Source organism: Halopseudomonas maritima, assembly GCF_021545785.1.
Taxonomy (GTDB): domain Bacteria; phylum Pseudomonadota; class Gammaproteobacteria; order Pseudomonadales; family Pseudomonadaceae; genus Halopseudomonas; species Halopseudomonas maritima.
Map to the genome: position 1 here is coordinate 915,513 of NZ_CP079801.1, position 115,343 is coordinate 1,030,855.

The window sequence follows — 115,343 nt, forward strand, 5'->3', positions numbered from 1 at the left end:
TCAGTACCGGCCAGCCCCTAACCTGCTGCGCTCCACCTGATCACAGCGAAGCCACACCATGAGCGCCACGCCGACGTCCGCCCTGCTAGGCATTCTGCAGCACTACAGCCCCGCCAGCGTACTCTGCGTCAGCCGCAGCCAGATTCCGGCCATTGCGGCCTGGCATGAGCAGCATGCCGATTGCCAGATCAGCAGCGCCAGCGAGGTGCCGCTGAGCGATGAGCTGCGCAACCAGCGCTACGACCTGGCGATTGTCGCCGACCAGCTGGAGCACTTGGACAAGCGCACCGCCACCGAGCTGCTGGCCGGGCTGCGCAACCTGTCGGCCAGCCGCATCGCCGTGCTGGTAGATACCGAGCGCGCGACCGAGTGGCAGGAGAACGACTTCTTTGCCCTGGCCCTGCAGCGCCGTGCACGCTTCAGCCAGGATGGCCAGAGCCTGACCCTCTACAGCTACGATCTGGCCGAATACAAGAACGTGCCCGACTGGCTCAACTCCAAATACTGGGCCAACCCCGAGATGTTCGACAAATACTGGTGGTAACGGCGATGACCCTAGACGCTATACAGCCCTGCCCATGCGGCAGCACCAGCCACTACGGCGACTGCTGCCAGCCCTTGCATCAGGGCGCCGCTGCGCCCACTGCCGAGCGCCTGATGCGCTCACGTTACTGTGCCTACACGCTGGGGTTGATCGACTATCTGGTTGCCACCACAGTCCCTGCGCAGCAGTCGCAGCTGGCGGTCGAGGCCATGCGTCAGTGGAGTGAACAAAGCCGCTGGCTGGGCCTGACGGTAGAAAGCTTTCAGCAGTTGCCGGGCGCCAGCACGGCGCAGGTCACCTTTGTGGCCCGCTGGCAGGACCTGGACGGCAGCGCCCAGCGTCATAGAGAGTGTTCGGATTTCAGGCTGATTGCAGGGCGCTGGTACTTTCTGGACCCTAATCACCCGTTCAAGGCTGGCCGCAACGAACCCTGCCCCTGCGGCTCAGGGCGCAAATTCAAGCAGTGCTGTGCCCGTTAGCAGGTGATCAGGCTGCGGACTGCTGCCCGCTCTTTCATTCTTCGCTGAGTTTAAGGTGATCGGTGTTGGGCACCTGCGCGGTATCGTCCTTTTTCAGCTCACCCATGTCACTGCCCACTGGCGCAAGGCTCAGTGCAGACAGGTCGATGGGCAACGGCGTGAAGGCGTCGTACTCATCCTGCATGTCGGCGCCCAGTGGAGCGATATCCAGATCAGGCGCCTCGACATCACTGAAGGCGGCCATAAACTCATCACGTGGTACCAAAGGGCTGCTGGCGGGCGGGCGCTCTGCCGCCGGCGCCGGCTGCGCCGCAGGCTCTGGCTGCGCCGGCGCGGCTGGTGGCACGTCGGCTGCCGGCCCGTCCATCGGCACGATGCTGCACTGGGCGCCGGCGCGCTCCAGCGCGATCCGGTACTTCTCGGCCGCCACCTGATCCAGTCCCTGCTTGATCACGATTCGACGACCGGAAAATAGTGCGTCCAGTTGACTGCCCGAGACCTGAAACAGCTTGCCGACGTTCGCCCGCACCTGTTCCGGCGCTGCGCCGGCTTGCACCTGGCCTTGAAAAACCACCTCGAAACGGGTCATCTTGTCACTCCCTGAACATCAATCAGGGTTAGTATGGTCGCAGCCGGGCTGCACGACAACTCCACACACAAGGCAGCCGGCACAGGAGAGGGGACGCAATGAGCGTGCGGGTGCTGGGGGTAATAACGCTGCTGTACTGCGCGCTGCTGCAAGGCTGCGCGGTATTCAGCCCGTCCTATACCAAGCCGGATGTCAGTCTGGCGAATGTCGAGATGCTCAAATCCAACCTGTGGGAGCAGTCCTTCCGGCTCAAGTTGCGAGTCGACAACCCCAACGAGCGGGTGCTGCCGATTCGCGGCATGCAATATCAGGTGTATCTCAACGGCATGAAGCTGGCCACCGGCGTCAGCGACAACCGCTTTGACGTACCGCCCTACGGCACCTCCTATTTTGAGCTGGAAGTACGCTCCAACCTGTGGCGCCACCTGGCCGATCTGGTCAAACTGGTGGATAAACAACAGCCCGTCGACTACCGTATCGACGGCCATATCCGCACCGGCCTGTGGCTGGCGCCGAGCATTAACCTGAAAGAAGAAGGGACGCTAGATCCCGCGCAACTGAGTTTCTGAATCCGATGCAAACCCATCACTGGCTGCTGCTGGCAGGCGGCCTGATTATCCTGCTGCTGGGCGTCTACGCCCTGATTCTCTGGCGCCGCGTCTGGCGTCAACAAGCCGAACGACTCAACGCCCTGAACGCGCGCAATGACCGCCTGGGTGATGACATTCGCATCATCGCCCAGAGCCTGCTGGACAAGCAGGTGCCGATGATTGAAGGGGCAATTCGCCTGAAGGTGCTGCTGGACAACTATGAGGGGCCGCGCAACGCTGCGCTGGATGTGTCCATCCTCGAGCTGATCTACGACCAGACTGCCCACATTCCTACCCATCAGGGCTGGAAGGATCTGAGTCGCGCAGAGCGCAAGCTGCACCTGCGACTGATGGACACCCTGGAGCGGGACCACCGCGAAGAAGTAGAAGCCGCCGCCCGCGCGCTCAGCAACGGGCCGGGCTGACACAGCCAACCAGGGCCGCCGCATGCGTGGTGCGGCGGCCCTGCTACAGCGATCAGACGACCGAGTTACCGCCGTCGACGGCCATCGCCTGGCCGGTGACATGGCGCGACATTTCGGTCGCGAAGAAGACCGCCGCGCCCTTGATGTCTTCGTCACCACCGATACGTCCCAGCGGGGTGCCTTCCTTGATCATCTCACTGACCTTGTCCAAACCTTTGGCCAGCTTGGTCGGGAAGTAACCCGGGCAGATCGCGTTGACGTTGATGTTGTAGCGGCCCCACTCGCCAGCCAGCGCGCGCGTCAGGTTGATCGCAGCCGCCTTGGAGGTGTTGTAGGCCGAGGTGAACACGCCGGAGTTGGCGCGGTTACCCTTGAAGCCCGCGATAGAGGCAATGTTGATGATCTTGCCGGATTGGCGCGGAATCATGAAACGGCGCGCCACTTCCTGGGCGACCAGGAAGCACACATCAACGTTCAACGTCATGACCTTCTGCCAGCCTTCATAGCTGTGCTCTTCGGCCGGCTGGCCCCAGGTGGTGCCGGCGTTATTGACCAGCACGTCAACGGTGCCAAAAGCGGCTTCACAGGCGTCAACCAGGGTCTTGACCGGGTTGCTGTCCAGCTTGCCCAGGTCGCAGGCGATGCCAGCGGCTTCGACACCCTGACCTTTCAGCTCCGCAACTACCGCCTCGATTTCAGCAGCGTTGCGTGCACTGATAAACACCTTGGCGCCCAGCTCGCCAAAGGCTTCAGCCATCTGCAGGCCGAGGCCCTTGGTGCCGCCGGTGATCAGCGCAACCTTGCCGCTCAGATCGAACATTTGCTTGACGCTCATGTGAACTCCTAATTAACGATGCAATAAATGACCGTACCATCATAATCACTGCACTACCCCGCCACCGACCATCAGTGACGCGGGTGATATGCCGCTACACTCAGGTGTTATCATGCGCGCCCCATCGACCAGCGAGCACCCCCATGGCAGAACACGACTTTCGCCGCACGGCATTCAACCCGTCACACACCCTGATCGAGTGCCGCACCCTGGGCGCCGGGCTGTTTCAGGTGACCGGGCAAGGTGGCGGTGTGCGCTCTGGCGACATGCTGATCTGCACGGTAAAGGGTAGCCAGGATTTACCGATGCGCCTTGAGGTAGACAAGATTCGCTACCTGATCAACCCGCCGGGCCAATGGACCGCCTCTGCCCGCGGCCCGGATCTGCGCGGCCAGAGCGTGCTGGGCTGGTCCATTACCTGTGATGAATGCGGCCGCGAACAGCCTTTTGAATTTCTTGCCGCCGACCGCGACGACCTGAACGCGCGCACCGCCAAAGCGGTTGCGCGCATCAGCGAGCTGGGCTGGCAGCCGCGGGGCGACAATCATCTATGCCCAGCCTGCGCAAAATCGGCCGCTGCGCCTAAAACAGACTGAGCTGCTCCCCCAACTGCGACAGGCCGCTGTCCAGACGGACGCCCACCCCAATCAGCCGCACCGGGCAATTGCCACGGGCAAAGGCCTGCGAGCAGAGCTCGGTGTAGCCCGCTGGTGTGATCGGCGCACCAGCCTGTTCCAGTGTGGTCTGGGTAAAGTCATGGAACTTGAGCTTGATAAAGGGCTTGCTCACCCGGTAGCTGCCCTCCAGCCTGCCGATGCGCTCGGCCAGCTTGGCCAGCAGCGGTGGCAGAGCCGCTAGACAGGCATCAAGGTCCGGCAGATCATGCTCGTAGGTATGCTCGACACTGACTGACTGGCGGCGGCTTTCGACCACCACCGGACGATCATCAATGCCCCGCGCCAGCTCCCATAACCGCTCGCCAAAGCTGCCAAACTCGCGGGCCAGGTCCTGTTTGCGCCAGGGCAGCAACTCACTGCAGACATCCACACCCAGACGCTGCAGCCGCTCGGCCGTCTTGCGCCCGACGCCGTGCAGCCGGGATACCGGCAGATCACGCAGAAAGTCCTCGACCTGATCCGGCAGCACCACCTTGAGGCCATCGGGCTTGTTCCAGTCACTGGCGATCTTGGCAATGAATTTGTTCGGCGCCACGCCCGCCGACACGGTAATACCCTGGGTATCGCGCACCCGCTGACGAATCTCCTTGGCGATCAGCGTGGCACTGCTCCGGCAGGCCTGAGAGTCGGTTACATCCAGATAAGCCTCGTCCAGCGATAGTGGCTGAATCAGCGGCGTGTAATCGGCAAAAATGGTCTGAATGGCCTTGGAGACCTCGCGGTAGACCGACATGCGACCCGGCACGATCAGCAGCTCAGGACAGAGCTTTTTGGCGTAGGCCGAGGCCATGGCCGAACGCACACCGTAGGCCCGCGCCTCGTAGTTGCAGGTGGCAATCACCCCGCGCTTGCCCGGATCGCCACCCACTGCCAGCGGCCGGCCGCGCAGGCGCGGATCATCGCGCATCTCAATGGCGGCGTAGAAGCAATCGCAGTCAACGTGAATGATTTTGCGCACGGACAACCCGAACCGGCAGGCAGACGAGAAAGCCGCCAGTGTAACCGATCAGGCCGTCATTACCCGATTGCGGCCAGCACCCTTGCCTTCATACAGGGCGCGGTCAGCGCGCTTCAGAATCGCCTCCAGCTCGCTGTCGTCCTCATGCACCTCGGTGATACCGAAGGTCGCACTGACCGGCAGCAAGGCGCCGTTAACCGGCACCGGTGTGGCCACCAGGTCCTCGCGCAAGCGGTTAAGCACGGCGACCGCTTGCTCAAGGCCGGTGTCGGGCAACACCAAGACAAACTCCTCACCACCAAAGCGCCCCACCACGTCGGAGCGGCGCAGCGAGCAACTGAGTTGCTGTGCAACATGGCACAACACCGCATCGCCCGCATCATGGCCATACTCGTCATTGATGCGCTTGAAGTGATCCAGATCCATGATGCATAGGCTCATCTGCTGGTGCAGCCGGTTACAGCGCTCCCGCTCGCGCTGGAACAGCATTTCGTACTGACGTCGATTGAACAGCCCGGTCAGCGGGTCGGTGGTGGCCTGGCGCTTGAGCTCGGCTTCCAGCGCCTCGCGCCGCTTGATCTCACCCTGCAGATCGCTGTTTACCGTCATCACTTGCATAAGCAGCGCGTAGTGCTGTCGCTGTGCAACCTGCCAACGCAGCGCGGTGAAGAAGCCCACCACCGTCGGCAACATCAGAATAAAGGCGAGCCCAATCAGCGTTTCAACGCCAAAGCCATTGATGGCCACGCAGAACATCATGCCCACAATCAGAAAGCCCGCCGTCAGCAACGACAGGTACACCCTGTTGGGGATATACATGAAGAGCGCCAGCAGGGAGATGGCAATGACGCCGATTACCCAAGTGACCATATCGTGGCGAATAAAGTACAGCAGGAAAAACAGAAAGCAGCCGAAGATCTCAACCGCCGTGGCAGCGTAGCCGGCTGGGGCCAGCGCAGGCTTGCGCAAAATCTGCCAATAGAAAAAAACCAGCAAGGCTGCGGTAGCCAGGCGCCAGCCAAACAGCAGCTGAAACTCCGCAGACCAACCCAGCTTGGGGTAGTCCAGGACCCCAAAAAGCACCACCAGCACGGCCCAAACCAGCACCGCCCGTCGCAGCGCCCGAGCCATCTGCGCCTCGCTGTACTGACGAAAGGCGCGCTCTGTCGCGGCGTCATCAAATTCACCGCGCCAGGGATTGATACGAAATTGAGGACCGATCTTTTCCACCCGAGAGACCCTTCTTATTGTTATGTGCTCGGCAGACCACCCGGCACGCAATCTCATCCAGTGATGTCATTATGACGTCATTTTTACAACTGTCACGCCCCCTGTGACACCTCCTGAAGAGCCTGCAAGCTAAAAGGGTCAACCCTGCCCACGCCAATCAGCATGCCCACCAGCGCCGGCAGACTATCCGCCTGCATACGCTTCATGACACGCGAGCGGTACAGATCAACGGTTTTGACACTGACTCCCAACTGCTCGGCAATCTCCCGATTGCTGAATCCCTGCACCAACGGTAGCACGATATCCTGCTCGCGCGGGGTGAGGCGCGCCAGGCGTGCTTCAACCTCCACCGCTTGCGGCGGCGCCAGCGTCGGCCGCTGACTCAGTGCGCGCTGCACGCTATCGAGCAGTAGCTGCTCGTTGTAGGGCTTTTCGATAAAGTCCACGGCGCCGCCGCGGAAGGCGCGCACCACAATAGGTACGTCCGCGTGGGCGCTGACAAAGATCACCGGCAGGCCGATACCACGTTCACGCATGGCATCCTGCACCGCCAGGCCGCCCATACCGGGCATGCGCACATCCAGCAGCACACAGGCTGCTGCGGTCGGGTCACAGGCGTCGAGAAAGGCCTGACCGCTGGTAAACGGCAGCGCCTTGAGGCCCATGGACTCGAACAGCCAAACCGTCGAGTCCAGCATGCCCTGATCGTCATCGACCACATAAACCAGTTGTTGTGGGTGTTCAGGCATTGCAATCCTTACGTTGAAACAGCCGGTAGCAGGCATCTCAGGCACAGACCACCGGACTCGGCCGGCAGCGCATCGAGGCTGCCGCCAAAGCCCTCTACGATACCCTGACTCATGGACAGCCCCAAGCCCAGGCCGTCTGCCTTGCTGGTGTAGAACGGCACAAACAACCGGGCACGCGCCTCGGCACTGACACCCGCGCCCTGATCGATCACCTCAATACAAACTTGCCCATCCAGCGCCGCAATACGCAACTGCACCTGCGAGCTTTGTTCGGGGTGATGTTCACGGTTGGCGTCGATGGCGTTGCGCAACAGATTCAGCAGCACCTGCTGCAGCAGAATCGGGTCGACCTGCAGCCTCGGCAGACCCGCAGCGGCCTGTTCGATAATCTGCACCTGATGCTGCGACGCCTCCCAGGCACACAGCCCGACCGCCTCATGCGCCAAAGCCGCCGCATCAACCTGCTGCAGCCGCCGCGTTCCCTTGCGCAGAAACCCGCGCAGGCGACGAATAACCGCCGCCGCATGCTCGGCCTGCTCGCTGATTCGCGCCAGCCCGTGCTCAACCCGTTCCGCTCCGGACTCGGTACTGCCGAGCTGAGTCAGATAGCGCTGACTGGCGCCGGCATAATTCAGAATCGCCGCCAACGGCTGGTTCAATTCATGGGCAATGCCCGAGGCCAACTCGCCCAGTGTGGCCAGCCGCGCAGCGTGGGCCAGTTCGTCCTGCAGACGGCGATTGTGCTCTTCACTCTGCAGCCGCTCGGTAATGTCGCGCGATACGCTGATGACCTCTACCACCTCGCCGGTGTAGGTCTCACGAATCGCACGGCTGGCGGTTTCAAACCATCGATACTCGCCGCTGGCGTGACGAATACGGTAGCTATAGGTGAGATAACCGTCCTGCTCCAATGCGCTGCGAAAACGCGCCTGCAAAGCCTCTCGCTCCTGCGGATGGAACAGGCTGTCCAGGCGCTCGCCACGCAGCTGCTCGGGCCACACGCCCAGCAGATTCCAGGAGGCGGGCGAGGCATCAATAAAGCGGCCGTCCGGACGGTGACGAGATATCAGGTCAGTGGTGTTTTCGATGATCAAGTGATAGAGCCGACGCGCTACCGTCGCTTCCTGCTGGTGCTGCAGCCAGCGCGTGGCGTCGCGCCCACGCACCCAGACCTGCGCGGTCTCGACCAGTGGAATGTAGCTCCATAGCAGATGGCGCTCGCCACAGCGATTGTGCACATCTTCAATGGCCCGGCGTTGCTGGGCGGCTGCTGCCACCAGCTCAGCATGGTTGTGCGGCAGCCAGGCAGTCAGCCCCTGAGTGTCCGACGCTAGCGCCAGCAAGGCGCGATTGCGAAACATCGCCTGCCCGCTGGCATCCACCAACATCATCGGCAAGGGGTCGGACTGCAGCAAACCGTGCAGCGTAGGCAGTAGATCACTCATCGCTCACCATATAGTAATTACACCATAATACCTTGGTGCATATTCCATATTAAGAAAAAACAATATATAAAATACCCGCACAGAATACGCCGATCTTGCCTGGACCGGCCAGCAGCAGCAAAGCACCGACTCGCAGTGGTGCCACGCATAACTACAAGAAGGTATTCGTCATGAGCATCTATCAGGAAGGCCTTGCACCGGCCGCCGTCAATCACATGGCCCTCTCGCCACTGTCGTTCATCGAGCGCACCGCCGCGGTCTACCCCAATTACCCCGCTGTTATCCACGGCAGCTTGCGCCGCAACTGGCAGGAAACCTACCAGCGCTGCCGTCGCCTGGCCTCTGCGCTGCATGGCCGGGGGATTCGCCAGGGCGATACCGTTGCCGCCATGTTGCCGAATATCCCGGCCATGCTGGAATGCCACTTTGGTGTACCCATGATCGGCGCGGTGCTCAACACCCTGAACGTACGCCTGGACGCCGAAGCCATCGCCTTCATGCTCGATCATGGTGAAGCCCGCGTGCTGATTACCGACCGCGAGTTCCACGATGTCATCCGCCAGGCGCTGGAGCTGATCAAGCGCCCGATCCTGGTTGTCGATGTCGACGACCCCGAATACGGCGAAGGCGAAGCCCTGAGCGATCTCGACTACGAGGCCTTTCTCGCCGAAGGCGATCCTGAATTCGAATGGCACTGGCCCGATGACGAGTGGCAAGCCATTACCCTGAACTATACATCCGGCACCACCGGCAACCCGAAGGGCGTGATCTACCACCATCGTGGCGCCTACCTGAACGCCATCGGCAACCAGATGACCTGGGGCATCGGCATGCATCCGGTCTATCTGTGGACACTGCCCATGTTCCACTGCAACGGCTGGTGCTACCCCTGGACCATTACCGCGATGGCCGGGGTGCATGTATTCCTGCGCCGCGTCGACCCGCAGAAGATCCTGCACCTGATCCACGAACACCGCGTCACCCACCTGTGCGGCGCGCCCATCGTGCTAAACGCGCTGGCCAGCATGCCGGATTCAGCCAAGGCCGCCATCGATCACCCGGTCAAGGCAATGGTTGCCGGTGCCGCGCCGCCAGCCAAGGTGATTGGCGCGGTCGAGAACATGGGCATCCAGATCACCCACACCTACGGCCTGACCGAAGTTTATGGCCCGGTCACCGTCTGCGCCTGGCACAGCGAGTGGGATGAGCTGACACTGGACGAGCGCGCCGAGCTCAAATCCCACCAAGGTGTGCGCTACACCACCCTTGAAGGCGTGATGGTCGCCAACCCCGACACCCTCAAGCCGGTGCCGAAAGACGGCAAGACCATTGGCGAGATTTTCATGCGCGGTAACACCGTGATGAAGGGCTATCTGAAAAACCCGGAAGCCACAGCCGAAGCCTTTTCCGGCGGCTGGTTCCACACCGGCGACCTCGCCGTCTGCCACCCCAACGGCTACGTGCAGATCAAGGATCGTCTGAAAGACATCATCATTTCCGGTGGCGAGAATATCTCCACCATTGAAGTCGAAGACACGCTCTACAAGCACCCTGCGGTCATGGAAGCCGCAGTCGTCGCCCGCCCCGACGAGAAGTGGGGCGAAACGCCCTGCGCCTTCGTTACCCGGCGCCGCGACCACGATGTCAGCCACGAGGACATCATCGCCTTCTGCCGCCAGCACCTTGCCGGATTCAAGGTTCCCAAGACGGTGATCTTCACCGAATTGCCGAAAACCTCGACCGGCAAGATTCAGAAGTTCGTCCTGCGAGACTGGGCCAAGGCGCTCTGATCGTCAGTACAACCTCGGGCTAAGCGTTTGATCACCACCTCCTCCGCGCCGTTCGTGCGGGGGTGGCGGGTGAGCGCACGGTAACGCCCACCCAGTAAAAGCCGTTTCACAACAACAACAAGCAGCCCGGTCTTGCCCGGCTGGCGGAGCTACTCATGCATATTTTCAAGCGCGCCGATGGCGCTGAACAACCTTTCTGGGCGTGCGGCCCATTCAAGATTCGACTGCCCTTCGTGCACTACCGGTGGGAAACCGCCGAAATGCTGCAGGCGCTGATCATGTTTGTGGTCAGCCTCGGCATGATTCCCCTGCTGGAAAAGTACCTCGGTCTGCCCTACGACGTGGCGCTGGCCTATGTTGTCGTCTGTGGTGTGGGTTTCATGCTGCCCGCGCTGCTCGGCGTGCCCATGGTGCCAGGCTGGATTACCCCGGCGATTCCGGTGGTGCTGCTGTTTCTCGGCGACTTTGAGCCGGGCCCGCAGGCCATTCAGGCGCTGTTCGCATTGCAGCTGCTGGTCTGCCTGATCTTCTTCGTACTCGGCGTTACCCGCCTTGGCAGCGCCATGGTGCGCATCGTGCCCAACTCGATGAAGGGCGGCATCATCATCGGCGCCGGCATCGCCGCGCTGATGGGTGAAATTTCCGCCGGCGGGCGCCTGGCCAACACCCCGATCTCGCTGACCCTCGGCACCCTGATCTGCCTGTATCTGATGTTCTCGGCCTCGTTCAAAGGGTTGACCGACCGCCTGCCGTTGATGCGCAAGATCGTCAACTACGGCATGGTGCCGGGCATGCTGATCGCCATTGTCGTCGGTATCGCCGTTGGCGAATATAAAATGCCCGATGTGCGCTGGGGCATCACCGCACCGGCCTTCGGCGAGATGTGGAACTACCTGCCGTTCACCGTCGGCATTCCAGAAGCAAAAGTCTTCATGCTGGCCGTGCCCACCGCGGTGATTGCCTACATCATCGCCTTTGGCGACATCATCGTCGGCCAGTCGCTGATGCAACGCGCCGATGAGCTGCGCCCGGACGAAGTGATCGAAAACAACATTGACCGCGCGCACCTGGTCACCGCTATCCGCAACGGTCTGCACGCCCTCTTTGCCCCCTATCCCGGTCTGGCCGGCCCGATCTGGACCGCCGTCGCCGCAACCATGGCCGAGCGTTACAAATACGGCCGCAAGGCGATGGACTCGATTTACAGCGGTGCCGGCACCTTCTGGATCACCGGCTTTATCGCGCTGTTCATGCTGCCGCTGGTGAGCTTTTTCCAACCGGTGCTGCCGATTGCTCTCTCACTCACCTTGGTGCTGACCGGCTACATCTGTCTGATGGTCGGCTTCGAGCAGTTGAGCAACAACGCCGAGCGCGGCGTGGCCGGCACCATGGGCGTGGTGCTTGCGGTCTACGGCGCAGGCTGGGGCCTGGCGACCGGCGCGGTGCTGTACCTGCTGATTGAGCGCACTCATCTGTTGAGCTTTCGCAGCGCCCATCCGGACCAGAAAACCGACGCCGAAACCGCTGACTGACCAATAAAAACAAGAGACTCACAACAATGAAAAAGACCCAAACCTGTCTGCTAACCGCCCTTTGCGCCGCACTTGCGGCGCCGGCCAGCGCTGCCTTTTTGGACGATGCCCAGAGCCGTATCGAGCTGCGCAATTTCTACTTCAACCGCGACTTTCGCCAGAGCGGCGCCGCCCAGAGCAAGGCCGACGAATGGGCCCAGGGCGTGCGCGCCTACTGGCAGTCCGGCTATACCGAGGGCCGCCTGGGCTTTGGCCTGGACGCCATCGGCCTACTCGGCATCAAGCTCGACTCCAGCCCGGACCGGACCGGCACCGGCATCCTCAAGCGCGACACCAGTGAAGGCCGCGCTATGGACGAATACAGCGAGCTGGGCCTGACCGCCAAGCTCAAGCTGGATGAGCACGTGCTGCGTGTCGGCACCCTGATTCCCTCGCTGCCGGTCGCCATGCACAACGACAGCCGCCTGCTGCCGCAGAGCTTCCGCGGTGGCTGGCTGCAGGCACAGGGCAGCGACAGCCTGCAGCTTGAACTGGGCCGCTTTGATGCCATCAACCTGCGCGACTCATCCGACTATCAGGACATGCGTCCGGTACAGGGCGGCGCGCGGAACGTGGTAGTGACCGGCAAGCAGGACAGCGATGCCTTCGACTTTGCCGGCGCCACCTGGGCTGTCAGCGACGCGACCAAACTCAGCTATCACTACGGCGAGCTGCAGTCGATTTACCGCCAGCACTATCTGGTGCTCAACCACAGCCAGCCGCTGGGCGCCGGCGCACTGGCGCTGAACCTGCGCTATGCCGACAGCAGCGACGCAGGGCGCAGCAACATCGACAACCGCATGAGCAGCGCCACCCTGTCGTGGCAAGCGGGCATGCACAAGTTCACCAGCAGCTATCAGCAGATGGAAGGCCACACCGGCTTTGCCTACCTGAGCGGCACCGATCCCTTCCTCACGCATCTGGTACAGGTCAACGACTTTGCCAACCGCGATGAGCGCAGCTGGCAGCTACGCCACGACTTCAGCTTTGCCGAGCTGGGCCTGCCCGGCCTCAAGCTGATGAATCGCTACACCCATGGCAGCAATATCGAAGTCGCGAATAGTCGTCACCATGAGTGGGAACGTAACAGTGATGTGATGTATACCGTGCAGAACGGCCCGCTGCAGAACCTGTCACTGCACTGGCGCAATGCGACCTACCGCAGCACCTTCGGCAGCGACATCGACGAAAACCGCGTGATCATCGGCTACACCTTCAGCCTTTGATCCTTTTCAAAAAAGGCGGCTACTGCGCCGCCTTTTTGCATAAACACCCCACACAGGATTGATCAGCCATGCGCACAATCACCACGCTGGAAGGAAACAGCCAACGCCTGGATGGCGGTGCCATGTTCGGCAATGCCCCCAAGGCGCTGTGGTCTCGCTGGGTCGAGGCCGATGAACAGAACCGGATCGCGCTAAGCTGCCGGGCCATGCTGGTGCAGGAAGATGGCCGCAACATTCTGGTTGAAACCGGCATTGGCGCCTTCTTCGCCCCCAACCTGAAATCCCGCTACGGCGTGGTCGAGGACCGCCACGTGCTACTCGACAGCCTGGCCGACATCGGCCTGACCGACGCCGATATCGACGTGGTGGTGCTCACCCACCTGCACTTCGACCACGCCGGCGGCCTGCTCAGCGCCTGGCAAGAGGGACAGCCAGCGCAGCTGCTGTTCCCCAAGGCCACCTTCGTCACCGGCCTGCGCCACTGGCAACGGGCGCGCCGCCCGCATCCGCGCGACCAAGCCTCGTTCATTCCCGAGTTGCTGACCTTGCTGGAAGAAAGCGGTCGCCTGGAGCTGGTCGAAGACGGCAAAAAGTCCAACACCCTCGGCCCGGACTGGCGCCTGCGCTTCAGCGACGGCCACACGCCGGGGCTGATGATCCCGATCATCGACATGCCGGACGGCCCGGTCGTGTTTCCAGGCGATCTGATCCCGGGCGCGCCTTGGGTACACCTGCCGATAACCATGGGTTACGACCGTTTCCCGGAAACCCTGATCGAGGAAAAGGAAGCCCTGCTCGACAGCCTGATTGCGGTCAACGGGCGCCTGGTTTTCACCCATGATCCTGACGTTGCCTTGGCCTGTGTCAGCCGCGATGCCGACAACGGCCGCTATACCGTCAGCAACCCACAACCACGGGTGAAGGGTCTTGCAAACTGATTCTGCGAAAATAAAAAATTCTTTTCGTTCAATCGCTTGACAGCCATTCCTAAAACAGTAGAATGGCGCCCTCTGACGCGGGGTGGAGCAGTCTGGTAGCTCGTCGGGCTCATAACCCGAAGGTCGTAGGTTCAAATCCTGCCCCCGCAACCACATTACGAAAAAGCCCCGATGGCACTGCCATCGGGGCTTTTTTTCGTCCTCATGTCAGGGCTTTTAGTGCCCAGAGGTCGACCGCCCCCAGGCGACCGACCGCACGCCATCAAGGCGTTACAATGTTGAACCAGAACGGGAAGTCGTCCAGCAGTCCGAGAAAGCTCTGGAAGCTGGCGGCATCGCCTTCGATTTTCACATCGCCACTCTTAACAGCCTCGTCAAAAGTGGTTTCACCCAACTGCACCTTGTCCAGCGTGGACTTGGCCAGCGTCAGCGTCGCATCTGCCTCTTCCACCGGCTTACCGTAGTTCAGCACGGCGTTTTCCAGCGTCAGACCATAGCGCTTGTCCAGGTCGGTGAAAGCAATGTTGAAACTCATCTGCTTGCCCGCAGCTTTGGGGCCATTCAAGCGCACGGCCAGATAGTCAAAGAGCATTTCCGGGCTCATTTCGCGAATGGTATCCGGGCTGGCCGAGTTCACCCCACCGGCTGACGGCGTGCCATTGCGCAATTCGTACGCACCCTGCAGATAAACCGAGCGCCAGGTGCCGGCTTCAGCCTGGTAACCCAGTTGCTCGTAAGCATCAGCCAACAGGTTCTTGGCTGCCTGGTTATCAGGTTCGGCATAGACCACGTGCTTAAGCGCCTCTGCCACCCAACGGTATTCACCCTTGTCGTAATCGGCACGTGCTCGCTCGATGATCGATGCTGCCCCACCCATGTACTCTACGTACTTCTTGGCAGCCGGCTCTGGCGGCAGATTATCAAGGCTTGACGGGTTGCCGTCGTACCAGCCCATATAACGCTGATAAATAGCCCGCGCATTGTGACGCAAGGTGCCGTAGTAACCCCGGTTGGGCCAGAACTTGGCCAGCTCATCCGGCAGCTCGATCATCTCGGAGATTTCCTCTCCGGTGTAGCCCTTGTTCAGCAGGTTGACCACCTGGTCGTGCATGTACTTGTAGAGGTCACGCTGCTTCTTCCAGTAATCCACTACCCGCTCGTTTTCCCACATGGGCCAGTGGTGGCTCTGAAACTTAACCTGCACCTGATCGCCGTACAGCTCGATGGTTTCGTTCAGATACTTGGCCCAGTTCAACGCATCACGCACCTGCGCGCCACGCAGGGTGAGGATGTTGTGCATGGTGTTGGTGGTGTTCTCGGCCATCCACATAGCGTTCATGTCCGGGAACCAGGTGTTCATTTCTGCCGGCGCTTCAGTGCCCGGCGTCATTTGAAACACCATACGCACACCGTCAATCACTACCTCGGTGCCGGTTTCACTGATACTGCGCGTTGGCTGCATCAGCGTAATGGTGCCCGTCGAGTTGGTCTGTCCCAGGCCGGCGTTGACACCACCGGTGGCATCACGCGGAAGCAGAGCGCCGTACATAAAGATAGCGCGCCGGCTCATGGCGTTACCGGCCAGCACCAGCTCGCTAACCGCATGCTCCATAAAGCCTTCCGGGGCAAGAATCTCGACCTTGCCGGCATCCACGTCTGCCTGCTTGACGATACCGCGCACCCCGCCGTAATGGTCCACGTGCGAGTGGCTGTAAATAACGCCAACTACCGGCCGCTCTCCCAGTTCCTCGGTCACCAGGTCGTAGGACGCCTTAGCGGTTTCGGCAGAAATGGCCGGGTCCAGTACGATCCAGCCCGTGTCACCCTTAACGTAGGTGATGTTGGCAATGTCATAACCGCGCACCTGCCAGATATTGTCGGTGACCTGGAATAGGCCGTACTGCACGTTAAGCTGTGCGTTACGCCACAGGCTGGGGTTGACGGTATCGGGCGCCGGCTTATCCAGCCCGATGTACTTCGTGTAGCTGTCCATATCCCACACCACATCACCGGCCTCGTTACGAATGACCAGCGAATCGGGTTTGGCGACAAACCCCCGGGTGGCATCGTCGATATCACGTTCGTCATTGAAAGGCAGAAAATCGCGTACTGCAGCATTGGCGGCGCGCGTCGCATCAGTTGCCGGTTTGGCTGCCTCCGCTGCAAAACCGGCCGAGCTGAAGCCAAGCCCCAGACCTGCGGCGATGGCCAACAGCGGGCCAACCGCACGGGGTGTCTTAAAGTGGTTCATTCCAGACCTCCATGGAAAGTAAAAACGCCGAGAGCCCTCGAGCTTTTCCAACTTTAGTACACTTAGCCCTCAACTCAAGTGCCGAAGCTGATTTAAAACTGCCCATCGAGGCTTCTGTTTCGGCCTTTTCAACCGACCTTTTCTGCGGAGCCGTGTCATGCCCGAACTGTCGCCGGTCCTGATCGAACAACGCGGCCAGATTGGCCACCTCACCCTCAACCGCCCTGCCGGGCTCAACGCTTTGAACCTGGAGATGGTGCGTCTGCTGCACCGCCAACTGCTGGCCTGGGCTGAAGACTCGACCATTCGAGCGGTGGTGCTGCGTGGCGCCGGTGAGCGGGCCTTTTGTGCCGGTGGCGACATTCGCAGCACCTACGACAGCTATCTGGCCGGCCATGCTGACGCGGCTGATGCCTTCTTCAGTGAGGAATACGCACTGGATGCGTGCCTGCACGCCTATCCCAAGCCGGTGTTGGCCATCATGGACGGTTTTGTACTGGGCGGCGGCATGGGTCTGGGGCAAGGCTCCAGCATTCGCGTGATCACTGAGCGCTCGCGCCTGGGCATGCCGGAAACCGCGATTGGCTATTTCCCGGATGTTGGCGGCAGCTATTTTCTCTCGCGTCTGCCAGGGGAACTGGGCACCTACCTTGGAGTGACCGGCCAGCACATTGGCGCCGCCGACGCGCTGTATGCCGGACTGGCAGACCACTGCCTGGATAGCAGCCAACTGGCCTCCCTGGATCAGTTGCTGGACCAGTTTGACGGCTACGACAGCAGCCTGCAGGAGCAAATCAGTCAGTTGCCAGCCTGCGACCTGCCTGCCCCGGAACTGGCCAGCCTGAAGCCGGCGATCGATCTGCACTTCAGCCAGCCGGACATCGCGGCCATTCGCGCCTCACTGGCCAGAGAGCAGCGCCCTGAGATGGTCGACTGGGCCCATCGTACCCTCGACATCATCGACAGCCGCTCACCTCTGGCCATGGCGGTAACCTTGGAACTGCTGCGCCGGGGCCGCGCACTACCGCTGGCCGATTGCTTTGCATTGGAGTTGCATCTGGGCCGCCAGTGGTTCGAGAAAGGCAACATTATGGAAGGCGTACGCGCCCTGCTGGTCGACAAGGACAAGCAGCCGCGTTGGCAGCCAGCCCATATCGACCAGTTGGACCCGGCGGCCATCACCGCTTTGTTTGCCGGGTTTGAGCGCTAGGAGAAAGCCCCGCGCGGCTTCCCGTGCGGGGCTTTTTTCACCACAACGCTAATCAGCCGACAAACACAAACTCATCGTTTTCGACCTTGGCCTCGATAGTCGCGCCCGGGGCGAAGTCGCCCGCCAGAATGCGCTGGGCCAGCGGGTTTTCGATCCAGCGCTGCAGCGCCCGCTTGAGCGGCCGCGCGCCGTAGACCGGGTCGTAACCCACGGCAACCAGCTTCTCCAGCGCCTCGTCGCTGAGCTGCAGATCCAGTTCGCGCTCGGCCAAACGCTGGCGCAGGCGACTAAGTTGAATCTCAGCGATGCCGGCGATCTGGTCCTTGCCGAGCGGCTCGAACACCACGACCTCGTCGACCCGGTTGATGAACTCGGGACGGAAGTGCTGGGTCAGCGCGTCCATTACCGCCGCGTGCTGCGCCTCCCGATCACCGACCAGCTCCTGAATCTGCGCCGAGCCCAGGTTGGAGGTCATCACCACCACCGTGTTGCGGAAGTCGACCGTACGGCCCTGACTGTCGGTCAGGCGACCGTCTTCCAGCACCTGCAGCAGCACGTTGAACACGTCCGGATGCGCCTTCTCGACTTCATCCATCAGGATCACCGAGTACGGCTTGCGACGTACCGCTTCGGTCAGATAGCCGCCCTCTTCGTAGCCGACATAGCCCGGAGGCGCGCCGATCAGGCGCGCGACCGAATGCTTCTCCATGAACTCGGACATGTCGATCCGCACCATGGCGTCTTCGGTGTCGAACAGGAACTCGGCCAGCGCCTTGCACAGCTCGGTTTTACCCACACCGGTCGGGCCAAGGAACATGAACGAGCCGCTCGGACGGTTCGGGTCTGCGAGCCCTGCACGGGAGCGACGTACGGCGTTGGACACCGCAACCACCGCCTCATGCTGGCCGATCACGCGCTTGTGCAGCGCGTCTTCCATGCGCAGCAGCTTGTCGCGCTCACCTTCAAGCATTTTGGACACAGGAATACCGGTCCACTTGGAGACGACCTCGGCGATTTCCTCATCGGTCACTTTGTTGCGCAGCAACTGGTTCTCCGGCTTGGTGTGTTGCTCGGCCATCTGCTGGCTGCGCTCCAGATCGGGGATCACGCCATACTGCAGCTCAGCCATGCGGTTCAGGTCACCCTTGCGCCGCGCCTGTTCCAGCTCAGCCTTGGCCTGTTCGATCTTCTCCTGAATCTGCGCAGAGCCCTGCACGTCGGCCTTCTCAGCCTTCCAGATTTCTTCCAGATCGGCGTATTCACGCTCAACCCGGGCAATTTCTTCCTTCAGCTTCTCCAACCGCTTGAGCGCCGCGTCGTCGTCTTCCTTCTTCAGCGCCTCACGCTCAACCTTGAGCTGAATCAGGCGACGTTCCAGACGATCCAGCGCTTCGGGCTTGGAGTCGATCTCCATGCGGATGCGGCTGGCGGCCTCGTCAATCAGGTCGATGGCCTTGTCGGGCAGTTGACGGTCAGTGATGTAACGGTGCGACAGCTTGGCCGCCGCGATGATCGCGCCATCGGTGATGGTGATCTTGTGGTGCACTTCGTAGCGCTCTTTCAGGCCACGCAGAATGGCGATGGTGTCCTCTTCCGACGGCTCATCGACCAGCACCTTCTGGAAGCGACGCTCCAGCGCGGCATCCTTCTCGATGTACTGACGGTACTCGTCCAGCGTGGTGGCACCAACGCAATGCAGCTCACCGCGCGCCAGCGCAGGTTTGAGCATATTGCCCGCATCCATGGCGCCCTCGGCCTTGCCGGCGCCGACCATGGTGTGCAGCTCGTCGATAAACAGAATGACGCGCCCTTCCTGCTTAGCCAGCTCGTTGAGTACGGCCTTCAGCCGCTCCTCAAACTCACCGCGGAATTTGGCACCGGCGATCAGCGACCCCATATCCAGCGACAGCAAACGCTTGTCCTTCAGGCCATCCGGCACTTCGCCGTTGACGATACGCTGGGCCAGCCCCTCGACAATGGCGGTCTTGCCCACACCAGGCTCACCGATCAGTACCGGGTTGTTCTTGGTACGGCGTTGCAGCACCTGCACGGTGCGGCGAATCTCGTCGTCACGGCCGATTACCGGGTCCAGCTTGCCCTCTTCGGCACGCTTGGTCAGGTCAACGGTGTATTTGTCCAGCGCCTGGCGGGATTCCTCCGCGTTCGGGTCGTTAACAGACTCACCGCCACGCAAGTTGCTGATGGCATTTTCCAGCGCTTGCTTGGACACCCCCTGACCCAGCAGAATCTTGCCTGCAGTGGTGCTGTCGTTCATGGCGGCCAGCAACACCAGCTCGCTGGAAATAAACTGATCGCCCTGCTTCTGTGCCAGGCGATCGGCCTGGTTCAGCAGGCGCGCCAGCTCCTGTGACAGGCTGACGTCGCCGGTCGGGTTACTGACGGTCGGCAAGCGCTCCAGCGCCTCGCCCAAAGCGGCACGCAAGGCGGTAATGTCAAAGCCAACCTGCATCAGCAGCGGCTTGATTGAGCCGTGTTGCTGCTCAATCAGCGCCAGCAACAGGTGCAGCGGATCAATCTGGGCGTGATCGCGGCCGACGGCCATGGACTGGGCGTCGGACAGGGCGACCTGGAGCTTACTGGTCATACGGTCGATGCGCATGAGTAACGGTCCTCTCATCTGTGCCCGACCACGCACACGGCGGCAGGCAAATTCATCTGTGATGACAGAGTAATAGGGACGATTATTGCGCTTTCAAGTAACCACAAAACAAAAGTGGTCAATTTTTTGTCGCCTTTTAGCCGGCGACTGATGGCTCCAGCCAGATGAGGGAGGCAAAGCGTCCGGTCTGGCCGTCGCGGCGGTAGGAGAAGAAGCGCGCCGCATCTGACCAGGTGCACTCCTCGCCGCCGTAGACCTGACGCACACCGACATCAGCCAAGCGCTGACGGGCGAGCTGGTAGAGGTCGGCAAACCAGTGCCCTTCACGCTCCGCCGGGGTAAAGGCACTGGCTGCGCGGGCATCGACCTTAGTGAAAGCCTCACGTACCTCCGCCCCCACCTCAAAGGCGGTCGGACCAATGGCGGGGCCGAGCCAAACCAGCAACTCACTGGCCGAGCCACCGAGCCGGCGCACGGTCTGCTCCAGCACCCCATCAAGCAATCCTCGCCAGCCCGCATGGGCAGCGGCAACACGACTGCCCTCGCGATCGCAGAACAAGACCGGCAAGCAGTCAGCGGTCATGATGGTGCAGGCAATACCCGACTGGTCGGTCCAGCTGGCATCCGCCTCAAGTACCTGGGTCGGGTCCGCCTTGCATACCTCGATGCCGTGCACCTGGCTCAGCCAGGCGGGCTGACACCCCAGCACTCGCTCCAGCTCGGCCCGGTTGGCGGCAACGTGGGCAGGGTCATCACCCACATGGTCACCCAGGTTGAACCCTTTCCACATGCCCTGGCTGCAGCCGCCCCGGCGCGTGGTAATGCAGGTGCGTACGTGCGCTGGCACAGGCCACTCGGCACTGATCCACTGCATGCTCATTCGGCGATCTCACCATCCTCGCGCAGCAATGCCAGCAGGTGCTGCATATCTTCGGGCAGCGGCACTTGCCAGCTCATGTGGCGGCCGTCGTCGGGGTGTTCCAGCTCCAGGCGGCGTGCGTGCAACGCCTGACGCGGGAACTCGCGCAACTCCTTAATCAGTTCAGGGCTTGCACCTGGCGGGATGCGCAGGCGCCCGCCATACACCGGGTCACCCACCAGCGGAAAGTGGATATAGCTCATGTGTACACGGATCTGGTGCGTACGTCCGGTTTCCAGCTTGACCTTAACGTGGGTATGGGCGCGAAAGCGGTTGATCACGCGATAGTGACTGATCGCCTGCTTGCCACCGGCGACCACCGCCATCTTCTGGCGCTGGGTGCCGTGCCGGGCAATCGGCTGATCCACCTTGCCACCGGCCGTCATGACACCGGTAACCACGCACTCGTATTCGCGGCTGACCGTGCGCGCCTGCAGCTGGGCCACCAGATCGGTCTGCGACTCGATGGTTTTGGCGACCACCATCAGGCCGGTGGTGTCTTTATCCAGGCGGTGCACGATGCCCGCACGCGGCACTTTGGCCAGCTCCGGGCAGTGGTGCAACAGCGCGTTCAGCAGCGTCCCGTCCTGGTGTCCGGCCGCAGGGTGCACCACCAGACCCGCGGGCTTGTTGATCACCAGCAGGGCAGTGTCTTCGTACAGAATGTCCAGTTCAATCGCTTCAGCCTGCCACTCGCCCTGCACTTCGCGCTCGGCATCCAGGGTCAGATTCTCACCGCCATATACGCTGTCGCGCGTGCGCTTGCGCTCGCCATCCACCAGCAGGCTGCCATCCTTGATCCAGCCCTGCAGGCGCGAACGTGAGAAGTCCGGGAACAATTGCGCAGCAACCTGGTCAAGGCGTTGACCGCCCGACTCCGGGCTGACCTGTGCGGACAAACGAATACGATCTGACATGGGGAACTCACTGGAGGGCGTGGCGCGCCGACGACGGCCCAAATCGCTTTTTGGATTCAACCGGGCGCTGTGGTTAAATACGGCCTGTCCGGGCTCTCCGGGCAAGGCTGCAAAGGCCCCAAACTATAACAGGACGGCCGCACTGGAAACAGCGCGACTCGCCCATTCGGATGTCATGATATGTCGCTGAAACATCTGCTGCTGGTCGGCGCACTGGCACTGCTGGCCGCGTGCTCCTCCAACGCCCCGGTCATTGACGAGTCGCTCAGCGAGTCTGAGCTGTACCGCAAGGCCCAGGTAGACCTGGACGCCAAGAACTACGGCGCCGCCGTTGAAACCCTGCGCGCGCTGGAAGCCCGCTACCCCTTCGGCCGCTACGCGGACCAGGCCCAGCTCGAACTGATCTACGCCTACTATCAGAATGTCGAGGCCGAAGCTGCCACCGCTTCAGCTGATCGCTTCATCCGTCTGCATCCGACCCACCCGAACGTTGACTACGCCTACTACATTCGTGGCCTGGCGTCATTCAACCGCGACCGCGGCATCATCGAGCGCTTTTTGCCGCTGGACATGACCCGTCGCGACCCGGGCGCCGCCCGTGACTCGTTCAATGACTTCGCCCAGCTGATCAACCGCTACCCGAACAGCCAGTACGCCCCCGACGCCCGTGCGCGCATGGTCTATCTGCGCAACCTGCTGGCGGCCTACGATGTCAACGTGGGTCACTACTACCTCAAGCGTGGCGCCTACCTGGCCGCCGCCAACCGTGGCCGCTATATCGTCGAGAATTTCCAGCAAACCCCGGCGGTAGGTGACGGACTGGCCCTGATGGTTGCCGGCTACGATCGCCTGGCCATGTATGACCTGGCCGAGAGTGCGCTGCAGACCCTGCAGCAGAACTACCCAGAGCACCCCGCCCTGGTTGATGGCAAATTCAAGCATCACGTAGAGCCGGCGCAAGCCGAGATGGACTGGCTGGAAGCCACCTCGGTTGGCATGATCGACGCCGTTACCGCACCGCCGCCACGCATGGCCAAGACCCAGATGGAACGGGAAATGGACCGCCAGTACCAGAACGCCGTAGACGCCCTGCCCCGCGAAATCCGCGTCGGCGGCCAAGAGGCCCATCGCAGCTTCTGGAACAAACTCACCTTTGGTCTGATCGACTGAGGTACGCCCCACAAAAAAGCCCGCCACGGCGAATGCCTGGCGGGCTTTTTTGTGGAGGCTGGAGGCTGGAGGCTGGAGGCTGGAGGCTGGAGGCTGGAGGCTGGAGGCTGGAGGCTGGAGGCTGGAGGCTGGAGGCTGGAGGCTGGAAAGCGTAAATCCGGTGCACAGCCCGCCAAGCGGGAGCTGGGCTAAACCTCGCTACCTGAAACACGCCAGACTGCTTCAAGCCTTCAGCCTTCAGCCGCGCGCCCTTCGGGCGCGCTAGTCCTCCATCCCCCACCCAGAAGTAATCGGATAACGGCGATCACGACCAAAGCCACGCTGGGTGATGCGCGCACCCACCGCCGCCTGGCGGCGTTTGTATTCGTTGAGATCAACCAGCCGGACAACGCGCTTGACGATATCTTCCTCGAAGCCGGCGGCAACAATCGCGCTGGCAGACAGATCGTGTTCGATGTACAGACGTAGAATCTCGTCCAGCACCGGATAGGGTGGCAGCGAGTCTTCGTCCTTCTGGTCGGGTGCCAGCTCGGCGGACGGCGGGCGATCGATAACCCGCTGCGGAATGGCTGGCCCCAGGGTGTTGCGGTACTCGGCCAGTCTGAAGACCAGCGTCTTTGGTACATCCTTGAGCACGTCAAAGCCGCCGGCCATGTCGCCGTACAGAGTGGCGTACCCCACAGCCATCTCACTCTTGTTACCCGTCGTCAACACCAAGGCGCCGGTCTTGTTAGACAGCGCCATCAACAGCGTGCCACGGCAGCGCGCCTGCAGGTTCTCCTCGGTGGTGTCGCGCGGCAACCCTTCGAACACCGGCTCCAGCGTTTGCATAAACGCCTCCACCATAGGCGCAATGGGCAGCACGCGGTAATGCACATGCAGGGTCCGCGCCTGGGCCTCGGCGTCTTCCAGACTCATGCCCGAGGTATAGTGATACGGCATCATCACCGCCTCTACCCGCTCAGCGCCCAGCGCATCCACCGCCACGGCCAGGGTCAAGGCCGAGTCGATGCCACCGGAGAGCCCCAGCACCACACCCTTGAAACCATTCTTGTTGACGTAGTCCCGCACGCCGGTCACCAGCGCCTGGTAAACACTCGCCTCCAGCTCGGGCATGGCGGCCACGGCGCCCTGGCGCAGACGCACCTGGGTATCGTCAAAGTGCACGTCCACCGGGTACAGGCCTTCGGTAAAGGCCTCGACGCGGCAGGCGATCTGCCCGTCGGCGCCAACCGCTACCGAGCCACCATCAAACACCAGTTCGTCCTGGGCGCCCACCTGGTTAACGTAGACAATCGGCATGCCGCCTTCGGCAGCGCGGCCAGCCAGCATCACCTCACGCTCACGCTGCTTGTCCATATGGAAGGGCGAGGCGTTGAGGTTGAGCATCAAGCGCGCGCCCGCCTCCCGCGCCTGCGCCATCGGCTGCGGGTGCCAGATGTCTTCACAGACCGTGATCGCGACCGGCAGCCCGTCGATCTCCAGGGTGCAGCAGTCGCTGCCTTCGGTGAAGTAGCGTTTTTCGTCAAACACCCGGTAGTTGGGAAGCTGTTGCTTGGCGTAGGAGGCCAGCAGACGCCCATCGGCTATGACAGCGGCCTTGTTATAGCAAACCTCGCCTTCCTGCCACGGATAGCCAACTACCATATAAATACCGTCGACCTCTGCACAAAGGCGCTCCAGCGCGCGATTGATGCGCGCCTGCATGCTGGAACGCAGCAGCAGGTCTTCCGGTGGATAGCCACATAGCGACAGTTCGGGGAATACGATAGCCCGCGCGCCCAGCTCGTCACGGGCGTGCCGGGCGGCCTCGATGATGCGCTGCAGATTCCCCGGGATGTCGCCCACGCGCATATTCAGCTGGGCCATCACGATGCGCAATGTCGCCGTCATGTTGCTTCTCCTGACTCAAGATGCGGCCTATTGTCCGGCAAGCGCTGCGCACCCGCAATCGCAACATGGCTTTGGCGGCGCCGGGCCTTGGGCTACACTGGAGCCCCTTAATCGACACAAGCCTGCTTCATGGGACTGATCAAACTCATCATTCTTGCCCTGCTGGTGTGGTTCGCCCTGCGCCTGTGGCGCGGCCTGCAGCAACAGCAGGTGCAACAGCGCCGGCAACAAAACGCGCGCGCGCAGCAGGAGCCGTCGCTAATGGTGCAGTGCGCCCAGTGCCAGATTCACCTGCCACAGGACAGCGCCCTGCGCGCCAACGACCATTGGTATTGCTGCGCGGAACACCGTGATGCACACCGTCATCGCTGAGCGGGTCGACTCGCAGCGCCCCCGCATTCTGCGGCTGTACAACCTCTACCGGGTAATTCTGGGCTTCGGCCTGACACTGCTCACCAGCGCTGCGCTGCGCGAAGGCGTACTGTCGGTGAGCGATGCCAACGTGTACGCCAAGGCCAGCTGGATCTACCTGTTTATCAACGTGCTGATCGCCCTGTCGCTACACCGTGGCCGCCGCGACCTGCACATGTTTGTTCTTGCGGTGCTGGATATCGGCCTGCTGGGCGTGATCTTTTACGCCGCGGGCGGGATTGGCAGCGGTTTCGGCAACCTGCTGATCATCCCGGTCGCCATTGGCAACGTACTACTGCACGGACGCATTGGCCTGTTGCTGCCTGCACTGGCCAGCCTGGTACTGATTTACCTGACGTTTTTCCTTAGTCTGACCCATCCCTACAGCGGCCAGAGCTATCTGCAGGCAGGGGTACTGGGCGCCATCTACTTCGCGGTGGCCATGTTCGTGCAACGCGTCAGTCGTCGCTTGTACCTGTCTGAAGTGTTGGCCCGCGAGCAGGCCGCCAGCCTGGCCAGCATGGAGCAGCTCAACCAGTTGATCATCCAGCGCATGCGTACCGGCATCCTGGTGGTAGCCGACGATCATCGTATCGTCACCCGCAACGAGGCCTGCACGCAGATGCTGGGCGGCGAATTAAGCAGCGGCGCCAAGTTGGAGCACGCCTCCCCGGAGCTGGAGCAACGCTTGCGCCAGTGGCAGCGCAACCCTTCGGTCCGCGGTACTGCGTTCCACAGTCACAGTGGCGGCACCGAACTGATGGCCAACTTCAAGCCACTGGGCGAAACCAGCAAGGGCAGCATCCTGATCTTTCTGGACGACAATACCCAGGTGGCACAGCAAGCCCAGCAGCTGAAACTCGCCTCGCTGGGGCGCCTGACGGCCAGCATTGCGCACGAGATTCGCAACCCGCTAGGTGCCATCAGCCACGCAGCGCAATTGTTGAACGAATCCGACCTGCTTTCGCGTCAAGATCTGCGCCTGACCGAAATCATCCAGCAGCATTCACAACGTATGAACCGGGTGATCGAGACGGTGCTTGAGCTGTCCCGCAGGCGCCCCAGTGAGCCGCAACTGGTCGACCTGGCACTGTGGACTTCCGGCTTCCTGCAGGACTTTCGTGCTGCCCACCCGCTGACCGACAGCATCGACTGCGAGATCGAGAAAGAAGGCATTCTCACCCGGATAGACCCCAATCAGTTGACCCAGGTGGTCAGCAACCTGTGTCAGAACGCGTTGCGCTACAGCGGCGAACCGGGCAGCGAACGTACCATCTACCTGCGCCTGTATCTGCATCCGGACACCCAGCTGCCAATCCTGGAGATCATTGACCGTGGGCCCGGCGTGCCCAGCGAGCATGTCGGCCATATCTTCGAGCCCTTCTACACCACCGAGAACAGCGGCACAGGCCTTGGCCTGTATATTTCCCGCGAGCTGTGCGAGAGCAATCAGGCGCGCCTGGAGTGCGACAGCGCACAACCACGGGGTTGCTGTATGCGCATCACCTTTGCTCACCCCAAACGGCTGGTATGATAGGCGCTCACGGACAGACAGGAGACAGGCCCGGCCCATGACCCAACCCACGGTGCTGATCATTGACGATGAACCGGACATCCTCGAGCTGCTTGAGCTGACGTTGGGGCGCATGGACCTGGATACCCGCAGCGCCAGCAGCCTGTCACAGGCAATCGGTCTGCTGCAGGCCGAATCCTTCGCCCTCTGTCTGACCGATATGCGCCTGCCCGACGGCGACGGCATGGCGGTGGTTCGCCACATTCAGCAACACTGCCCCGCCACCCCGGTAGCGATGATCACCGCCTACGGCAGCCTGGACACCGCAATCAACGCCCTCAAGGCCGGCGCCTTCGACTTTCTCACCAAGCCGGTAGACCTTGGCCGCCTGCGCGAACTGGTGGCCGCCGCACTGAAACTCAATCAGCCCGCCAGCCCTAGCCAACCCTCGGACGAAGACCCGATTCTCGGCATCTCGCCGCCCATCGAGCGGCTGCGCCGGCAAATCGGCAAATTGGCGCGCAGCCAGGCACCGCTCTACATCAGCGGCGAATCCGGCAGCGGCAAGGAGCTGGTCGCCCGCCGTATTCATGCCCTCAGTCCGCGGGCCGAGCAACCCTTCGTGCCGGTCAACTGCGGCGCCATCCCCTCTGAGCTGATGGAGAGTGAGTTCTTCGGTCACCGCAAGGGCAGCTTTACCGGTGCGGTCGCCGACAAACCCGGCCTGTTTCAGGCGGCCAATCACGGCACCCTGTTTCTGGATGAGGTAGCCGACCTACCCATGGCCATGCAGGTAAAACTGCTGCGCGCCATTCAGGAAAAGGCTGTTCGGCCGCTTGGCAGCCAGCGCGAAGAAGCTATCGACGTGCGCCTGCTGTGCGCCACCCACAAGGATCTGGCCGCCGAGGTAGCGCAAGGGCGTTTTCGCCAGGACTTGTTTTACCGCATCAACGTCATCGAACTGCAGGTGCCGCCGCTACGCGAACGTCGGGAGGATTTGCCGCTGTTGATTCAGCGCATTCTGACGCGGCTGGCCGAGCGCAACGACATGCCGGCGCCACAGGTGACCAGCAGCGGCATGGAGCGACTGCAAAGCTATCGCTTTCCCGGCAACGTGCGCGAGCTGGAAAATGCCCTGGAGCGCGCCTTCACCCTGTGCGAAAACCAGCAGATCGACGCCAGCGACCTGTACCTGAGTCCCTGCACCAGCGGCCAGGGCGATGACAGCCAGGACCTCAGCCAGATTGACCACCTGGAGGACTACCTGGACAACATTGAACGTCAGGCCATAACCCAGGCGCTGGAAGAGACCCGTTGGAACAAGACCGCCGCAGCGAAACGGCTCGGTCTGACCTTCCGCTCGCTGCGTTACCGCCTGAAAAAACTCGGACTGGACGAGTAGAGTCCGCGCCCCCTAGCTCAAGCGCTCATCCGGCAAGTAAGGCGCCGGATCGATGGCGGGCGCCCGCCCCAGCATCAAGTCAGCCAGCAGACGGCAGGAGGCTGGCGCCAGTACCAGCCCATTGCGGTAGTGCCCCAGATTTAGCCACAACCCAGGACGTGCACTGAGCGCTCCGATGTAGGGCACACCATCCGGCGAGCCCGGTCGCAGCCCGGCCCATTGCGCCACTGGCGCCTGATCGGCCAAATCAGGCAGCAGCGCTTCAGCACTGGCGCGCAAGGAGGCGAGAGCCTGCTCGGTGGTAGCCTTATCGTAGCCAGCATGCTCCAGGGTGCTGCCAATCAGAATGTGCCCGTCGCGGCGCGGTATCGCGTAGCGTCCCTGAGCCATGACAATGGACGGCAACCAGCCAGGTGCCATCCGGTACAGCAGCATCTGCCCCTTAACCGGCTCAACCGGCAGCGCCAGCCCCTCAGCGGCCAGCCAGTCGCCCCCCCAGGCACCGGCGCACAGCACCACCGCATCGCCCGCTACCACCCCAGTTGCAGTGCGCACGCCTACCACTCGCTCACCGTCATACTGCAGGCCCTGAGCTACGCAGTGCTCCTGCAGGGCAAAGCCGGGGAATTGCAGCAAGCGGGCGCGCAAAGCCTTCATCAAGCGGGGGTTGCGTACATTCGCCAGATCAGCCTGCCACAGCGCGCCGGCAAAGCCGGGGGCCAACTGCGGCACCTGTTGATAAACAAAACCGTCGTCAACCTGTTGCAACGGCTTGTCCTGCCGGGCCGCCCACTGCAGCGCCTGGTCCTGTTCATCCAGGTCAAGCCACAGCAGGCCGCAGGGGTGCACTTCAGGATCAATACCGGTATCGGCGAGCAGTTGGGCCGCCAGCGAGCCGTAGTAGCCTTGCGACCACTCAGCCAGGGCGCTAATGGGCTGACTGTAGCGCCAGGGATACAGCGGCGAAACGATACCGCCGCCGGCCCACGAGGCTTCCTGCCCCAACTCACCGCGCTCCAGCAGGGTGACTCGACAGCCGGCCTGCAATAACTCCAGCGCGCTGAGACACCCCATAACACCACCGCCCACTACTACTACATCCTGCATTCACCGCCCCCTTGTGCCGCCCACCTGTGAGCCGCGTTTTGCGCTGCCCTAGAAAATCAAACTATCCCATCTGGCCGCCATTGCGACCAAAGTTGGCCTAGACGCACGGCCAATCACCGCAAAGCCTGCACACTGCGCCTGTCACCCGCTCAGAGAAACCGGTATGATACGCCTTCTCTGAACTACTCCAATGGCCGATCACAATCCGCCCATTGAGCCCTGGCCGGCAATTCCACACGAAGCGCCACCCGTTCCATCATCAGCCAACACTGATAACTCATGCCTGGGCGTTCGGAGCAGACAGCACACACTGCTTGACGTGCTTTCGGCGCAGCCACAAGCAACAGCCGAAGACAAGCCCGTTTGCTAGCCGCCCCGACATTGGCCGACCTGATCACTGGAGAGCTCAAACCCCTTTTTTTTTGCAAAGAGGCGACAGGTAAATGACGGCAACGAACGTGGATGTATTGCTGGTCGGTGGTGGTGTCATGAGCGCCACCCTGGGCATGTTGCTCAAACAGCTGGACCCGGCCCTGACCATTACCCTGGTCGAACGCCTGGATCACGTAGCCCATGAAAGCACCGACGGCTGGAACAACGCAGGCACCGGACACGCCGGCTACTGCGAGCTCAACTACACCCCCGAAGATCAGAATGGCAATGTCACCATTGAGCGCGCACTGGCGATCAATGCCTCCTTTGAAGTAACCCTGCAGTTCTGGAGCTACCTGGTAGAACAGGGCATCATCCAGAATCCGTCCGACTTCATCAATGCCACTGCCCATCAGAGCTTTGTCTGGGGCGAGAAGGACGTTGCCTTCCTGCGCAAGCGGCACGAGCTGCTGAGCAATCACCACCTGTTTGCCGAGATGCAGTTCAGCGAGTCAGCCGAGCAACTGCGCGAGTGGATGCCGCTGATCATGTCCAGCCGCGACACCAGCCAGCCCTTCGCCGCCACCCGCGTGGAGCACGGCTCGGATGTTGACTTCGGCTCACTCACCCGCCGCATGGTCGCCCATCTGCAGCAGCAGGACGGCTTCGAGCTGCGCCTCAGCCACTCGGTGAAATCCCTGCGCAAGAGCAAGCGCGGCCACTGGCGCGTGGTGATCGAGGACGAAAAGAGCGGCAAAGAGCTCGACATCAACGCCAAGTTTGTCTTCCTTGGTGCCGGCGGCGGCTCACTGCCGCTGCTGCAAAAGTCCAACATCGACGAAAGCCAGGGCTACGGCGGCTTCCCGGTTAGCGGCCAATGGCTGGTCTGCCAGGACCCAGAAGTAGTCAAGCGCCACAGCTCCAAGGTCTACGGCAAGGCCCCCGTCGGTGCTCCGCCGATGTCGGTTCCGCACCTGGACACCCGCATCATCAACGGCAAACCAGCCCTGCTGTTTGGTCCGTTCGCCGGCTTCACCACCAAGTTCCTCAAGAAGGGCTCGGTGTTTGACCTGTTCTCTTCGGTCAAGTCCTATAACGTGGCGCCGATGATGGCCGTAGGCCGCGACAACATGGACCTGACCAAGTACCTGATTGCCGAATCATTCCAGTCGCACAAGGACCGGGTCGACTCACTGCGCAACTTCTTCCCCGATGCCCAGGAGAAGAACTGGAAACTGCAGAATGCCGGCATGCGCGTACAGATCATCAAGAAGGATGCCAAGGGTCACGGTAAGCTGGAGTTTGGCACCGAGATTGTCGCAGCCAAAGACGGCTCCCTGGCCGCCCTGCTGGGCGCCTCTCCGGGCGCATCGACCGCCGTGCAGGCGATGATCGACGTGCTGGAGCGCTGCTTCAAGGACCGCATCGCCAGCCCCGAGTGGCAGGCCCGCATGCGCGAGCTGGTCCCGTCTTACGGTCAGTCTCTGGTCAATGACGGCGCCCTGCTCAAGCAGGTGCGCGAGCGCACCCTGAGCACCCTCAAGCTGCGCTGAGGCAAGGTGCTGAGAGGGGTTGCCGGCGCGTTGCCAGTGCAGCCCCTACTCAGCCTCTTTAAAGCGCTCTACCCTCTCCGGCGTTGGCGGGTGAGTAGACAGAAAACGGCTCACCGTGCCTCCTTCATCACCCTCTTGCGGCGGATCCAACCGCTGCATGATGTCGACAAAACGCGACGGCGCAATATGCCGGGCGCGCAGCATCTCCAGCGCAAAGTCGTCTGCCTCCTCCTCCATGTCGCGCCGATAGGCCAGCGTCGCCAGCAGGGCAGGCACGCCGCTGACCAAGTCGGAAGCGGCGGAAATATCGCCGGTCATCGACGCCATCACAAATACCAACAGCGACCCCTGCACCAGGTTGCGCATGCCGTGACGGTGTACCGCATGCCCTGCCTCATGGGCCAGCACCGCCACCAACTCGTCATCGTGCCGAGCCAGGCTGACCATTGCATCGGTAAACACCAGGTGCCCACCCGGCAGCGCAAAAGCGTTGGCCCCCAGCGCCGGCGCCGAGCGAAAGTGCACCTTGAGCGAGCGCTCCGGGTACTGTTTGGTCAGCCACTGCAGGCTTGGCTGCATATGCGCCAGCAACGCCTGTTGCCGCGCCTCATCGAGCTGGCTGGGCTCGGCCCAGGTGCGATCTATAGCCTTCAGGGCCTCACTACCGGCCAGCTCCTCCAGCGATTCGGGCAGGGCTCGTGCAACCTGATCCGCGGCCCACGGCACGCCCCAGATCACACCACCCACCATCAGCGCCAGGGTCAGCAGCAACGACACTACAATCAGTCGCGGACTGACCTCCAACCGATGCAACCACAGCGTACCGGAGGTGGTTGCCCGCAACCCGCGCACCAGTCGCTGCACTCCGGCTACATCGTTAGACTCCAGCACGGCCGCCTCGCCCAGGTGCAGATAGCAGCCAGCGCTGCCAACCTGCATGCCCAGACGCACCTCAGACGGCACAAACCGCAGCACCTGGCCGTCGGCCAGGCCAAGGTTCAGCTGTCCGTCGTCGACCCAGGCTTCGGCGGCGCGAGCCTGACTTGAGTGGCCATCGAAGTAACGTCCAGCGACCGGCTCAGCCGAATCCGAAGCCGACATCAAAGGCATCTCCCAGCTCCATGCCAACCGCACCGGCGTGCTGCGCCTCGCCGGCGATAAAGCCGTCCAGATCACCCGCCACTTCCATCTCGGTACAGGAGGCGCGATAGGTTGCCATGCGCACCTTGGCCCAAGGCGTGAAGAACCCCATGGTCAGCAGGATCAACAGGGAGTTGGTGAAGAAGATCCAGAGCAGGCGGCGCTTGCCCAGGTTTGAGACAAAGCCGTGCTGCTCAAGCTTCACGCCGTTGATCACCAGGTTGGTCAGGCCCGCCATCACGTAGCCAAACAGCACCAGATAAGCGGCAAAAACAAATACCGCCATCAACGGCTGATAGACCACTGAGAGCAGCCCGCCAAGCAGCAGTGTCGCGACAAACATGCCAAGCATCTTGAGGAAAAACACATACACCTCGCCTACGCTCAGGTTCAGTGCGAACGCACTGCGCCCGTAGCGGGCGTTGCCGGTCAGAAACTGGTGCCAGCGCTGTACCGCAAACGGCACCATCAAGCCCAGCGTCAACAGGGCTAACAACGGCCACAGGTACACCACCTGCACCGCTTGCCAGTAGCGGCCGGTGAAATCGAAACGGATGTTGCGATAGGCGCTGTTGATAGCGTGAAACTTGAGCGAGCGGACGATGATCCAGGGCACCAGCGGGATAAAGAGCACCAGCAGCGCCATGGCGGCAATCGGAAAAAAATTGGAAGCGATGGTCCAGACAATAAAGGCTGCGACGGCCACCAGCCGACCACGGAAGATCACCCAAGGGTCTGCCAGATACTGGAAACTCTGCTGCTCCAGCAGCGTGTGACCGTAGAAGTACTGCAAATTACGCACCTTGGCCCAGGGCGCGTAAAAGCCCAGGGTCACCACCATCAACAGGATGTTGACGATCCAGATGCCGAAGTACTCGCTGCCGTTGCCAGTAAAGGCAAACGGCGCCATACGCCGCTGGGGCAGCTCACCGGGTGCCGGCCGGGGCGCAGTGCCGACAGGCGGCACCGCTGCGCCGCCCTGCGGGACGGTCTCAGCCTGGACGGCAGCACCTTCCGGTACCACTTCGGTGAGCAAGCCTGCCTCACGCAGGCGCTGCTGATATCGCATGGCCATGGTTTCGGAGAGGCCAGACTTGATGATCACCGGTGTGCCGCTGAGCAGGCGATCCACTTGGCGGCTACCAAAACCCAGGCGCAGCAGGTTCTCGCGCAACTGTTGCTCGCCCAGCGCGCCATCGCGCTCGCCCTTGCAGCTCACCTTGAATGTATCGTGCATAACTGACCTTCCGTTGCCGTCTTGGATGCTGTCCTAGCCAATGGCATAGTGCCAGACAGGTACGCCATTCAAGCAAGCACACCAATCCGGCGCAAGCGCCCAAAGGTGGATATGTGCGCTATTGCCGAGTCACGTCCATCACCACGCCCTCGCGCACCAGCGATTCAAACGCCTGATCCAGGCGGTTCATCAGCGCCTGAGCCTGCGCATGCTGCCGTGAGACGAACAACCGCATCGGCGGCTCATCGACCACAATATGCGGTGGCGCGTCGATACCCAGTGACGCCGAAGCCGAAGCAACCTGGCCCCGATAATCCAGCAAATAATCCCCGCGCCCACGCAGCAACATACGAATGGCACCAGCGTGCGAGCTGCTGGAGCGCGTCTGCAGGGCCAGTCGCGCATCTTGCAGGGTGCGCGACACCGGCAGGCTGTAGCTGTAGTTGGTGATCAGGATCAGGGTGCGGCCCGGCAAACTGTCAGGCCAGGTGGGCGCTGGCTCGCCCGGACGGTAATACAGGTTGATAGGCACCACCCCAAAACTGGCATGGCTTTGCAGGGTGTAGGCTTCCAGCCCGACCTGATTGTTCAGGCCCAGCCAAAGATCCAGCTCACCGGACATCAGCCCCCGACGTACCCGCGCCACCGGCAACAAGCGCACTTCGTAGGAATAACCGGCGTGCTCCAGCAAGCGCGCCATTACCTGCACCGCGGGGCCGATCGCGCGCCCCTCGGCATCGTATTCGGCGTACTCGGGATAAGGCAGCATGGCCAGACGCAGAGGGGCCGATTGCGCCTGGGCCAATGGCTGCCAGAACAAGCCAAACAGGCAGATGATTGCCAGGTACTTCATGGCGGTTCTCTTGTTATCGTGCAAACCTCAAGGGGCGCCAAAAAAGCGCGCTACCCCAAAAGCATAGCGCCAAATGGCCATCAGCGAGGCAAAAAAAACCCACGACCGACGTCGTGGGTTTGGTCAGAAGCGCTCCGGATCAGGCGCCGTAGACCGGCAGCCGGGCACAAATGGTCTTGACCTGTTCACGCACACGATCAACCACCGACTCATCGCCCATGTTGTCGAGAATGTCACAGATCCAGCCGGCCAGTGCTTCACAGTCGGCCTCCACAAAACCACGTGTGGTCACCGCCGGGGTGCCGATACGCAGACCGGAGGTCACAAAGGGCGAGCGCGGATCATTCGGTACGCTGTTCTTGTTGACCGTGATGAAGGCGCGGCCCAGGGCAGCGTCAGCGTCTTTGCCGGTAATGTCCTGCTTGATCAGCGACAGCAGGAACAGGTGGTTCTGAGTGCCGCCGGATACTACGTCAAAGCCGCGCTCTACAAACACCTTGGCCATGGCTTGGGCGTTCTTTACGACCTGCTGCTGATACGTCTTGAACTCAGGCTGCAGCGCTTCCTTGAAGCAGATCGCCTTGGCCGCGATCACGTGCTCCAGCGGGCCACCCTGGGCGCCCGGGAATACCGCGGAGTTCAGCTTCTTCTCGATCTCTTCGTTGGCACGGGCCAGAATCAGACCACCACGCGGGCCGCGCAGGGTCTTGTGGGTAGTGGTGGTCACCACATCCGCGAACGGCACCGGGTTGGGGTAAACACCTGCAGCAACCAGGCCAGCAACGTGGGCCATATCAACGAACAGGTAAGCACCAACCTTGTCAGCGATGGCACGGAAACGCGCAAAGTCCAGCACCTGGGAGTAGGCGCTGAAACCGGCCACGATCATTTTCGGCTTGTGCTCAACAGCCAGACGCTCGACTTCGTCGTAGTCGATCAGGCCCTGATCGTTGATGCCGTACTGCACCGCGTTGTACAGCTTGCCGGAGGAGGAAACCGACGCGCCGTGGGTCAGGTGACCACCGTGTGCCAGGCTCATGCCCAGGATGGTATCGCCCGCCTGCAGCAGGGCCAGATAAACGGCAGCGTTGGCCTGCGAGCCCGCGTGCGGTTGCACGTTGGCGTAATCGGCACCGAACAGCTCCTTGGCACGATCAATCGCCAGCTGTTCCACAACGTCGACGTGCTCGCAGCCACCGTAGTAACGCTTGCCCGGATAGCCCTCGGCGTACTTGTTGGTCAGTACCGAGCCCTGGGCCTGCATCACCGCCGGGCTGGTGTAGTTCTCCGAGGCAATCAGTTCGATGTGCTCTTCCTGACGCACGGCTTCCTGCTGCATCGCAGCCCAAAGGTCAGCATCGAATGTGGCGATATCGTTGGAACGGCTAAACATGTAACGGCCCCCTGCTAGGTCGTCGATGAAAAAAGAGGCGGCAGTTTACCGCAAGCGCCGGTTTGTGGCACATGAAATGCGCTCAGCTACCGACAAATAACACTCAACCTGCAACGCAGGCGTTCAGCCCGGGGGCTGCAACCAGCGCTGCTCGAACTCGGCAGCGGCCACCGGGCGCCCCAGGTGATAGCCCTGCACTTCATCGCAGCCGAAGTCGCAGATCAACTGATACTGCTCGGCGGTCTCCACTCCCTCGGCGATGACCCGCAGATCGAGGCTGCGCCCCATCGCAACAATTGCCTCGGCCAGACGTGCATCACGGCTGCCCGGGTGCATGCTTTGAATAAAGCCGCGATCGATTTTCAGGGTATCAATCGGGAAGTCACGCAGGTAATTGAGCGCCGAATACCCGGTGCCAAAATCATCAATGGCGATCTGCATGCCACGCTGCTTGAGCTCGTCCAGGATGCGCATGGTAGCGTCGATGTTTCGCAGCAGGATACTTTCAGTCAGCTCCAGTTCCAGCAGCGCCGGTGCCAGCCCGTGGCGCTCCAGAATACCGACGATCTGACAGGCCAGCTCACCGTCGTCGAACTGAATAGCCGACAGGTTTACCGCCAGCCGCGGCACCTCATGCCCCCTCGCCTGCCAGGCGGCAGCCTGTTGCGCAGCCTCTTCCAGCACCCACTCGCCCAAGGTGCGAATCAAGCCCAACTCCTCGGCGATGGGGATAAACTCGGCGGGCGAGACGCTGCCACGCTGCGGATGGTGCCAGCGCAAAAGCGCCTCGGCCCCTGTCAGCCGGCCATCCTGGCAGCTGAACTGCGGTTGATACACCAACTCAAAGGCCTGATCTTGCACCGCCCGGCGCAGGTCGTTTTCAAGCGCCAGACGCTCCAGAGCCCGGCCGTTCATCTCACGCTGATAGAACTGGAAAGTGTCCTTGCCCGAGGCCTTGGCGTGATACATGGCGGTATCGGCGTTCTTCAATAGAACACTACCCTGCTCGCCATCCTGGGGAGACAGGGCGATCCCGATGCTGGCACTGACGAAGAAATCACGCTCTTGCAATACAAACGAGGGCGCCAGCGCACGCAACACCTTCTCAGCCACATGCATGGCCGCCGATAGCGCCACCTCCCGATTACTCAACCCCGTCAGCAGCATGGTGAATTCGTCGCCACCCATGCGCGCAACCGTATCGCTCTCGCGCACGCACCCGCGCAGACGCTCGGCAACCTGGGTCAGCACCTGGTCACCCGCGGCGTGGCCAAGACTATCGTTGATCGGCTTGAAACGGTCCAGGTCCAGAAACAACACCGCCACCCACTCGCCGCGCCGCGTCGCCAACTGTAGCGCGGCCTGCAGACGGTCCTGAAACAGCGTGCGGTTGGCCAGTCCGGTGAGCACGTCGTAATACGCCAGGCTTTGAATGCGGGCCTCCGACGCCTTGCGCTCGCTGATATCCACAAAGAAGCAAACGTAGCTGACCAGGTCGCCTTCGTTATCGTGCACCGCCGTGATGCCAGCCCAGGTCGGAAAGCCCTCGCCGCCACTGCGCTGCTGCCACAACTCCCCTTCCCAGCGGCCATGCGCGTGCAGCGCCTGCAGAATTTCGCGGTAAAAGGCATCGCCGTGTTGTCGCTGCATCAGGATTGCCGGCCGCTGATCGATCACCTGGTCCGGGAGAAAGCCGGTGATGCGCGTAAAATTCTCGTTTACCTGCACAATGTAGCCGGCCGGGTCGGTGACCACGATGCCCCCGGTGGTGTTCTCAAACACCGTCGCCGCCATGCGCAGACGGTTCTCGGTACGGCGCTGCTCACTGATATCACGCGCCAGACCCAGCAGCCCCAGAAAGCGCCCCTGGGCAGTCCACATCAACGAAATGCGCACTTCCAGCGGACACTTACGCCCGTCAGCCTTAATGCAATCGAAGGCTATCTGCCGGTGGTATCCGTCACGGCGCAACACCTGAATGCGCTCGGGGGAGTGCACCTGATCGCGCAGCTCGGCGCGAATGTCGGCCATGAAGGTATCAAAACGGGCGTCAGCCAGCACTTCACGAGAGGCCTTGCTGAGCATAAAGTCAGGGCTGTAACCGAGCACCCGCTGTACAGACGGGCTGATGTAATCAGGCCGAAAATCGCTATTGGTCGACCAGACGATGTCTCCGATATTTTCGGTCAGCAGGCGATAGCGTGCCTCGGAGCGCTGAACCACCTCCCTGGCCAGCGACTGCTGGTGAATATCGCGGACAAAGCCAATCACCTGCACCACCCGACCGTCGGGCGTGCGCTTGAACACCTTGGAGCTGACACTGAACCAGCGCCAACCCAGGTCACGATGGCGCCAGCGTACCTTCCACTCCAGCAGCTGCCCGTCTCCCAGCACCTGCTGCAGGCGGCGATTGACCTGCATGTACTCCAGATCGTCGGGGTGCAGCAGATGGTGCCGGTAGTCCGGACCCATCTTTTCCTCTTCTTCAGCGCTGTAACCCAGCATGCTCGCTAGCGTGCGGTTGCTGAAAACAAAGTCGCCTGAGCCCATCCATTTGGTGTCGCGGATATAGATCAGGTCAGGCAACGCACGCACCACGCCGGCCCAGAACTCGCGACTCTGACGCAGTGCCAGTTCAGTCGCACGGCGCTGGCTCAGGTCGGTGATGCTGAGGGTCACCGCGTGCAGGCAATCGACACTGGCGGGGATACGCATGACCATCCAGACGTAGGTGCTGCTATCCAGGACGCGCAGCGGGGTCTCCACGTCAAAGCGTTCTTCGCCATTGATCAGGGCCTGCAACAGCCGATAGCGCGCGCCGCCGATACGCAGGTAGCTGTTGCCACGCAACAAGATCTGCAGCGCGGCGATATCTGGCAACCGCAGTAAATCCAGCGTGAACTGATTGGCGTCCACCACACGCAGGCCGCTCATCAAATCGCTGTGACGCTCAGGGTTGCTTGCAAGCCAGTCATCCAGCTGCCCGGCAGCAAATATGCCCTCACGCAACAACATCTGCTTGACTGACACCAAGTCCACCACGCACAGCGCCATACCCACATTCTGGAAAACATCCTGATAACGCCGTTCGGTATCCAGCATGCTGCGTAACGACTGATCCTGCCGCTGCTGCAACGTTCTGGCAGTGCGTGACTGGCGCCCCAGTAGCCAGAGTGCCCCCATCAGAACCAGCAGGCAGATCACCAGCAATCCCGCCTTGCCCAGCAGCAATGGCGCCATGCGATGGGGGTAGTAATCCGGCTCAACCAGCCCCCGCACCTGCCACAGGGTGCCGGTAACCGGAGCGCTAAAGGCGACCTGCGAGCGCTCCTCGGCGGTCATAGCCGTATTACCCAGATAGGCCGTGCGCTCCTGTTGCTGCCGCACCAGCACACGCGCCCTGCCGGTGTCTTCCAGCAACCATAGATAGCCTTGTCCGGCGCGCGCAGACACCAGGGATGACAGCACCCGCTCGTCCATACTCAGCACCCAGTAGCGCCCTGGCTGCTGGCTGGCGAGGGTCCAGAACAGCAGGTTGCGCTCGGCGTTGGAGTCCAGGCCGAAGGCTTCACCACCAATCTGCAAACGTCGAGCGGTCTGCGCCCAGGGCTCACGCATGTCATGCGGCATACGGTCAAGCTGCACCAGATGAACACCATGCACACCCGGCAACAACTGCTGTACCGCCCGCAAAGGCGCGTCGGCAGAGCGTGCTTCAAGCGCGTCAAGCAGGAAGATCAGAGCATTGGAGCTGGTCACCAGATTAAGTGCGAGCTGGTCGGCAATCAGCCAGACCGACTCCTCTACCAGCGCCTGATGCTGACGCTGGAGGTTCTGGTAATCGTTACGAGCCTGCCAGGCCAACAGCGCCATCAACAGCAGCGCCGCTACCGCAAACATCACCACACCCAGGTGCGTGGATACGGCGGGGTCGCGGCCAGCCGCATCATGGGGCGGCAACCTGCTTTTATTGTTGTTATTCAAGGTAGTCACTTATCCGGTCGCAATTGAGCGCGTTGTCAGGTTGCATGGCGTGCCCCCAAGTTTGCCCTGAATCGCCAGTTGGGCTAGCCTTGCCACCACATTTCGCCAGCCCCGGCGAAGCACTTCGCACATTCCCATTCAACAGGTTCTGCCACCATGGCTCAATACGTTTATAGCATGCATCGCGTCGGGAAAGTCGTCCCGCCGAAGCGTCAGATTCTCAAGGATATTTCCCTGTCCTTCTTCCCCGGCGCCAAAATCGGGGTACTCGGTCTAAACGGGGCGGGTAAATCGACTCTGCTGCGCATCATGGCCGGCGTTGATACCGAAATTGAGGGCGAAGCGCGCCCGATGCCGGGCATCAAGGTCGGTTACCTGCCGCAGGAGCCACAGCTGGATGACAGCAAGACCGTGCGCGACATTGTTGAAGAAGCGGTCAGCGAGATCAAGAACGCACAGGCCCGCCTCGACGAAGTCTACGCTGCCTACGCCGAACCCGACGCCGATTTCGACGCGCTGGCCGCCGAGCAGGGCAAGCTGGAAGCCATTCTGCAAGCCGCCGACGGTCACAACCTGGAACGCCAACTGGAAGTCGCCGCCGACGCCCTGCGTCTGCCAGCCTGGGACGCCAAGATCGAACACCTGTCTGGTGGTGAGAAGCGCCGCGTCGCGCTCTGCCGCCTGCTGCTGTCAGCGCCCGACATGCTGCTGCTGGACGAACCGACCAACCACCTGGACGCCGATTCCGTCGCCTGGCTGGAGCAGTTCCTGCACAACTTCCCCGGCACCGTGGTTGCCATTACCCACGACCGTTACTTCCTCGACAACGTCGCCGGCTGGATTCTTGAACTCGACCGCGGCCAGGGCATTCCGTTCGAAGGCAACTACTCCCAGTGGCTGGAATCCAAGGCCGCTCGTCTGGCCTCCGAAGCCAAGCAGGAAGCCTCCCACGCCAAGGCCATGAAAGCCGAGCTGGAGTGGGTACGCCAGGGCGCCAAGGGCCGCCAGGCCAAATCCAAGGCCCGTCTGCAACGCTTTGAAGAACTGCAATCGCAGGAATTCCAGAAGCGCAGCGAGACCAACGAAATCTACATCCCGGCCGGCCCGCGTCTGGGCGACAAGGTCATCGAGTTCAATGGCGTGACCAAAGGCTTTGGTGACCGCGTGCTGATCGACAATCTGTCGTTTGCCGTGCCCAAGGGTGCCATTGTCGGCGTGATCGGTGGTAACGGTGCCGGTAAGTCGACCCTGTTCCGCATGATCACCGGCAAGGAACAACCGGACAGCGGCACCATCGACATCGGTGAAACCGTACAGATCGCCAGCGTCGACCAGAGCCGCGACAACCTGGACGGCAACAAGACCGTCTGGGAGCAGGTGTCTGACGGGTTCGATCAGATCAAGGTCGGCAACTATGAAATGCCATCGCGCGGTTACGTTGGCCGCTTCAACTTCAAGGGTTCCGACCAGCAGAAGTTCGTCAAGGACCTGTCCGGTGGTGAGCGTGGCCGTCTGCACCTGGCCCTGACCCTCAAGCAAGGTGCCAACGTACTGCTGCTCGACGAACCGTCGAACGACCTGGACGTTGAAACCCTGCGCGCACTGGAAGAAGCCTTGCTGGACTTCCCGGGCGCGGCCATCGTAATTTCCCACGATCGCTGGTTCCTCGACCGTATCGCCACACACATCCTGGCGTACGAAGACGACTCGCAGGTTACCTTCTTTGAAGGCAACTACACCGAGTACGAAGCGGACCGCAAAAAGCGTCTGGGTGAGGCAGCAGCGCAGCCGCACCGCGTGCGCTACAAAAAGCTGGCCTGAGGCTGTGAGGCATCAGCGGCTCGCCCGAGCCGCTGATGCAATGCACCAAAAGTAAACACAATTACGCAACATAATTTTCACAATGCACCATTCCTGTGCACCCTCCTCATCTGGTAGGTTTATACTTTTCCGCCCTGAACGTATAGAAAAGTGACCCCAGACATGATCCCGACCCTGGCTGCCTGCCTGACCGAACTGAAACTGCGCGACCCTCACCAGCCAGAATTTCACCAAGCGGCCGAAGAGGTGCTGACGACCCTCTGGCCTTTCCTTGAAGCCAATCCCAAATACCTACGTGCCGGCATCATTGAGCGCCTGATTGAACCGGAGCGGGTTATTCAGTTTCGCGTTTGCTGGGTCGATGACCAGGGTGTGGTGCAAGTCAATCGCGGCTACCGAGTGCAAATGAACAACGCCATCGGCCCCTACAAGGGAGGTCTGCGCTTCCACCCCTCGGTCAACCTTGGGGTGCTCAAATTCCTCGCCTTTGAGCAGGTGTTCAAAAACGCGCTGACCAGTCTGCCGCTGGGCGGTGGCAAGGGTGGCGCTGACTTTGACCCCAAGGGTAAAAGCGACGGCGAAATCATGCGTTTCTGCCAGGCCTTTATGACCGAGCTGTCGCGCCATATCGGTGCAGACCTGGACATCCCTGCGGGGGATATTGGCGTAGGCGCACGTGAAATCGGCTATCTGTACGGCCAGTACAAGCGCCTGCGCAACGAATTCACCTCGGTTCTGACCGGCAAGGGCATCACCTATGGTGGCAGCCTGATCCGCCCGGAAGCGACCGGCTACGGCTGCGTCTACTTTGCCGAGCAGATGCTCAAACAGCGCGAGCAGAGCATCGCGGGCAAGCGGGTTGCGATCTCCGGATCAGGCAATGTCGCCCAGTACGCAGCCCAGAAAGTACTGGAACTGGACGGCCTGGTTATCTCGATTTCCGACTCCGGCGGCACACTTTATTACCCGGATGGCATGAGCCAGCCCCAGTGGGAGGCACTCATGACACTGAAGAACGAACAGCGCGGCCGACTGGAGTCCCTGCATGGCCAGGGTTGCGAGTTTATTGCGGGCAGCCGGCCGTGGCACCTGGCCTGCGACATCGCCCTGCCCTGCGCTACCCAAAACGAGCTGGACGCAGACGATGCGCGCCAGCTCATCGACAACGGCTGCATTGCGGTAGCCGAGGGCGCCAATATGCCCAGCACGCTGGAAGCCGTTGACCTGCTGCAGGAAAACCGCGTGCTGTTTGCCCCGGGTAAGGCTGCGAACGCTGGCGGGGTCGCTGTGAGCGGGCTGGAAATGAGCCAGAACGCCATGCGCCTGCACTGGAGCGCCGGCGAAGTGGACGAAAAGCTGCACGGTATCATGCAGTCGATTCACGCCGCCTGCGAGCACTATGGCCGCGAGGACGACGGCCACATCGACTACGTGAAGGGCGCCAATATTGCCGGTTTCGTCAAGGTTGCCGACGCCATGCTGGCGCAGGGTGTGGTCTGAAAAAGCGGCTATAGTGAAAGCAGACCTATCTACCACCGGGAGCCGCTCATGCACGATGACCGGCGGCGATTTAGCCGCGTGCCTTTCGACGCGCATACCCTGCTGCAGCAGGACGACTGGTGCATTGCCGCGCAACTGATCGACGTGTCATTGCGCGGACTGCTGGTGCTGCAACCTGCGGCCTGGGATGCACAACGCGCCAACGCTCCCTTTATCGCCATCATCGAGCTGGCCGAGGCTAGCCAGATTCGCATGGAGGTCAACCTGGCTCACGCCGAGGAAGGCCTGCTGGGCTTTGAATGCCTGCACATAGACCTGGACTCCATAAGCCACCTGCGCCGCCTCATCGCCCTCAACCTGGGAGATGAGACGCTGTTGGAGCGAGAACTGGGGGCGCTGCTCTAGGCTGGAGGCTGGAGGCTGGAGGCTGGAGGCTGGAGGCCAGAAGCTTGAAGCTTGAAGCTTCAAGCAGTCTGAGCTGTTGCTGAGCGATTGCTTTACTTGCAGCCCCCGCCTCTAAACCAAACACTAATATCTGCCCCCCTTCGGCCTGCTTCAAGCTTCCAGCCTTCAGCCTCCAGCCCGGCGCGCCAGCGCTGGCCGCTGCTACTCGAATATCGCCGCCAACGCCTGATCCAGCCGCGTTACCGCAATCACCTGCATGCCCTTGGGCGACTCTTTTGGTGCGTTGGCCTTGGGCACAATCGCGCGGGTGAAGCCGTGTTTGGCGGCTTCCTTGAGGCGTTCCTGGCCGCTGGGTACCGGACGAATTTCGCCGGACAGCCCCAGCTCACCAAATACCATCAGGTCCATCGGCAACGGACGGTTGCGCAAACTCGACATCACCGCCGCCAGCAACGCCAGGTCGACGGCTGTTTCGAGCACCTTGACCCCGCCCACCACATTGACGAAGACATCCTGGTCGTAGGTCGCCACGCCACCGTGGCGATGCAGCACCGCCAGCAGCATGGCGAGCCGGTTCTGATCCAGCCCCAGGGTCACCCGCCGCGGGTTGCCCAGGTGACTGGTGTCGACCAGCGCCTGCACTTCAACCAGCATGGGCCGCGAGCCCTCCCAGGTCGCCATTACCACGCTGCCCGGAATGGGCGCGTCGTAGCGAGAAAGGAAGATAGCCGAGGGGTTGGCGACCTCTTTCAGCCCCTTGTCGGTCATGGCAAACACGCCCAGCTCGTTGACTGCGCCAAAACGGTTTTTCACCGCCCGCAGCATGCGGTAGCGACCATCAGCCTCACCCTCGAAATACAGCACGGTGTCGACCATGTGCTCCAGCACCCGCGGCCCAGCCAGCGAGCCCTCCTTGGTGACATGACCCACCAGGAAGATCGCGGTGCCGCTTTGCTTGGCGTAGCGCACCAGTAGCGCGGCACTCTCGCGCACCTGCGCCACGCCGCCCGGGGCCGATTGCAACTGCTCGGTAAAAATGGTCTGGATCGAGTCCACTACCATCACCTTCGGCTGCTCGTGCCGGGCGGTGGCAACAATGCTTTCGATGCAGGTCTCGGTCATGACCTTGAGCTTGTCCTCTGGCAAGCCGAGCCGACGCGCGCGCATCGCCACCTGCTGCTGCGACTCCTCACCGGTCACGTATAGCGCAGACATGTTCTGCGCCAGGCGACAGAGGGTCTGCAGCAAAATGGTGGATTTGCCGATCCCCGGATCACCACCAATCAGGACCACCGAGCCACCGACCAAACCACCGCCCAGCACCCGGTCCAGCTCCGAGGAGCCGCTGGGCTGGCGCGGCGTTTCTTCGGTAGTGACCTCGGCCAGCGTCTTGATCTGCGCCTGCTGGCCGGTCCAATTGCTTGAGCGAGAAGTGCTGCCACCGGTCGGCGTGGTGTCCACCACGGTCTCGACCATGCTATTCCAGGCCTGACATTCGGGACACTGCCCCGCCCATTTGGAAAAAGTTGCACCGCACTCGGTGCAACCGTATACGCGTTTTTGCTTGGCCATATCCGTCCCAACATGCTTTGCCTGCATCGTGCCATACTGGCCTTCAGCGGAGCGATGACTATGTGCCGCAATATCAGACACTTCGTTCGGCAGCGTGAACCTGCGCACTGCCGCGACCCAACGACCGGCGAACACATCGCCAGTCTGCAAGGATTCGACGCAATGACCAGCGAGCCACCTCCACCAGCCCCTTGCCGGGCCTATACCGCACGGCCCGCCCTGCCGCTCGAAGTCAGCATGGCCTTGCAACCGGTCGTCGATCAGCGCAGCCGCGCCTGCCAAGCGCTGCTGCGCGGCACCAACGGCAGCGGCGCGGCCGCTATTCTGGCACAGCTCACGGCGCAGAACCGGTATCAGTTTGATAAGGCCTGCCGCGTCAAGGCCGTTGAGCTGGCCTTCCCGCGCCGCACCGCCCTGTACCTGTTCCAAGGGTACCCGCTGACGCGGCCGGCCTATGAACCAATCCCCGAAGCTGACTGGTCCAAGGTGCCGCATGAGTGACAAGGAACATCACCGCAAACGCAAGGCTGAGCGCGAGGCACTGCGCGAAGCGCTGCTGGAAACCCAATTTGAGCTGCGTACGCTGCAGCACGGCTCAGTCCTGCTGCTGATCAGCGGCAACGACTTCGCCGGCAAGGCCGAAATCATTCACAGCTTCTACGAGTGGCTGGACAACCGCTATCTCAATACCAGGGCCTTCGCACTCCCCAAAGGAGTGGAGCGCCGCATGCCGCGATTGTGGCGCTACTGGCGCACATTGCCGCCAGCCGGCGAACTGGGGTTCTATCTCGGCTCCTGGTACCACCAGCCACTGATGCGCCTGAGCCGCGGCCAGCTGAGCATTCCGCGCTTTACTACGCAGATGCAGCAGATTCTGCGCTTTGAGCGGTTGCTCAACGACGAGGGCATCACCCTGATCAAGATCTGGCTGTACCTTGGTGATAACCAGCAGGGCAGCCGTCATCCCCGCGACCTGGCGCAGCAAAAGCAAACTGTCGCCATGCGCGAATGGGGCGATTTCAGCGCCGCCGATTACGAGAAAGTGCGTGAAGGCGCGCGCCTGATGACCGAGCTGACCTCCACCCAGGGAGCGCCCTGGATTCGCGTGCCGGCGACGGACCCGCATGAGCGCGATCAGCGTATCGGGCAGATCGTGCTGGAAGCAATGCAGCAGCGGCTGGCCAATCCGCCCCCATCAACACCGGTTTACGGCTGGCAGCCCGCGCAACGTGATTATCTGGCTCAGCTCGACTACAGCCTGGCACTGGACAAAGACGACTACCAACAGCAGCTGGAGCACTGGCAGGGGCGCCTGCGCGCACTGATACAGCATCCCCGCTTTGCCAGACGCGGCCTGCTACTGGTCTTTGAAGGCAGCGACGCCGCGGGCAAGGGTGGCACCATCCGTCGTATCACCCAATGTCTGGATCCACGTATTCTGCGCGTGCACGGCACCCGCGCGCCGACCGATGAGGAGCGGCGCATGCCCTACCTGTGGCGCTTCTGGCGCAGGGTTCCTGCACCAGGCAACGTCGTGGTGTTTGATCGAAGCTACTACGGCCGGGTGTTAGTCGAACGGGTCGAGGGCTTCTGCAAGGAGCCTGACTGGCAGCGCGCCTACGGCGAGATCAATGATTTTGAGCAACAGCTCAGTGACAGCGGCACCCTGATCATCAAGTTTTGGCTGGCCATCACCGAGGACGAGCAGCTCAAGCGCTTCAAAGCCCGGGAAGACTCACCGGTCAAACGCTACAAGCTAACCGAAGAAGACTGGCGCAACCGCAAGCGCTGGCCGGACTATGCGCAGGCGATGAACGACATGGTAGAGCACACTTCTACGCGGAATGCGCCCTGGCATTTGATTCCGGCCCAGAACAAGCGATACGCGCGCATCCAGGCCCTGCGCATCCTGTGCGAAACCCTGAATGATGCGCTGGGGCCGAGCTGAGCCAGCCTGTCGAGTACCGCAGGTATTGGTCTGTCGGGCCCAGCTCGTTATGATCGACCTACGCCATCGGGGCGCAACATAAGGAAGATCGCAATGAAGCTGCTGGACGAATTCAAGACCTTTGCAATGCGCGGCAATGTCATCGACATGGCTGTGGGTATCATCATCGGCGCCGCTTTCGGCAAGGTGGTTTCCGCCTTCGTCAACAATATCGTGATGCCGCCACTGGGCCTGCTGATCGGTGGCGTCAACTTCACCGACCTGTCGATTGTGCTCAAGGAAGCCGAAGGTGAGGTTGCCGAAGTCGCCATTGGCTACGGCCTGTTCATCCAAAGCCTGGTGGACTTTGTGATCATCGCTGCGGCCATTTTTGTTGCGGTCCGGGTGATGAACAACCTGAAGAAGAAAGAAGAAGCAGCGCCTGCCGCGCCGCCAGCGCCGTCCAAGGAGGAAGTGCTGCTGACCGAGATTCGCGACCTGCTCAAACAGCAAACACCGAGCTAAACCCCAAGCGGGGCCGGCAGCGCCGGCTCCGCCTGCTGATATACTGCACCGCCCAGCTACCACACCGCCCATCACCATGTCCCTGTGCACTACCCCCTACGGTTCCCTGCAGCTCAAACGCTACCCCGCTACGGGCGGCTCAACCCTGTTTGCCCACGATGCGGCTGACGTGTACCTGCTGCAACGTCTGAGCGAAGAGCCCGCGGCAACGGGACCGATTCTGGTGGTCAATGACAGCTTTGGTGCGCTGGCCTGCGCTCTGGCCCTGGCCGGCCTGCAGGTACATAGCTGGGGTGACTCATGGCTCGCCTGGCGCGCCCTGCAGGACAACCTGAAAGCCAACGGACTAAGCAGCGACCGCGTTACCTTCTTCAGCAGCCGCGACACACCCACTGGCCCCTACCGGCAGGTGCTGCTGCGCGTACCCAAGAGCCTCAGCCTGCTGCAGGACCAACTGCAACGTCTGCGCCCAAAGCTGGCAGACAACGCCCTGCTGCTGGCCGGCAGCATGATCAAGCACCTGCCGCCGACAGCCGGCGACTTGCTGGCCGCTCACATTGGGCCTTACCAGGCCTCACTGGGTTGGAAGAAAGCGCGCCTGCTGCAATGCCAGCATGACCCGGCGTTGCCTCCGCGCCACAGCGATCTGACCAGCCGCTATCCGCTGGAAGGCACGCCCCTTGAGCTTGCGAATCGCCCCGGCGTGTTTTCCCGAGAGAAACTGGATATCGGCACCCGCGTGCTACTGCCTTGCATTGCGGCCGACCTGGACAGCGCGCGCGTGGTTGATCTAGGCTGCGGCAACGGCGCCCTGGGCCTGATGGCCGCCCAACGCAACCCGGGCGCACAGCTGACCTTTATCGACGAATCCTGGGCTGCAGTTGCTTCGGCGCAGGGCAATTTCGCCGCGGCCTTCCCCGGGCGCCACGCCAACTTCGTGGTCAGCGACGGGTTGAGCGAAGCGGCTGCCGGCTGCGCCGACCTCATCCTCTGCAACCCGCCGTTTCATCAGCAGCAGGTGGTTGGTGACCAGATTGCCCGCCAGCTATTTCGCCAAAGCCGCCAGGCGCTCGCACCGGGCGGCACGCTGCTGGTCGTCGGCAACCGCCACCTTGGCTACCATCAGACGCTTAAACGCGACTTCACCCGCGTTGAGCAAGTGGCCGCGACGCCCAAGTTTGTGGTGCTGGCCGCCAGCTGAAAGATCTGCCACACACCGCACAGGCCTTCTGTGGCAGATAGCCCCTGCGCCTCGCCGGCATCCACCAGTGCGAGCAAGTGGCGCATGGCCAAGAGGGTAAACAGGATTTTCCGTGGATGGGGAGGCACATACCGCCCTTGTTCAGCGGCCTCGAGCGGCAGGATGCGTCCTGCCCTGGATCGGCATCAGGTAATCTGTTTATCTGTGCAGCAAGCTGATCGCCCGGCAGCAGGGCAGCCTGCGAACGCTCACGGCCGCAGCGGCAAACGCAGTCGCATGGCGCCGTGAGACGCGGCCTCGCTCAGCGGCTCACCAACACAGGCTTCATCTGCTACGTTTTGATGCACCAGATCAATACTGGGCCACGGCAGCTCTTTCAACGCCCGGCGAGCCTGATCCAGCGAACGAAAATGCCAGACCTGCTGCCCGGCCTCGTCGTGCAGCAATACCACCTTCCCGTCGAACCGTGCCTCGACCAGATAGAGGCCACCTTCATGCGAGAGCAATGACAACCGCTGCAAACGGCCTTGCTCGACCACCCGATGCAATTCGTTCAAGGTCATGATGGGGCCTCCAAAAATCTATACAGAAACTATACACCACGACCAAAAACACGACCAAGTTGTACGACAAAAGGTACTGCTGCTTAGCTCTTTTCCTTTGCGACCTTATCCAGCAAGCCCATGGCAAACGCCGATACCACAAAGGTCAGGTGAATCAGCACGTACCACATCAGCTTGTCATTATCGATGTTGGTGGCGTTCATAAACACCTTGAGCAGGTGAATCGAGGAGATCGCCACGATGGAGGCCGCCACCTTCATTTTCAGCGAGCCAGAATCCATCTTGCCCAGCCAGCTGAGCTTCTCCTTGCCCTCGGCAATATCCAGCTGAGAGACAAAATTCTCGTATCCGGAAATCATCACCATGACCAGCAGGCCGCCGACCAGCGCCATGTCCACCAGTGACAGCACCACCAGAATCAGGTCCGCCTCCTTGGTCGTCAGCAGGTGCGGCGCCAGATGGATCAGCTCCTGGAAAAACTTGACCGCCAACGCCAAGAGCGCCAGCGACAGGCCGAAATAAATAGGCGCCAAAATCCAGCGCGCTGAATACATCATGTTTTCCAGAATGCGTTCCATACCCAGTATTACCTCAATCAATAAACGTCATGCTCATCACGGTTGTGCACAGTATCTGTGGATAACTCTGTGTGCAGTGGTCTGATAACCCGCTCTGTGCCTTGTAACTTCGGCGGCTGCGGTGATCCGTGCATTTTTTGCACAGCTCCGACAGCCACCTCCCTTGCCTTTCCATCCAAGCCTGCAGCCCAGGTTTGATGGGCCTTCCCGCGCCGCAACCAACTTATCCGGGATCAGACGACAGCCCAGGCGTCAAGCCTGGAATCGCCATTTCTCAACAATCGGCAACAGCAGCCAAACACCACAAAGCTGTGGATAACCCTGTAGACAGAAGCCGCTAAGCCCCACCTGGCCGGGTGCGACGCGAGACATAGCGGCATTTTGTCACGTGGCCTCAGGATCGGCCTGCTCTTCTTCCTCTTCGCGCTCACGTTCCGCAATCTCGGCCAGGCGCGCCACGACCAGAGCGTTGATGCTGCCCTCGGTAAAGTCACCCTCAGCGTTCAGCTCGCCAGCCGGGGCACCAGCCAGCAGCGCCAGCGCTTGATCGACGCAGGACACGGCGTACACAGCAAACTGACCGGCGCGCACCGCCTGCAGAACCTCTTCGTCAAGCATCAGGTTGGGCACGTTGGAGCGCGGAATGATAACGCCCTGTTGACCGTTCAGGCCACGGGCCTGGCACAGACGGAAGAAGCCTTCGATCTTCTCGTTCACGCCTCCCACCGCCTGCACCTCACCAAACTGGTTGATCGAGCCAGTAATGGCGAAACACTGTTTAAGCGGCGTGCGCGAGAGAGCGGAAATTAAGGTGCAGACTTCGCCCAACGAAGCACTATCGCCGTCGACATAGCCGTACGACTGCTCCAGCGCGATGCTGGCGGAGATCTCAAGGGGGTACTTCTGGGCGTAGCGGCTCCCCAGAAAGCCGGTGAGAATCATCACCCCCTTGGAGTGAATCGGCTGACCGAGGTTGACCTCGCGCTCGATATCCACAATGCCGCTGCCGCCAGGGTAGACGGTGGCGCTGATACGCGCGGGCAGGCCGAATACCGAGTCGCCCACTTCCAGCACGGTCAGACCGTTGCACTTGCCGACCGCAGCGCCATCGGTATCGATCAGGATCACGCCAGACACCATATCCTCACGAATACGCGCACTGACGCGCCCGGTGCGGGTTTCCTTGGCACGCAGGGCCCGCTCGATATGCGCGGTGTCGGTCAAGGGGTCACCGGCCAGCTGCCGTAGAAAGTCTGCCTCGGCGACCAATTGAAAGATGTCGCTGATCCGCGCTGACAACCGTGCCTGGTGCTCAGCCAGGCGGGTACTGTAGGTCAGCACCCGCGCCACGGCGGCGGCACTGAGTGGCGCCAGCCCTTCCTCTGAGGTGCGCGTTTTGAGCAGCTGGGCCATGCCCTCAACGCTGTCGGGCGTGCGCGGCAGGTCCTCATCAAAATCCACCAGCACCCGGAACATCTCCTGAAAATCCGGATCCAGGTCCTGCAGCGCGTAATACACCTGACGCGAGCCGATGATCACCACCTTGAGATTCAGCGGCAGCACCTGGGGCGTCAGGCTGACCGTGGCCAGACGGCCCATGTCCGCCCAGGGCGACTCCATTTTCAGCTGCCGCGAGTGCAGAGCACGCTTTAGCGCATCCCAGACAAAGGGCTCGCTCAGCAGCTTTTCCGCTTCCAGCAGCAGGTAACCGCCATTGGCACGATGCAGGGCGCCAGAACGAATGTGGCGGTAGCTGGTTACCAGCGCGCCTTGCTCCGGCGAGTACTCAATGCGGCCAAACAGATTGTCATAGGAAGGGTGCGGCTCATGCACCACCGGCGCACCGCCGCTGGCGTCATGACCAACGATCAGGCTCGGGCAGTACTGCTCGGTCAACAGCTGCTTCTTGTACGCATCTGGCCGGCTCTCCAGCGCGCGCTCCTCAACCAGTTGGTCGATCACCGTCTTGAGCAAGTTCTGGCGCATCGCCTGCAGGTACTCGCACACCGCCTGATTGCCGCAATACGCTTCCAGCAACGGCTCCAGCAGCGGCTGCAGCGCTTCGGTGATGGTTTCCTCGTTCAGCTCTCGCAACTGATTGCTGGACTCGCGCTTCCATTGCGGCAGGCTGGACAGCTCCTCGTTGAGGTTTTCTTCCAGGGCAGAAATGTCGGCATGAAAGCGCTCACGCTCCTCCTCGGGCAACTGGGAAAAGTCGGCTTCGTCCAGCGCCTTGCCCTCTTTCATCGGCGTGAAGGCAATGTTTTGCGCGTCGCGGTACAGGGCAATGCTCTTTTCCAACGCCAAACGCTCTACTGCATCCAGGGCGCGGTCGTAGCGTTGATTGAAAGCGCGGTCGATGGCGTTTTTCTTCTGCTGATACGCCGGATGCTCAAAGGCCGCCGGAAAGGTCGCCAGCAGGTTATCGATCAGTTTCTCGATGGTCTCGATCAATTGCCCGGCCGAGCCTGGCGTCAAGCTGATTACCCAGGGCTCGCGTGGCTCGTCGAAGTTGTTGACGTAGACGCAATCCTGCGGCGTGACCTGACGCTTGGCCTCAGCCTGCAGGTAGCGTTTGACGTAGGAAAAGCGGCCGGTGCCCGGCTCGCCCATGACAAAGACGTTGTAGCCGGGGCGCCCCATTGCCACGCCAAACTGCAGCGCCTCAACCGCGCGCTCCTGGCCAAGGATGCCGCGAAAGGGCTCCAGGTCATCGGTGGTGGCAAAGCCAAGGCTGTCCAGATCTATCGGGGCGGTAAGCTGTTCGGGAGTCAGGCGCAGTGCGGCGGGTTCGGTGGTCATCCAGCGTCCTTGGTGCTATGGCGTGAGCAAAGCAGCATTGTTGCTGCCGTGCCTGCCCGTGACAAGAGCCGAACGCTGGAGAATGGCAACGCGGCGCCTAGTCAGCGCACACCAAGCACCTTCACCAGCTCCCGTACCAGCGGTTTCATAAAGAAACTGCTTTCAGGCATCAGATCCACCTGCACGCCACAGGCCGTCAATTCATCCGCTACCACCGGGCCGACGGCGGCGACTTTGATACGCGCGAGTGCGGCCAACAATGCGGCCTCGCCCTGCTCCCGCCGCTTGGCGACCTGCAGCAGGCGACGCACCTGAGTGGCGCTGGTAAAGGCGATGGCGTCAACCTCGGCCGCCAACAGTGCATCAATCAGCCGCTGGACCTGTGCATCCTCCACATCATCCGCATAAATGTAGGGTGCGACCGTGCTGACCTCGGCGCCGGCAGCGTTCAGAAAGTCAACCAGCCGCCGGTTGGGGTCGGTACCGTAGAGTTGCACGCCGATACGCTGACCGCACAGGTTCTCGTCCTTTAGAGTCTCAATGACGCCTTCAGTGGTTGGCGCCACCGCAACCTGATCAGCCTTGAGGCCCACCTTGCGCAGCGCCGCCCCCGGCTTGGGGCCACGGGTCAACGTGGGAATCTTCTCCAGCGCGGCAATAAAGTCCACCTGCAGGCTGCCACCCTGCCGCTCGGCCAGCGCCAGCATGCGCCGCAAGCCCTCGCCCGTCAGCAGAATCAAACGGTCAAACGGATGGCTGATCAGCGTCTGCATCCAGGCCAGCACCGGCGCCGGATCAGGCGCGTCATGAATCGCAACCAGCGGGCAACGCAAGACGTCAGCTCCGCGCTTGATCAGCATGTCGGCAAAGAGATCCAGCTCTCGGCTCTCAGGCAAGGCAATACGGCGGCCGACAAGCGGCTGGTCTTCGGTAGTCATGGCGGCATCTTCACGATAATGGTTTATAAACCGCATTGTGCGCAGAGCCGAGGGGAATGAAAAGACACAGCACGCGCACTCTTGGAGGGACACGACATGTCGCGTCCGCACAGCTCCAGCTGCATCTGCACCCAACGGCCACAGCGTGCTGTGGCCCTACGGTGAATCCTGCACACCTGCGTAGGGACGCGACATGTCGCGTCCGCGTGCGTCCAGAGGCGCACAAACCCGCCCGCCAAGCAAGGACACGCAGGGGGGGGAAGTCACGCCGGCCGAATATAGAACCTGTCTTCAGTCCATTGCCGGGGGTTGTTTGCCATGTATTCAGCGATACGCTGGTAATCGTCTTCGCTACGGATGAGATGCTCGTAATAACGGCCTTGCCACAGCGGTTCCGGTCCTATCAAGCTGCGCTTCCTAGCCTCTCGCGTCACCGCCGCTTTAAAAGAGCGCATCAAGGTAGAAAGAGACCCTGCAACCGGCATACCAAAGCCCTCACAGGTAGCAGCCTGAGCTGGCGTAACAATTTGCAGAACCCCATGAACATGATTGGGCATCACCACCATGTCGTGCCAGAGGACATGCGACGTGTGCTCCCCGCTGCGGTCCCACACCGACCGGACCAAACAACCCAACCTGGAGGGGTGCATTTCGTGATTCTCGATATGCCCGAACAGACAGCGTCGCTCCGCTATGCATAGCGTCACAAAGAACGCGGCCGGCTCCCGGTAATCATAATGACGCAAACGCGCCGACTTGCGCCTCGGCAAGCCTGATTCATCCGTTTTCATAGGCCTCCGTGCCTTTCGACCACGCATGCTGTGGCCCTACGCTACATGTGCCAACCCTACGGGGCGGACAAACATACAACCACAATGTACCGGCGCTACTTCTCCCAGCCCCGGGTGTGCAGAATGTTATCGAGCGTGCGACTGACCGCCGTGCAATTACGCACCATTTCTACCTTTTCCCACGCCGAGCGCTCGCCTTCGTGAATCAGCCGATGCATGGCTTCGCGGGTCGGCGGAGCCAGCAGGCGCAAGGGGTGATCCCAGCGATTACGCAGGAAAATGTTGATGTCCGCCGTGTACTCCTGCGCCAGCACCCCGTAGGTCAGGTGCTGCATAAGGCTGATCACCGGGCTTCTGATGCGTACGTTATCGCGCGTGAAGCGCATGGCTTCTGCAGCTCCCAGTTTCAGGAAGCGCGCCTGAAAATGCGCGAGATTACGCAGCCGGCTACGCGGCGCGTCTGGATCAGGGGTGATGGCCAGCGCCGCCGGATTGGTCATGCTGGAGATAAAGTGGTTCACGCCATACAGCCGGGCCAGGCGCTTGGCGGGCAGATCATCGGCGAAAGAGCCGTCAATCCACTTCATACCGGGGAGATACGGCACGGTTTCGCCAGCAGCGTTGCGGCACATCAGGGTCACCGGCGGATAAATGCCATAGATCGCGCAGGAGGCCATCACCGCCGAGCGAATCAGCACGTTGGGCGAGGTAATAGCGTTAAGCAGACGCGGTGCCTGCTGCGTCGACAATCCGGTAACCGTGATATTGAGCTTGCGCCCAGTCAGCTCAAAGGCCTCCTGAAAGGTCAGATCCGGGATAATCTTGGCGAGGTAATCGCGCAAGTTATCTACATCCATTGCCCGCCCACCACCAAAGAGCGTCAACGCCGGACGAATGGCTGTCGTCTCCTCCACCTCATGATGCAGATTGTCGAGGCTCAAGCGCTCGCGCAGCTCTTCATCGGGGTGCGTGCAGGCAGTCGCCGCCAGAATGGACCCGGCGCTGCTACCGGAAATAATCTCCGGCAACAGACCCTGATCGAACAGCGCCTTGAGCACCCCGGTGTGGAAGAAGCCGAGTACCGCGCCGCCGCTGAGCATCAGTGCCGTGCGACCATTGCAGTGGCTGGCCCGCAGAAAAAAGTCCTGCTTCTCTTCCAGCGCAATGATGTCGTCGTCCACCTCATTCAGATCGGTCAGCGCGCCGCACAGCTCGTCGATGTAACGGGTGATCAGGTTCTTGGTGCCCAGGCGAGCCTTGTTGTACAGGGAGGGCTTGCCGATACCGCCCAGGTTGCCGTGCACGCCTTCGTTGAGGACGAACAACAGCTGATGCCAATCCTGCCGGAAACGCAGGTCGCGCAATATATCCAGCCGCTGACGGATAGACCGGTAGTCATAGCTTTCGCAAGCATCGTCCTGCTTCCAGTCATCCAGCCCCTGCTCGTGATCCCAGGCCGCCGCCAGCTCGCTCCACTGTCCGTAATCCTCGGCCTTGTCCATGGATTGCAGTAGCGCCTTGCTCTTGCCACGCTGAAAGAAATTCACCGCCATACTCTACTCCCCCGGCACCCCGGTGCCGCTACAGTACGATTGTTCAGATTCAGGCCACGCCCGCCGGCTTTGAGCTGGCGACTGCCGAGCGCTCTTCGGTGGAGCGGCTGCCGCCCTTGCGACGACGCGTGCCTTGCCGCGCCTTCTCTGGCTCGGCGTTGACCGCGTCAGCCGGGACCTGTCGCGCTTCCAGCAAAACCGGCTCGGATACCGGGGTGGCCTGCCGCTCAAGCTCGGCCAGCAGCGCGCGGTATTCCGCCGTCGATGCCTCCATGCAGGCAATATACTGGTCCATGTCAGGCAGCATTTTTCGATCAGCCAGCACGCCGAGATTGAGATCATCGTAGATACCCGTCAGGCAATGGCTGATGCCCATGCCATCGCACACCGGGGCAATAGGGAACACATTGACGATCTTGGCGCCGGCAAAATAGCGTGGCTGCAGGCCGGGAATGCCCGGCACGTTGGTAATCAACGTGTTTACCAGCGGCACGACGCCCGCCAGACGAGCCTTGTTCTGCACCCAGGCACCGAGCGCGCGGATGTAGGGCGGAATCATGTCGCCCACCGCATTATTCAGATCACAGAGCACGTCTTTGGCCAACGGCACGCCACGCGCCGTCCGCCGACGGACAGCGGCCAGGCGGTCTGTCGCGTCGCCAATGTCGGTGCCGATACCGATGAACATGGCGGAGATCAGGTTGCCGCAATCCTTCATTGCCTCAGTCGGCCGCACCGAAACCGGACACATCGATACCAGCGACTCGTTCGCCGGCAGCTGGTTGTGGTGAGTCAAATAGCGCCGCATACCGCCGCCAATGATGGCAATCACCACATCGTTCAACGTCGCCCCCTGGCAAAGCTGGCGCATGCGTTTGAGCTCGGGGATATTCCAGGTCAAGGCGCCGTAGGAGCGATGCGGCGAAATATGCGCGTTGAACAGGGTGCGCGGCACGCGGCGTTGCTCCGGTTGCGCCTCGTCGCGCAGCCGGCGCACCAGATCCAGACTCTTGCGCCCGGCAACCCAGCCGGCACGCAGGCTGCGGAAGGTCTGCCCCATCATGCGCGGCGTAGTGCGCGCCCACATTTCCAGCCGGGTCGGCGCACGCTCGGCGACCTCCACCCGGTCGCGGCGGCCATACTCGTGCTCAGCCGTTTCTTCCATCATCGCGGTAGTCAGCTCCAGACTGGCTTTGCCGTCGACATAGGCGTGATGAAAGCGAATCAGCACCGCAAAACTGTTGGGCGGAATGCCCGGCACGTTGTTCACCCCCTCGATGATGTAAATCTCCCAGGGCGCACGCTCCATATCCACACTGCGCGACATAGTACGGGCGGTAAAGATGCACAGTTGACGCCAGTCTCCCGGCTGCGGCAAACCGACATGTCTGACGTGATATTCCAGGTCAAAGCTCTCGTCATCCAGCCAGTAAGGGTCATCCAGCTGGAACGGCGCCTGCTCCAGGCGACGACGAAAATAGGAGGTGGTGTTCAAGCGATCGGATATGTACTGCAGAATTTCCTTATGTCGCACCAGCCCGCCGGGGGCGCTGCTCTGATCACACAACCACAGACTGCCGATCATCATCGGCTGGTTTGGCGCCTCAAAGTAGAAGAAGTGGGAGTCCATGGGGGTCAGTTGTTTCATGCTCAACGTCCTCAATACCGGTTGGGTGTAGGCGCAGCGGTTCAGGCCACCGAAGCGCACAACGGAATCGAGCACCAGACGAAACTGCGCATCCGATGCAGACAGGGAAAGCGACTCTTATTATGCATAAAAAAGATAAAAGCCCTGATTTGATCCAAAACAAGATAATGCAATTTTGTGACCATTGAGTCACAGCACCTTAAGCAGATCAACACTCAGTATTTCAGGACTGTTGAAAGGAGCGGCCCAGACACTTCCAAGCAAGAATGAAATGGTTCAGACATTCACAGGGGCTCAGCCAAGTGCCGCAGCAATGCACCTGCAAAGTGCACCCGCCCCTCCCCTATGCCTACCCTCACCGCAATACAGATCAGCCCGCAGCACGTACAATTACTCCAGCCCTTTAGTGTCCGGAGCCCACATGTGCGAACTACTTGGCATGAGCGCCAACGTCCCCACCGACATCTGTTTCAGCTTTGCCGGCCTGATGCGCCGCGGCGGCGGCATCGGGCCGCACCGTGACGGGTGGGGCGTCGCGTTCTACGAAGGCCGAGGCGTACGCTGCTTTCATGACCCCAACCCTTGCCACAGCTCGGCAATTGCCAAACTGATCGAGCAGTATCCGATCAAGTCGGAAAACGTCATCTGCCATATCCGCCAGGCCAATGTCGGTGGCGTCAGCCTGGCGAACACCCACCCGTTCGCCCGCGAACTCTGGGGCCAGTACTGGGCGTTCGCCCACAATGGCCAACTGAGCGGCTTCCACCCAGACACCGGACCCTACACAGCGGTCGGCGACACCGACAGCGAAGCGATCTTCTGCCATCTGCTGAACAACCTCGCCCGCCGCTACGACAAGCCCCCAAGCCTCGCCGAGATCGCCGACACCCTCAGCCAATGCTGCGCCCCGTTGCGGGAGTTGGGGGTATGCAACCTGATGTTGAGCAACGGCGACTGGCTGTTCACCCTGTGTACCAGCAAACTCCACTGGATCACCCGCCGCGCCCCCTTCGGCCCCGCCGTGCTCAGCGACATTGACCTGGAAATCGATTTTCAGCAGCACACCACCCGCAACGATGTGGTCACAGTGATCGCAACAGAACCGCTGACCAGTAATGAGCAGTGGCAGGCGTATGAGGCTGGGGAGTGGCGGTTGTGGGAGAGGGGTGAAACCGTGCTATACGGACATCTGCCAAAAGCGTAAGCAAGCGCCCAATACTGATACCCGCGCCTTGCTAGTAGTGCTGCCATTTGCAATGATTCTTGCGCCTATAACGAGACTCAAGGATCGCCTGCTCAATGCTCCAACCAACAGCCGCCAACGCCCCTTTGGACACCCTCGCGCAGCGTATTCGCGACGGGAGCTGCGTCGTTGGCATTTACGGTCTGGGCTACGTTGGCCTGCCACTGGCCATCCGTTTTGCCGACGTGGGTATCAAGGTGATCGGCTTTGATGTCGACCCGGTCAAGGTAGACAAGCTAAACCGCAACCTCAGCTACATCGAACGCATCGAGCCCGACACCATCACGCGTATCCGCGAGGCCGGCTTCGAGGCAACCTGCGACTTTGCGCGCAGCACCGAGGTAGACGCACAGATCATCTGCGTGCCCACGCCACTCGACAGCCATCACCAGCCTGATCTCAGCTTTGTCGAGAGAACCGTCGACAGCATCCTGCCGCACCTGCGGCCTGGTCAGTTGATGAGCCTTGAAAGCACCACCTGGCCCGGCACAACCGAGGAGGTTATGGCGCCGCGCCTGCAGCGCGCCGGCTTCACACCGGGCGACAACTGTGCACTCGTCTACTCGCCTGAGCGCGAAGACCCGGGCAATGCGCAATACAGCACCGCGCAGATCCCCAAGGTTATCGGTGGCGCAACAGCACGCTGCCTGCAACTCGGCGAAGCTCTGTACGCCCACGCCATCGAAACAATGGTGCCAGTCAGCAGCCCACGCGTGGCAGAGATGACCAAGCTGCTCGAGAACATTCACCGCGCCGTCAACATAGGGTTGGTCAACGAGATGAAGATCGTTGCCGACCGCATGGGCATCAATATCCATGAAGTCATTCAGGCGGCAGCGACCAAACCCTTCGGCTTTGTCCCCTATAGCCCAGGCCCCGGCCTCGGCGGCCACTGTATCCCCATCGACCCCTTCTATCTCACCTGGAAAGCCAAGGAGTACGGCGTGAATACGCGCTTTATCGAGCTGGCCGGTGAAATCAACCACTACATGCCCCACTGGGTGGTGCAGAAGGTTGCCGACGCACTCAACGACCACGGCAAGGCAGTCAAGGGTAGCCGCATTCTGGTACTGGGGCTGGCCTATAAAAAGAACATTGACGACACCCGCGAGTCGCCCGCCGTCGAGATCATGTCACTGCTACAGGACAAGGGCGCCCTGGTTGCCTATTCAGATCCGCATGTCCCCAGTTTTCCGCAGAAGCGGGACTATCACTTCGATCTTCAGTCCGTGGAACTGACAGCCCGGAACATCGCCAGTTACGACTGCCTGGTGCTCGCGACTGATCACGATGGGTTTGATTATGCGGCGCTGGTCGACCCGGCAAAGCTCATTGTCGATACACGAGGACGAATGCAGGGGAAGAATGTTGTTGATGCGTAAAACATCTCGTCAACGAGTCTTAATCATAACCCGTAACCTGCCTCCCTTGGTGGGGGGCATGGAACGATTAAACTGGCACATGGCGGACGAGCTGTCTAAATATGCCGAAGTACACATAATTGGCCCCCAAGGCGCCGCCGGCCAAAAACCCCCTAACGTGAAGCTAACGCAGATACCCTTAAAGCCCTTGCCGCTTTTCTTGACAATGGCTTTTATTCAGGGGCTATGGCAAACCATCACTTGGAAGCCGGATACGATTTTGGCAGGCAGTGGCCTGACGGCACCAGCGGCGTGGCTGCTCGGCGCGCTGGGGAGTGCAAAGTCAGCAGCTTACCTGCATGGCTTTGATGTCGCGGTTGCGAACAGTATCTACCGTAGAGTGTGGCGCCCAACATTTAAAAAGCTAGACCGCGTCATAGTCAACAGCACGCCAACTCGTCACCTTACCTTATCGGCAGCTGTCCCAGATGAAAAGATCAGCACTGTTTTTCCTGGAACAACACTACCACAAGCAGAACAACCTCAAGATCAAATACTTTCGTTCAAGCGGAAACATGGTCTTGAAGGAAAAAAGATTATGTTGTCGGTGGGGCGACTGACAACTCGGAAAGGTCTGCGAGAATTTGTTTCGCTGAGCCTTCCAGCAATTATCGCGGCAGAACCTGATGCAGTTTTAGTTATCGTCGGGGAGGCGCCTAAACACTCCTTAGGCGCTGGCATACAAAGCCAAGAGAGTATTTTGGTCGCAGCGAAGGCTGCAGGTGTTGAGAGCCACCTTAAATTTTTAGGGGTGATAACAGATAAAACCGAGCTAGCCACGGCGTACGAAGCAGCAACCGTGCATGTGTTTCCCGTACGTCAAATCCACGGCGACCCGGAAGGATTCGGCATGGTAGCTATTGAAGCGGCAGCTCACGGGACACCCACAGTTGCCTTTGCTACAGGAGGCATTGTTGATGCTGTACTAGACGCCCAATCGGGATACCTTATCACCGAGCAGAGCTATCCAGCATTAGCTGCCGAAATAAAACGTGTGCTTGAAGGGCAGCGTGACTGGCAATCTTCATGCCAAAGGTTTGCAAAAGAATTCGAATGGCTTTTTTTTGGCGCGAAGATTGCCGAAGTACTAGAGTTACTGCCAAAGTCTACCCGAAGAGACTAAACGTTGCTGGCGCCGCGACAGCGTATTATAGAGGGGATCAAAGCCGGCGAAACGAACCACCTCTCTGCCAAACAAAGCCTTCGCCAAATAAGCGGAGGTAGAGCTCGGAGTAACAACACCACTAATCTGGTCAGAGCAGCGAGTCAAAACCCACTCTGCCGGAATACCTGCAGGCAATACTGACAACCCCGAGTACTTTTCAAACTCCTCGACAGGGTGCGGCTTAATGACAAACTCGCCATCCATCTGGCAGCTATCCCTGAGTTCGCTCAAGCAAATAAGAAACTCATCTTTAGACAACACACCTAGTTCGACAACCGGCGGCGTCAACACCAACACAAATGACTGCCCGCGTAAAAAAATATAATTTTCCGGCACCAACCTTTGAATGATCTTCAGATACCGAGATTTAACGTCTTCATTGATAACCAAGGCACGATCAAATAGAAAAAAAACCTCCCCCCTCCTTTTACCCAGAGAAAAATATAAATCCAGCCCTACAATAAGAATGCTAGCGACCATGTACTTGACCGCAAGCGGCATTAGAGACCCGCCAAGGTCCTCTCTAACGCAAGCCCTTACATCTTGCAAAATGCCACCATAAGAGCCGAGCCCCTCCTCAGTCAAAGTAAAGCTAACATTGGACGAGTACTTTTTTAAAAGCCTATAAAAACGGTAGGGCCTTTTACTAGGAGTGACGAGTGCTATCCTTGTAGCCGACGCTTTATCAAGCCCAACTTCCGCGCAAAAAAAACCATCAAGCTCTTTAAACGATGTAAAAAAAAATACGTTATCAGCACAATTCACGAGAACACTTTCGTCTACAGGGGCACGCCTACCCATAAAAGAGTCTTGAAAGAAAACAACTGTAGCCGGCCTGGTATTCAAGCCTTCTAGGTAAGACAAAATACTCACCAGATGAAACCAAGAAGAAAATTTGCAGACCACCAAATCAAAACCCTTATCCACAGAGCAAACTCCCGGTTAAAAAATACGAAAGCTGAGCGGCGTCAAGCCAAAATAGAAATACCACTTTATTGCCATAAGGAATAAAAAAGCCCCACAAACACCCAGTGGCACTGCGTACAACGGGGAAAAAAATGAGACGCCGTAAACAACAACAGCGAACACCGGCAGCATAGCCAGGTGACACAGTAATAATACCTTATCGGCTCGCTGAGAATACAATGAGAAGTGCGCAACCATCGAGACAGCAAAAAAGACTTGGGATAGCAAGAGAAAGGCAAGAATCTCTATATGCTCAAAATACACATCTTCTTTTATAAACCAGCTTGCGCAAGGGAAAACAAGCAAAACAGCGAGCATGCAAAAAGCAGAGACCAAGACTGACACCAGCAGCATTTTTTTTGTTACAGCCATAAATTCGCGAGGTTTATCCTGCTGCCAATACCTAACCATCCGTGGGTAAAGATAGCTAAACACACCTGCATCAAGAAAAGACCCGACAGCACCAGCAATACCCGCATACAGAACGAAGGCAGCCAACACATCTCCCCCCGCTAAACTCTCAAACCAAAAGCGATCGAGCGAGCCGGTAACCTTTAAGGCAAGTGAAGAGGCCCAGTAAGGTAAGCAAACGCCAAACCCACTCACCAACCAGCGCCGCCCCAGAAAAAACCACGTCCTGCCCCTTTCAAAAAAATCGCTAACGAGAAAGACAGCAGCAACCACTCCAGAGAGTGAGCCAATAAGCCACCCCCACATAAGCACGTCTAAATCAATGCTATTGGGATACATCAAAACCCAAAAGCCCATAGCGGCAGGCCAAATTCCTGAGCGACAGAAACTCACAACTCCAGCGCCGAACGGACGCCCCAATGCAACGAGCAAACGCCCACACTCCTGACCGATTAATTCAAATAAAAAAATCGGCAGAAAAAAATAACCCACGCTAGCCCAGTTGCTTTCAGCATAAAAAAACACAAAAAACAAATAGGGCACCATAACCAGCATGCACGTTGCTGACAAAAAAGCAGCATGCGACATCAACACATCAGCAGCGCGCACTTTAGAATCAGACAACGCAGTACGAGCAGAGTAAACATAAAACTCCCCTCCCGCCACGTACTGGAGAAACACAACTAGCGCGGAAAACAGACCAAAAAATCCAAAATCGTTAGGTGACAGGACCGTCGCCAAAATAAACAGCAGGAAGAATCGCGACACAAGAGTAAGAGCGCGAAGCGACATGCTCAATAAGGGCTTCAATACTGGCATCAAGTCCTGCATGGACCGGTTACGACTGCGCGGCATCTCGTTCACGAGCACGCGTCCCTGCAAAGTAGTACAGACCAGAGATGAATTTTACTGAAAAGCGCTTTACAACGAATGGAGAAGGACTTGCAATTAACCACTCTGAAAAAAGGAGCAGGTAGCGCCTGAAAAAAGATAGAAAATCGAGAGCGGTAGCCTTTGCAGCGCTCACGGCTGCTGCATCTACCTGACTGTATATCAGAGTGTCATATTGCCGTGAATGGCGACGTTTAAAAACCCCTGAGGTATACCTCCCCGCCTCAAACATTTTCGTGCATACTCGCCCTAGGCAAACATCGTCATCATGATACACTACCGAGTCAGGCACATACCTTACTCCCAGACCTTGACCAATTAAACGAATAATCCAATCCCGATCCTCAAATCCATATCTTGAATACGCAGCATCAAACCCCCCCGAGCTTAGGTACGCGCTCCGCGAAATAAGGCAGAACTGAGTAGAGAACGCGAGCGTATCGCCTTTTTTAAATTTTGCCTCTCGTTCTGAAACCACATTATTAAAATAGCGACTCCAAAACCCATAGCCTTCCGACAGCAATTTCCCGCATAGCAGCGACTCTTGCCCACCCAAATGAGCAAGCAAGCAGGATAGCGTGTCGACAGAGTGCGCTCTGCAGTCTGCATCAAGAACCACCAGAAAGTCAGCCTCGCTGCTAAATGCACCTGCGTTCACCGCTGGACCTCGCCCTAAAGACGCTTCGTGGCGGATGACTCGCAAACCCGCCCTGCTGGCAATACCCGGCGCCACGAGGTTTACGTCTTCAGGGCGCACCGAGCCATCATCAACAATACAAACACTAAAGCTGTACCGCCCATCAACGCGCTGCTCCAGCCAAGAACGAATCACGCTGCGAAACACAGGACCTGGATTCTTAACCGGAATTACAATCTCAACGCTCGGCATTTTCTCTCCAAGCACTTAGTCTGACTTATACATAAGCGCCGTAATCTGCTCAGAGATCAAACCCATGAGAAAGACCATGACACTTCCCGTGTACAAGAGCGCACTCATATTTGTGAAGCGTCCATAGACACCCAAGGTGTAAGCATACCAGGCTGAAGCCAGTAAAAAAGCCAAAGCCGCAATGGGTGCAAACAGTTTTAACGGCGAATATAACGTTCCAACTTTAAAAATAATAAGCAAAAATCGCAGACCGTCGCGCAGGGGTTTAATATGACTTTTCCCTACACGCTTCGCAGCATGTATAGGACGATAAGCAACAGAATAGCCCGCCCTAAAAAAAGCCATTGTTGATGTAGTTGGATAGGAAAACCCGTTCGGAAGCAGGTAAATAAACTCCCGAAACTTATCAGCCTTTACGACTCTAAATCCGGATGTCAGGTCCTCCACTTTGCGACCCGTCATGTAGGTGGCCAACGCATTGTAGAACGCGTTCGCTAAGCCTCTACCTATGCTAGCTTGCGATCCTCGCTGCCGCGCGCCAACTACCAAGTCGTACCCTTCGTTTACTTGTTGGATTAGGGGCTGGATATCCTCCGCCGCATGCTGGCCGTCAGCATCCATAAAAACCAACAGATCACCTGATGCCACCCTTGCTCCGGACTTAATAGCGGCCCCATTTCCTTTACTGTAAGGGTGATCCACCACAACAGCACCAGCCTCTTGGGCAATCAATGCTGTATTGTCAGTGGAACCATCATTAACCACGATCACTTCATATCCCGGATATAGAGCGATGATTTCTCTGACCACGACCCCGACTGTTGCCGACTCGTCTTTTGCTGGCAGAATAACACTAATTTTCATTCCCTAGCCTCCGCTACAGCCTTCTTCATCGCAGACATCGCCTCAGGCGGCATTACCGCAGCAAGCCTGTCATTCTCTTCACGCCTTGCCAAAGCTTGCTCAGCCCTCACAACGTCGCCCTGCTCCAGAGCGAAATACACTTGGTACTGCAAAACAGGGACCGCGTCTGGCGCAATTCTTTCCGCTTCAGACAAAGATGACCAAACCATATCAATATTATTTAATTCCTGCGCAACCATTGCTTTAACGAACAGAATTTTCGCGCCATACACGCTCACATTCATTTTTGCACTTTTTTCCACAACGCTAATCAAGCGCAGCAAATCACTACGATCAACACCCGCACATTTGCTGGCTCCAATTAAGGCATGCAAATTAAAAAGTTGATCCACTACGGTCACATTGATTCTGCCAAATCCCGCCACCGACGTAGCCTCTATTAAACGATCAGCGCTATCGCGCGCACTTGAGACTAAGCAGGAGTACATGACTCCCTGTAGACGAATATCAAGACAATCGGGGCAAGCAGCTTTCGTCCTGTCCAGAACCTGTAGGGCGAATTTCATTCGCTCCGCAGACAGGTAACTGTTATTTTTTTCTTGCAACACAGCTAAGTCATCCCGACTCTGCTCAAGGAAGACAGCGTGCAACGCAGCTCTAGCTGAACCTGGATGACGCTTATTCCAGCTATCTGCGGCCTTCTGGGGGTCCCCCCAAAGGAAAGTAATTGCCAATAGCACAGTTGCCAAGGTCAAGATATAGGCCACTAAGAGTAAGGGGGCTACGCGAGCCAGCTTCCCACGTGCGGTAAAAGCAAGTACCGAAAGAAGCATGCAAACACCATAAAGAGCAACGTAGTTCCTATGCTCAAAGTAGAGCTCTAGCATCAGGCTAGTCGACTCAATTAGGTGGCCTGCCAAGAACCAAAAAACTGCAAGAGAAAAAAACACATACCGCTTACGCAGCACAAAAGCAAGAATGATTACTGCAAGCCAGCACAGCCCTGCCCAGAGCACAGTAGGACCGAACGTCCTTATTCCGTAATAGTCATGAAAAGGCCCGTAAGCAGTTGGTGCTTGCGGGAGAAAACCACGATACAGGTACTCCCACATGATCACCCACTCAGTCATGACCCTGTCAAGAGGAGAAAAGCCTCGATACTCGTTGATCGCAAGCCAGTCAAAACGAACTGGCGATATATAAAAAAGCATGAAGACAAGCGGAAGTGAGAGCGTCACGCGTCTAAACAAATTCAAACCGCCGCGAATTGCTAGGGGTCTAACTACGAAGCAGTCTATCAGCAGTGCAAAAACCGGGATCAGAGCCCCGCTCTCTTTGGTGAATACAGCCGCGCATGTACCGAGACCTAGCAGCGCAAGCTGTACGACTGTTCCAACAACCGGCCGCTTATCCACTAACCTGTAAGCACATAGGAATCCCCACAGACCCAGCAGACCAAAGAGTGTTGCCATACCCGTCATACGCTGGATAGCGATAAGTGACGTTGACGCCAAAATTGGTAGCACCGCCCACATCAGCGCAGCTGCCAGCGCGATACGAAAGCGCAAACGCCGTTCAACGCTGCCAGTCACCGACAGCAACTCTCTTCCAAGAGCAACGAGCAATGTAAAGTTCAAACAATGAATAACAACATTGAAGGTGAGTACGCCCTGACTATTTTGCGGCCAGTCCGACGCGAACGGTACAAAACTCAGTAGCGCCACGGGCCGTCCCAGCGGCCCCGCGTGCCCACCAAAAACAAATGCTTGCAAACTAGCCCAGTCAACGATGCCAGACAAACCTTCCAGGTTCGAGTAGTCATCGTAATAGAGGGCCCCGCTGGTGCCAGGCCAATAGATCAACATCAACAAAAAAGCACAGAGAGCTACCACTGAAAGCCGAACAAGCTTGCTCACGCGTTGAAAATCCCCTACCAAGTGCATAAACAAAAACCCCGGCAAACAGCCGGGGTTTTTGACCCTAAGAGCGATCAGCCACGGCAAGAGCCCGGCATCCACTTGGTGGGCGTACCAGAGCAAATCCAGGCAGCGATGTTGTTGCGAGTTGTGCCGGAGGGAGTCAGAGTGACGGTGATAGTCTCTTCAAACTCACCAGTTTGGCTCTCAATAGTGATTACGCCAGTGTTAGCGACCTGCAGGTTCGTCGCGTACTGAGTGCCCACAAAATCGCTGTCGCAAGTGCCCAGCTGGTTACCAAAGCCGTTGGACTGCACGATTTCGGTCACGCAGGTACGCGCCGAGCTGGCAGCCAGAACGATCTCTGAAGCTTTAGCACGATTGGTGTAATCCTGGTATGCCGGCAAAGCAATAGCAGCCAGAATCCCGATGATCGCAACCACGATCATCAGTTCGATCAAGGTAAAACCCTTTTGAGCTTTCATAATTAACTCCATTAATGTGATGTAGCCTTTTGGCTGACAGTAAGCATGCAAGCATCAAGCCAAAAAAAAGAAACTGGCAACTGCAAGTAATACAGGTCATCCACAAGCCCCAAAACTCAGAGTGGCTGCGCAAACTCGCACATAAGTGACATTTTTCGTCACATTCGCATCGGCGCACGAGAATACTGATGCAATCGGTTCAATCCATAAGCAGCCTGTACTATAGTCAGCAAAACAAACGCATTCAGAAATCCGAGAACGTTAGTCACATGGAAACACCTGCTCTGTCCGGGCTAGCTCGTCGCATCGTGCATGAAGGCATTCTAACCGCCGAGGTCGCCTCCAAGGCTTCACAGCAAGCGGCTCAAGACAAAATCCCCTTTATCACCCACTTGGTGCAACGAAATCTAGCGAACTCCAAATCACTGGCCATGGTGTGCGCGGACGAGTTCGGCTATCCCTTTTTCGACTTGACAGCACTGGACAAGGAAGCTCAGCCCAAGGAGCTAGTCAGCGAAAAGCTAGTTCGGCAGCACAATGTCATGCCGTTGTTCAAAAGGGGGTCACGGCTGTACCTTGCCATCTCGGACCCCACTAACCAGCAGGCGCTTAGCGATATTCAATTCAACACCGGCTTAATGACAGATGCCGTGATCGTGGAAGACGATAAGCTACACGGCGCGATCGAAAAATATCTGGATAGCCCTACCGGCGGCCTGGGAGACATTGCCGACGCAGAGCTGGACGATCTGGACGTTCAGGCAGTCAAAGACGACGACAAGCCCGATGGTGGTTCAGAGGCCGACGATGCCCCCATAGTGCGCTTTGTTAATAAAATGCTGCTCGACGCAGTCCGCATGGGGTCATCAGACCTGCACTTCGAGCCATATGAGAAAGCGTACCGGGTGCGCTTTCGCACTGACGGGGTCTTGCATGAGGTTGCCAAGCCCCCTCAGCAACTTGGCGTGCGCATTGCTGCGCGCCTGAAAGTAATGTCGTCAATGGACCTTGCCGAGCGCCGCAAGCCTCAAGATGGGCGGATCAAGCTAAAAATATCAAAAAACAAAGCCATCGACTTCCGGGTGAACACCCTGCCAACGCTTTGGGGTGAGAAAGTGGTGCTGCGGATACTCGACTCTGACAGCGCCAAGATGGGCATTGACGCTTTGGGCTACGAAGACGATCAGAAAGAGATGTACTTGGCAGCTCTTGCCCGCCCTCAAGGCATGATTCTGGTGACAGGCCCAACGGGCTCTGGCAAGACCGTCTCCCTGTACACCGGTCTGAATATACTAAACACCGATGAACGCAACATCTCCACTGCAGAGGATCCCGTCGAGATTAACCTCGAAGGCATCAACCAAGTCAACGTCAACCCCAAGCAGGGACTGGATTTCGCCCAAGCACTGCGCGCCTTCCTGCGCCAGGACCCAGACATCATCATGGTGGGCGAGATTCGAGACTTGGAAACCGCCGAGATTGCGATTAAAGCCGCACAGACAGGCCACATGGTCATGTCAACCTTGCACACTAATAGCGCTGCTGAGACGCTAACCCGCTTACGCAACATGGGCGTCCCCTCCTTCAACATCGCAACATCGGTCAACCTCATCATCGCGCAACGATTGGCTCGCAGGCTATGCAAGACCTGCAAAACCAAGATGGAGGTGCCTCGAGAAACGCTGCTAGAAGAGGGCTTTTCTGCCGAAAAAATTGATGCGGGCATTACAATTTATGGCCCCGTGGGTTGCGAAAATTGCAAAGACGGTTATAAAGGACGTGTTGGTATCTATGAGGTCGTCAAGATCACCCCTGCAATGCAGCGCATCATCATGGAAGACGGCAACTCTATTCAGATTTCTGACGTCGCCCAGAGCGAGGGCTTCAGAAACTTGCGTCAGTCGGCACTCCTGAAGGTTCAGGAAGGAGTGACCAGCCTGGCGGAAGTAAACCGAGTGACCAAGGATTAAGTCATGGCGCAACAAGCAGCACTCAAAAAGAACCCTGCCGCCGCCAAAAAGGCCAAGGAAGAAAAGCTGTACCCCTTCAAATGGGAGGGCAAAGACCGCAAAGGCACAAAGATGTCAGGCGAGATCCAGGGCTCTAATGCCGCGCTAGTGAAAAACCAGCTACGCAAGCAGGGGATCCTGGTCACAAGAGTCAGCCGCAAATCAACACTGTTTGGCAAACGCGCGAAGCCGATCAAGCCCCTGGACATCGCTTTCTTTACCCGGCAGCTTGCCACCATGATGGAGTCCGGCGTACCCATCATTCAAGCGTTTGAGATTATTGCGGAAGGCGCTGACAACCCCAACGTGGCGAAGCTCGTTACAGAGATCAAGACAGATGTGGCGGCCGGTAACACTTTGGCCGACTCACTGCGCCAGCACCCCAGGTACTTTGACGACCTATTCTGCAATCTCGTTGAGTCAGGCGAGCAGTCCGGTAGATTGGAAGCTTTGCTTGACAGAATCGCCACATATAAAGAGAAAACCGAAGCACTCAAGGCAAAAATCAAAAAGGCGATGACCTATCCGATTGCGGTAATCGTAGTGGCCGTGATCGTAACAGCGATCATGCTCCTCAAAGTCGTCCCCAGCTTCCAAGAAGTATTCGCGAATTTCGGTGCAGAACTGCCAGCATTTACCCTATTCGTAATCGGTTTATCTGAATGGTTACAAGCCTGGTGGTTTATTGCCTTGGTTTTGATCATTGCGGCAGGGTACGCCTACAGCCAAGCACACCGGCGGTCCAAGGCTTTTCGCGACTTTGAAGATCGCTCTCTGCTCAAAGCCCCGGTAGTCGGAGAGATCGTTTATCAGGCAGCCGTGGCCCGCTATGCACGGACACTTTCCACTACTTTTGCAGCAGGCGTACCTTTGGTGGATGCGCTCGATTCGGTGGCAGGCGCCGCGGGAAACGTTGTGTTCTACAACGCCGTGATGAAGATCAAGGAAGATGTTTCCGCAGGCTCCCAGCTGAACTTTTCAATGCGCGCGACCAATGTATTCCCCTCCCTCGCCACCCAAATGGCAGGGATTGGTGAGGAGTCCGGCAACCTTGATGGCATGCTGGAAAAGGTCGCGGACTACTACGAAGCTGAGGTGGATAACAAGGTAGACAACCTAACCACACTGCTTGAACCTCTAATCATGTGTGTACTCGGTGTCCTGGTTGGCGGTCTGATCATCGCCATGTACCTCCCCATCTTCCAGCTCGGTAACGTCGTCTAAGCACATGCAGTTCAGCTCATATTTGGCCAGCACACCGCTGGCCTTTATTTTGCTCGCCGGCCTCCTGGGCCTGGTCATTGGCAGCTTTCTCAACGTGGTTATTCTGCGCGTGCCGCGCATGCTTGAGATTGAATGGCAGCAGCAGGCGCGGGAGATTCTTGAGCCGGACCGCGAGCACGCACCGCCAGCAACCTACAACCTGATCCTGCCACACTCGCATTGCCCCAAGTGCAAGACCGAGATCAAGGCCTGGCAGAACATACCGGTCATCAGCTACCTCCTGCTGCGCGGCCGCTGCGGCAACTGCGAAGAACCGATCAGCCTGCGCTACCCGGCGATTGAATTGCTCACTGCAGGGCTTTCCATGCTGGTTGCCTGGCAAATGGGCTTTGGTCTGGCAGCCGCGGGTATGCTGGTGCTCACTTGGGCGCTGATCTGCCTAAGCATGATTGACGCCGACACCCAGCTGCTGCCGGACATCATCGTCCTGCCTTTGCTGTGGCTGGGCCTGATCCTCAACAGCTTTGGCGTTTACACCGACCTCAACACAGCCCTTTGGGGTGCAGTCGCAGGCTACCTGAGTCTCTGGTCGGTGTACTGGCTGTTCAAGCTGATTACCGGTAAGGAAGGCATGGGCTACGGCGACTTCAAGCTGCTGGCCATGCTGGGCGCCTGGGGTGGCTGGCAGGTGCTGCCGCTGACCATCCTGCTATCTTCTCTGGTCGGCGCCATTCTGGGCCTGATCATTCTCAAGGCGCGCGGTGCTAACAACAGCACTCCCCTGCCCTTTGGCCCGTACCTGGCCATCGCCGGCTGGATCGCGCTGATCTGGGGTGAGACAATCACCAGCCATTATTTGCGTTTCGCCGGCTTCTGATTTGCCCCTCCAAGGCCCTTGAAGACCGGCGCCCTTAACGAAGGAACACCGGATGATCATTGGCCTAACCGGCGGCATTGGCAGCGGCAAAACCGCTGCCGCCAACCGCTTTGCCGCCGCCCACGGCATTCATGTCGTGGATGCTGACCAGAAGTCACGCGTTGTCGTTGAGCCGGGTCGTCCGGCGCTGGCGCACATCGTCGACCGCTTTGGCGACGCCATGCTGCTCGGCGACGGAACACTTAACCGGGCGGCCCTGCGTGAAACAGTCTTCGCCGCCCCGGAGCAGCGTCAATGGCTGGAGCAATTGCTACACCCACTGATCCGCGACGAGATCATCACCGATCTGCGCTCTGCGACTTCCCCATACGCATTGCTGGTTTCCCCCTTACTGGTTGAGTCGGGACAAAACAGCCTGACCAGCCGGATAATCGTCGTCGACGTGCCGGAGGCCATGCAGCTGGCGCGCACCGTACAGCGCGATGCCGTACCCGAAGCGCAGGTACGCGCCATCATGCAGGCCCAGGCGCAGCGTGAGGAGCGCCTACGCCACGCTGACGACGTTCTGACTAACAACAGCGACCTTGCCGCGCTGCACGCCCAGGTTGACGCGTTGCACACCCGCTATATGGAATTACTGGAGCGCTCCTGATGACGCTGACCGTCAACTGCCCCACCTGCCAGGCACCGGTGTCCTGGAACGAACAATTTCCCCAGCGCCCGTTCTGCAGCGAGCGCTGCCGGCTGATCGACCTGGGAGCCTGGGCTGCCGAAGAGCACGTCATCCCTGGTGGTGAGAATGAAGAGCAGGACCTGTTCTCTGACGACCTGCCGGAACAATAACCATGCGCCGCATTCATGTCATGGCAGCGGTGATACGTGACACCGAACGCCGTATTCTGATTGCCAAAAGACCTGACGACGCTCACCAGGGCGGGCTCTGGGAGTTTCCGGGCGGCAAGCTTGAGCCAGGCGAGAGCCGGCTGGAGGCTCTGCAACGCGAGCTGCGTGAAGAGCTGGGTATCAACGTGCAGCAGGCCCGCCCACTAATTGACCTGCAGCACAATTACCCGGACAAACACATCAGGCTGGATGTCTGGGAAGTATCCGAGTTCACAGGCACAGCGCACGGCGCAGAGGGCCAGCCGGTTCAATGGGTGACCGAACAACAACTGCCAAGCTATGCGTTCCCGGCGGCCAACCAGCCTATCGTGGCTGCAGCCAGACTGCCCCAGCGCTACCTGGTCACACCCGATTGCACTGCAGCGCAGTTGCTGCAGGGTATTGAGCACGCCATCGACGCCGGTATCAGCCTGATTCAGTTGCGCCAAACCCAGCTCCGCACCCAAGACTATGAGGCCCTGTGCAAGCAGGTGCTGCAGCGCTTCGGCGCAAAAGCCACCTTTATGCTCAAGGGCGATCAGCCTCCTCCACACCCCGGCGCCGGATGGCACCTCACGTCAAAGCAGCTTCGCGCACTGGCTGATCAGCCGGAGCCGCCACGCCCGCTATCCACGGAGCGCTGGCTGAGCGCGTCCTGCCATGATGACGAGGAGCTGCAAATGGCCGAGAGGCTTGGGGTAGATTTTGCCGTACTATCGCCCCTGCTGCCTACGGCATCACATTCGCACGCCCCCCCCCTGGGTTGGGAGCGGGCCCAGGCTATGCTCAGCAACTGCCGTTTGCCGGTCTATCTGCTGGGCGGGCTTACCCCGCAAGACCTGGCAACGGCGCATGACTCAGGCGCACAGGGCATCGCTGCGATACGAGGATTGTGGAGGTTGCCGTAGCCGATATGACGATGCGGACGCGACAAGTCGCGTCCCGAGGGTTAGCTCAGATCAACAATCCGCAGCTCTTTCGGCACGCTGAACACGATGTTTTCTTCCTTGCCGGCCAACTCTTCTGCCCCGGTCGCGCCCTGGGCGTGCAGATGCTCAATCACCTGACGAACCAGCACATCCGGCGCAGACGCCCCGGCAGTCACGCCAATCTTGCCGACAGATTCTAACCAGCCAGGCTGGATTTCACTGGCACCGTCAATCAGATAGGCCGGCGTGCCCATACGCTCGGACAGCTCGCGCAGGCGGTTGGAGTTGGAGCTGTTGGGGCTGCCTACCACCAACACCACATCGCACTCGGCGGCAAGCTGCTTGACCGCATCCTGGCGGTTCTGCGTGGCATAGCAAATATCGTCTTTGCGCGGCCCGTCAATGGCTGGGAAACGCGTACGCAAGGCGTCGATCACCTTGGCGGTGTCGTCCATCGACAGCGTTGTCTGGGTAACAAAGGCCAGGCGCTGGGGGTCGCGTACCGACAAGCGCGCCACATCGTACTCATCCTCAACCAGGTAGATGGCGCCACCGTTGCTAGCGTCGTACTGCCCCATGGTGCCTTCCACCTCCGGGTGACCGGCATGACCGATCAGGATGCACTCGCGGCCATCACGGCTGTAGCGGGTTACCTCCATGTGCACCTTGGTGACCAGCGGGCAGGTTGCATCAAACACCTTGAGTCCACGGTCTTCTGCCTGCTGCCGCACCGCCTGAGATACGCCATGCGCACTGAAGATGACAATGACGTCATCCGGCACCTGGTCGATCTCCTCGACAAACACGGCGCCACGGTTGCGCAGGTCTTCCACCACGAACTTGTTATGCACTACTTCGTGACGCACATAGATCGGCGGGCCGAACACTTCGAGCGCGCGGTTGACGATCTCAATGGCGCGGTCGACACCAGCGCAGAAGCCGCGCGGGTTGGCCAGTTTAATCTGCATGAGTAGCCTCTTGGTGCTCGCTAGCGTACGTCGACGATCTCGACATCGAAGGTAATGACTTTACCAGCCAGCGGGTGATTGAAGTCCACCTCGACCACCTGATCATGCACCTGCTTGACCACGCCGGGCAACTCACCGCCAGCGGCATCGGTAAAGATCACCAGCAAGCCCGGCTCCAGCTCCATTTCGTTGAACTGATCGCGCGACACGGTCTGAATGTTCTGCTCATTGCGCGGGCCAAAACCGCGCTCAGGATCAATCTCAAAGCTGCGAGCATCACCCGCCTTGAGACCAAACAGCACCTGCTCAAACCCGGGCAGCAGGCTGCCATCTCCTACCTTGAAGGTCGCCGGCTGCTTGTCCAGTGTCGTATCAACCACGTCACCGTTAGGCAGCTTGAGGGTAAAGTGCAGGGTCACCTCGGAGTCGTGACCGATTCGGCTTTCTGTCATGGCATCTATCTCATCAAGACGGCGGTGCCCGCCTCACCATAGGCGGGCGCGCGTTATTATTCAGGCTTGCGACCAAAAAACATGTCGAGCAGCAGCAGTACAGCACCGACGGTGATGGCGCTGTCAGCGATATTAAACGCCGGGAAGAACCAGCTTTGCTGCCAGTGCACCAGAATAAAGTCGGTCACCTTGCCGTGGACAACCCGGTCATAGAGGTTACCCAGGGCACCACCGAGAATCAGCGCCAGCGCAATGGCCTCCATCTTGCGTGCGCGATCCAGCCGCGCCAGCCAGACACACAGCACCACGCTCACGACGACGGCAATGCCGGCGAACAGCCAGCGCTGCCAGCCACTGGCATCAGCCAAAAAACTGAACGCAGCTCCGGTGTTGTAGGCCAGCGTAAAGCTGAACAGGCCATCAATGATCGGCACCTGCTGATACAGCTGCAGGGCGTCCACCGCGATCCACTTGGTCGCCTGATCCAGCGCGATGACGACAACCGACAACCAGAGCCAGATCAGACTGCCGCGACGCAGATCAGGCATGCTTGCGTACCTCGCCAGCACCTTCGATGTTTTCTACACAGCGGCCACAGATTTCGGGGTGCGCCGGGTTGCTGCCAACGTCATCACGCAGATGCCAGCACCGTGCGCACTTGGTCGCAGCCGATTTGACGATCCGCAGTTTCAAACCGTCAACCTCGGTCGCCACCGCCTGCTCGTCGGCCTGCGCCAGCGGCGCCAGTGCGGCCTGAGAAGTGATCAGTACAAAGCGCAGCTCATCGCCCAGCTGGGCGAGGCGCTCCTGCAGCGGCTGGTCAACATACAGAGTAACTTCCGCCTCCAGGTTACCGCGCAGGGTCTTGGCGTTGCGCAGGTTCTCGATTTCCTTGTTGACCGCTTCCTTCACGCGCATCACATCGGCCCAGAACTCGCGGCCCAAGGCTTGCCCCTCCGGCAACTCGGCCAGCTCCTCATACCAGGTATTGAGCATCACCGACTCATTGCGCTCGCCCGGCAGGTACTGCCACAGCTCCTCGGCGGTAAAGCTCAGAATCGGCGCAATCCAGCGCACCAGCGCCTCGGCAATGTGGTACAGCGCCGTCTGGCAGGAGCGCCGCGCCACACTGTTGGCCTGCGTGGTGTACTGGCGGTCCTTGATGATATCCAGGTAAAAACCGCCCAGCTCCTGCACACAGAAGTTGTGAATCTTCTGGTACACGTTCCAGAAGCGGTAAGTATCGTAAGCCTCGACAATTTCCTGCTGCAGCAGGCGCGCACGATCCACCGCCCAGCGGTCCAGATCAAGCATCTGCTCGGCCGGCAGCGCATCGGTCGCTGGGTCAAAGCCGTTCAGGTTGGACAGCAGGAAGCGTGCGGTATTGCGGATGCGACGATAGGCATCGGCACTGCGCTGCAGAATCTGGTCAGACACCGCCATTTCGGCCGAGTAGTCGGTCGACGACACCCACAGACGCAGGATGTCAGCGCCCAGCGTGTCGTTGACCTTCTGCGGGGCAATGGTGTTGCCCAGCGACTTGGACATCTTGCGGCCCTTCTCGTCCACGGTAAAACCGTGGGTCAGCAGGCCGCGATAGGGAGCGTGTCCGTCAATGGCCGCACCGGTCAGCAAGGACGAGTGGAACCAGCCACGGTGCTGGTCAGAGCCCTCCAGATACAGATCGGCGCGCGGGCCTTCATCATGCCCCATGGGGTGCGAGCCACGCATTACGTGCCAGTGGGTCGTCCCGGAGTCAAACCACACATCCAGCGTATCGCTGGTCTTCTCGTACAGCGACGCCTCGCCACCCAGCAGCTCGGCAGCATCCAGGTTGAACCAGGCATCGATACCCTGCCGCTCGACCCGCTGCGCAACCTGCTCAATCAGCTCAACGGTACGCGGGTGCAGCTCGCCCGTCTCGCGGTGCAGGAAGAACGGGATCGGCACGCCCCAGTTACGCTGGCGGGAGATACACCAGTCCGGGCGACCGGCAATCATGTTGTGCAGGCGCTGCTTGCCCCAGGCCGGGACAAACTCGGTTTCTTCAATGGCCTTGAGCGCGCGCTCACGCAGCGTAGCGCCGCCATCAACCGGTACGTCCATGCCGACAAACCACTGTGCAGTGGCACGGTAGATCAACGGCGTCTTGTGGCGCCAGCAGTGCATATAGCTGTGCTGGATGCGGTTGTGCTTGAGCAGCGCACCGACTTCTTCCAGCTTGGCAACAATGGCCGGATTAGCCTTCCAGATGAACTGGCCACCAAAGAACGGCAGGTCAGACACGTACACGCCATTGCTTTGTACCGGGCTGAGAATATCGTCGTTGCTCATGCCGTACTGCTTGCAGGTACGGAAGTCATCCTCACCGTAGGCCGGCGCCGAGTGAACGATGCCAGTACCGGCGTCCAGCTCAACATACTCGGCCAGATAGACCGGAGAGAAGCGCTCGTACAGCGGGTGACGGAAACGGATCAGCTCAAGCGCTGTACCTTCAGCGGTTGCCAGCACCTGCCCCTCAAGGCCGTAGCGCTCCAGGCAGCTCTCGACCAAGTCTTCAGCCAGCACCAGCAGACGCTCGCCGGTATCAACCAATGCGTAGTTGAATTCAGGGTGGACGTTCAGCGCCTGGTTGGCCGGGATGGTCCAGGGGGTGGTGGTCCAGATGACGATCGCGGCGGGCTTGCTCAGCGCAGGCAGACCAAAGGCAGCGGCGAGCTTATCGGTATCTTCCGCCACAAAGGCCACATCGATGGCCTCGGAGCTCTTGTCCTGGTATTCCACCTCAGCCTCGGCCAGCGCCGAGCCGCAGTCAAAACACCAGTTGACCGGTTTCAACCCCTTGAACACCACACCTTGCTCGACCAAACGACCCAAGGCGCGGATTTCACCCGCCTCGTTGGCAAAGTTCATGGTCAGGTAGGGGTTGTCCCAATCACCCAGCACACCCAGGCGAATAAAGTCTGCCTTCTGCAACGCAACCTGCTCGCCCGCGTATTCGCGACACAGCGCGCGCACCTGATCGGCCGGCAGATGCTTGCCGTGGGTGGTCTCAACCTTGTGTTCGATCGGCAGGCCGTGGCAGTCCCAGCCCGGAACGTAGGGTGCATCAAAACCCGACAGGGTCTTGGAGCGGACAATCATGTCCTTGATGATTTTGTTCAGTGCATGACCGATGTGAATCACGCCGTTGGCGTAGGGAGGGCCGTCGTGCAGGATGAACTGCGGGCGCCCCTGGCTGACCTCGCGAATCCGCTGATACAACCCGTCCAGACGCTTGAGCGTCTGGGGTTCGCGGTTCGGCAGCCCGGCCTTCATCGGGAAATCCGTGGCGGGCAGGTTCAATGTCGCTTTGTAGTCGGTCATGTTGTGTCAGGCTCTCAAAAAATTCACAGGCCCCACTGGGCCCTGGCGGCAGCAAAATCGGCCTTGATCGCTGCCTGCAATGCGTCCAGCGAGTCGAAACGCTGCTCGTCTCGCAGTTTCTGATGAAATACCACAGTCAGGCGACGCCCGTAGAGATCGCCGGAAAAATCAAACAGGTGCACCTCAAGGTGTGCCTTACCGTCACCGCTGACCGATGGGCGCTTGCCGATGTTGGCCACGCCCTTGCGCACTACGCCATCCACCTCTGCGCTGACGCGGTATACCCCGTGCAGCGGCGGGTTCACACGTTTGAGCTGCACATTGGCGGTCGGCGCTCCCAGCGTGCGGCCCAGCTGCTGACCATAGACCACGCGTCCGGTAATGCTGAACGGGCGGCCCAGCAGCAACGAGGCAAGAATAAAGTCACCGTCTGCCAACACCTGGCGCAGACGGGTACTGCTGATACGCTCGCCATTCTCGGCCACGGTGTTGGCCGCCTCGACGGTAAAGCCGTGTTTGGCGCCGCTATCTTGCAAAAAGGCAAAGTCGCCGGAACGATCACAGCCAAAGCGGAAGTCGTCTCCCACTTCCAGGTGACGCACACCCAAGCCCTCGATCAGCACCTGCTGAACAAACTGCTCGGCGCTCAGCTCACGCAACCGGCGGTTAAACGCCAGACAGAGCACCCGATCAACGCCGTGCTGCTGCAACAGCGCAAGCTTCTCGCGCAGACGCGTCAAACGCGGCGGCGCAGCATCGGGCGCGAAGAACTCACGGGGTTGCGGCTCGAAAATCACCACGCAGCCAGGCAGGCCAAGGCGCTCGGAGTGCGCACGCAGGCGCGCCAGAATGGCCTGGTGGCCAACATGTACGCCGTCGAAGTTGCCGATGGTGGCGACGCAGCCCCGGTGCCGGGGCCGCAGGTTATGTAAACCGCGGACCAGTTCCATATTGCTCGTCAAAGGTGGATCAATCGAAACGCAGCAGTATACAGACTTGCAGGGCACCCCGTCATGCCGTTCAACCCTGCCCCGCTCGCAGCTCACGCAGGCGCAGCCCCAGCGCGAACAGTACCGCCAGGTACACCAGCATCCCGCCCACCACCAGCAGCGTCATTTCCCAGACCTTGCGCTGCCAGCCCCAGGCCAGCCAATCCGGCGTTGCCGGCACCAGCCATATCAGCAGCGCCGCCATGGCCGCCGTGGCCAACACCAGACGCAAGGCAAAGCGCGGCCAGCCCGGCTGCGCGTGGTACACGCCATCGCGGCGCAGCCCCCACCACAGCAGCCCGGCATTGAGCAGCGCCGACAGCGAGGTCGCCAGCGCCAGCCCCACATGCTGCAACGGCCAGATCAACAGCAGGTTCAACCCCATGTTGGCCACCATGCAGATTATGGCGATGCGCACCGGCGTCTTGGTGTCCTGCCGCGCAAAATAGCCTGGCGCCAGCACCTTGATCAGCATGAAGGTCATCACGCCGATCGCGTAGGCACGCAGCGCTGCTGCTGACTGCCCCACGTCCGCGTCGGTCATCGCACCGTAATGAAACAGCGTCGCGATCAACGGCTCCGACAGCAGCAACAGCGCCAGCGCCGCCGGCACCCCAACCAGCAGCACCATGCGTACCGCCCAATCCAGCGTACGCCCGAAGGCTTTCAGGTCTTCGCCTGCATGCTGGCGAGAAAGGGCCGGCAAAATGACCGTGCCAATGGCGATACCAAAGGCCCCCAGCGGCAACTCAGACAGTCGATCAGCGTAATACAACCAGGAAATACTGCCCGTCTGCAGGAAGGACGCCAGCACAGTGTCCAGCAACAGGTTGATCTGACTGACCGACACACCAAAGAGCGCCGGAATCATCAGCGTCATGATGCGTTTGACGCCCGGGTCCTTGCGGTTGGGCCTTGGCACCGGCAGCAGCTTGATCTGCGCAAGAAACGGCAGCTGGAACAGCAGCTGCGCCACCCCGGCAATAAACACCCCCCAGGCCAGCGCCATGATTGGCTGCTCAAAATAGGGCGTCAGGCAGAGCGTCGCGCCAATCATGCAGACGTTCAGCAGCACCGGAGTAAAGGCCGGCACAGCGAAGCGACCGTAACTGTTCAGAATCGAGCCGCAGAGCGCAGTGAGGGAAATCAGGAATAGGTACGGGAAGGTAATGCGCAGCATGTCGGTCGCCAGCGCGAGCTTGGCGGCATCATCATGAAAGCCGGGCGCAAACAGGGTAATCAGCACCGGCGCCCCCGCCACACCAAGCGCGGTGATCCCGGCCAGGGTCAGCCCCAGGGTGCCGGTTACTCGGTCCACCAACTGACGCACCTCCGCCAGCGTGAACTTGGTGCGGTATTCCGAGAGCACTGGCACAAAGGCCTGCGCGAAGGCGCCCTCAGCAAACAGGCGGCGCAAAAAGTTCGGAATCTTGAAGGCGATAAAAAACGCGTCAGCCTCAGACTGCGAACCAAAATAGGCTGCAACCACGATGTCCCGCACCATGCCCAATACCCGCGACAACAAAGTCATGACACTCACCACCATGCCGGATCTGAGCAGGCTGGGCGCCTTGGGAGTAGCGGGTTCGGGAGCAGCAGATTGGGACATGAAGTATCGCACCGAAATAAAAGCGCCATAATAGCGGCGCACCGCTGCCATTGTCAGGCAGCTTGGGTGTAAAATGCCGCCACCTCGGCCACTGTGACCACTGATCAACAGGGCCGTTCAAGCCGGCTTTCACAGGCTTGACATTCGACAAGACCGGCGGCATAGTACGCGGCCTTATTTGTACCTAATTCATCCAGATTTTCTGAGGAGCAAGACGGTGGCCAACTCACCTCAAGCCAAGAAACGCGCCAAGCAGGCCGAGAAGCGCCGCAACCACAATGCAAGCCTGCGCTCCATGGTCCGCACCTACATCAAAAACGTAGTCAAGGCGATTGACGCCAAGGACCTCGACAAAGCCAAGGCCGCTTACACTGCCGCCGTTCCGGTCATCGACCGCATGGCTGACAAAGGCATCATCAACAAGAACAAGGCCGCTCGCCACAAGAGCCGCCTGAACGCGCACATCAAGGCCATGGCTGAAGCCGCCTGATTCGCTGTTCTTGCTGAATAAAAAAACCGGCCTAGGCCGGTTTTTTTGTACCCAGAGACAGACCCAAGACCAAAAAAAACGCCTTGCGGCGTTTTTTTCTTGCACAACACACACTCAGACCAGCACAAGATTATCCTTGTGAACCATCTCAGGGTCGTCGATATAACCCAGAATGCCGGCAATCTCGTCGGTAGACTTGCCAGCAATACGCGCCGCATCCTGCGCAGCGTAATTGGCCAGACCTCGCGCAACTTCGCGCCCGTCCGGCCCAACACAGACGACCATCTCGCCGCGCCGAAAACCACCTTCGACACCCACAACACCCACCGGCAGCAAACTGGTCTTGCCCGAGCGCAGCGCCCTGACAGCCCCCGCATCCAGCAGCAAGCGCCCACGGGTCTGCAAGTGCCCCGCCAGCCACTGCTTGCGCGCCACCAGCATACCCTTCTCGGACAGCAACAGCGTACCCAGCGACTCGCCCGCGTGCAGCCGATCAATCACTCGCTCCAGCCGACCACCCACAATCACCGTGGCCGCCCCGGAGCGAGCAGCCAGGCGCGCCGCGCGCAACTTGGTCGCCATACCACCACGGCCCAGCGCACCCGCACTTCCGCCCGCCATTGCATCCAACTCAGGGTCGTCCGCCATGGCTGAGGACACCAGCTCGGCATTCGGATTACTGCGCGGATCGGCAGTAAACAACCCATCGCGATCAGTCAAAATGACCAGCAGGTCCGCCTCGACCAGATTGGTCACCAGCGCACCCAGCGTATCGTTGTCGCCAAAGCGGATCTCATCGGTAATGACGGTGTCGTTTTCGTTGATAACCGGAATAACACCCAGATCCAGCAAGGCGCGCAGCGTGCTGCGGGCGTTCAGGTAGCGCTTACGATCCGACAGATCATCATGAGTCAGCAACACCTGCGCCGTAGACAGCCCATGACGCTGGAAACTGGACTCCCAGGCCTGCACCAGCCCCATCTGACCGATGGCAGCAGCTGCCTGCAGGTCATGAGTGGTCTTGGGCCGCTCACTCCAGCCCAGACGACTCATACCGGCCGCCACCGCCCCCGAGGACACCAGCACCACCTGTGCACCAGAGGCGCGCAAGGCCGCCAATTGCTCAACCCATACCGCCATTGCCGCCTGATCGAGGCCACGACCGTCACCAGTGAGCAGCGCACTGCCAATCTTCACTACCCAGCGACGGGCCCCGGTTACCTTTTCGCGCATGCTGATTCCATCAACAAATTGTCAAAGCCTACCCGTGGCGACTGCGGCCGCCGCCACGGCGCTCACTCAACGGACGTAGATAATCTCAGGCCCGTCTTCGTCATCCTCATCGTCGTCATCATCCAGGTCATCCACACCGACGCCCTGCTTGCGCAGCGCACGCCGATCATCCAACTCCTGGATATGCGCGCGAGCCTCATCTTCAATGCGCTGATCAAGCTCCGCCATCGCTTCGGCGTACTCTTCATCCTCGACCAGTCGATGCTCACGCTCATCCAGCCAATTCATGACATCCTTGGCCAGCTCAGCAGTGCCCTGGCGCTCAGACGCCGAGATGACGTACACCGGACCTTCCCACTCCAGACGCTCAACAACATCATCCAGAATGGCCTGCTGCTCATCTTCGAGCAGTTGATCGCACTTGTTCAGCACCAGCCAGCGCTCACGCAGGGTCAGCGAAGGACTGAACTTGCCCAACTCATGCAGGATGGTTTCAACCGCCTCAACAGGATCGGACTGATCCAGCGGCGCCATATCAACCAGGTGCAGCAGCAGCCGCGTACGCGACAAGTGCTTGAGAAAGCGCGTCCCCAGACCCGCACCATCGGCAGCGCCGGCGATAACACCCGGGATGTCGGCAATCACAAAACTACGCAACTGACCCACATCCACCACACCCAGATTGGGCACCATAGTGGTAAAGGGATAATCCGCAACCTTGGGCTTGGCCGCGGAGACAGAACGAATAAAGGTACTTTTGCCGGCATTAGGCAGGCCCAGCAAGCCGACATCGGCCAACACCTTCAGCTCCAGCTTGAGATCTCGCAGATCCCCCAGCGAGCCCTGAGTGGTCTGCCGTGGTGCGCGATTCACACTGGACTTGAAACGCGTATTGCCCAAGCCATGAAAGCCGCCCTGCGCAACCAGCAGACGCTGCCCCGGCTCTGTCAGGTCACCAATGATCTCCTGGGTACCCGCATCGATTACCGTGGTGCCCACCGGAACGGGAAGAACCATATCCTCGCCCTTGGCGCCGGTACAGTCACTGCCACGGCCATTTTCGCCGCGCTTGGCATTAAAGCGACGCGTGTAGCGATAGTCCACCAGGGTATTGAGATTGACGTCAGCCTCCAGAAAGATGGAGCCACCATCACCACCATCACCGCCATCAGGGCCACCCTTGGGGATGAACTTCTCACGCCGAAAGCTCATGCAGCCGTTACCACCATCGCCAGCCTTGACCGTGATGGCTACCTCATCAACAAATTTCATTCTGCTCCCCTTCCCGGAAGGGACGGGTTAATGGAAAGAATACGCTACAAACAAAAAAGCCCCGTCGCAAGACAGGGCTTTTTGCAATCTCGGGCCAATCAGGCAGTTACGACACTAACGTAACGACGATTGAATTTGCCTTTGACTTCAAACTTGACCACGCCTTCCGCCTTGGCGAACAGGGTGTGATCCTTGCCCATACCGACGTTCTTGCCAGCGTGGAACTCAGTGCCGCGCTGACGGACAATGATGTTGCCCGGAACGATAGCCTGACCGCCGTAGATTTTCACGCCAAGTCGTTTGGATTCTGAATCGCGGCCGTTACGCGTGGAACCGCCTGCTTTTTTGTGTGCCATGAGTCTTTACTCTCCTGAATCAGCTTAGGCAGAGATGCCGGTGATCTTGATTTCGGTGTACCACTGACGGTGGCCCTGACGCTTCATGTGGTGCTTGCGACGACGGAACTTGATGATGCGAACCTTGTCGCCACGACCGTGTGCACTGACTTCCGCAGTCACCTTGGCACCCTCAACAACCGGCGCGCCGATTTTCACGTCATCACCGTTGCCTACCAACAGCACCTTGTCAAACTCAATGCTGGCGCCGGTTTCAACGTCCAGCTTCTCTACTTTCAGGAACTCGCCTTCAGCGACCTTGTATTGCTTGCCGCCGGTAACAATGACTGCGTACATGTTGCTTTCTCCGTAATCCTGCTCACCCAGCGCTTTGTCTAATAGTTAATGGCTGGCATGGCTGCAAGTGATCTCGCCTATCGAGACCGACCTTGCCATTGTCAAAACAGGGATGCTTTTTATCTCAGGGCGCGAATTTTACTCAACCACCCAGCATTACGCAAGTCTCGGCACGGTATGAAAATCCGCCTTTCTTGACAGCCCGCGGCCTGCAACCTAGCATGCCGCGGAACCTTTTCTGGAATTCTGCATTCAATGAGCACCCTGCCTTTCTACGAGCCGGTCGCCGGAGACTTTGCTGCGGTCAATCAGTTGATCCTGGATCAGCTGCACTCCCGGGTCCCGCTAGTGGAAAAGATTGGCCACTATATCATCAGCGCAGGCGGTAAACGCCTGCGCCCACTGGTGGTTCTGCTCAGCGCACGCGCCTGTGGAGCCGACAGCAGCGCGCAGCACTCACTCGCCGCGATCATCGAATTTCTGCACACCGCCACTCTGCTGCACGACGACGTGGTCGACACCTCCGACCTGCGCCGTGGCCGCTCTACCGCCAATGCGCTGTGGGGCAACGCGCCGAGCGTCCTGGTAGGCGACTTCCTGTACTCCCGCGCCTTTGAAATGATGGTGGCGCTCGGCAACATGCAGGTCATGCAGATCCTGGCCAACGCGACCAACGTGATCGCCGAAGGTGAGGTATTGCAGCTGTCCAAGGTACGCGACGCCAACACCGACGAAGCCACCTATATGGAAGTTATCCGCAGCAAGACGGCCATGCTTTTTGAAGCAGCGAGCCACAGTGCCGCCGTACTGGCCGGAGCCAAGGCCGACCAGATTGAGGCGCTGCGCGAGTTTGGCGACGCACTCGGCATAGCCTTCCAGCTAATGGACGACCTGCTCGACTACAGTGGCGACGCGGCCGAAATGGGCAAGAATGTCGGGGACGACCTTGCCGAAGGCAAACCCACACTGCCACTGATTTACACCATGCGCCACGGCACCGAGACGCAGGCAGCACTGGTTCGCGAGGCAATTCAGAAAGGTGGCACCGATGACATCGCGCCCATTCGCGAGGCTGTCACCGCATCAGGCGCCCTGGATTACACCGCCCGCCTCGCCGAGCAACATACTGATCGCGCCATCTCGCTACTGAACGCGCTGCCGGCGTCTGAATACCGCGATGCGCTGGAGCAGCTGGCACGCTTTGCCATCAAGCGCAGCTTCTAAAACCGGACGCTTGGCAGGCTGCGGTCGGCACGCAACACAATACCGAACAGGAACTCGCTTTTCCTGACATGAAAAAAGGCACGCATTGCGTGCCTTTTTGCCCTGCGCGTCGAGATCAAAGCACTTTCAGCAGCTCGATATCGAATACCAAAGCACTGTGCGGCGGAATGCTATTGCCCGCACCGCGAGCGCCGTAGGCCAGCTCGGAAGGGATAAACAGGCGCCATTTGGCACCTTCTTGCATCAATTGCAGCGCCTCAGTCCAACCTGCAATCACGCCACCCACCGGAAACTCTGCCGGCTGGCCACGCTTGTAGGAACTATCGAATACCTCACCGGAAATCAGGGTACCCTCGTAGTGGGTCTGCACGGTGGAACTGGCTTCGGGCGTGGCTCCCGTGCCTGCGGTGACCACTTCGTACTGCAGGCCAGACGGCAGAGTCACAACGCCCTCGCGCTTGGCGTTCTCAGCCAGAAAATCGACACCCGCCTGAGCAGCTTCTTTTGCAGCAGCCTCAGCCGCGGCCTGCATTTTACCCTGCAACACCTGGAAGGCAGCCTGCAGCTCAGCTTCCGGCACCTGGCTGGCCTGCTGGCCAAACGCATCCTTGAGACCGGCAGCTACCAGCTCAAGATTCAAGTCCGGGATATTGCTGGCCAGCAACTGGTCACCCATCTGGCGGCCAATGCCGTAGCTGACGCGCTTTTCGTCGGTATCGATTGTATTGCTCATGGTGGCGGCACTCCGCTAAAAAATGGCCGACAAGACTGACACATTGTCGGCAAAAATTCACCCGCAGCGGTGAATCCGCTACAATTGCCGGCTTTTCGCCCTCAGCCTGGAACGCCACACCCATGTTGGAAAAACTGTTCAAACTGCGCGAACACGGCAGCAACGTACGCACTGAGGTGCTCGCTGGCGTCACCACCTTCCTGACCATGGCCTACATCATCTTCGTCAACCCGATGATGATGGCCGACGCCGGCATCGACCCGGGCGCCGCCTTCGTCGCCACCTGCCTCGCTGCAGCCATCGGCTCCTTGGTCATGGGCCTGTGGGCCAACTACCCCATCGCGCTGGCGCCCGGTATGGGACTGAATGCGTTTTTCAGCTACACCGTAGTCGGCTCCATGGGCTACAGCTGGCAAGTCGCCCTCGGTGCGGTATTCCTGTCCGGCTTTCTGTTCTTTCTGCTCAGCCTGTTCCGCATTCGCGAGTGGATCATCGACAGCATCCCGCTGCCACTGCGCTCCGCCATCGCAGCGGGCATCGGACTCTTCCTCGCGCTGATCGCACTGAAGAGCGCAGGCCTGGTGGTTGATCACCCGGTCACACTGGTCACCATGGGCAATCTGGGCCAGCCCGAGCCACTGCTGGCAGCAGCCGGCTTTGCCGTGATCGTAGCGCTGTCCTACCGCAAGGTCACAGGCGCCGTAATGATCGGCATCCTGCTGGTGACCGCTGCCAGCTTCCTGCTTGGCCTTAGCCACCTCGACGGCCTTGTGTCGGCACCGCCCAGCCTGAAACCGACCTTTCTGGAGCTGGACATCAAGGGAGCGCTGGAAGTCGGCTTGCTGAGCGTCGTGTTTGCGTTCCTGTTCGTCGACCTGTTCGACACCTCCGGCACCCTGATCGGCGTGGCGCAGAAGGCCAACCTGGTCGAAGCCGACGGCAAGATGCCGCGCCTGGGCCGGGCTCTCATGGCCGACAGCACCGCCACCATGGCCGGCGCCGCCCTCGGCACCTCGACCACCACCAGCTACATCGAGTCCACCGCTGGTATCAGCGCCGGCGGACGCACCGGCCTGACCGCCTGCGTGGTCGCACTGCTATTTCTGCTCAGCATGTTCTTCTCGCCACTGGCCACGGCCGTACCCGGCTACGCCACAGCCCCCGCGCTGCTGTTTGTCGCCGTGCTAATGACCCACGGCCTGGTACAGATCAACTGGGACGACCTGACCGAAGCCGCTCCGGTCGTCGTGACCGCACTGGCAATGCCACTGACCTTTTCGATCGCCAACGGTATCGCGCTCGGTTTTATCAGCTGGACCGTGATCAAGCTGCTGGCAGGCCGCTGGCGTGAGCTCAACCCCAGCCTGTACGTTCTGGCTGGCCTGTTCGTCATCAAACTGGCGCTGTTTAGCTAATGAGTACCGCATTCCAACCCGAGCAGTACGAAAGCCAACTGGCAGCCAAACGCGAACGCCTGGAGCAGCTGCTCGCGCCCTTTGACGCTCCCGCCCCCGAGGTGTTCGAGTCAGCACGCGAGCACTTTCGCCTGCGCGCCGAGTTTCGTCTGTGGTACGAAAATGGCGAACCGCACTACGCGATGTTTGAACAGGGCGACAAGCGCAAGCCGATCCTGATCACCCAGCTGCCCATCGCCAGCCGCCAGATCAATGCCCTGATGATGCCCCTGCTGGATGCCTGCAAGGCCGATCCAATCCTGGGTCGCAAGTTGTTCCAGGTTGAGTTTCTGACAACGCTATCCGGCCAGGCACTGATCACCCTGTGCTACCACCGCCCGCTGGACGACGCCTGGGACAGCCCCGCCCGCGCACTTGCTGCGCAACTCGGGGTACAACTGATCGGCCGCAGCCGCGGCCAGAAACGTGTTCTGCAGACAGATCATGTAGTGGAAGTGCTGGAAGTGGCTGGCCGCCAGTGGCACTACCAGCAGATTGAAGGCGGGTTTACCCAACCCAACGGCGGCGTTAACCAGCACATGCTCAGCTGGGCGCTGGATGCGGCCGGAAGCAACAGCGACGACCTGCTGGAGCTGTATTGCGGCAACGGCAACTTCACGCTGCCGCTGTCCACCGCATTCCGCCGGGTTATGGCGACTGAGCTAGCCAAAAGCTCAGTACGCGCCGCACAGGAAAACCTGCGCCTGAACAACGTCGACAATGTCACCCTGGTACGCCTGGCCAGCGAAGAGGTAACCCAGGCACTGACCGGCGTACGCCCCTTCCGCCGACTGCAGGGCATCGACCTTAGCGGGTTTGAGTTCGGCACCGTCTTCGTCGACCCGCCACGCGCCGGCCTAGATCCCGCCACACTGGATCTGGTGAAAGACTATCGGCGCATTCTCTACATCTCCTGCAACCCGGAAACCCTTGCAGACAACCTGCAGGCCCTCACAAAAACGCACCGCGTAGTGCGGTGCGCTCTGTTCGATCAATTCCCCTATACCCACCATATGGAGTCAGGGGTTTTGCTCGAGCGGCGCTAAGGCCGCTCGGCTAACAACCCACAACGAGAAGAAACAACTAGCGACGCCAGCACAAGTCGTTGTTCGGCGCCTGCACTCCCACAGCGTTAATGGACATCGCGGCACAGGTATCTCCTGCCATCATTCCTCCGGCGACCGCGTTCGCAGTCACGACGTAGCCGCCGTCGGCGGCCACTCCTGCGGCGAAATTAATCGTATAAACAGCGTTTCCAATGACAGGGCTCTGCCCTGGGATACCAGCCCCCGAGTAGGCACCTGTCTGAGAAAAGCCTCTCTCTACTACCTGAACAGCGTCCATGAGAACTGCTGCCGCCTCGGCTCGACGTGCTTTCTTCGTGTACTCAACATAGCTTGGGTACGCAATCGCCGCCAATATACCTATAACAGCGACAGCGATCATGACTTCTATAAGAGTAAAACCTCTACTTTTCATTTTTCACCTTCGCCACTTTACTGAAGCTGCCGCCACATAATCCTACGAGAGATACCCGGCGACTCTGCTGCACGCTCATCCAAGAACACATTTTGGCCCGTCGAAAGTAGGATGACTTTAGTTTGCGTCGGCTTGTCATCACCTTTGTCGATAATTACCGGCAAACCCGGGAGGCCGCCGCCAATATTGATACCTGCGACGATGACATCACTATCGTTGATAGAGCCATCACCACTCGTATCAAGCACCTCATAGCTGAGCATCCCACCCGTAAGCAGATCGAGCTCAAGCAGGCGCCCACTACCAGAGCTCTCGCAGGGATCATTGGCATCTATCTTTGCGGTAACAAATACTACACGCCCCTCAGTTGTTTGCGCAGGATAGATGACCCGCTCACCCTCAGCTACATTATTGTAAATCAAGGGCATATACCAACCACGTTGACTTGCCCAGTTGACCGGATTGGTACTAGTGTAAAAATAATCCTGCCCATTAATTCGGGCCTCTCCGGTGATAGTCTGCTGCCGGAGCTGCGCCTGTGTTACTGGCAAGCCTCCAGACGGCTTATCCCAAATGGCATAGAAAGCCTGTAAATCGAGATTGGTTTTATCAGAGGTTTCCGCCAATTTACCCGTCCCAAAAGAAACCAGATATCCGCCGTCAGGATGTTCAGTAATTAAGGGCTTGACAGTAACAGGCCTAGTAGAGCCTGCAGCATATAGCTTTTGCGAGGTCCAGCTAGACGTTACAGCCGAAGGGATGGTGAAACGCCACATGTTACCGCGCAGATCGCCCGCGTAAATCCGCTCAATTTGATGTTGCGCATTAACCACTAACTCAGGCGACGAGAGACCAGAACCAGTGGCACGCTCTGCAGCGGTTCCTCCAGTATTGTCGTCTACAACCATCTTATGAATAAGTGCCCCAGTTGCAAGATCAACTACGAACAGCGCCGCCTTGCCCTTATGACTTCCGTACCCATTACCAAACACGGCTACCCAGCGATTATCGGGAAGCCGCGCAATAGCCGGCCGGGAATACGTGTACCCCAAGTCGTTCCAAGTGTTAGCAGGGGTATCCGTGGTCGGGGCTGTCACCTCCCAGAGTGCCTGAGAGGTATTGGGGCTGATCTCGGTCTGCTGGAAAAGCCTGACCGCAAACATGCTTTTACCCCCAGCTCCCTGACCACCTACAGCAACGGTCGACCATACGGTCCCAAGCTTCGCATCAGAGATACTAATCTGCCCATCTACGGAAAAGGTGTGATACCCATTATCCGCATAACCTGGGTCTGACAACATGCCCAACTTGGAAAGAACCGAAGACGGCATGTAGCCATAGCGATGGGAGCCGTTGTCGGCATTAACGACATGGAAGAAACCATCATTGCTGTTGAATAACAAGCTAGGTGTAATGCGGGCCTTCTTAAACGCAAGATACAAGTCATAGGTAGTATCACCCTCGATAGCACCAATAGTCTGCGTCTCGCCTGCCACCCGCTCCAAGCTGGAATTGATAATGTCGCCAAGTAGAACAGATCGCGACCTCAGCCCGGTCACCGCCCCCCCTTTGGCCCAGTTAACTAGGGACGCTCCATTTAGAGGAGCACTCACCTGATTATTTAACTGCGACTGCTGAGCAGAGGACAGGTTGCCAAAGTTCAACGATACAACCTGAGAGCTGCCAGTATTAAAGGTTTGGTACGCCGCACCGTTAACACTCGGAGTAATGGTGCTATCGGTTGTCCAGAGAAGGCTCTCGGTCCGCCCAGTGGTCGAATTTAGTCGATAAGCCTCGATCGTCCCACTCCAATTCGCTGGATCATATAGCGTTTTGTAATATACGGTCTCCGAGCTAAGCGTAGCCGAGCTCGACGCACCAGCACCACCCGAACCAGCTTTTGCCGATATCTCGTTTATCGCCTGGTTAAGTCGATCAGTCAATTCGTCCGAGTCGTTAGCCGTGTAATAAGTCCCACCACCATAGTCCGCAGCGTCCTGCAACATTTGGTTCTGTACCGCAAACCCAACAGTATAGGTCAACATATTCTGCTTCAAGAACCCGGGGTCATTAAAACTTTTGCCTGCAAGATCTTGGTTGGTTGTATTCCGCAAATCTATGTCATAAGCAAACTTAGCCATATCATCCAGATACAGCGTATCCCCCTCTGAATTCCCATTCAGATTATTACCATCATTGCTAACTCCGTCCCAGTTTGGCAAATTACTCCCGCCAGACACTGCGGGATTATCCCGGTCAGGGTCGTTGCTTGGGAAGGTTCTATCGTAGGTGGGCAACCCATCAGTGACCACAATGGAAAAATTACGCTGACAGCGGTACTGAATCGGACTCACATAATTACCAGAGCCATCACCGTGATAACGACTCATCCCCCTTAGATAACGGGTCATCTCATAGTAAGCCTCCGAAAGCGGAGTGTTAGTGGACGCACTCAATCCATTAACTTCGCTAACGAGATCATTATAGTTCTTCTGCGCCTGCGTAGCTGAGGTTACCGTTGTGCCTTGGGGAGTGTAGGAAGCAGAAAGATCGCGAACATCGCGCATCAAGCTACCGCCCGGCCCCCTGTCATTACGAGTCGGAGAGTTAAACGCGAAGAGACCGAAGCGCAATGCCCGATTGTTAGTGATAATATCATTGGTCACATCCCGAGCAACATTCATGCGGTAGTCATTGGGAAGCACACCCCTTAGATCATTACCAGATTTACCCCCCCTAGTATACGTATAATAAATATAAGAAATATATTGACTGGTAAAACGAGTATTATTGTTACCAACCGGATCAGGTATTCGATAACAACGTCGATCATAGATATAGCCACTTTGCACGCGATACAAAGCAAAATAATTCTTGGCGCAACCATCTCGCTCAAAATCATCGTGAGGATCCAGGTTACTTCCGGAGGCAAGGGAATACCCATTGCTCCCTCTGTAAGCGACATACGGGAAATTGCTCGCAGCCGCAGCCGCAGGCAGAATTGCATTATTCATACTGCCTGAGTTATCAAGCAACACTAGTACATTTGGCGTCACAGCTGATGTACTAAGAATTGGGGCCTGACTGGGCTGAAAAGCATAGACAGGCGTGAGCGCATACGCTCCTAGCAGAACCCCCGCTATTAACGCTGTAATTTTTTTCATTTTTTGGCTCCTTGCGCAGCGACAATAAGAAAATTAGTTCTGCGCATATACGCTCTCTACGGCGGTTGTTGTATTACCCACGGTCGCGACAGCAGTCACCCTGTACAGAGTAACCGTCTCGCCAAGATCCACATTCACAGCAGCACTAGAAGTGCCCAGCTTCTGTATCTGGTAGAACGACCCTCCTCCCGCGGCAACCCAGACGCCACATGTACCTGGAGCTACAGCGACGTTGCTGAAATCCGGAGTTTGACATCCCGCTCCAACACACTGTGCGCAGGCAGCCAATGCCGCCTCATTAGCAACCGCGGCGATGAAACCTTCTCCCTCTCGAAGCCCTGCTTCAGCCTCTTGAAAACTTTCATTCTTCAATCGCGCATTACCAGACATTTTTTCTTGCATCGTGGCGCTCTTCATCCCAGCCACGCCTACGATGGTAAGCAACAACAGAAATATCAGGCTCACGAACAAAGCAATACCTCGTTGCCTAACACCACTAAAGCTGGTCATGTAATCACCTCAAATAGAACGGTTACGTAGCGCGACAGCAACAGAGTATGGTTGATCAGAAACCAAGCCTTCCGAATCCTCCAGAACTATCTCAATACGTACACTACGAATAAGCTCAGGGTTAGGCACAGCTGCCCCTGCTACGTAGTTACCCGACACATAGGAGTCCTCAACCGCTGCAGCCAACCCAAAACTAACGTTCATCGATTGAACGCCAGACATCAATGTGGTGAAGGCACCTGCCCCACCGCCACGAAAAAGCAGCTCGCCCGCATCGGCATCAAACCGGTACTCGACCAGCCGGACAGGCAGGGCTACCTGACCGGCCCCGGGAGCTGCAACCCCTGCCTGCACCGTCGCATTGGTACGACAGTCCGTGACCAACGTCCAATCTGCGTTAGTTGTAGTGCCCACCCCACGGGTTGCATTCGACGTTACGATTCGAAGGGTGCCTGTCCCGTTATCCCACTCGATAGGATCATCAAATGCGGCAGGACGGTTCGCAATATTACTCGCAGCTAGACAACCAAACATCCCCGCCATTCTCAGCTCTTGGCTCATGCGAGTGAGAACATACCGCCCATCCTCCTGTAGTTTCGCAGCGGCATCCTGAATCTGATAGGTCCGCTTGCTGCTAGTAAAAAGCTGAACCACACCAAGCACCAGAATAAGGCCCAAAGCTAAGGCGACCAGCATTTCAACAACACTGATACCTGCCTGCTTATCACATACGTTACGTTTATCCATAAAACCCTCAGGGTGCAGTAACCGACACGTTCGTTGTGACAGAGAACGACCCCATACTAGCCTGCCCCGCCTCATCATTTCCGGCAGCCCTTGCCTCTGACCAGCTTACAGTCACAGCGACCTGAGTGCCGTTAACTGCGATACGCGCTTCGGGGCTTGGTAGCGAATTCAGGTTTCTCGCAAAATCAATCAAGTCTTGGTCTCGGATCGAAGCTGCAGCACCCGGTACGGCTGCCAAGCTTGCGATCGCGTACTGAGGCAACTGCACAGGATCCGCATTCGCACGTATTCGATCAATAATGTCGTAGACTATAAAACTCGCCTGAGAATTCATTCTTGAGCTATCGGTGTACTTGAGGGCACTTAGCTGCATTCCTGCCGCTCCAAGCAACCCGATCGCCAAAACAAAGACTGCGATCATAACCTCTATCAGCGAGACACCTCGCTGCCCGCTTCTAGCATCTGCCTGAGACTTCATTAGCAAGCCCCCCCAGCCTGAGCACGCCCGGTAGGACACAACAACACAGTTCGCGTCTGCTCACCAAGGGTGTATGTGAAGGTTACAGCATTGGCCGGACTACCCAATCCGCCGAGCGCGTCAAACGCGACCTCATCCACATCGCCTGTAGCGGCAACCACCGCACCGTTTCGAAATCCAGGAAGACTTCTAATAACCTGGCCATTCAGCTCAACCGAAATATCCTGCGCCCAGTTATCATCGGTCAATGCAGAGATGGTCACTGTCGAGCTACTATTGATCGCTTGCAGCCTAGCCCAACTCAATACATGCAACAGCTCATTAGCATCCGAGTCTGCCCGCGTTCTCTCCAAAGACCCGGTGAAAGCAATAGAACCAAGCGAAAGCCCAATCGCAAGAATCACAAGCGCCACCATTAACTCAATCAGAGTGAAGCCTTTCACACTTCTCATTCAAAGAATCCTCCTAGTACTGCATGCACTATAAAAAGACATCTGCGCAAGGTCGCGCACCACGCGATGACCGGTCACCAGGTCACGACGACAGGTCAAAGGCAAGCAAGTTGAAACGCAAAAAGCCCAGGAGGGGCAATGAAACGGAATGGATTTACGCTGACCGAACTGCTGGTCGCCGTGGCCTTGCTGGGCATTTTAGTGAGTATTGGCATGCCGTCGTTGAGCAGCCTGATTGACCAGCATCGCCTGGACAGCGCGCAGGACGCGCTGGAGCGCAGCATTCGGTTTACGCGGAACGAGGCTATCGAGCGCAACGAGCCGGTGGTGATGTTGCCGATGGCGGGGGACTGGAACAGCGGCTGGCAGGTGTTTGTCGACCGGGATAACAACCTTGCACTTGGCGCCGGTGACGTTCTGTTGCTGGAAAATCAGGCGGCATTGCTGTCTAGCGTCGCCGCCAGCGGTCAACTGCAAAGCTACCTGCGCTACAACGCGCTGGGCGAGTCGGAGCGGGTGTACGGTGGCTTTCTGGCCGGCAGCTTTCGGCTTTGCCCGCCAGATTTGGCACAGCACGGCCGACAGCTGATCATCAATCGTGTCGGGCGCCTGCGCACAGAATCTCGTCAATTTGACGCACGGCAGTGCGCAGCCACGCCATGAGCAAAGCGCAGACCTGTCCGACAGAAAGGTCCGCGCCTCAGCACCTCAGGTCCGGTACTCGGCGTTAATCCGCACGTACTCGTGGGAGAGATCGGTCGTCCACAAGGTTTCATTGACCTCGCCGCGACCCAGCTCGATGCGAATGGTGATTTCTGGCTGCGCCATCACGCGGGCGCCCTGAGACTCTTCGTACTCGGCCGCACGACCACCCTGACGGGTAATGCAGACGTCATCCAGATAAACGTCGATTTTCTCGACATCCAGATCAGGTACGCCAGCATAGCCAACCGCGGCCAGGATGCGCCCCCAGTTCGGGTCAGAGGCAAACAGCGCGGTTTTGATCAGCGGGGAGTGCGCCACTGCATAAGCGACGTCCAAACACTCATCGTTGTTGGCGCCACCGTTGACCCGAATGGTTACGAACTTGGTCGCCCCTTCACCGTCACGCACAATAGCCTGCGCCAGTGTCAGCATCACATCCTTGATGGCGGTTGCCAGCTCCTCGTAGCCCTGGGCATCGGGGCTATCGATCAGCGGGATATCCGCCTTACCGGTAGCAACCAGCATGCAGGAGTCATTAGTGCTGGTGTCGCCATCAATGGTAATGCGGTTGAACGACAGGTTGGCGGCCTCATGCAGCAACGCTTGCAGTAGCGGCTGCGCTACCGGCGCATCGGTCGCGATATAGCCCAGCATGGTCGCCATATTCGGGCGAATCATACCAGCGCCCTTGGAAATACCAGTGATCGTGATGACCTGGCCAGCAATCTCAATACGCCGACTGCAACCCTTGGGTTGGGTATCGGTGGTCATGATGCCTTCCGCGGCGTGCGCCCAGTTATCTTCAGCCAAGTCGGCCAGGGCGGCCGGCAACGCTGCGATCACTTTGTCGGCAGGCAACAGCTCGCCAATCACACCCGTGCTGAACGGCAGCACTTGGGCTGCTTCACACCCGACCTTCTCGGCCAGCGCCTCACAGGTGCGCTCAGCCGCCTGCATACCTGGCTTGCCGGTGCCGGCGTTGGCATTACCGGTATTGACCAGCAGGTACTGGGGCGAACCTGCCAGTCGCTGGCGGCACAGGGTGACGGGCGCAGCACAAAAGGCATTGCGGGTAAACACGCCAGCAATGCTGGAGCCCGGCGCAGCCTCCATGACCACTACATCCTTGCGACCAACACGCTTGATGCCAGCGGAGGCGATACCCAAACGAAAACCAGAGACAGGGTGCAACGCAGGTAACGGGCCGAGACCAACAGGCATATTTAACGCTCCAAAAAAGAGGGAGAGAGAAGATTCAAGCTTCAAAAGCAAACAGATTCCCCCGACTATAAAGCCGAGGGTTAAAAGGGTTTAACTTGTAGCTTGCCGCTTGAAGCTTACAGCTGCTTTTCAGGCTTAGCTAATCTGTCCGTGACAGTGCTTGTACTTCTTGCCGGAGCCACAGGGGCACGGATCATTTCGGCCCACCTTTGGCCCTTCGCGGGTTTGCGGTGCGGCGGCTTGCTGCGGCTCTTGTGCTGCCTCGCTTTCGGCAGCAACAGCATTGACCTCTTCGTGCTTGAACTGCATGCGGCGCTGCATTTCCTCGGCCTGGCGACGCAAACGCGCCTCTTCCTCCGCCGGATCCTCACGACGCACCTGCACATGGCTCAGAACACGAATGGTGTCGCGCTTGAGCGTCTCCAGCAATTCCTGGAACAGGTTAAAGGCTTCGCGCTTGTATTCCTGCTTGGGGTTCTTCTGCGCATAGCCACGCAGATGAATACCCTGGCGCAAGTGATCCATGGTCGCCAAATGCTCTTTCCAGAGATCATCCAGCACCCGCAGCAGCATCTGCTTCTCGAAAGTACGCAGTGCCCCAGCACCAGCCAGTTCTTCCTTCTCGCGGTAGGCTGAAACCAACGCGTCCAGAACGCGCTCAGCGACGCCCTGCTCTTGCAGCCTCTCGTCTTCATCCAGCCATTGTTGAACAGGAAGCTGCAGACCCAGCTCGCCAGCCAGGGCCTTCTCAAGGCCGTCGATATCCCACTGCTCGGGCAGACTGCCAGCTGGCATGTGCATGGCGACCATGTCGGTCACCACGTCCTGGCGGATGGCAGCAATGGTTTCCTCGACCGTCTCGCTGGCCAAAATGGAATTACGCTGGCCGTAAATCACCTTACGCTGTTCGTTCGCAACGTCGTCGTATTCCAGCAATTGCTTCCGGATGTCGAAGTTGCGCCCCTCAACTTTGCGCTGCGCCTTCTCAATGGCGTTGGTGACCATGCGGTGCTCGATGGCCTCGCCCTTCTCCATGCCCAGGGCTTTCATGAAGTTCTTCACCCGGTCAGAGGCAAAGATACGCATCAGGTTATCTTCCAGCGACAGGTAGAAGCGGCTGGAGCCCGGGTCGCCCTGACGACCGGCACGGCCACGCAGCTGGTTATCGATACGGCGGGATTCGTGACGTTCGCAGGCGATGATGTGCAGGCCGCCGGCTTCCAGCACCTGCTGGTGACGAAGCTGCCACTCATCTTTGATTTGCGCGACTTGCTGCTCTGTGGGGTTCTCCAGGGCAGCCACCTCGGCCTCCCAATTACCACCGAGGATAATGTCAGTACCACGACCGGCCATGTTGGTAGCAATGGTCACCGCGCCAGGCCGACCGGCCTGAGCCACAATTTCGGCTTCTTTCTCGTGGAATTTTGCGTTCAGCACCTTGTGCGGCACTTTTTCGCGGTTCAGCAACTGTGCCACAACCTCGGAGGATTCGATTGAGGCGGTACCTACCAGCACCGGGCGCCCTTGCTCCATGCAGTGCTTGATGTCGGTAACAATCGCAGCAAACTTCTCTTCGATGCTGAGATAGACCAGATCGTTGTAATCCTTGCGCACCATCGGCTTGTTAGTCGGGATGACCAGCACGTCCAGGCCATAGATCTGCCGAAACTCGAAGGCCTCCGTATCCGCTGTACCGGTCATGCCGGCCAGCTTCTGATACAGGCGGAAGTAGTTCTGGAAGGTGGTGGACGCCAGCGTCTGGCTCTCGGCCTGGATCTGCAACCCTTCCTTCGCCTCAATGGCCTGGTGCAGGCCCTCGGACAGACGACGCCCCGGCATGGTGCGCCCGGTGTGCTCGTCGACCAGCAACACCTGGTTGTTCTGCACGATGTATTCGACGTTGCGATGGAACAGGGTATGGGCCCGCAGCGCGGAGTTGACGTGATGCAGCAGACCGAGATTTTGCGCGGCGTAAAGGCTGTCGCCCTCATTCAGCAGTTTCTCGCGCACCAGCAGGTCTTCGATAAACTGGTGGCCGCTTTCGGTTAGCTCAACCTGACGCGCCTTCTCGTCGATCAGGTAATGGCCATCGACCGCCTCAACAGCCTCTTCAGCAGCCTGGCCGCGCTTGAGCTGGGGAATCAGCTTGTTGATGGCCGCATACAGCTGAGAGCTGTCTTCAGCCGGACCGGAAATGATCAAGGGCGTACGGGCTTCGTCGATCAGAATCGAGTCAACTTCATCGACCACGGCAAAATAGGGCTCGCGCTGAAACTTGTCTTCCAGTCGGAACGCCATATTGTCGCGCAGGTAATCAAAGCCCAACTCGTTATTGGTGCCGTAGGTGATATCGCACTGGTAGGCGGCGCGCTTTTGCTGTGGGTCCTGCTGAGGTACGACGACGCCAACACTCATGCCCAGAAACTCATAGAGCGGGCGCATGGTGTTAGCGTCACGACTGGCCAAGTAATCGTTGACGGTGACTACGTGTACACCCTTACCGGCCAGCGCATTGAGGTAAACCGGCAAGGTAGCCACCAGGGTTTTACCCTCACCGGTTTTCATCTCGGCGATCTTGCCTTCGTGCAAGGTCATGCCACCAATCAACTGGACGTCGAAATGGCGCATGCCCATTACCCGCTTACTGGCTTCGCGAACCACCGCGAACGCCTCGGGCAGCAATTGGTCGAGTGTCGCGCCATCGGCCAGGCGCTGTTTGAACTCTGCCGTTTTCGCCGTTAACTGTTCGTCGCTCAGTGCATTCAAGCTCTCCTCCAGAGCATTGATGGCGACAACCACCTTGCCCATGCGCTTCAATTCACGATCGTTCTTGCTTCCCAACAGCTTTCTGACTAACGGCGCAAACATAATCGGCTTAAATATCCATGTAAGGGTTGGCGAGCCCAGTCCTGTGCAGCCCGGACCAGCACTGAAAAAAGGCATTCTACTCTGATTTCTGCCGCACATTAAACCGCGCGACCGGCGCGGCCTTTGTCACAACAGCACAGACGAAGGCCGGGTGAAGACAAGTAAGCACTGAGTCATTCGGCCTACCCTCTGGGCGAGCGGAAGAACTCAGTATTTACTTGATGGGGACGGTAGGAGGCTATTTCAACGCCAGGTAGCGGGCCGGGTTTACAGCCATACCATTGCGATACACTTCCAGATGCAGGTGCGCGCCGGTCGAGCGACCGGTACTGCCAACAGCGGCGATTTCCTGACCTTTCTGCACCAGATCGCCTTTGCTTACCTTGAGTACGGAAGCATGGGCGTACCGGGTTTTCAGGCCATTACCGTGACTGATTTCTACCATGTTGCCGTAGGCGCCATTACGACCAGAGAAGGTAACGACGCCAGCACCAACCGCATGAATCGGCGTGCCACGCGGAGCAGCGAAATCCAGACCACTGTGCATAGAGAAACGACCGGTGATAGGGTCGGTCCGGCGCCCGAAGCCGGATGAGATGTGCCCGGCAGAAACCGGAACAAAGTCCAGCGCCGCAGCCACATCGGTCTGACGGCTGACCATCAGGTCTTCCAGCAGCTGCAGCTGCTGCGTGCGATCGTCGACCCGTGCGGACAACTGATCGATCAAGCTTTGCAGGTCCGGGGCGTTGTAGCTCAGGTCATCGTCGCGTAGCTCAGGCCCACCCATACCGGGCTCCAGCTCCGAGTTGAGGCTGAAATCCGCCTCGGCGCCGAAGTCGAACTCGCCGTCGCTAAACTCACCGAGCTCGGTCAGGCGCTCACCCAGTGCATCCAGACGGGTCAAGCGCATTTGCAGGCGGGCAAGCTGCTGACTCATACGCTCGATCTGCGCCTGAGTACCGTCGTCCTCCAGCAGAGGATCAACTTCGTAATCCTGCAACGCTTCCTGCCATGCCGGCACTGCCGCAACATCTGCCGAGGCGTCCTCTGCGGAACCGCCAAGCAGTTGCCAGGTCACAAGTGAGGCGACGAGCGGTAACGCCAACAAAAGGCTGATGCCCGCTACCACCCACGGCGCCCCTAGCGTAACTGTCCGCGACGCGCCGTGGCGCCCGGTCAAAATAATAATATTCAAATAGCAACCCCACACATTCTTGGCGGCGGTTCTGGTAGCATGACCGCTCAATCACTCCCTGGCTGGCACCCACCCCTATGGCATTCCGTCCACTGGATGCACGTCGACCAACCGACCTGTTACGTACCAGCAGTACCCTTAAGGCGCTGCTGGAAAAATCACGTCAGATCGAACGCCTGCAGGCCCTGTTTGAATCGAGACTTGAGCCAGCAGCGCGCGCGCACTGCCATGTGGCAGCCCTGGAAGGAGGCATACTGCGCTTGGTGGTCAGCAGCAGCCAATGGGCTACCCGACTGCGTTATCAGCAAAAAAGACTGATTCGACAGTTACAGGCGTTCAACGAATTCGCCACCTTAACGAAAATCCACTGCCGGGTACAACCACCACTGGTCAAAAAAGCACCACCCGTTCGCAAAATGCCGCGTTCCCAGGTCGCCTCCAGCAGCTTGCAGGAAACCGCCGAGCACATGGACGACCCCGCTCTCAAGGCAGCGCTTCAGCGCCTTGCTCGCCACCACCGGGGCAACTAGGGCAGCGCAGGCTGTACGGCTTGCGCAGCGACCATTGCTGAGCAGCACCTCACACTGAAACAACAGGCAACGCTTAAGTCAGCAGACCGCGCAAAAGAAAACGGCCACCCGAGGGTGGCCGCAAAAAGTACAACGAAACGAGAAAAGTGTGGGCTCAGGCCCTCATACAGCGGTTGCCGGGCGCATAAAGGAAATCGGCGCAGTACCGGCGTCATCAAAGGTCACCACCTCCCAGGCATCAGGGGTGGCCAGCAACGCTCGCAGCAGCTTGTTGTTCAGCCCATGACCTGACTTGTAGCCACGGAACTCACCAACCAGACTTTTGCCCAGCAGGTAGAGGTCGCCGATGGCGTCCAGAATCTTGTGGCGCACAAACTCGTCTTCGTAGCGCAGGCCGTCTTCGTTAAGCACACGGTACTCATCAACCACAATAGCGTTATCGACACTGCCACCGAGCGCCAGGTTCTGCGAACGCAGGTACTCGATATCACGCATAAAGCCAAAGGTACGCGCCCGGCTGACTTCCTTGACGAAAGAGGTGCTTGAGAAATCGACGCTCGCATACTGACTGCGACCCCGGAATACCGGATGGTCGAAGTCGATACCCAGACTGACCTTGAAACCCTCAAACGGCACAAAGGTGGCGGTTTTGCCGTCCTCTTCGACAGTTACTTCCCGCTTGATGCGGATGAACTGCTTGGCTGCGTCCTGCTCGGCAATACCTGCCGACTGGATCAGGAACACGAAGGGACCGGCGCTACCGTCCATGATCGGAACTTCCGGCGCACTCAGCTCGACATAGGCGTTATCGATACCCAGACCAGCCATGGCAGACATCAGGTGTTCAACCGTATCCACCTTAACGCCCTCGTGAACGAGGGTGGTGGACATGGTCGTCTCGCCGACGCACAAGGCTTTGCCCGGGATCTCGACCACGGGGTCGAGATCCACGCGACGGAACATGATACCCGTGTCAATCGGCGCCGGCTTGAGGGTGAGGTATACCTTCTCACCCGAATGCAGACCTACACCGGTTGCCCGGATGACGTTCTTCAGTGTGCGTTGTCTGATCATGTTTGCTTCCGCTCTGGTTGCGAAAAACCCTCGATAAATTGGCGTGCATCATAACAAAGACCGCTTTTGATGAATACCAATTGACCCTATGCCTTCGATTAACCGAATTAATCAGCCTGACGACGCAGGAAGGCCGGAATATCCAGGTAATCGAGATCGTCCGCCGGCTGGCTCAGACGCGCGGCTGCACTGCCGGACGGCTGGTTACGCATTACGGTAGGGCGATCCAGGTCACGGTAGTTCGGCGTACCGGCCTCAGGCTGACGCGCAACCGGCGCCGCCGCAGCGGTATTGTCGACGACCTTGACCGGTTTTTCACGGGCACCCAGACCAGTAGCAACCACGGTAACACGCAGCTCGTCGCGCAGTTCTGGGTCGATAACGGTACCCACCACAACAGTCGCGGACTCGGAAGCAAACTCCTCAACGGTGCTGCCCACTTCGGAGAACTCGCCCAGTGACAGGTCAGGGCCGGCAGTGATGTTAACCAGAATACCGCGGGCACCCATCAGGTTGACGTCTTCAAGCAGCGGGCTGCGAATAGCTGCTTCGGCCGCTTCACGCGCACGGTTCGGGCCGCTGGCGTGACCAGTACCCATCATTGCCATGCCCATTTCGCTCATGACGGTTTTCACGTCGGCGAAGTCGACGTTAATCATACCCGGGCGCATGATCAGGTCAGCGATACCCTGTACGGCGCCAAGCAGTACGTCGTTCGCCTTGCTGAAGGCAGCCAGCAGACTGGCGTCTTTGCCCAGCACGGTCAGCAGTTTTTCGTTCGGGATAGTGATCAGCGAGTCAACATGCTGGCTCAGCTCACGGATACCCTCTTCCGCCACCTGCAGGCGCTTGCGGCCTTCGAACGGGAAGGGCTTGGTGACCACAGCAACGGTCAGGATACCCATTTCGCGCGCCACTTCAGCGACGATCGGCGCAGCACCGGTGCCGGTACCACCGCCCATGCCGGCGGTGATGAACACCATGTCAGAGCCCTGCAGCACTTCAGCAATACGCTCGCGATCCTCGATAGCTGCTTCACGGCCGATCAGCGGGTTGGCGCCAGCGCCCAGGCCCTTGGTGACGCCGGAGCCCAGCTGCAGCACGGTGCGCGCGCTGACGTTTTTCAGTGCCTGGGCATCAGTGTTGGCACAAATGAAGTCAACGCCTTCGACATTGTTGACCACCATGTGCTGCAGGGCGTTACCGCCGCCACCGCCAACGCCGACCACTTTGATTACTGCGTTCTGCGGAACGTTATCGATCAGTTCGAACATGGCCTTTCTCCTTGAAATACTTTTCGTTTCGTTGTCGTTTCGTTTACTGCGTCTTGCCCGCTTTGGCGGGTCTGTTTGCTGTGGGCAACCAAACTAGAAGTTGCCCTGGAACCACTTCTTCATACGCTCGACCACCGACGCCTTGTTACTGTCAGCGGGTTGAGAGCTTTGCTCACCGTGATGCTTGATGCCGTAATGCAGCAGGCCAACACCGGTGGCATAAATCGGGTTGCGGACCACATCGGTCAGCCCCTTGAACTCCTGGGGCATGCCAAGGCGAACCGGCATATGGAAAATCTCTTCGGCCAACTCGATGGCGCCTTCCATCTTGGCTGTGCCGCCGGTTAGCACGATGCCCGCCGGGATCATGTCCTCGAAGCCGGAACGGCGCAGCTCTGCCTGAATCAACGTGAACAGCTCGTCGTAGCGCGGCTCTACCACCTCGGCCAGCGCCTGGCGCGACAGGTCACGCGGTGGGCGCTCACCCACGCTCGGCACCTTGATGGTCTCTTCCGGGCCGGCCAGCTTGGCCAGCGCGCAGGCATAGCGAATCTTGATTTCTTCGGCGTACTGGGTTGGGGTACGCAGCGCCATGGCGATGTCGTTGGTGACCTGATCACCAGCAATCGGAATCACCGCTGTGTGGCGAATCGAACCCTCGGTGAAAATCGCGATATCGGTCGTACCGCCGCCAACATCGACCAGGCAGACGCCCAGCTCTTTCTCGTCCTCGGTCAGTACCGCGTAGGCAGAGGCCAGCTGCTCGAGAATCACGTCCTCGACTTCCAGCCCGCAACGGCGGATACACTTCTCGATGTTCTGCACGGCGTTCAGCGCGCAGGTCACCAGATGCACCTTGGCCTCCAGCCGCACGCCCGACATGCCCAGGGGCTCGCGTACGCCCTCCTGGTTATCAATGACGTATTCCTGCGGCAGGATGTGCAGCACCTTCTGGTCCGCCGGAATGGCAACCGCCTGGCCGGCGTCCAGTACCCGCTCGATATCGGCCTGGACCACCTCACGATCGCGAATCGCCACGATGCCGTTGGAGTTGAGGCTACGGATGTGGTTACCGGCAATACCGGCGTACACCGAGTGAATCTGGCAGCCGGCCATCAGCTCGGCCTCCTCGATGGCACGCTGAATCGACTGCACGGTCGACTCGATGTTGACGACCACTCCCTTCTTGAGTCCGCGCGAGGGATGCGAGCCGATGCCGACAATCTCCAGCTCGCCGTCCGTGCCGATTTCACCAACCAGCGCGACGACCTTGGAGGTGCCGATATCCAGGCCCACAATCATTCTGCTGCCCTGCTTGCTTGCCATAATCTCCCGTTACTCCCCCGCTGTTTCCGCCGTGGCGGCTTCTCGCCAGGCCACGGCCATACCGTTGCTGTAGCGCAGATCTACCCGCGCGATCAGTTCACGACGATCGGACAGCATCAGCTGCTCGATCGTCATGAACCGCTGCATTTTTTCCACCAGATTGTCGCGACCGAGCAGTAGCTGCATGCCGTCCTCGGTGGTCAGGAACCAGCTACCGCGATCACGCAATTCAAGGCTGCTGACCACCATGCCCTGCGGGCGCAACAGACCGCTGAACTGCTGGTACTGACGCATCACCTTGCGCTTGGCGCGCTCAGGCCCGCTGAGGCGGGGCAGCTCGCTGAAGTTGCCAATATTCTGCGGCATGAATGCCTTGCCTTCGTTATTCAGTAGTGCACTGCTACCCCAACGCGCGACCGGCAACTGTTCATCCAGCTGAATCACCAGACGGTCCGGCCAAACGCGACGCACCGAGGCCTGCGCTACCCAGGGCATGGCCTGCAGGTCCGCGTGCAAGCCATCCAGATCGATGACCAGAAAGCTCTCCTGCAGATAGGGCTCGATTACTGCCTGCACGGCATCACCGTCGATGTACTGCAGGTCTCCCTCAACGCTGATCAGCGCAATCGGGCGATCAGCCAGCGGCATCAGGCGGCTACCCAGCTCGTAGAGCCCCATCCCCAGCGCGACCAGCAACAAAGGCCACAGCAGCTGCTGCAAGCGCCGTCCAACACCCTGCAGGCCTGCGGTCGGCAAGCGCAGGCGCGGCATCTGCCGGGGCTGCGCTGGCTGTACGCGCACGGCGCCACGACTGCCTGCCTTGCGGCGGGGCGGCGGTGGAGCACTGCGAGTATCGCGAATAGCCTGCATTGGTTGTCCGTTAGTTGAGGGTGCCGGCCAAGATGGCCAGAACCAGATCGCTAAAACTCATGCCGGTGGCCTTGGCGGCCATGGGCACGAGGCTGTGGTCGGTCATGCCGGGAACGGTATTGACCTCCAGCAGGTAAAAATTGCCCTGCTCATCCTGCATCACATCCACCCGCCCCCAGCCCTTGCAGCCGACGGCCTGGAAGGCGCGCAGGCTCAACGCCTTTAGCTGCGCCTCCTGCTCTGCCGGCAGCCCGCAGGGGCACAGGTATTGGGTGTCGTTGGCCTGATACTTGGCTTCGTAGTCGTAAAAGGTGTGCGGCGTGTGCAGACGAATCGGCGGCAAGGCCTGACCGTCAAGAATCGCCACCGTGAACTCGGCGCCGTGTACCCATTGCTCGACCAGCGCCTCGCTGTCGTAGGCGAGCGCAGCCTGCCACGCGTCCTGCAGCTGCTGCAGGCTGTCGGCTTTGGCCATGCCAATGCTGGAGCCTTCATGCAGCGGCTTGATAATCAGCGGCGCACCGAGGCGCTCTACAATCTCGGCACACTGGCCGGCGTCCTGCAACATGGCGTAAGCCGGCGTCGGCAAGCCAAGGCTCTGCCAGATCTGCTTGGTGCGCAGCTTGTCCATGCCGATGGCCGAGGCCATGACGCCACTGCCGGTGTAAGGGATGTGCAGACTCTCGAGCAGCCCTTGCAGGCTGCCGTCCTCACCGCCGCGTCCGTGCAGGGCGATAAACACCCGATCCGGCCGCTCGTTCAAAAGCTGTTCAGCCAGTTGCGGGCCAGCGTCGATGCCGTAGGCATCGACACCAGCACTCTGCAGCGCTTCAAGCACGGCAGCGCCGGATTTGAGGGACACCGCGCGCTCGGCAGAGCTACCGCCGAACAGCACCGCTACCCGCCCGAATACAGATGCGTCGACCATCAGGCTTGCCCCTCCCGTGACCGCGTTGCCAGGGCGTCCGCCAACTGCACCGACAGCCCACCAATATCGCCGGCACCCTGGGTCAGCAGGATGTCGCCCGGTTGCAGCACCGCTTGGAGCAGCGGCATGACGTCGGCATCGCGCTCGACGTAGATGGGGTCCAGCTGACCGCGCTGACGAATACTGCGACACAGATGCTTACTGTCTGCGCCCGTCACCGGCTCTTCGCCGGCGGGATAGACTTCCATCAGCAGCAGCGCATTGGCCTCGCCCAGCACCTGTACAAAATCTTCATAGAGATCACGGGTACGGCTGTAACGGTGCGGCTGATAGAGCATGACCAGGCGCCGCTCTGGCCAGCCGGCGCGCACGGCCTTGATTACCGCTGCCACCTCACGCGGATGGTGGCCGTAATCGTCTACCAGCATGATTTCGCCTTCACCCCAGGTGTAATTGCCCTGCACCTGGAAACGGCGACCGACGCCCTGGAACCCTGCCAGGCCATCGACGATGGCGCGATCAGACACACCCTCGTCGGTCGCTACCGCGATGGTGGCCAGCGAGTTCAGCACGTTATGCACACCCGGCATATTGACCGATACCTGGAGTGGCTCGCGTCCCTCACGCAGCACGGTGAAAAAGGTCTGCATGCCGCGCTGGTGGATGTCGACGGCACGGATGTCGGCATCCTCGGATTGTCCGTAGGTAATTACCTGACGATTAATCTGCGGCAAAATCTCGCGCACCACCGGATCGTCGATGCACAGCACTGCCAGTCCGTAGAACGGCAGGTTGTGCAAAAACTCGACGAAGGTGCGCTTTAGCTTGCTGAAGTCACCTTCGTAGGTCTCCATGTGATCGGCGTCGATGTTGGTGACGATCGCCACCATCGGCTGCAAGTGCAGGAAAGACGCGTCGCTCTCATCGGCCTCGGCCACCAGATAGCGGCTTTCGCCCAGCTGGGCGTTGGTACCGGCAGCGGTCAGTTTGCCGCCAATCACGAAGGTCGGGCTCATGCCATCAGCCGCCAGCACAGAGGCGATCAGACTGGTGGTGGTGGTTTTGCCGTGGGTACCGGCAACGGCGATGCCGTGGCGATAACGCATCAGCTCGGCCAGCATCTCGGCACGTGGCACGACCGGAATACGCTGCTCGATAGCGGCGGCAACTTCCGGGTTTTGCGGATTGATGGCACTGGAGACCACCAACACATCGGCCTGCTGCAAGTTCTCGGCGCGGTGGCCAATATCCACCCGTGCGCCAAAGGACTCCAGGCGTTCGGTGACAGCCGAGCGCTTGAGGTCGGAGCCGGAAACCTGATACCCAAGGTTCAGCAATACTTCGGCAATGCCGCACATGCCCACCCCACCAATACCGACAAAGTGGATACGGCGGATGCGGCGCATTTCCGGCAGGGTAAAAGTGGCCTGAGTACGCTTGTTAGTGCTCACGGGCGACCTCCATGCAGGCGCGGACCACATCGGCGGTCGCGTTGGGGGTGGCTTGCTCTCGGGCTCGTTGGGCCATTTGCTGCAGCTGCTCCGGGTTGTTCATATAAGTCATCAAGGTGTTAGCCAATTGCTCGGCATCAAGTTCTTTTTGCGGCATCAGCACGGCAGCACCACGGTCAGCCAGGTAACGAGCGTTGGCTGTCTGGTGATCGTCGATGGCGTGCGGCAGCGGAATCAGCAGCGAGGGCCGACCAGCTGCAGCCAGCTCGCAAACGGTCAGCGCGCCAGCGCGGCAGATCACCAGGTCAGCCCAGGCATAGGCACCCGCCATGTCGGCGATAAAGGCTTCCACTTCTGCACGCACGCCGGCCTGGTCGTAGGCTTCTCGAGCCAGCAACAAGTGCTGCTTGCCACACTGATGCACCACCTGCGGCCGCTGCGCCGGCTCGATTGCCGCCAGGGCTGCCGGCACCAGCTTGTTCAGCGGCATCGCGCCGAGGCTGCCGCCCAACACCAACAGACGAAGCGGACGACTGCCATCCCAGCTCATCGCCGGGGTGGCAAAGATATCGTCGCGCACCGGGTTACCGGTGCTGCGGCGGTCTGCGCCTTCGGCAAAGCTGCCGGCAAACCCTTCACAGCGGCGTTTGGCCAGACGTGCCAGCAGACGGTTGGCGGTGCCGACCACCGCGTTCTGTTCGTGGATCACCAGCGGGATACGACGCAACCAGGCTGCCAGACCGCCCGGTCCGGTGACGTAGCCGCCGGCACCCAGTACGCAGATCGGCTGCAACTGCTTGAGTAGCTTTAGCGACTGCCCCAGCGCGCGCAGGATACGGAACGGCGCCTTCAGCAGGTCCAGCTTGCCCTTGCCGCGCAGCCCCTGAATGTCGATGTAATGGATCGGGAAGCCAGCCTGGGGAACCAGGTCCACTTCGATGCCGCGGCGGGTACCCAGCCAATGCACCTCATAGCCCTGCTCCTTGAGCAGCCGGGCGCACGCCAATGCCGGAAATACGTGTCCGCCGGTGCCACCAGCCATTACCAGTACCTTATTACTCATTGCTGGCCTCCTGACGCGGTTGACGGCGTTCCCAGTCGATGCGCAGTAACAAACCAAGGCAGATGCAACACACCACCAGCGAGCTACCGCCATAACTGAGGAACGGCAGCGTTAGCCCCTTGGTTGGTAACAGGCCGATGTTGACCCCCACGTTAATCAGAATCTGCCCGCACCACATGATCGCCAGACCGTAAGCCAGATAGGCATGAAACAGCATGCCCTCGCGCTCGGCAGCCAGACCAACGTACAGGCCACGCACGGCCACAAAGATCAGCAGGGCAAAGGCCGCCAGCGCACCGATCATGCCCAGCTCTTCGGCCATCACGGCAAACACAAAGTCGGTGTGCGCTTCAGGCAGGTAGAACTGCTTCTGGATACTGTTGCCCAGTCCCACGCCAAACCACTCGCCCCGCCCAAAGGCGATCAACGCCTGAGTCAGCTGATAACCGGTGCCGTACGGGTCCTGCCAAGGGTCGAGAAAGCCTGTCAGACGCTGCAAACGGTAGGGCTCCGCCCACACGGCCAGCGCCGCCAGCGCGCCGAGCGAGCCAAACAGCAGCAGGAAGCGGAACAAGCCAACGCCGCCCAAAAACAGCATGCCGGTAGCCGCACCCAGCAGCACCACGGTGGCACCAAAGTCGGGCTCGACAATCAGCAGGCAGGCCATTGGGCCCAGTACCATGAAGGGCTTGATAAAGCCGAACCAGGCCTCTTTGACCTCGTCCTGTCGATGCACCAGATAACCGGCCAGGAAGACCACGGCAAAGAGTTTGGCCAGCTCGGAGGGCTGAATGTTGATCGGACCAACGCCAATCCAGCGCCAGCTACCATTGACCTCGCGGCCGATGCCGGGAATCAACACCGCCACCAGCAGGGCAAAGCCCATAAACAGCAACAGAAAGCGGAAACGCTCCCACACCGCGACCGGCACCGACAGCGTCGCAGCCAGCGCCACCAGGCCAATCAGCAGATAAACGATCTGGCGATTCATGTAATACAACGGGCTGCCGAGGCGCCCGGCCGCCACTTCCATCGATGCCGATGTCACCATGATCAGGCCCAGTGCCAGCAAGCCAAAGGCGCCAACCAACAGCGGCATATCCATATCAAAACGCCGTGCGCCAATCAGCGGCGCGGCGACTTCACGCAGGTTGAGAGACAGGTTCATGCGCCCAGCCTCCCGACCGCCTCGGCAAACAGCCGACCACGCTCTTCAAAGTTGCGGAACATATCCAGGCTGGCGCAGGCCGGTGACAGCAATACCAGATCGCCCGGCTCGGCCACCTCAGCTGCGATGCTGACCGCTTCCTCAATGGAGGCGACGCGGTGCTGGACCACCGCATCACCCAGCGCAGCACTCAGACGGCCAGCATCGCGGCCAAGCAGCACCACCGCCCGGCAGTGCGCCGCGACGGGCGCCTGCAGCGGCGCGAAGTCGGCGCCCTTGCCATCGCCACCAGCGATCAGTACCAGCTTGCCGGTCATGTCTGCAGCAAAACCATTGATCGCCGCCAGGGCAGCGCCCACATTGGTGGCCTTGGAGTCGTCGAAGTAAGACACGTCCTGATGGCTACCAACCCACTGACAGCGGTGCGGCAGGCCGGTAAAGTTGCGCAGGGTTTCCAGCATGGCTGGCATCGGCAGGCCGGCTGACAGCCCCAACGCCAACGCAGCCAGGGCGTTGGACTGATTGTGCGCGCCGCGCATTTTCAGCTCACGGGTTGGCATAAGGGGGGTAAATTCATGGGCCAGCCAGCTTTCACCATCCTGTTCGATCAAACCAAAGCCTTTGAAGTCGGGGCGGGACAGCCCAAAGGTGAGGCGCGGCAGGTCATCGGCTACCAGCGGACGCGATAGCGCATCATCGCGGTTCACCACCACATGCTGCGCACCGCGGAAAATGCGGTGTTTGGCAAGGTGGTAAGTAGCCAGGCTGGCGTAGCGATCCATGTGGTCTTCGCTGATATTCAGCACCGTCGCCACCAGCGCGTTCAGGTTCTGGGTGGTCTCCAGCTGAAAGCTCGACAGCTCCAGCACGTACAACTCCGGCTGCTCATCCAGCAGGTCCAGCGCGGGTGTACCCAGGTTGCCGCCCACCGCCACCTTGACGCCGGCCGCCGCAGCCATCTCACCGACCAACGTGGTGACGGTACTTTTGGCGTTGGAGCCGGTGATCGCCACAATCGGCGCCTTGGCCGCACGGGCGAACAGCTCAATGTCACCCACGATGCTGACGCCCGCCTTGGCCGCAGCCTGCAGCGCGGGGGTTGCCAGTGCTACGCCGGGGCTGACGATCAGCTCATCGGCAGCGCACAGCAGCGCTTCATCCAGCTCGCCCAGATACAGATCGGCCATGGGGGCGAAACGCTTCAGTTTCTCCAGCCCGGGCGGATTCTCACGGGTGTCGGCCACGGCAAAGGACAGGCCCTGGCCCGCCAGATAACGGGCGACCGAGAGCCCGCTGCTGCCGAGCCCGACGATGATCCGTTGCTTGTCCGTGGTAATCAGTGACACGCCCTGCTCCTCAACGCAGCTTCAATGTGGCCAGGCCGATCAGCACCAGTACAACGGTGATGATCCAGAAGCGCACAATCACACGCGGTTCTGGCCAGCCTTTGAGTTCAAAGTGGTGATGGATCGGCGCCATACGGAATACCCGGCGACCGGTCAGCTTGAACGACGCCACCTGCACGATCACCGACAGCGTCTCCACCACGAAAATGCCGCCCATGATGAACAGCACAATTTCCTGCCGCACGATCACGGCGATCACGCCCAGCGCCGCGCCCAGTGCCAGCGCGCCCACATCACCCATAAAGACCTGGGCCGGATAAGTGTTGAACCAGAGAAAGCCCAGACCTGCGCCCAGCAGCGCGCCGCAGAAGATGATCAACTCGCCGGCACCCGGCACGTAGGGGATCAGCAGGTATTCCGCGAACTTGGCGTTACCGGACAGGTAGGCAAAGATGCCCAATGCGCCACCGACCATCACCGTCGGCATGATGGCCAGACCATCCAGCCCGTCGGTCAGGTTGACCGCGTTACTGGAGCCCACAATGACGAAGTAGGTCAGCACCACGAACAGGATGCCCAGCTGAAACTCGACCTGCTTGAAGAACGGCACGATCAGCGTGGTCTCGACCGGCGTTTTCGCTGCCATATAGAGGATGATTGCCGCAGCCAGACCAAAAACGGACTGCCAGAAATACTTCCAGCGCGACGGCAGGCCACGGGAGTTTTTCTCGATTACCTTGCGGTAGTCATCTACCCAGCCCACCGCACCGAAGCTGATGGTCACACCCAGCACGACCCAGACGTACAGGTTGCGCAGATCAGCCCACAGCAAGGTGGCAATACCGATCGCCACCAGAATCAGCGCACCACCCATGGTCGGCGTGCCCTTTTTGGACAGGTGCGACTGCGGGCCATCGTTGCGAACCGACTGACCAATCTGGCGAGTCTGCAACGTGCGAATCATCCACGGCCCCAGGAACAGCGCGATAGCCAGCGCGGTCAGCACGCCCAGAATGCCGCGCAGGGTCAGGTACTGAAAGACCGAAAAGCCGGAGTAGTACTGCTGGAGAAACTCGGCGAGGAAAAGCAACATGTCAGCTGGCCCCGTTATCGTTGTTGAGCGTGTCAGCCGGGGCCAGAAGGCCGGCGACGACGGTATCCATGCCCGCGCTACGCGAGCCTTTCACCAACACCCGCGTGTTGGCATCCAAAGCGGGCGCCAGTGCAGCGACCAGCGCCTCGCGGCTGTCAAACAGGTGTCCCTGCTCGCCAAAGGCCTCTACGGCCAGCGCCGACAGGCGGCCGGTCGCGTACAAGGCGTCGAGCCCCGCCTTGCGGGCGTGCTCACCCACGTCGCGGTGGCTCTGCTCGGCCCACTCACCCAGCTCGCCCATATCGCCTAACGCCAGAATGCGCTTGCCGTCCAGGCTGGCCAGCAGATCAATGGCAGCAATAACCGATGCGGGGTTGGCGTTGTAGGCGTCATCGATAATCTGCGCGCCACCCAGCCCGGCGGACCAGTTACCACGACCATCGACAGGTGCCAAAGCACCAAGCCCGTTGGCGATGGCAGCCAGATCGGCGCCCGCCTGCAGAGCAGCCCCGGCGGCGGCCAGCGCATTGGCAACGTTGTGCATGCCGCGCAGCTGCAACCGCACCGTCACCGCGCCCTCAGGCGTAATCAGGTTAAAGTGCGGGCGACCTTGCTCGTCCAGCTCAAGCGCCTCGGCGCGCAGCTGCGCAGTCGGATTCTTCAGACTGAAGGAGCTGGCAGTGCGGCGGCTGCCGAGCAGCTGATACCACTGTTCGAACCAGAGGCTGTCCAGGTTCAGCACCGCATGACCGCCGGCCGGCAGAGCAGAGACAATTTCGCCCTTGGCCTTGGCAATGCTCTCGGGGCTGCCGAAGCGGCCGACGTGGGCCATCTCGGCGTTGGTCAGCACACTGATCTGCGGCTTGACCAGGCCCATGCTGTAATTGATATCGCCCACCTGGGCTGCGCCCATCTCGATCACCGCAAAGCGATGCTCAGAGGTCAGCTGCAGCAGCGTCAGCGGCACACCCAGCTCGTTATTCAGGTTGCCGCGCGTGGCCAGCACCGGACCGCATTCGCGCAGTACCGCAGCCAGCATTTCCTTGACTGTGGTTTTGCCGCTGGAGCCGGTAATGCCGATTACCGTGCCGTCAAACTGCTTGCGCACCAGGGCGGCCAGACTGCCCAGCGCCAGCTGGCAGTCATGCACCAGCAGCTGCGGCAGCGGATCATCCACCAGGTACTCGACCATGGCTGCCGCTGCGCCGTTTTCACGGGCCTGGGCGACAAAGTCATGGCCGTTGCTGCGGCTGCCAGCCAGGGCAACAAACAGGCCGCCGCGCTCGACGGTACGAGCATCAATACTGACGCTGTCAAAATGGGTATCGACCCCGTTGAGGGTCGCCATCAGGGGTTTCAGCAGGTCGCTCAGGCGCAGCGCTTCAAGCATGACTGGCCTCCCACTGCTGCAGAGCCTGACCGGCTTGTTCAATATCGCTAAAGGGGTGACGCACGCCGTCGATCTCCTGGTAATTCTCGTGACCCTTGCCGGCGAGCAGAATCACATCGCCGGTCTGTGCAGCAGCAATCGTCTGAGCGATTGCCTGTGCACGGTTGGGTATGACGGTCAACGCCTGCGGGTGTTCCGCACCCTGACAAACTTGTTCGATGATCTGTGCCGATGCCTCGGTACGAGGGTTGTCATCGGTCACTACCACTTTCGCTGCATGCTGCTCGGCAATGCGCGCCATCAACGGCCGCTTGCCGTTGTCACGATCGCCGCCGCAGCCGAATACGCAGATCACCCGCCCGGCCGCGTGCTCGTGCAGGGCGACCAGCGCCTTTTCCAGCGCATCCGGGGTGTGTGCGTAATCCACCACCACCAGCGGCAGCGTGCCGCCACCCAGACGCTGCATGCGCCCTGCCGGTGGCAGCAGTGAAGCGACCTGTGCCAGCGCGGCGCTTACCTCGATGCCAAGCGCCAGCAGACTG

General features: G+C 59.7%; 101 protein-coding genes and 1 tRNA gene (1 of these 102 only partly in view). 38 read left to right on the forward strand and 64 right to left on the reverse strand.

Translation table 11 applies throughout. From position 1 onward, the window contains the following. Window positions 1-58: 58 nt before the first annotated feature. Together HV822_RS04265 and HV822_RS04270 are read left to right on the forward strand one after the other, a co-directional pair. On the forward strand, window positions 59-544 hold the full coding sequence (locus HV822_RS04265) for a DUF6231 family protein (protein WP_238872530.1): 486 nt from the start codon (window positions 59-61) through the stop codon (window positions 542-544). Between the two features lie 5 nt (window positions 545-549). After that, window positions 550-1,023 (forward strand): YchJ family protein, encoded by a 474-nt coding sequence (locus HV822_RS04270; protein ID WP_238872531.1) that lies wholly within the window; start codon window positions 550-552, stop codon window positions 1,021-1,023. Window positions 1,024-1,057: 34 nt separating this feature from the next. Here HV822_RS04270 and HV822_RS04275 read toward each other — a convergent pair whose 3' ends face one another. Further along, complete coding sequence (locus HV822_RS04275; RefSeq protein ID WP_238872532.1) at window positions 1,058-1,612, reverse strand: hypothetical protein; 555 nt, start codon at window positions 1,610-1,612, stop codon at window positions 1,058-1,060. Between the two features lie 98 nt (window positions 1,613-1,710). Here HV822_RS04275 and HV822_RS04280 point away from each other — a divergent pair, with 98 nt between their 5' ends. Further along, window positions 1,711-2,181 carry an LEA type 2 family protein gene (locus HV822_RS04280; protein ID WP_238872533.1) on the forward strand — a complete coding sequence of 157 codons (471 nt, stop codon included), beginning with the start codon at window positions 1,711-1,713 and terminating at the stop codon, window positions 2,179-2,181. 5 nt (window positions 2,182-2,186) lie between these two features. Continuing rightward, window positions 2,187-2,627 (forward strand): DUF2489 domain-containing protein, encoded by a 441-nt coding sequence (locus HV822_RS04285; RefSeq protein WP_238872534.1) that lies wholly within the window; start codon window positions 2,187-2,189, stop codon window positions 2,625-2,627. 52 nt (window positions 2,628-2,679) lie between these two features. Here HV822_RS04285 and HV822_RS04290 read toward each other — a convergent pair whose 3' ends face one another. Further along, window positions 2,680-3,462, reverse strand: a complete 783-nt coding sequence (locus HV822_RS04290) for an SDR family oxidoreductase (RefSeq protein ID WP_238872535.1) — start codon at window positions 3,460-3,462, stop codon at window positions 2,680-2,682. A 143-nt stretch (window positions 3,463-3,605) separates the two neighbouring features. Here HV822_RS04290 and HV822_RS04295 point away from each other — a divergent pair, with 143 nt between their 5' ends. Continuing rightward, on the forward strand, window positions 3,606-4,058 hold the full coding sequence (locus tag HV822_RS04295) for a hypothetical protein (protein ID WP_238872536.1): 453 nt from the start codon (window positions 3,606-3,608) through the stop codon (window positions 4,056-4,058). Here the strand turns inward: HV822_RS04295 and dinB are convergent. The 4 genes from dinB to HV822_RS04315 form a co-directional block, all read right to left on the reverse strand. Then, a complete protein-coding gene (gene dinB / locus HV822_RS04300; RefSeq protein ID WP_238872537.1) occupies window positions 4,045-5,103 on the reverse strand; it encodes a DNA polymerase IV in 1,059 nt (352 codons plus the stop codon). The two genes, HV822_RS04295 and dinB, sit on opposite strands and share 14 nt — an antisense overlap. Window positions 5,104-5,145: 42 nt before the next feature. Continuing rightward, window positions 5,146-6,327 carry a GGDEF domain-containing protein gene (locus HV822_RS04305; protein ID WP_238872538.1) on the reverse strand — a complete coding sequence of 394 codons (1,182 nt, stop codon included), beginning with the start codon at window positions 6,325-6,327 and terminating at the stop codon, window positions 5,146-5,148. Between the two features lie 92 nt (window positions 6,328-6,419). Beyond that, window positions 6,420-7,076: a response regulator transcription factor gene (locus HV822_RS04310; RefSeq protein WP_275419406.1), complete on the reverse strand. Its 657-nt coding sequence runs from the start codon at window positions 7,074-7,076 to the stop codon at window positions 6,420-6,422. An 8-nt stretch (window positions 7,077-7,084) separates the two neighbouring features. Next, on the reverse strand, window positions 7,085-8,521 hold the full coding sequence (locus tag HV822_RS04315; RefSeq protein ID WP_396265016.1) for a sensor histidine kinase: 1,437 nt from the start codon (window positions 8,519-8,521) through the stop codon (window positions 7,085-7,087). A gap of 170 nt (window positions 8,522-8,691) precedes the next feature. On the opposite strand from HV822_RS04315, the gene HV822_RS04320 reads away from it, so the two are divergent. The 5 genes from HV822_RS04320 (at window position 8,692) to HV822_RS04340 (ending at window position 14,199) form a co-directional block, all read left to right on the forward strand. Continuing rightward, the gene (locus tag HV822_RS04320) at window positions 8,692-10,311 is read left to right on the forward strand and encodes an acyl-CoA synthetase (RefSeq protein WP_238872539.1); all 1,620 of its coding nucleotides are present in this window, start codon (window positions 8,692-8,694) and stop codon (window positions 10,309-10,311) included. A gap of 155 nt (window positions 10,312-10,466) precedes the next feature. Then, window positions 10,467-11,843 carry a solute carrier family 23 protein gene (locus tag HV822_RS04325; protein ID WP_238872540.1) on the forward strand — a complete coding sequence of 459 codons (1,377 nt, stop codon included), beginning with the start codon at window positions 10,467-10,469 and terminating at the stop codon, window positions 11,841-11,843. A 26-nt stretch (window positions 11,844-11,869) separates the two neighbouring features. Then, complete coding sequence (locus tag HV822_RS04330) at window positions 11,870-13,108, forward strand: OprD family porin (RefSeq protein WP_238872541.1); 1,239 nt, start codon at window positions 11,870-11,872, stop codon at window positions 13,106-13,108. Window positions 13,109-13,176: 68 nt separating this feature from the next. Beyond that, complete coding sequence (locus tag HV822_RS04335) at window positions 13,177-14,046, forward strand: MBL fold metallo-hydrolase (protein ID WP_238872542.1); 870 nt, start codon at window positions 13,177-13,179, stop codon at window positions 14,044-14,046. Between the two features lie 76 nt (window positions 14,047-14,122). Further along, window positions 14,123-14,199, forward strand: a tRNA-Met gene (locus HV822_RS04340). A 109-nt stretch (window positions 14,200-14,308) separates the two neighbouring features. Here HV822_RS04340 and HV822_RS04345 read toward each other — a convergent pair. Next, window positions 14,309-16,297 carry an alkyl sulfatase dimerization domain-containing protein gene (locus tag HV822_RS04345; RefSeq protein WP_238872543.1) on the reverse strand — a complete coding sequence of 663 codons (1,989 nt, stop codon included), beginning with the start codon at window positions 16,295-16,297 and terminating at the stop codon, window positions 14,309-14,311. A gap of 157 nt (window positions 16,298-16,454) precedes the next feature. Between HV822_RS04345 and HV822_RS04350 the strand changes: the two genes are divergently transcribed. Beyond that, entirely contained in the window at window positions 16,455-17,507 is a 1,053-nt protein-coding gene (locus tag HV822_RS04350; protein WP_238872544.1) for an enoyl-CoA hydratase/isomerase family protein, read from the forward strand. A gap of 52 nt (window positions 17,508-17,559) precedes the next feature. Here HV822_RS04350 and clpB read toward each other — a convergent pair whose 3' ends face one another. From clpB to rluD, 3 genes are all read right to left on the reverse strand, one after another. Then, on the reverse strand, window positions 17,560-20,127 hold the full coding sequence (clpB, locus tag HV822_RS04355) for an ATP-dependent chaperone ClpB (RefSeq protein ID WP_238872545.1): 2,568 nt from the start codon (window positions 20,125-20,127) through the stop codon (window positions 17,560-17,562). Window positions 20,128-20,263: 136 nt separating this feature from the next. Then, window positions 20,264-21,007 carry a peptidoglycan editing factor PgeF gene (gene pgeF, locus HV822_RS04360; RefSeq protein ID WP_238872546.1) on the reverse strand — a complete coding sequence of 248 codons (744 nt, stop codon included), beginning with the start codon at window positions 21,005-21,007 and terminating at the stop codon, window positions 20,264-20,266. Beyond that, window positions 21,004-21,963, reverse strand: a complete 960-nt coding sequence (gene rluD, locus HV822_RS04365) for a 23S rRNA pseudouridine(1911/1915/1917) synthase RluD (protein ID WP_238872547.1) — start codon at window positions 21,961-21,963, stop codon at window positions 21,004-21,006. Before rluD ends, pgeF begins: the two co-directional genes overlap by 4 nt. 180 nt (window positions 21,964-22,143) lie before the next feature. Between rluD and HV822_RS04370 the strand changes: the two genes are divergently transcribed. Continuing rightward, window positions 22,144-23,133 carry an outer membrane protein assembly factor BamD gene (locus HV822_RS04370; protein ID WP_238872548.1) on the forward strand — a complete coding sequence of 330 codons (990 nt, stop codon included), beginning with the start codon at window positions 22,144-22,146 and terminating at the stop codon, window positions 23,131-23,133. Window positions 23,134-23,394: 261 nt separating this feature from the next. Here the strand turns inward: HV822_RS04370 and HV822_RS04375 are convergent, their stop codons facing one another. Next, window positions 23,395-25,026 (reverse strand): NAD+ synthase, encoded by a 1,632-nt coding sequence (locus HV822_RS04375; RefSeq protein WP_238872549.1) that lies wholly within the window; start codon window positions 25,024-25,026, stop codon window positions 23,395-23,397. 129 nt (window positions 25,027-25,155) lie between these two features. Between HV822_RS04375 and HV822_RS04380 the strand changes: the two genes are divergently transcribed. The 3 genes from HV822_RS04380 to HV822_RS04390 are packed head-to-tail and all read left to right on the forward strand — an operon-like array spanning window position 25,156 to window position 28,352. After that, on the forward strand, window positions 25,156-25,398 hold the full coding sequence (locus HV822_RS04380; RefSeq protein ID WP_238872550.1) for a PP0621 family protein: 243 nt from the start codon (window positions 25,156-25,158) through the stop codon (window positions 25,396-25,398). Further along, a complete protein-coding gene (locus tag HV822_RS04385) occupies window positions 25,379-26,971 on the forward strand; it encodes a two-component system sensor histidine kinase NtrB (protein WP_238872551.1) in 1,593 nt (530 codons plus the stop codon). The genes HV822_RS04380 and HV822_RS04385 overlap by 20 nt, the downstream gene beginning before the upstream one ends. Window positions 26,972-27,008: 37 nt before the next feature. After that, on the forward strand, window positions 27,009-28,352 hold the full coding sequence (locus HV822_RS04390; protein ID WP_238872552.1) for a sigma-54-dependent transcriptional regulator: 1,344 nt from the start codon (window positions 27,009-27,011) through the stop codon (window positions 28,350-28,352). 12 nt (window positions 28,353-28,364) lie between these two features. Here HV822_RS04390 and thiO read toward each other — a convergent pair whose 3' ends face one another. Continuing rightward, window positions 28,365-29,459, reverse strand: a complete 1,095-nt coding sequence (gene thiO, locus HV822_RS04395; protein ID WP_238872553.1) for a glycine oxidase ThiO — start codon at window positions 29,457-29,459, stop codon at window positions 28,365-28,367. A gap of 443 nt (window positions 29,460-29,902) precedes the next feature. Here thiO and mqo point away from each other — a divergent pair, with 443 nt between their 5' ends. Continuing rightward, window positions 29,903-31,384, forward strand: coding sequence for a malate dehydrogenase (quinone) (gene mqo, locus HV822_RS04400; protein WP_238872554.1), 1,482 nt, complete (start codon window positions 29,903-29,905; stop codon window positions 31,382-31,384). 45 nt (window positions 31,385-31,429) lie between these two features. Here the strand turns inward: mqo and HV822_RS04405 are convergent, their stop codons facing one another. The 5 genes from HV822_RS04405 to HV822_RS04425 all read right to left on the reverse strand — a co-directional run bounded on the left by HV822_RS04405 (window position 31,430) and on the right by HV822_RS04425 (window position 39,991). Further along, on the reverse strand, window positions 31,430-32,485 hold the full coding sequence (locus HV822_RS04405) for a M48 family metallopeptidase (protein ID WP_238872555.1): 1,056 nt from the start codon (window positions 32,483-32,485) through the stop codon (window positions 31,430-31,432). Next, window positions 32,463-33,761 (reverse strand): YjgN family protein, encoded by a 1,299-nt coding sequence (locus tag HV822_RS04410; protein ID WP_238872556.1) that lies wholly within the window; start codon window positions 33,759-33,761, stop codon window positions 32,463-32,465. The genes HV822_RS04405 and HV822_RS04410 overlap by 23 nt, the downstream gene beginning before the upstream one ends. Before the next feature lie 118 nt (window positions 33,762-33,879). Then, window positions 33,880-34,614, reverse strand: a complete 735-nt coding sequence (locus HV822_RS04415) for a substrate-binding periplasmic protein (protein WP_238872557.1) — start codon at window positions 34,612-34,614, stop codon at window positions 33,880-33,882. 139 nt (window positions 34,615-34,753) lie between these two features. Further along, window positions 34,754-36,007: a serine hydroxymethyltransferase gene (gene glyA, locus HV822_RS04420; RefSeq protein WP_238872558.1), complete on the reverse strand. Its 1,254-nt coding sequence runs from the start codon at window positions 36,005-36,007 to the stop codon at window positions 34,754-34,756. A gap of 123 nt (window positions 36,008-36,130) precedes the next feature. Continuing rightward, window positions 36,131-39,991, reverse strand: coding sequence for a sensor domain-containing protein (locus HV822_RS04425; protein ID WP_238872559.1), 3,861 nt, complete (start codon window positions 39,989-39,991; stop codon window positions 36,131-36,133). Window positions 39,992-40,147: 156 nt separating this feature from the next. Here HV822_RS04425 and ettA point away from each other — a divergent pair, with 156 nt between their 5' ends. The 3 genes from ettA to HV822_RS04440 all read left to right on the forward strand — a co-directional run bounded on the left by ettA (window position 40,148) and on the right by HV822_RS04440 (window position 43,717). Beyond that, window positions 40,148-41,812, forward strand: coding sequence for an energy-dependent translational throttle protein EttA (ettA, locus tag HV822_RS04430; RefSeq protein ID WP_238872560.1), 1,665 nt, complete (start codon window positions 40,148-40,150; stop codon window positions 41,810-41,812). 162 nt (window positions 41,813-41,974) lie between these two features. Then, a complete protein-coding gene (gene gdhA, locus HV822_RS04435) occupies window positions 41,975-43,312 on the forward strand; it encodes an NADP-specific glutamate dehydrogenase (RefSeq protein WP_238872561.1) in 1,338 nt (445 codons plus the stop codon). A gap of 48 nt (window positions 43,313-43,360) precedes the next feature. Then, window positions 43,361-43,717 (forward strand): PilZ domain-containing protein, encoded by a 357-nt coding sequence (locus HV822_RS04440; RefSeq protein WP_238872562.1) that lies wholly within the window; start codon window positions 43,361-43,363, stop codon window positions 43,715-43,717. Between the two features lie 201 nt (window positions 43,718-43,918). Here the strand turns inward: HV822_RS04440 and radA are convergent, their stop codons facing one another. Further along, window positions 43,919-45,289: a DNA repair protein RadA gene (gene radA, locus HV822_RS04445; RefSeq protein ID WP_238872563.1), complete on the reverse strand. Its 1,371-nt coding sequence runs from the start codon at window positions 45,287-45,289 to the stop codon at window positions 43,919-43,921. 162 nt (window positions 45,290-45,451) lie between these two features. Here radA and HV822_RS04450 point away from each other — a divergent pair, with 162 nt between their 5' ends. The 4 genes from HV822_RS04450 (at window position 45,452) to HV822_RS04465 (ending at window position 48,942) form a co-directional block, all read left to right on the forward strand. Next, window positions 45,452-45,790, forward strand: a complete 339-nt coding sequence (locus HV822_RS04450; protein WP_238872564.1) for a hypothetical protein — start codon at window positions 45,452-45,454, stop codon at window positions 45,788-45,790. Beyond that, window positions 45,783-47,237, forward strand: coding sequence for a polyphosphate:AMP phosphotransferase (pap, locus tag HV822_RS04455; protein WP_238872565.1), 1,455 nt, complete (start codon window positions 45,783-45,785; stop codon window positions 47,235-47,237). Before HV822_RS04450 ends, pap begins: the two co-directional genes overlap by 8 nt. A 93-nt stretch (window positions 47,238-47,330) precedes the next feature. Further along, the gene (gene mscL, locus HV822_RS04460) at window positions 47,331-47,741 is read left to right on the forward strand and encodes a large-conductance mechanosensitive channel protein MscL (RefSeq protein WP_275419407.1); all 411 of its coding nucleotides are present in this window, start codon (window positions 47,331-47,333) and stop codon (window positions 47,739-47,741) included. A 76-nt stretch (window positions 47,742-47,817) separates the two neighbouring features. Continuing rightward, window positions 47,818-48,942 (forward strand): methyltransferase, encoded by a 1,125-nt coding sequence (locus HV822_RS04465; protein ID WP_238872566.1) that lies wholly within the window; start codon window positions 47,818-47,820, stop codon window positions 48,940-48,942. Here the strand turns inward: HV822_RS04465 and HV822_RS18205 are convergent. From HV822_RS18205 to HV822_RS04500, 8 genes are all read right to left on the reverse strand, one after another. After that, window positions 48,884-49,072: a DUF2256 domain-containing protein gene (locus tag HV822_RS18205; protein WP_396265018.1), complete on the reverse strand. Its 189-nt coding sequence runs from the start codon at window positions 49,070-49,072 to the stop codon at window positions 48,884-48,886. The two genes, HV822_RS04465 and HV822_RS18205, sit on opposite strands and share 59 nt — an antisense overlap. A gap of 118 nt (window positions 49,073-49,190) precedes the next feature. Further along, the gene (locus HV822_RS04470; RefSeq protein ID WP_238872567.1) at window positions 49,191-49,505 is read right to left on the reverse strand and encodes a DUF6482 family protein; all 315 of its coding nucleotides are present in this window, start codon (window positions 49,503-49,505) and stop codon (window positions 49,191-49,193) included. 83 nt (window positions 49,506-49,588) lie between these two features. Next, a complete protein-coding gene (locus HV822_RS04475) occupies window positions 49,589-50,083 on the reverse strand; it encodes a TIGR00645 family protein (protein WP_238872568.1) in 495 nt (164 codons plus the stop codon). Between the two features lie 384 nt (window positions 50,084-50,467). Beyond that, window positions 50,468-52,885, reverse strand: coding sequence for a Lon protease family protein (locus tag HV822_RS04480; protein WP_238872569.1), 2,418 nt, complete (start codon window positions 52,883-52,885; stop codon window positions 50,468-50,470). A gap of 101 nt (window positions 52,886-52,986) precedes the next feature. Beyond that, window positions 52,987-53,823, reverse strand: coding sequence for a uroporphyrinogen-III synthase (locus HV822_RS04485; RefSeq protein ID WP_238872570.1), 837 nt, complete (start codon window positions 53,821-53,823; stop codon window positions 52,987-52,989). Window positions 53,824-54,086: 263 nt separating this feature from the next. Further along, window positions 54,087-54,614, reverse strand: coding sequence for a transposase (locus HV822_RS04490; protein ID WP_238872571.1), 528 nt, complete (start codon window positions 54,612-54,614; stop codon window positions 54,087-54,089). Between the two features lie 95 nt (window positions 54,615-54,709). Beyond that, window positions 54,710-56,167, reverse strand: coding sequence for a DUF3336 domain-containing protein (locus HV822_RS04495; RefSeq protein WP_238872572.1), 1,458 nt, complete (start codon window positions 56,165-56,167; stop codon window positions 54,710-54,712). A 49-nt stretch (window positions 56,168-56,216) separates the two neighbouring features. Further along, on the reverse strand, window positions 56,217-57,815 hold the full coding sequence (locus tag HV822_RS04500) for a wax ester/triacylglycerol synthase family O-acyltransferase (protein WP_238872573.1): 1,599 nt from the start codon (window positions 57,813-57,815) through the stop codon (window positions 56,217-56,219). Window positions 57,816-58,236: 421 nt separating this feature from the next. Here HV822_RS04500 and HV822_RS04505 point away from each other — a divergent pair, with 421 nt between their 5' ends. From HV822_RS04505 to HV822_RS04515, 3 genes are all read left to right on the forward strand, one after another. Further along, a complete protein-coding gene (locus HV822_RS04505; RefSeq protein ID WP_238872574.1) occupies window positions 58,237-59,019 on the forward strand; it encodes a class II glutamine amidotransferase in 783 nt (260 codons plus the stop codon). A gap of 95 nt (window positions 59,020-59,114) precedes the next feature. Then, window positions 59,115-60,440, forward strand: coding sequence for a nucleotide sugar dehydrogenase (locus tag HV822_RS04510; RefSeq protein ID WP_238872575.1), 1,326 nt, complete (start codon window positions 59,115-59,117; stop codon window positions 60,438-60,440). 58 nt (window positions 60,441-60,498) lie between these two features. Beyond that, window positions 60,499-61,602 (forward strand): glycosyltransferase family 4 protein, encoded by a 1,104-nt coding sequence (locus HV822_RS04515; protein ID WP_238872576.1) that lies wholly within the window; start codon window positions 60,499-60,501, stop codon window positions 61,600-61,602. On the opposite strand, the gene HV822_RS04520 is transcribed toward HV822_RS04515, so the two are convergent. The 6 genes from HV822_RS04520 to HV822_RS18150 all read right to left on the reverse strand — a co-directional run bounded on the left by HV822_RS04520 (window position 61,573) and on the right by HV822_RS18150 (window position 68,066). Continuing rightward, window positions 61,573-62,571 (reverse strand): alpha-2,8-polysialyltransferase family protein, encoded by a 999-nt coding sequence (locus tag HV822_RS04520; protein ID WP_238872577.1) that lies wholly within the window; start codon window positions 62,569-62,571, stop codon window positions 61,573-61,575. The two genes, HV822_RS04515 and HV822_RS04520, sit on opposite strands and share 30 nt — an antisense overlap. Window positions 62,572-62,586: 15 nt before the next feature. After that, window positions 62,587-63,885 (reverse strand): lipopolysaccharide biosynthesis protein, encoded by a 1,299-nt coding sequence (locus HV822_RS04525; RefSeq protein ID WP_238872578.1) that lies wholly within the window; start codon window positions 63,883-63,885, stop codon window positions 62,587-62,589. Beyond that, window positions 63,860-64,801 carry a glycosyltransferase family 2 protein gene (locus tag HV822_RS04530; RefSeq protein WP_238872579.1) on the reverse strand — a complete coding sequence of 314 codons (942 nt, stop codon included), beginning with the start codon at window positions 64,799-64,801 and terminating at the stop codon, window positions 63,860-63,862. Before HV822_RS04530 ends, HV822_RS04525 begins: the two co-directional genes overlap by 26 nt. Window positions 64,802-64,816: 15 nt before the next feature. Further along, window positions 64,817-65,665 (reverse strand): glycosyltransferase family 2 protein, encoded by an 849-nt coding sequence (locus tag HV822_RS04535; protein ID WP_238872580.1) that lies wholly within the window; start codon window positions 65,663-65,665, stop codon window positions 64,817-64,819. Next, window positions 65,662-67,581: a hypothetical protein gene (locus HV822_RS04540; protein ID WP_238872581.1), complete on the reverse strand. Its 1,920-nt coding sequence runs from the start codon at window positions 67,579-67,581 to the stop codon at window positions 65,662-65,664. The genes HV822_RS04535 and HV822_RS04540 overlap by 4 nt, the downstream gene beginning before the upstream one ends. 74 nt (window positions 67,582-67,655) lie before the next feature. Next, the gene (locus HV822_RS18150) at window positions 67,656-68,066 is read right to left on the reverse strand and encodes a pilin (protein WP_275419408.1); all 411 of its coding nucleotides are present in this window, start codon (window positions 68,064-68,066) and stop codon (window positions 67,656-67,658) included. Between the two features lie 269 nt (window positions 68,067-68,335). Here HV822_RS18150 and pilB point away from each other — a divergent pair, with 269 nt between their 5' ends. The 6 genes from pilB to HV822_RS04580 are packed head-to-tail and all read left to right on the forward strand — an operon-like array spanning window position 68,336 to window position 73,966. Further along, window positions 68,336-70,036 carry a type IV-A pilus assembly ATPase PilB gene (gene pilB, locus HV822_RS04555; protein WP_238873536.1) on the forward strand — a complete coding sequence of 567 codons (1,701 nt, stop codon included), beginning with the start codon at window positions 68,336-68,338 and terminating at the stop codon, window positions 70,034-70,036. Window positions 70,037-70,039: 3 nt separating this feature from the next. Then, window positions 70,040-71,299 carry a type II secretion system F family protein gene (locus tag HV822_RS04560; RefSeq protein WP_238872582.1) on the forward strand — a complete coding sequence of 420 codons (1,260 nt, stop codon included), beginning with the start codon at window positions 70,040-70,042 and terminating at the stop codon, window positions 71,297-71,299. A 4-nt stretch (window positions 71,300-71,303) separates the two neighbouring features. After that, on the forward strand, window positions 71,304-72,176 hold the full coding sequence (locus HV822_RS04565) for a prepilin peptidase (RefSeq protein WP_238872583.1): 873 nt from the start codon (window positions 71,304-71,306) through the stop codon (window positions 72,174-72,176). A 52-nt stretch (window positions 72,177-72,228) separates the two neighbouring features. Continuing rightward, window positions 72,229-72,828: a dephospho-CoA kinase gene (gene coaE / locus HV822_RS04570; protein ID WP_238872584.1), complete on the forward strand. Its 600-nt coding sequence runs from the start codon at window positions 72,229-72,231 to the stop codon at window positions 72,826-72,828. After that, window positions 72,828-73,019, forward strand: coding sequence for a DNA gyrase inhibitor YacG (gene yacG, locus HV822_RS04575; RefSeq protein ID WP_238872585.1), 192 nt, complete (start codon window positions 72,828-72,830; stop codon window positions 73,017-73,019). Before coaE ends, yacG begins: the two co-directional genes overlap by 1 nt. 2 nt (window positions 73,020-73,021) lie before the next feature. Next, entirely contained in the window at window positions 73,022-73,966 is a 945-nt protein-coding gene (locus HV822_RS04580) for a Nudix family hydrolase (protein ID WP_238872586.1), read from the forward strand. 41 nt (window positions 73,967-74,007) lie between these two features. Here the strand turns inward: HV822_RS04580 and ispH are convergent, their stop codons facing one another. From ispH to murJ, 6 genes are all read right to left on the reverse strand, one after another. Next, window positions 74,008-74,955 (reverse strand): 4-hydroxy-3-methylbut-2-enyl diphosphate reductase, encoded by a 948-nt coding sequence (ispH, locus tag HV822_RS04585; protein WP_238872587.1) that lies wholly within the window; start codon window positions 74,953-74,955, stop codon window positions 74,008-74,010. 20 nt (window positions 74,956-74,975) lie between these two features. Beyond that, a complete protein-coding gene (gene fkpB / locus HV822_RS04590) occupies window positions 74,976-75,407 on the reverse strand; it encodes an FKBP-type peptidyl-prolyl cis-trans isomerase (protein WP_238872588.1) in 432 nt (143 codons plus the stop codon). Between the two features lie 56 nt (window positions 75,408-75,463). Continuing rightward, window positions 75,464-75,955, reverse strand: a complete 492-nt coding sequence (lspA, locus tag HV822_RS04595; RefSeq protein WP_238872589.1) for a signal peptidase II — start codon at window positions 75,953-75,955, stop codon at window positions 75,464-75,466. Then, the gene (gene ileS / locus HV822_RS04600; protein ID WP_238872590.1) at window positions 75,948-78,773 is read right to left on the reverse strand and encodes an isoleucine--tRNA ligase; all 2,826 of its coding nucleotides are present in this window, start codon (window positions 78,771-78,773) and stop codon (window positions 75,948-75,950) included. Before ileS ends, lspA begins: the two co-directional genes overlap by 8 nt. A gap of 23 nt (window positions 78,774-78,796) precedes the next feature. Further along, on the reverse strand, window positions 78,797-79,723 hold the full coding sequence (gene ribF, locus HV822_RS04605) for a bifunctional riboflavin kinase/FAD synthetase (RefSeq protein WP_238872591.1): 927 nt from the start codon (window positions 79,721-79,723) through the stop codon (window positions 78,797-78,799). Between the two features lie 70 nt (window positions 79,724-79,793). Next, the gene (gene murJ / locus HV822_RS04610) at window positions 79,794-81,371 is read right to left on the reverse strand and encodes a murein biosynthesis integral membrane protein MurJ (protein WP_238872592.1); all 1,578 of its coding nucleotides are present in this window, start codon (window positions 81,369-81,371) and stop codon (window positions 79,794-79,796) included. Between the two features lie 217 nt (window positions 81,372-81,588). Between murJ and rpsT the strand changes: the two genes are divergently transcribed. Further along, window positions 81,589-81,861 carry a 30S ribosomal protein S20 gene (gene rpsT, locus HV822_RS04615; RefSeq protein WP_083725310.1) on the forward strand — a complete coding sequence of 91 codons (273 nt, stop codon included), beginning with the start codon at window positions 81,589-81,591 and terminating at the stop codon, window positions 81,859-81,861. Between the two features lie 114 nt (window positions 81,862-81,975). Here the strand turns inward: rpsT and proB are convergent, their stop codons facing one another. From proB to rplU, 4 genes are all read right to left on the reverse strand, one after another. Then, window positions 81,976-83,094 (reverse strand): glutamate 5-kinase, encoded by a 1,119-nt coding sequence (gene proB, locus HV822_RS04620; RefSeq protein WP_238872593.1) that lies wholly within the window; start codon window positions 83,092-83,094, stop codon window positions 81,976-81,978. Between the two features lie 66 nt (window positions 83,095-83,160). Then, window positions 83,161-84,366: an Obg family GTPase CgtA gene (cgtA, locus tag HV822_RS04625; RefSeq protein ID WP_238872594.1), complete on the reverse strand. Its 1,206-nt coding sequence runs from the start codon at window positions 84,364-84,366 to the stop codon at window positions 83,161-83,163. 98 nt (window positions 84,367-84,464) lie between these two features. Next, window positions 84,465-84,722 (reverse strand): 50S ribosomal protein L27, encoded by a 258-nt coding sequence (rpmA, locus tag HV822_RS04630; protein ID WP_238872595.1) that lies wholly within the window; start codon window positions 84,720-84,722, stop codon window positions 84,465-84,467. Between the two features lie 24 nt (window positions 84,723-84,746). Next, a complete protein-coding gene (gene rplU, locus HV822_RS04635) occupies window positions 84,747-85,058 on the reverse strand; it encodes a 50S ribosomal protein L21 (RefSeq protein ID WP_238872596.1) in 312 nt (103 codons plus the stop codon). Window positions 85,059-85,313: 255 nt separating this feature from the next. Between rplU and ispB the strand changes: the two genes are divergently transcribed. Beyond that, window positions 85,314-86,282 carry an octaprenyl diphosphate synthase gene (gene ispB, locus HV822_RS04640; RefSeq protein ID WP_238872597.1) on the forward strand — a complete coding sequence of 323 codons (969 nt, stop codon included), beginning with the start codon at window positions 85,314-85,316 and terminating at the stop codon, window positions 86,280-86,282. 115 nt (window positions 86,283-86,397) lie between these two features. Here the strand turns inward: ispB and HV822_RS04645 are convergent, their stop codons facing one another. After that, window positions 86,398-87,015 carry an FKBP-type peptidyl-prolyl cis-trans isomerase gene (locus HV822_RS04645; protein WP_238872598.1) on the reverse strand — a complete coding sequence of 206 codons (618 nt, stop codon included), beginning with the start codon at window positions 87,013-87,015 and terminating at the stop codon, window positions 86,398-86,400. A 122-nt stretch (window positions 87,016-87,137) separates the two neighbouring features. On the opposite strand from HV822_RS04645, the gene HV822_RS04650 reads away from it, so the two are divergent. Then, window positions 87,138-88,430 carry an NCS2 family permease gene (locus HV822_RS04650; protein ID WP_083728248.1) on the forward strand — a complete coding sequence of 431 codons (1,293 nt, stop codon included), beginning with the start codon at window positions 87,138-87,140 and terminating at the stop codon, window positions 88,428-88,430. After that, entirely contained in the window at window positions 88,430-89,515 is a 1,086-nt protein-coding gene (gene trmA / locus HV822_RS04655) for a tRNA (uridine(54)-C5)-methyltransferase TrmA (protein WP_238872599.1), read from the forward strand. Before HV822_RS04650 ends, trmA begins: the two co-directional genes overlap by 1 nt. Before the next feature lie 37 nt (window positions 89,516-89,552). Here trmA and HV822_RS04660 read toward each other — a convergent pair whose 3' ends face one another. The 6 genes from HV822_RS04660 to HV822_RS04690 are packed head-to-tail and all read right to left on the reverse strand — an operon-like array spanning window position 89,553 to window position 95,299. Beyond that, window positions 89,553-89,948, reverse strand: a complete 396-nt coding sequence (locus HV822_RS04660; RefSeq protein ID WP_275419409.1) for a type IV pilin protein — start codon at window positions 89,946-89,948, stop codon at window positions 89,553-89,555. A gap of 17 nt (window positions 89,949-89,965) precedes the next feature. Next, window positions 89,966-93,112 (reverse strand): pilus assembly protein, encoded by a 3,147-nt coding sequence (locus HV822_RS04670; protein ID WP_238872600.1) that lies wholly within the window; start codon window positions 93,110-93,112, stop codon window positions 89,966-89,968. A gap of 33 nt (window positions 93,113-93,145) precedes the next feature. After that, window positions 93,146-93,622, reverse strand: coding sequence for a pilus assembly PilX family protein (locus HV822_RS04675; RefSeq protein WP_238872601.1), 477 nt, complete (start codon window positions 93,620-93,622; stop codon window positions 93,146-93,148). Window positions 93,623-93,631: 9 nt separating this feature from the next. Beyond that, window positions 93,632-94,369: a prepilin-type N-terminal cleavage/methylation domain-containing protein gene (locus tag HV822_RS04680; RefSeq protein WP_238872602.1), complete on the reverse strand. Its 738-nt coding sequence runs from the start codon at window positions 94,367-94,369 to the stop codon at window positions 93,632-93,634. 7 nt (window positions 94,370-94,376) lie between these two features. After that, a complete protein-coding gene (pilV, locus tag HV822_RS04685; RefSeq protein WP_238872603.1) occupies window positions 94,377-94,790 on the reverse strand; it encodes a type IV pilus modification protein PilV in 414 nt (137 codons plus the stop codon). Window positions 94,791-94,846: 56 nt separating this feature from the next. Continuing rightward, window positions 94,847-95,299 carry a GspH/FimT family pseudopilin gene (locus HV822_RS04690; protein ID WP_238872604.1) on the reverse strand — a complete coding sequence of 151 codons (453 nt, stop codon included), beginning with the start codon at window positions 95,297-95,299 and terminating at the stop codon, window positions 94,847-94,849. Between the two features lie 138 nt (window positions 95,300-95,437). On the opposite strand from HV822_RS04690, the gene HV822_RS04695 reads away from it, so the two are divergent. Then, entirely contained in the window at window positions 95,438-95,962 is a 525-nt protein-coding gene (locus HV822_RS04695; RefSeq protein ID WP_238872605.1) for a GspH/FimT family pseudopilin, read from the forward strand. A 45-nt stretch (window positions 95,963-96,007) separates the two neighbouring features. On the opposite strand, the gene argJ is transcribed toward HV822_RS04695, so the two are convergent. From argJ to HV822_RS04710, 3 genes are all read right to left on the reverse strand, one after another. After that, window positions 96,008-97,225, reverse strand: a complete 1,218-nt coding sequence (gene argJ / locus HV822_RS04700) for a bifunctional glutamate N-acetyltransferase/amino-acid acetyltransferase ArgJ (protein ID WP_238872606.1) — start codon at window positions 97,223-97,225, stop codon at window positions 96,008-96,010. 135 nt (window positions 97,226-97,360) lie between these two features. Continuing rightward, window positions 97,361-100,093: a preprotein translocase subunit SecA gene (gene secA / locus HV822_RS04705; protein ID WP_238872607.1), complete on the reverse strand. Its 2,733-nt coding sequence runs from the start codon at window positions 100,091-100,093 to the stop codon at window positions 97,361-97,363. 238 nt (window positions 100,094-100,331) lie between these two features. Beyond that, on the reverse strand, window positions 100,332-101,171 hold the full coding sequence (locus HV822_RS04710; RefSeq protein ID WP_238872608.1) for a M23 family metallopeptidase: 840 nt from the start codon (window positions 101,169-101,171) through the stop codon (window positions 100,332-100,334). Between the two features lie 194 nt (window positions 101,172-101,365). On the opposite strand from HV822_RS04710, the gene HV822_RS04715 reads away from it, so the two are divergent. Continuing rightward, window positions 101,366-101,818, forward strand: a complete 453-nt coding sequence (locus tag HV822_RS04715; protein ID WP_238872609.1) for a DUF721 domain-containing protein — start codon at window positions 101,366-101,368, stop codon at window positions 101,816-101,818. Between the two features lie 162 nt (window positions 101,819-101,980). Here the strand turns inward: HV822_RS04715 and lpxC are convergent, their stop codons facing one another. The 12 genes from lpxC to HV822_RS04775 all read right to left on the reverse strand — a co-directional run. Then, window positions 101,981-102,892 (reverse strand): UDP-3-O-acyl-N-acetylglucosamine deacetylase, encoded by a 912-nt coding sequence (gene lpxC / locus HV822_RS04720; protein ID WP_238872610.1) that lies wholly within the window; start codon window positions 102,890-102,892, stop codon window positions 101,981-101,983. Window positions 102,893-102,999: 107 nt separating this feature from the next. Beyond that, complete coding sequence (gene ftsZ / locus HV822_RS04725) at window positions 103,000-104,166, reverse strand: cell division protein FtsZ (RefSeq protein ID WP_238872611.1); 1,167 nt, start codon at window positions 104,164-104,166, stop codon at window positions 103,000-103,002. Between the two features lie 93 nt (window positions 104,167-104,259). Then, on the reverse strand, window positions 104,260-105,492 hold the full coding sequence (gene ftsA, locus HV822_RS04730) for a cell division protein FtsA (protein WP_238872612.1): 1,233 nt from the start codon (window positions 105,490-105,492) through the stop codon (window positions 104,260-104,262). 9 nt (window positions 105,493-105,501) lie between these two features. Then, window positions 105,502-106,362 (reverse strand): cell division protein FtsQ/DivIB, encoded by an 861-nt coding sequence (locus HV822_RS04735; protein WP_238872613.1) that lies wholly within the window; start codon window positions 106,360-106,362, stop codon window positions 105,502-105,504. A gap of 10 nt (window positions 106,363-106,372) precedes the next feature. After that, window positions 106,373-107,290 carry a D-alanine--D-alanine ligase gene (locus HV822_RS04740; RefSeq protein WP_238872614.1) on the reverse strand — a complete coding sequence of 306 codons (918 nt, stop codon included), beginning with the start codon at window positions 107,288-107,290 and terminating at the stop codon, window positions 106,373-106,375. After that, window positions 107,290-108,696: a UDP-N-acetylmuramate--L-alanine ligase gene (murC, locus tag HV822_RS04745; protein ID WP_238873538.1), complete on the reverse strand. Its 1,407-nt coding sequence runs from the start codon at window positions 108,694-108,696 to the stop codon at window positions 107,290-107,292. The genes HV822_RS04740 and murC overlap by 1 nt, the downstream gene beginning before the upstream one ends. Window positions 108,697-108,730: 34 nt before the next feature. Beyond that, window positions 108,731-109,804 carry an undecaprenyldiphospho-muramoylpentapeptide beta-N-acetylglucosaminyltransferase gene (gene murG, locus HV822_RS04750; protein WP_238872615.1) on the reverse strand — a complete coding sequence of 358 codons (1,074 nt, stop codon included), beginning with the start codon at window positions 109,802-109,804 and terminating at the stop codon, window positions 108,731-108,733. Continuing rightward, a complete protein-coding gene (gene ftsW / locus HV822_RS04755; protein WP_318035915.1) occupies window positions 109,797-110,972 on the reverse strand; it encodes a putative lipid II flippase FtsW in 1,176 nt (391 codons plus the stop codon). Before ftsW ends, murG begins: the two co-directional genes overlap by 8 nt. Then, window positions 110,969-112,318: a UDP-N-acetylmuramoyl-L-alanine--D-glutamate ligase gene (gene murD / locus HV822_RS04760; RefSeq protein ID WP_238872616.1), complete on the reverse strand. Its 1,350-nt coding sequence runs from the start codon at window positions 112,316-112,318 to the stop codon at window positions 110,969-110,971. The genes ftsW and murD overlap by 4 nt, the downstream gene beginning before the upstream one ends. 10 nt (window positions 112,319-112,328) lie before the next feature. After that, the gene (mraY, locus tag HV822_RS04765; RefSeq protein ID WP_238872617.1) at window positions 112,329-113,411 is read right to left on the reverse strand and encodes a phospho-N-acetylmuramoyl-pentapeptide-transferase; all 1,083 of its coding nucleotides are present in this window, start codon (window positions 113,409-113,411) and stop codon (window positions 112,329-112,331) included. A 1-nt stretch (window position 113,412) separates the two neighbouring features. Further along, a complete protein-coding gene (locus HV822_RS04770) occupies window positions 113,413-114,801 on the reverse strand; it encodes a UDP-N-acetylmuramoyl-tripeptide--D-alanyl-D-alanine ligase (protein ID WP_238872618.1) in 1,389 nt (462 codons plus the stop codon). Next, window positions 114,794-115,343, reverse strand: partial view of a UDP-N-acetylmuramoyl-L-alanyl-D-glutamate--2,6-diaminopimelate ligase gene (locus tag HV822_RS04775; RefSeq protein WP_238872619.1) — the final stretch only. The gene runs 902 nt beyond the window's last position; the window shows 550 of its 1,452 coding nt (coding positions 903-1,452); its start codon lies off the right edge, out of view — the gene reads right to left on this strand; the stop codon is at window positions 114,794-114,796. The genes HV822_RS04770 and HV822_RS04775 overlap by 8 nt, the downstream gene beginning before the upstream one ends.

Excerpts from the sequence above, each read along its gene's own strand:
- HV822_RS18150 (WP_275419408.1), bottom strand. The coding sequence starts at position 68,066 with ATGAAAGCTCAAAAGGGTTTTACCTTGATCGAACTGATGATCGTGGTT.
- mscL (WP_275419407.1), top strand. The coding sequence starts at position 47,331 with ATGAAGCTGCTGGACGAATTCAAGACCTTTGCAATGCGCGGCAATGTC.
- HV822_RS04450 (WP_238872564.1), top strand. The coding sequence starts at position 45,452 with ATGACCAGCGAGCCACCTCCACCAGCCCCTTGCCGGGCCTATACCGCA.
- pap (WP_238872565.1), top strand. The coding sequence starts at position 45,783 with ATGAGTGACAAGGAACATCACCGCAAACGCAAGGCTGAGCGCGAGGCA.
- HV822_RS04660 (WP_275419409.1), bottom strand. The coding sequence starts at position 89,948 with ATGAAAAGTAGAGGTTTTACTCTTATAGAAGTCATGATCGCTGTCGCT.
- HV822_RS04690 (WP_238872604.1), bottom strand. The coding sequence starts at position 95,299 with ATGAGAAGTGTGAAAGGCTTCACTCTGATTGAGTTAATGGTGGCGCTT.
- gdhA (WP_238872561.1), top strand. The coding sequence starts at position 41,975 with ATGATCCCGACCCTGGCTGCCTGCCTGACCGAACTGAAACTGCGCGAC.
- ribF (WP_238872591.1), bottom strand. The coding sequence starts at position 79,723 with ATGGAACTGGTCCGCGGTTTACATAACCTGCGGCCCCGGCACCGGGGC.
- murG (WP_238872615.1), bottom strand. The coding sequence starts at position 109,804 with ATGAGTAATAAGGTACTGGTAATGGCTGGTGGCACCGGCGGACACGTA.
- ispB (WP_238872597.1), top strand. The coding sequence starts at position 85,314 with ATGAGCACCCTGCCTTTCTACGAGCCGGTCGCCGGAGACTTTGCTGCG.
- HV822_RS04275 (WP_238872532.1), bottom strand. The coding sequence starts at position 1,612 with ATGACCCGTTTCGAGGTGGTTTTTCAAGGCCAGGTGCAAGCCGGCGCA.
- rplU (WP_238872596.1), bottom strand. The coding sequence starts at position 85,058 with ATGTACGCAGTCATTGTTACCGGCGGCAAGCAATACAAGGTCGCTGAA.
- HV822_RS04320 (WP_238872539.1), top strand. The coding sequence starts at position 8,692 with ATGAGCATCTATCAGGAAGGCCTTGCACCGGCCGCCGTCAATCACATG.
- HV822_RS04345 (WP_238872543.1), bottom strand. The coding sequence starts at position 16,297 with ATGAACCACTTTAAGACACCCCGTGCGGTTGGCCCGCTGTTGGCCATC.
- proB (WP_238872593.1), bottom strand. The coding sequence starts at position 83,094 with ATGCGCGAAAAGGTAACCGGGGCCCGTCGCTGGGTAGTGAAGATTGGC.
- clpB (WP_238872545.1), bottom strand. The coding sequence starts at position 20,127 with ATGCGCATCGACCGTATGACCAGTAAGCTCCAGGTCGCCCTGTCCGAC.
- HV822_RS04770 (WP_238872618.1), bottom strand. The coding sequence starts at position 114,801 with ATGCTTGAAGCGCTGCGCCTGAGCGACCTGCTGAAACCCCTGATGGCG.
- HV822_RS04380 (WP_238872550.1), top strand. The coding sequence starts at position 25,156 with ATGGGACTGATCAAACTCATCATTCTTGCCCTGCTGGTGTGGTTCGCC.
- HV822_RS04265 (WP_238872530.1), top strand. The coding sequence starts at position 59 with ATGAGCGCCACGCCGACGTCCGCCCTGCTAGGCATTCTGCAGCACTAC.
- murC (WP_238873538.1), bottom strand. The coding sequence starts at position 108,696 with ATGCGCCGCATCCGCCGTATCCACTTTGTCGGTATTGGTGGGGTGGGC.
- HV822_RS04515 (WP_238872576.1), top strand. The coding sequence starts at position 60,499 with ATGGAACGATTAAACTGGCACATGGCGGACGAGCTGTCTAAATATGCC.
- pgeF (WP_238872546.1), bottom strand. The coding sequence starts at position 21,007 with ATGAGCATGCAGTGGATCAGTGCCGAGTGGCCTGTGCCAGCGCACGTA.
- mqo (WP_238872554.1), top strand. The coding sequence starts at position 29,903 with ATGACGGCAACGAACGTGGATGTATTGCTGGTCGGTGGTGGTGTCATG.
- HV822_RS04325 (WP_238872540.1), top strand. The coding sequence starts at position 10,467 with ATGCATATTTTCAAGCGCGCCGATGGCGCTGAACAACCTTTCTGGGCG.
- ftsW (WP_318035915.1), bottom strand. The coding sequence starts at position 110,972 with ATGAACCTGTCTCTCAACCTGCGTGAAGTCGCCGCGCCGCTGATTGGC.
- coaE (WP_238872584.1), top strand. The coding sequence starts at position 72,229 with ATGATCATTGGCCTAACCGGCGGCATTGGCAGCGGCAAAACCGCTGCC.
- HV822_RS04335 (WP_238872542.1), top strand. The coding sequence starts at position 13,177 with ATGCGCACAATCACCACGCTGGAAGGAAACAGCCAACGCCTGGATGGC.
- HV822_RS04475 (WP_238872568.1), bottom strand. The coding sequence starts at position 50,083 with ATGGAACGCATTCTGGAAAACATGATGTATTCAGCGCGCTGGATTTTG.
- fkpB (WP_238872588.1), bottom strand. The coding sequence starts at position 75,407 with ATGACAGAAAGCCGAATCGGTCACGACTCCGAGGTGACCCTGCACTTT.
- pilB (WP_238873536.1), top strand. The coding sequence starts at position 68,336 with ATGGAAACACCTGCTCTGTCCGGGCTAGCTCGTCGCATCGTGCATGAA.
- HV822_RS04470 (WP_238872567.1), bottom strand. The coding sequence starts at position 49,505 with ATGACCTTGAACGAATTGCATCGGGTGGTCGAGCAAGGCCGTTTGCAG.
- HV822_RS04560 (WP_238872582.1), top strand. The coding sequence starts at position 70,040 with ATGGCGCAACAAGCAGCACTCAAAAAGAACCCTGCCGCCGCCAAAAAG.
- mraY (WP_238872617.1), bottom strand. The coding sequence starts at position 113,411 with ATGTTGCTTTTCCTCGCCGAGTTTCTCCAGCAGTACTACTCCGGCTTT.
- ettA (WP_238872560.1), top strand. The coding sequence starts at position 40,148 with ATGGCTCAATACGTTTATAGCATGCATCGCGTCGGGAAAGTCGTCCCG.
- glyA (WP_238872558.1), bottom strand. The coding sequence starts at position 36,007 with ATGTTTAGCCGTTCCAACGATATCGCCACATTCGATGCTGACCTTTGG.
- HV822_RS04415 (WP_238872557.1), bottom strand. The coding sequence starts at position 34,614 with ATGAAGTACCTGGCAATCATCTGCCTGTTTGGCTTGTTCTGGCAGCCA.
- HV822_RS04375 (WP_238872549.1), bottom strand. The coding sequence starts at position 25,026 with ATGACGGCGACATTGCGCATCGTGATGGCCCAGCTGAATATGCGCGTG.
- secA (WP_238872607.1), bottom strand. The coding sequence starts at position 100,093 with ATGTTTGCGCCGTTAGTCAGAAAGCTGTTGGGAAGCAAGAACGATCGT.
- HV822_RS04500 (WP_238872573.1), bottom strand. The coding sequence starts at position 57,815 with ATGAAACAACTGACCCCCATGGACTCCCACTTCTTCTACTTTGAGGCG.
- pilV (WP_238872603.1), bottom strand. The coding sequence starts at position 94,790 with ATGATCGCAGTCTTTGTTTTGGCGATCGGGTTGCTTGGAGCGGCAGGA.
- HV822_RS04645 (WP_238872598.1), bottom strand. The coding sequence starts at position 87,015 with ATGAGCAATACAATCGATACCGACGAAAAGCGCGTCAGCTACGGCATT.
- HV822_RS04350 (WP_238872544.1), top strand. The coding sequence starts at position 16,455 with ATGCCCGAACTGTCGCCGGTCCTGATCGAACAACGCGGCCAGATTGGC.
- HV822_RS04485 (WP_238872570.1), bottom strand. The coding sequence starts at position 53,823 with ATGACTACCGAAGACCAGCCGCTTGTCGGCCGCCGTATTGCCTTGCCT.
- yacG (WP_238872585.1), top strand. The coding sequence starts at position 72,828 with ATGACGCTGACCGTCAACTGCCCCACCTGCCAGGCACCGGTGTCCTGG.
- HV822_RS04280 (WP_238872533.1), top strand. The coding sequence starts at position 1,711 with ATGAGCGTGCGGGTGCTGGGGGTAATAACGCTGCTGTACTGCGCGCTG.
- ftsZ (WP_238872611.1), bottom strand. The coding sequence starts at position 104,166 with ATGTTCGAACTGATCGATAACGTTCCGCAGAACGCAGTAATCAAAGTG.
- HV822_RS04310 (WP_275419406.1), bottom strand. The coding sequence starts at position 7,076 with ATGCCTGAACACCCACAACAACTGGTTTATGTGGTCGATGACGATCAG.
- HV822_RS04580 (WP_238872586.1), top strand. The coding sequence starts at position 73,022 with ATGCGCCGCATTCATGTCATGGCAGCGGTGATACGTGACACCGAACGC.
- HV822_RS04270 (WP_238872531.1), top strand. The coding sequence starts at position 550 with ATGACCCTAGACGCTATACAGCCCTGCCCATGCGGCAGCACCAGCCAC.
- HV822_RS04410 (WP_238872556.1), bottom strand. The coding sequence starts at position 33,761 with ATGCACGATACATTCAAGGTGAGCTGCAAGGGCGAGCGCGATGGCGCG.
- lpxC (WP_238872610.1), bottom strand. The coding sequence starts at position 102,892 with ATGATCAGACAACGCACACTGAAGAACGTCATCCGGGCAACCGGTGTA.
- ispH (WP_238872587.1), bottom strand. The coding sequence starts at position 74,955 with ATGCAGATTAAACTGGCCAACCCGCGCGGCTTCTGCGCTGGTGTCGAC.
- HV822_RS04315 (WP_396265016.1), bottom strand. The coding sequence starts at position 8,521 with ATGAGTGATCTACTGCCTACGCTGCACGGTTTGCTGCAGTCCGACCCC.
- argJ (WP_238872606.1), bottom strand. The coding sequence starts at position 97,225 with ATGCCTGTTGGTCTCGGCCCGTTACCTGCGTTGCACCCTGTCTCTGGT.
- murJ (WP_238872592.1), bottom strand. The coding sequence starts at position 81,371 with ATGTCCCAATCTGCTGCTCCCGAACCCGCTACTCCCAAGGCGCCCAGC.
- HV822_RS04285 (WP_238872534.1), top strand. The coding sequence starts at position 2,187 with ATGCAAACCCATCACTGGCTGCTGCTGGCAGGCGGCCTGATTATCCTG.
- HV822_RS18205 (WP_396265018.1), bottom strand. The coding sequence starts at position 49,072 with ATGTGCCTCCCCATCCACGGAAAATCCTGTTTACCCTCTTGGCCATGC.
- HV822_RS04715 (WP_238872609.1), top strand. The coding sequence starts at position 101,366 with ATGGCATTCCGTCCACTGGATGCACGTCGACCAACCGACCTGTTACGT.
- HV822_RS04295 (WP_238872536.1), top strand. The coding sequence starts at position 3,606 with ATGGCAGAACACGACTTTCGCCGCACGGCATTCAACCCGTCACACACC.
- HV822_RS04695 (WP_238872605.1), top strand. The coding sequence starts at position 95,438 with ATGAAACGGAATGGATTTACGCTGACCGAACTGCTGGTCGCCGTGGCC.
- HV822_RS04505 (WP_238872574.1), top strand. The coding sequence starts at position 58,237 with ATGTGCGAACTACTTGGCATGAGCGCCAACGTCCCCACCGACATCTGT.
- HV822_RS04290 (WP_238872535.1), bottom strand. The coding sequence starts at position 3,462 with ATGAGCGTCAAGCAAATGTTCGATCTGAGCGGCAAGGTTGCGCTGATC.
- HV822_RS04495 (WP_238872572.1), bottom strand. The coding sequence starts at position 56,167 with ATGGCGGTGAATTTCTTTCAGCGTGGCAAGAGCAAGGCGCTACTGCAA.
- radA (WP_238872563.1), bottom strand. The coding sequence starts at position 45,289 with ATGGCCAAGCAAAAACGCGTATACGGTTGCACCGAGTGCGGTGCAACT.
- lspA (WP_238872589.1), bottom strand. The coding sequence starts at position 75,955 with ATGCCTGATCTGCGTCGCGGCAGTCTGATCTGGCTCTGGTTGTCGGTT.
- thiO (WP_238872553.1), bottom strand. The coding sequence starts at position 29,459 with ATGCAGGATGTAGTAGTAGTGGGCGGTGGTGTTATGGGGTGTCTCAGC.
- ileS (WP_238872590.1), bottom strand. The coding sequence starts at position 78,773 with ATGACCGACTACAAAGCGACATTGAACCTGCCCGCCACGGATTTCCCG.
- HV822_RS04740 (WP_238872614.1), bottom strand. The coding sequence starts at position 107,290 with ATGGTCGACGCATCTGTATTCGGGCGGGTAGCGGTGCTGTTCGGCGGT.
- HV822_RS04370 (WP_238872548.1), top strand. The coding sequence starts at position 22,144 with ATGTCGCTGAAACATCTGCTGCTGGTCGGCGCACTGGCACTGCTGGCC.
- HV822_RS04735 (WP_238872613.1), bottom strand. The coding sequence starts at position 106,362 with ATGCAGGCTATTCGCGATACTCGCAGTGCTCCACCGCCGCCCCGCCGC.
- HV822_RS04675 (WP_238872601.1), bottom strand. The coding sequence starts at position 93,622 with ATGACCAGCTTTAGTGGTGTTAGGCAACGAGGTATTGCTTTGTTCGTG.
- HV822_RS04330 (WP_238872541.1), top strand. The coding sequence starts at position 11,870 with ATGAAAAAGACCCAAACCTGTCTGCTAACCGCCCTTTGCGCCGCACTT.
- HV822_RS04565 (WP_238872583.1), top strand. The coding sequence starts at position 71,304 with ATGCAGTTCAGCTCATATTTGGCCAGCACACCGCTGGCCTTTATTTTG.
- HV822_RS04530 (WP_238872579.1), bottom strand. The coding sequence starts at position 64,801 with ATGCCGAGCGTTGAGATTGTAATTCCGGTTAAGAATCCAGGTCCTGTG.
- trmA (WP_238872599.1), top strand. The coding sequence starts at position 88,430 with ATGAGTACCGCATTCCAACCCGAGCAGTACGAAAGCCAACTGGCAGCC.
- HV822_RS04535 (WP_238872580.1), bottom strand. The coding sequence starts at position 65,665 with ATGAAAATTAGTGTTATTCTGCCAGCAAAAGACGAGTCGGCAACAGTC.
- HV822_RS04680 (WP_238872602.1), bottom strand. The coding sequence starts at position 94,369 with ATGGATAAACGTAACGTATGTGATAAGCAGGCAGGTATCAGTGTTGTT.
- ftsA (WP_238872612.1), bottom strand. The coding sequence starts at position 105,492 with ATGGCAAGCAAGCAGGGCAGCAGAATGATTGTGGGCCTGGATATCGGC.
- HV822_RS04670 (WP_238872600.1), bottom strand. The coding sequence starts at position 93,112 with ATGAAAAAAATTACAGCGTTAATAGCGGGGGTTCTGCTAGGAGCGTAT.
- HV822_RS04510 (WP_238872575.1), top strand. The coding sequence starts at position 59,115 with ATGCTCCAACCAACAGCCGCCAACGCCCCTTTGGACACCCTCGCGCAG.
- HV822_RS04490 (WP_238872571.1), bottom strand. The coding sequence starts at position 54,614 with ATGAAAACGGATGAATCAGGCTTGCCGAGGCGCAAGTCGGCGCGTTTG.
- HV822_RS04440 (WP_238872562.1), top strand. The coding sequence starts at position 43,361 with ATGCACGATGACCGGCGGCGATTTAGCCGCGTGCCTTTCGACGCGCAT.
- HV822_RS04405 (WP_238872555.1), bottom strand. The coding sequence starts at position 32,485 with ATGTCGGCTTCGGATTCGGCTGAGCCGGTCGCTGGACGTTACTTCGAT.
- cgtA (WP_238872594.1), bottom strand. The coding sequence starts at position 84,366 with ATGAAATTTGTTGATGAGGTAGCCATCACGGTCAAGGCTGGCGATGGT.
- rluD (WP_238872547.1), bottom strand. The coding sequence starts at position 21,963 with ATGTCAGATCGTATTCGTTTGTCCGCACAGGTCAGCCCGGAGTCGGGC.
- HV822_RS04465 (WP_238872566.1), top strand. The coding sequence starts at position 47,818 with ATGTCCCTGTGCACTACCCCCTACGGTTCCCTGCAGCTCAAACGCTAC.
- HV822_RS04385 (WP_238872551.1), top strand. The coding sequence starts at position 25,379 with ATGCACACCGTCATCGCTGAGCGGGTCGACTCGCAGCGCCCCCGCATT.
- HV822_RS04480 (WP_238872569.1), bottom strand. The coding sequence starts at position 52,885 with ATGACCACCGAACCCGCCGCACTGCGCCTGACTCCCGAACAGCTTACC.
- HV822_RS04650 (WP_083728248.1), top strand. The coding sequence starts at position 87,138 with ATGTTGGAAAAACTGTTCAAACTGCGCGAACACGGCAGCAACGTACGC.
- HV822_RS04390 (WP_238872552.1), top strand. The coding sequence starts at position 27,009 with ATGACCCAACCCACGGTGCTGATCATTGACGATGAACCGGACATCCTC.
- rpmA (WP_238872595.1), bottom strand. The coding sequence starts at position 84,722 with ATGGCACACAAAAAAGCAGGCGGTTCCACGCGTAACGGCCGCGATTCA.